This window comes from Streptomyces sp. NPDC006207, assembly GCF_040613835.1.
Classification (GTDB): Bacteria; Actinomycetota; Actinomycetes; order Streptomycetales; family Streptomycetaceae; genus Actinacidiphila.
This window is the reverse complement of sequence record NZ_JBEXSX010000021.1, coordinates 1-111,804: the sequence shown is the minus strand read 5'-3', so window position 1 is coordinate 111,804 and position 111,804 is coordinate 1. Positions and strand designations below refer to the sequence as shown.

General features: G+C 73.4%; 105 protein-coding genes, 1 pseudogene and 1 riboswitch (1 of these 107 only partly in view). Of the genes and pseudogenes, 60 read left to right on the top strand and 46 right to left on the bottom strand.

Features of this window, described 5'->3' with window-relative positions; translation table 11 throughout:
* The 3 genes in view from ABZ312_RS19045 to ABZ312_RS19035 are tightly spaced (at most 26 nt apart) and all read left to right on the top strand, a layout consistent with a single transcriptional unit that may run on beyond the window.
* Positions 1-1,347, top strand: the 3' portion of a protein-coding gene (locus ABZ312_RS19045; protein ID WP_500323320.1) for a DUF6421 family protein. The gene continues 72 nt to the left of window position 1, outside the view; the window shows 1,347 of its 1,419 coding nt (coding positions 73-1,419); the start codon falls outside the window, past its left edge; the stop codon is at positions 1,345-1,347.
* Between the two features lie 26 nt (positions 1,348-1,373).
* Complete coding sequence (locus ABZ312_RS19040) at positions 1,374-2,138, top strand: SDR family oxidoreductase (RefSeq protein ID WP_361806588.1); 765 nt, start codon at positions 1,374-1,376, stop codon at positions 2,136-2,138.
* Positions 2,117-3,214, top strand: coding sequence for a threonine aldolase family protein (locus ABZ312_RS19035; protein ID WP_500323321.1), 1,098 nt, complete (start codon positions 2,117-2,119; stop codon positions 3,212-3,214). Before ABZ312_RS19040 ends, ABZ312_RS19035 begins: the two co-directional genes overlap by 22 nt.
* 82 nt (positions 3,215-3,296) lie before the next feature.
* Here ABZ312_RS19035 and ABZ312_RS19030 read toward each other — a convergent pair whose 3' ends face one another.
* Both ABZ312_RS19030 and ABZ312_RS19025 read right to left on the bottom strand, forming a co-directional pair.
* Entirely contained in the window at positions 3,297-3,566 is a 270-nt protein-coding gene (locus ABZ312_RS19030; protein ID WP_500323322.1) for a chaplin, read from the bottom strand.
* A gap of 37 nt (positions 3,567-3,603) precedes the next feature.
* Positions 3,604-4,776: a sialidase family protein gene (locus ABZ312_RS19025; RefSeq protein ID WP_500323324.1), complete on the bottom strand. Its 1,173-nt coding sequence runs from the start codon at positions 4,774-4,776 to the stop codon at positions 3,604-3,606.
* A gap of 292 nt (positions 4,777-5,068) precedes the next feature.
* On the opposite strand from ABZ312_RS19025, the gene ABZ312_RS19020 reads away from it, so the two are divergent.
* Entirely contained in the window at positions 5,069-6,463 is a 1,395-nt protein-coding gene (locus ABZ312_RS19020; protein ID WP_500323326.1) for a C39 family peptidase, read from the top strand.
* A gap of 16 nt (positions 6,464-6,479) precedes the next feature.
* Here the strand turns inward: ABZ312_RS19020 and ABZ312_RS19015 are convergent, their stop codons facing one another.
* Complete coding sequence (locus tag ABZ312_RS19015) at positions 6,480-8,396, bottom strand: M48 family metallopeptidase (RefSeq protein WP_500356880.1); 1,917 nt, start codon at positions 8,394-8,396, stop codon at positions 6,480-6,482.
* 79 nt (positions 8,397-8,475) lie between these two features.
* Positions 8,476-10,143 (bottom strand): IclR family transcriptional regulator domain-containing protein, encoded by a 1,668-nt coding sequence (locus ABZ312_RS19010; RefSeq protein WP_500323330.1) that lies wholly within the window; start codon positions 10,141-10,143, stop codon positions 8,476-8,478.
* 137 nt (positions 10,144-10,280) lie between these two features.
* On the opposite strand from ABZ312_RS19010, the gene ABZ312_RS19005 reads away from it, so the two are divergent.
* From ABZ312_RS19005 to ABZ312_RS18955, 11 genes are all read left to right on the top strand, one after another.
* Positions 10,281-11,051 (top strand): CoA transferase subunit A, encoded by a 771-nt coding sequence (locus ABZ312_RS19005; RefSeq protein WP_500356706.1) that lies wholly within the window; start codon positions 10,281-10,283, stop codon positions 11,049-11,051.
* A complete protein-coding gene (locus tag ABZ312_RS19000) occupies positions 11,051-11,707 on the top strand; it encodes a CoA transferase subunit B (RefSeq protein WP_500323333.1) in 657 nt (218 codons plus the stop codon). The genes ABZ312_RS19005 and ABZ312_RS19000 overlap by 1 nt, the downstream gene beginning before the upstream one ends.
* The gene (locus ABZ312_RS18995) at positions 11,704-12,897 is read left to right on the top strand and encodes a thiolase family protein (protein WP_500323335.1); all 1,194 of its coding nucleotides are present in this window, start codon (positions 11,704-11,706) and stop codon (positions 12,895-12,897) included. Before ABZ312_RS19000 ends, ABZ312_RS18995 begins: the two co-directional genes overlap by 4 nt.
* Before the next feature lie 11 nt (positions 12,898-12,908).
* Positions 12,909-13,691: a protocatechuate 3,4-dioxygenase subunit beta gene (gene pcaH, locus ABZ312_RS18990; RefSeq protein WP_500323337.1), complete on the top strand. Its 783-nt coding sequence runs from the start codon at positions 12,909-12,911 to the stop codon at positions 13,689-13,691.
* On the top strand, positions 13,688-14,260 hold the full coding sequence (gene pcaG / locus ABZ312_RS18985) for a protocatechuate 3,4-dioxygenase subunit alpha (protein ID WP_500323339.1): 573 nt from the start codon (positions 13,688-13,690) through the stop codon (positions 14,258-14,260). Before pcaH ends, pcaG begins: the two co-directional genes overlap by 4 nt.
* Positions 14,229-15,656 (top strand): 3-carboxy-cis,cis-muconate cycloisomerase, encoded by a 1,428-nt coding sequence (gene pcaB / locus ABZ312_RS18980; RefSeq protein WP_500323341.1) that lies wholly within the window; start codon positions 14,229-14,231, stop codon positions 15,654-15,656. Before pcaG ends, pcaB begins: the two co-directional genes overlap by 32 nt.
* Before the next feature lie 154 nt (positions 15,657-15,810).
* Positions 15,811-16,986 (top strand): bifunctional 3-oxoadipate enol-lactonase/4-carboxymuconolactone decarboxylase PcaDC, encoded by a 1,176-nt coding sequence (gene pcaDC, locus ABZ312_RS18975; protein WP_500323343.1) that lies wholly within the window; start codon positions 15,811-15,813, stop codon positions 16,984-16,986.
* An 8-nt stretch (positions 16,987-16,994) separates the two neighbouring features.
* On the top strand, positions 16,995-18,176 hold the full coding sequence (locus ABZ312_RS18970) for a 4-hydroxybenzoate 3-monooxygenase (protein ID WP_500438263.1): 1,182 nt from the start codon (positions 16,995-16,997) through the stop codon (positions 18,174-18,176).
* A gap of 82 nt (positions 18,177-18,258) precedes the next feature.
* A complete protein-coding gene (locus ABZ312_RS18965) occupies positions 18,259-18,969 on the top strand; it encodes a molybdopterin-dependent oxidoreductase (protein ID WP_500438262.1) in 711 nt (236 codons plus the stop codon).
* On the top strand, positions 18,953-19,627 hold the full coding sequence (locus ABZ312_RS18960; protein WP_500323348.1) for a cytochrome b/b6 domain-containing protein: 675 nt from the start codon (positions 18,953-18,955) through the stop codon (positions 19,625-19,627). Before ABZ312_RS18965 ends, ABZ312_RS18960 begins: the two co-directional genes overlap by 17 nt.
* Before the next feature lie 264 nt (positions 19,628-19,891).
* Complete coding sequence (locus ABZ312_RS18955; RefSeq protein WP_500323349.1) at positions 19,892-20,341, top strand: phospholipase; 450 nt, start codon at positions 19,892-19,894, stop codon at positions 20,339-20,341.
* A 61-nt stretch (positions 20,342-20,402) separates the two neighbouring features.
* On the opposite strand, the gene ABZ312_RS18950 is transcribed toward ABZ312_RS18955, so the two are convergent.
* Positions 20,403-20,900, bottom strand: coding sequence for a peptidylprolyl isomerase (locus ABZ312_RS18950; protein WP_499515533.1), 498 nt, complete (start codon positions 20,898-20,900; stop codon positions 20,403-20,405).
* Positions 20,901-20,993: 93 nt separating this feature from the next.
* Here ABZ312_RS18950 and ABZ312_RS18945 point away from each other — a divergent pair, with 93 nt between their 5' ends.
* Positions 20,994-21,626 carry a GNAT family N-acetyltransferase gene (locus tag ABZ312_RS18945; protein ID WP_500438260.1) on the top strand — a complete coding sequence of 211 codons (633 nt, stop codon included), beginning with the start codon at positions 20,994-20,996 and terminating at the stop codon, positions 21,624-21,626.
* A gap of 67 nt (positions 21,627-21,693) precedes the next feature.
* On the opposite strand, the gene ABZ312_RS18940 is transcribed toward ABZ312_RS18945, so the two are convergent.
* Positions 21,694-22,701, bottom strand: coding sequence for an aldo/keto reductase (locus ABZ312_RS18940; RefSeq protein ID WP_500323353.1), 1,008 nt, complete (start codon positions 22,699-22,701; stop codon positions 21,694-21,696).
* A gap of 632 nt (positions 22,702-23,333) precedes the next feature.
* Positions 23,334-23,525: riboswitch (cyclic di-AMP (ydaO/yuaA leader) on the top strand.
* A gap of 2 nt (positions 23,526-23,527) precedes the next feature.
* On the opposite strand from ABZ312_RS18940, the gene ABZ312_RS18935 reads away from it, so the two are divergent.
* From ABZ312_RS18935 to ABZ312_RS18925, 3 genes are all read left to right on the top strand, one after another.
* Entirely contained in the window at positions 23,528-24,679 is a 1,152-nt protein-coding gene (locus ABZ312_RS18935; RefSeq protein ID WP_500438258.1) for a transglycosylase family protein, read from the top strand.
* A 205-nt stretch (positions 24,680-24,884) separates the two neighbouring features.
* Positions 24,885-25,700 carry an SAM-dependent methyltransferase gene (locus tag ABZ312_RS18930; RefSeq protein WP_500323356.1) on the top strand — a complete coding sequence of 272 codons (816 nt, stop codon included), beginning with the start codon at positions 24,885-24,887 and terminating at the stop codon, positions 25,698-25,700.
* Entirely contained in the window at positions 25,697-27,853 is a 2,157-nt protein-coding gene (locus ABZ312_RS18925; protein ID WP_500323358.1) for a putative bifunctional diguanylate cyclase/phosphodiesterase, read from the top strand. The genes ABZ312_RS18930 and ABZ312_RS18925 overlap by 4 nt, the downstream gene beginning before the upstream one ends.
* 30 nt (positions 27,854-27,883) lie before the next feature.
* Here ABZ312_RS18925 and ABZ312_RS18920 read toward each other — a convergent pair whose 3' ends face one another.
* Positions 27,884-28,693: an alpha/beta fold hydrolase gene (locus tag ABZ312_RS18920; protein WP_500438256.1), complete on the bottom strand. Its 810-nt coding sequence runs from the start codon at positions 28,691-28,693 to the stop codon at positions 27,884-27,886.
* A gap of 134 nt (positions 28,694-28,827) precedes the next feature.
* Here ABZ312_RS18920 and ABZ312_RS18915 point away from each other — a divergent pair, with 134 nt between their 5' ends.
* The 5 genes from ABZ312_RS18915 (at position 28,828) to ABZ312_RS18895 (ending at position 32,643) form a co-directional block, all read left to right on the top strand.
* The gene (locus ABZ312_RS18915; RefSeq protein ID WP_500323360.1) at positions 28,828-30,168 is read left to right on the top strand and encodes an aminotransferase-like domain-containing protein; all 1,341 of its coding nucleotides are present in this window, start codon (positions 28,828-28,830) and stop codon (positions 30,166-30,168) included.
* A gap of 135 nt (positions 30,169-30,303) precedes the next feature.
* Complete coding sequence (locus ABZ312_RS18910) at positions 30,304-30,687, top strand: hypothetical protein (protein ID WP_499515541.1); 384 nt, start codon at positions 30,304-30,306, stop codon at positions 30,685-30,687.
* Positions 30,684-31,679: a transcriptional regulator gene (locus ABZ312_RS18905; protein ID WP_500438254.1), complete on the top strand. Its 996-nt coding sequence runs from the start codon at positions 30,684-30,686 to the stop codon at positions 31,677-31,679. Before ABZ312_RS18910 ends, ABZ312_RS18905 begins: the two co-directional genes overlap by 4 nt.
* Positions 31,680-31,759: 80 nt before the next feature.
* Positions 31,760-32,152, top strand: a complete 393-nt coding sequence (locus ABZ312_RS18900; RefSeq protein WP_089223339.1) for a roadblock/LC7 domain-containing protein — start codon at positions 31,760-31,762, stop codon at positions 32,150-32,152.
* Between the two features lie 116 nt (positions 32,153-32,268).
* Positions 32,269-32,643 (top strand): hypothetical protein, encoded by a 375-nt coding sequence (locus ABZ312_RS18895; RefSeq protein ID WP_500323363.1) that lies wholly within the window; start codon positions 32,269-32,271, stop codon positions 32,641-32,643.
* A gap of 91 nt (positions 32,644-32,734) precedes the next feature.
* Here ABZ312_RS18895 and ABZ312_RS18890 read toward each other — a convergent pair whose 3' ends face one another.
* Both ABZ312_RS18890 and ABZ312_RS18885 read right to left on the bottom strand, forming a co-directional pair.
* A complete protein-coding gene (locus ABZ312_RS18890; RefSeq protein WP_500438252.1) occupies positions 32,735-33,088 on the bottom strand; it encodes a snapalysin family zinc-dependent metalloprotease in 354 nt (117 codons plus the stop codon).
* Positions 33,089-33,381: 293 nt separating this feature from the next.
* Positions 33,382-33,816 (bottom strand): hypothetical protein, encoded by a 435-nt coding sequence (locus ABZ312_RS18885; RefSeq protein ID WP_499515544.1) that lies wholly within the window; start codon positions 33,814-33,816, stop codon positions 33,382-33,384.
* A gap of 343 nt (positions 33,817-34,159) precedes the next feature.
* Between ABZ312_RS18885 and ABZ312_RS18880 the strand changes: the two genes are divergently transcribed.
* Positions 34,160-35,338, top strand: a complete 1,179-nt coding sequence (locus ABZ312_RS18880) for an acyl-CoA dehydrogenase family protein (protein WP_500323365.1) — start codon at positions 34,160-34,162, stop codon at positions 35,336-35,338.
* A gap of 61 nt (positions 35,339-35,399) precedes the next feature.
* Here the strand turns inward: ABZ312_RS18880 and ABZ312_RS18875 are convergent, their stop codons facing one another.
* Together ABZ312_RS18875 and ABZ312_RS18870 are read right to left on the bottom strand one after the other, a co-directional pair.
* Positions 35,400-35,837, bottom strand: coding sequence for a hypothetical protein (locus ABZ312_RS18875; RefSeq protein ID WP_500323366.1), 438 nt, complete (start codon positions 35,835-35,837; stop codon positions 35,400-35,402).
* 215 nt (positions 35,838-36,052) lie between these two features.
* Entirely contained in the window at positions 36,053-37,102 is a 1,050-nt protein-coding gene (locus tag ABZ312_RS18870; protein ID WP_500356720.1) for a LacI family DNA-binding transcriptional regulator, read from the bottom strand.
* Positions 37,103-37,242: 140 nt separating this feature from the next.
* Here ABZ312_RS18870 and ABZ312_RS18865 point away from each other — a divergent pair, with 140 nt between their 5' ends.
* From ABZ312_RS18865 to ABZ312_RS18835, 7 genes are all read left to right on the top strand, one after another.
* Positions 37,243-38,547, top strand: coding sequence for an ABC transporter substrate-binding protein (locus ABZ312_RS18865; RefSeq protein ID WP_500323368.1), 1,305 nt, complete (start codon positions 37,243-37,245; stop codon positions 38,545-38,547).
* A gap of 14 nt (positions 38,548-38,561) precedes the next feature.
* Positions 38,562-39,491 carry a carbohydrate ABC transporter permease gene (locus ABZ312_RS18860; RefSeq protein WP_500323369.1) on the top strand — a complete coding sequence of 310 codons (930 nt, stop codon included), beginning with the start codon at positions 38,562-38,564 and terminating at the stop codon, positions 39,489-39,491.
* Entirely contained in the window at positions 39,491-40,309 is an 819-nt protein-coding gene (locus ABZ312_RS18855) for a carbohydrate ABC transporter permease (protein WP_500323370.1), read from the top strand. The genes ABZ312_RS18860 and ABZ312_RS18855 overlap by 1 nt, the downstream gene beginning before the upstream one ends.
* A complete protein-coding gene (locus ABZ312_RS18850) occupies positions 40,306-42,654 on the top strand; it encodes a beta-xylosidase/alpha-l-arabinosidase (RefSeq protein ID WP_500323372.1) in 2,349 nt (782 codons plus the stop codon). The genes ABZ312_RS18855 and ABZ312_RS18850 overlap by 4 nt, the downstream gene beginning before the upstream one ends.
* A complete protein-coding gene (locus ABZ312_RS18845) occupies positions 42,651-44,264 on the top strand; it encodes a glycoside hydrolase family 43 protein (RefSeq protein ID WP_500438250.1) in 1,614 nt (537 codons plus the stop codon). Before ABZ312_RS18850 ends, ABZ312_RS18845 begins: the two co-directional genes overlap by 4 nt.
* Positions 44,265-44,277: 13 nt before the next feature.
* Positions 44,278-45,252 (top strand): acetylxylan esterase, encoded by a 975-nt coding sequence (locus ABZ312_RS18840; protein ID WP_500438248.1) that lies wholly within the window; start codon positions 44,278-44,280, stop codon positions 45,250-45,252.
* Positions 45,253-45,378: 126 nt separating this feature from the next.
* On the top strand, positions 45,379-46,716 hold the full coding sequence (locus ABZ312_RS18835; protein ID WP_500356724.1) for a COG1361 family protein: 1,338 nt from the start codon (positions 45,379-45,381) through the stop codon (positions 46,714-46,716).
* A 59-nt stretch (positions 46,717-46,775) separates the two neighbouring features.
* Here the strand turns inward: ABZ312_RS18835 and ABZ312_RS18830 are convergent, their stop codons facing one another.
* The 3 genes from ABZ312_RS18830 to paaI all read right to left on the bottom strand — a co-directional run bounded on the left by ABZ312_RS18830 (position 46,776) and on the right by paaI (position 49,460).
* Positions 46,776-47,573, bottom strand: coding sequence for an ArsR/SmtB family transcription factor (locus ABZ312_RS18830; protein ID WP_500323376.1), 798 nt, complete (start codon positions 47,571-47,573; stop codon positions 46,776-46,778).
* Positions 47,574-47,703: 130 nt separating this feature from the next.
* Entirely contained in the window at positions 47,704-49,050 is a 1,347-nt protein-coding gene (paaK, locus tag ABZ312_RS18825; RefSeq protein ID WP_500438246.1) for a phenylacetate--CoA ligase PaaK, read from the bottom strand.
* Entirely contained in the window at positions 49,047-49,460 is a 414-nt protein-coding gene (gene paaI / locus ABZ312_RS18820; RefSeq protein ID WP_326571081.1) for a hydroxyphenylacetyl-CoA thioesterase PaaI, read from the bottom strand. Before paaI ends, paaK begins: the two co-directional genes overlap by 4 nt.
* Before the next feature lie 108 nt (positions 49,461-49,568).
* On the opposite strand from paaI, the gene ABZ312_RS18815 reads away from it, so the two are divergent.
* From ABZ312_RS18815 to ABZ312_RS18785, 7 genes are all read left to right on the top strand, one after another.
* Entirely contained in the window at positions 49,569-50,774 is a 1,206-nt protein-coding gene (locus ABZ312_RS18815) for a thiolase family protein (protein WP_500323379.1), read from the top strand.
* 110 nt (positions 50,775-50,884) lie between these two features.
* On the top strand, positions 50,885-51,868 hold the full coding sequence (paaA, locus tag ABZ312_RS18810) for a 1,2-phenylacetyl-CoA epoxidase subunit PaaA (RefSeq protein ID WP_500323380.1): 984 nt from the start codon (positions 50,885-50,887) through the stop codon (positions 51,866-51,868).
* Positions 51,865-52,173 carry a 1,2-phenylacetyl-CoA epoxidase subunit PaaB gene (paaB, locus tag ABZ312_RS18805; RefSeq protein ID WP_319136252.1) on the top strand — a complete coding sequence of 103 codons (309 nt, stop codon included), beginning with the start codon at positions 51,865-51,867 and terminating at the stop codon, positions 52,171-52,173. The genes paaA and paaB overlap by 4 nt, the downstream gene beginning before the upstream one ends.
* A 9-nt stretch (positions 52,174-52,182) precedes the next feature.
* Positions 52,183-53,040 (top strand): 1,2-phenylacetyl-CoA epoxidase subunit PaaC, encoded by an 858-nt coding sequence (gene paaC / locus ABZ312_RS18800; RefSeq protein ID WP_500323382.1) that lies wholly within the window; start codon positions 52,183-52,185, stop codon positions 53,038-53,040.
* Positions 53,037-53,558: a 1,2-phenylacetyl-CoA epoxidase subunit PaaD gene (paaD, locus tag ABZ312_RS18795; RefSeq protein WP_500356727.1), complete on the top strand. Its 522-nt coding sequence runs from the start codon at positions 53,037-53,039 to the stop codon at positions 53,556-53,558. The genes paaC and paaD overlap by 4 nt, the downstream gene beginning before the upstream one ends.
* The gene (gene paaE, locus ABZ312_RS18790) at positions 53,558-54,667 is read left to right on the top strand and encodes a 1,2-phenylacetyl-CoA epoxidase subunit PaaE (protein ID WP_500438244.1); all 1,110 of its coding nucleotides are present in this window, start codon (positions 53,558-53,560) and stop codon (positions 54,665-54,667) included. The genes paaD and paaE overlap by 1 nt, the downstream gene beginning before the upstream one ends.
* 71 nt (positions 54,668-54,738) lie before the next feature.
* Entirely contained in the window at positions 54,739-55,680 is a 942-nt protein-coding gene (locus ABZ312_RS18785; RefSeq protein ID WP_500323417.1) for an anti-sigma factor RsbA family regulatory protein, read from the top strand.
* A 65-nt stretch (positions 55,681-55,745) separates the two neighbouring features.
* Here the strand turns inward: ABZ312_RS18785 and ABZ312_RS18780 are convergent, their stop codons facing one another.
* From ABZ312_RS18780 to ABZ312_RS18755, 6 genes are all read right to left on the bottom strand, one after another.
* Entirely contained in the window at positions 55,746-55,892 is a 147-nt protein-coding gene (locus tag ABZ312_RS18780) for a CsbD family protein (RefSeq protein ID WP_500438242.1), read from the bottom strand.
* Entirely contained in the window at positions 55,846-56,727 is an 882-nt protein-coding gene (locus tag ABZ312_RS18775) for a YhjD/YihY/BrkB family envelope integrity protein (RefSeq protein ID WP_500323387.1), read from the bottom strand. The genes ABZ312_RS18780 and ABZ312_RS18775 overlap by 47 nt, the downstream gene beginning before the upstream one ends.
* Positions 56,728-56,894: 167 nt before the next feature.
* Positions 56,895-58,043, bottom strand: coding sequence for an iron-containing redox enzyme family protein (locus tag ABZ312_RS18770; RefSeq protein WP_500438240.1), 1,149 nt, complete (start codon positions 58,041-58,043; stop codon positions 56,895-56,897).
* A complete protein-coding gene (locus tag ABZ312_RS18765; RefSeq protein WP_500438238.1) occupies positions 58,000-59,256 on the bottom strand; it encodes a carboxylate-amine ligase in 1,257 nt (418 codons plus the stop codon). Before ABZ312_RS18765 ends, ABZ312_RS18770 begins: the two co-directional genes overlap by 44 nt.
* 76 nt (positions 59,257-59,332) lie before the next feature.
* Entirely contained in the window at positions 59,333-59,794 is a 462-nt protein-coding gene (locus ABZ312_RS18760) for an SRPBCC family protein (RefSeq protein ID WP_499515568.1), read from the bottom strand.
* 128 nt (positions 59,795-59,922) lie between these two features.
* Positions 59,923-60,069, bottom strand: coding sequence for a hypothetical protein (locus ABZ312_RS18755; RefSeq protein ID WP_500438236.1), 147 nt, complete (start codon positions 60,067-60,069; stop codon positions 59,923-59,925).
* Between the two features lie 177 nt (positions 60,070-60,246).
* On the opposite strand from ABZ312_RS18755, the gene ABZ312_RS18750 reads away from it, so the two are divergent.
* The 5 genes from ABZ312_RS18750 (at position 60,247) to fxsA (ending at position 66,110) form a co-directional block, all read left to right on the top strand.
* Complete coding sequence (locus tag ABZ312_RS18750; protein ID WP_361803599.1) at positions 60,247-60,687, top strand: Lrp/AsnC family transcriptional regulator; 441 nt, start codon at positions 60,247-60,249, stop codon at positions 60,685-60,687.
* Between the two features lie 95 nt (positions 60,688-60,782).
* On the top strand, positions 60,783-62,441 hold the full coding sequence (locus ABZ312_RS18745) for an amidohydrolase (protein ID WP_500356732.1): 1,659 nt from the start codon (positions 60,783-60,785) through the stop codon (positions 62,439-62,441).
* Between the two features lie 534 nt (positions 62,442-62,975).
* Positions 62,976-64,634: an apolipoprotein N-acyltransferase gene (lnt, locus tag ABZ312_RS18740; protein ID WP_500438234.1), complete on the top strand. Its 1,659-nt coding sequence runs from the start codon at positions 62,976-62,978 to the stop codon at positions 64,632-64,634.
* Positions 64,631-65,425, top strand: a complete 795-nt coding sequence (locus tag ABZ312_RS18735; RefSeq protein WP_500323396.1) for a polyprenol monophosphomannose synthase — start codon at positions 64,631-64,633, stop codon at positions 65,423-65,425. The genes lnt and ABZ312_RS18735 overlap by 4 nt, the downstream gene beginning before the upstream one ends.
* A 43-nt stretch (positions 65,426-65,468) precedes the next feature.
* Positions 65,469-66,110, top strand: a complete 642-nt coding sequence (gene fxsA, locus ABZ312_RS18730; RefSeq protein ID WP_500323397.1) for an FxsA family membrane protein — start codon at positions 65,469-65,471, stop codon at positions 66,108-66,110.
* A 63-nt stretch (positions 66,111-66,173) separates the two neighbouring features.
* On the opposite strand, the gene ABZ312_RS18725 is transcribed toward fxsA, so the two are convergent.
* The 3 genes from ABZ312_RS18725 to ABZ312_RS18715 form a co-directional block, all read right to left on the bottom strand.
* On the bottom strand, positions 66,174-66,548 hold the full coding sequence (locus ABZ312_RS18725; protein WP_499515576.1) for an RNA polymerase-binding protein RbpA: 375 nt from the start codon (positions 66,546-66,548) through the stop codon (positions 66,174-66,176).
* A 256-nt stretch (positions 66,549-66,804) separates the two neighbouring features.
* Entirely contained in the window at positions 66,805-68,169 is a 1,365-nt protein-coding gene (locus ABZ312_RS18720) for an MFS transporter (protein ID WP_500323418.1), read from the bottom strand.
* A 243-nt stretch (positions 68,170-68,412) separates the two neighbouring features.
* A complete protein-coding gene (locus ABZ312_RS18715) occupies positions 68,413-69,570 on the bottom strand; it encodes a hypothetical protein (RefSeq protein ID WP_500438233.1) in 1,158 nt (385 codons plus the stop codon).
* Between the two features lie 1,562 nt (positions 69,571-71,132).
* On the opposite strand from ABZ312_RS18715, the gene ABZ312_RS18710 reads away from it, so the two are divergent.
* Positions 71,133-71,774 carry a class F sortase gene (locus tag ABZ312_RS18710; protein WP_499517012.1) on the top strand — a complete coding sequence of 214 codons (642 nt, stop codon included), beginning with the start codon at positions 71,133-71,135 and terminating at the stop codon, positions 71,772-71,774.
* 30 nt (positions 71,775-71,804) lie between these two features.
* Here the strand turns inward: ABZ312_RS18710 and ABZ312_RS18705 are convergent, their stop codons facing one another.
* Entirely contained in the window at positions 71,805-72,593 is a 789-nt protein-coding gene (locus ABZ312_RS18705; RefSeq protein ID WP_500326520.1) for a glycerophosphodiester phosphodiesterase family protein, read from the bottom strand.
* Positions 72,590-73,270, bottom strand: coding sequence for a membrane protein YczE (gene yczE / locus ABZ312_RS18700; protein ID WP_500326518.1), 681 nt, complete (start codon positions 73,268-73,270; stop codon positions 72,590-72,592). The genes ABZ312_RS18705 and yczE overlap by 4 nt, the downstream gene beginning before the upstream one ends.
* Before the next feature lie 98 nt (positions 73,271-73,368).
* Between yczE and yczR the strand changes: the two genes are divergently transcribed.
* On the top strand, positions 73,369-74,859 hold the full coding sequence (gene yczR, locus ABZ312_RS18695; RefSeq protein WP_500326516.1) for a MocR-like transcription factor YczR: 1,491 nt from the start codon (positions 73,369-73,371) through the stop codon (positions 74,857-74,859).
* A gap of 87 nt (positions 74,860-74,946) precedes the next feature.
* Here the strand turns inward: yczR and ABZ312_RS18690 are convergent, their stop codons facing one another.
* Together ABZ312_RS18690 and ABZ312_RS18685 are read right to left on the bottom strand one after the other, a co-directional pair.
* Positions 74,947-75,333 (bottom strand): hypothetical protein, encoded by a 387-nt coding sequence (locus ABZ312_RS18690; protein ID WP_499515581.1) that lies wholly within the window; start codon positions 75,331-75,333, stop codon positions 74,947-74,949.
* Positions 75,334-75,536: 203 nt separating this feature from the next.
* Positions 75,537-76,856: a M28 family metallopeptidase gene (locus tag ABZ312_RS18685; protein WP_500356735.1), complete on the bottom strand. Its 1,320-nt coding sequence runs from the start codon at positions 76,854-76,856 to the stop codon at positions 75,537-75,539.
* A 167-nt stretch (positions 76,857-77,023) separates the two neighbouring features.
* Here ABZ312_RS18685 and ABZ312_RS18680 point away from each other — a divergent pair, with 167 nt between their 5' ends.
* Positions 77,024-77,401, top strand: coding sequence for an RNA-binding S4 domain-containing protein (locus tag ABZ312_RS18680; protein ID WP_499515583.1), 378 nt, complete (start codon positions 77,024-77,026; stop codon positions 77,399-77,401).
* 17 nt (positions 77,402-77,418) lie between these two features.
* Here the strand turns inward: ABZ312_RS18680 and ABZ312_RS18675 are convergent, their stop codons facing one another.
* From ABZ312_RS18675 to ABZ312_RS18665, 3 genes are all read right to left on the bottom strand, one after another.
* The gene (locus tag ABZ312_RS18675; protein ID WP_500360703.1) at positions 77,419-77,895 is read right to left on the bottom strand and encodes a tetratricopeptide repeat protein; all 477 of its coding nucleotides are present in this window, start codon (positions 77,893-77,895) and stop codon (positions 77,419-77,421) included.
* 161 nt (positions 77,896-78,056) lie between these two features.
* Complete coding sequence (locus ABZ312_RS18670; protein WP_500438231.1) at positions 78,057-80,369, bottom strand: ABC transporter permease; 2,313 nt, start codon at positions 80,367-80,369, stop codon at positions 78,057-78,059.
* Positions 80,366-81,073: an ABC transporter ATP-binding protein gene (locus ABZ312_RS18665; RefSeq protein ID WP_499515586.1), complete on the bottom strand. Its 708-nt coding sequence runs from the start codon at positions 81,071-81,073 to the stop codon at positions 80,366-80,368. Before ABZ312_RS18665 ends, ABZ312_RS18670 begins: the two co-directional genes overlap by 4 nt.
* Positions 81,074-81,204: 131 nt before the next feature.
* Between ABZ312_RS18665 and ABZ312_RS18660 the strand changes: the two genes are divergently transcribed.
* Together ABZ312_RS18660 and ABZ312_RS18655 are read left to right on the top strand one after the other, a co-directional pair.
* Positions 81,205-82,116 (top strand): sensor histidine kinase, encoded by a 912-nt coding sequence (locus ABZ312_RS18660; protein WP_500438229.1) that lies wholly within the window; start codon positions 81,205-81,207, stop codon positions 82,114-82,116.
* Positions 82,113-82,826, top strand: coding sequence for a response regulator (locus ABZ312_RS18655; protein WP_500438227.1), 714 nt, complete (start codon positions 82,113-82,115; stop codon positions 82,824-82,826). The genes ABZ312_RS18660 and ABZ312_RS18655 overlap by 4 nt, the downstream gene beginning before the upstream one ends.
* 547 nt (positions 82,827-83,373) lie before the next feature.
* Here the strand turns inward: ABZ312_RS18655 and ABZ312_RS18650 are convergent.
* On the bottom strand, positions 83,374-83,817 hold the full coding sequence (locus ABZ312_RS18650) for a YchJ family protein (RefSeq protein WP_500326505.1): 444 nt from the start codon (positions 83,815-83,817) through the stop codon (positions 83,374-83,376).
* Between the two features lie 114 nt (positions 83,818-83,931).
* On the opposite strand from ABZ312_RS18650, the gene ABZ312_RS18645 reads away from it, so the two are divergent.
* The gene (locus ABZ312_RS18645; RefSeq protein WP_500326503.1) at positions 83,932-84,810 is read left to right on the top strand and encodes a DcsG N-terminal domain-containing protein; all 879 of its coding nucleotides are present in this window, start codon (positions 83,932-83,934) and stop codon (positions 84,808-84,810) included.
* A 3-nt stretch (positions 84,811-84,813) separates the two neighbouring features.
* Here the strand turns inward: ABZ312_RS18645 and ABZ312_RS18640 are convergent, their stop codons facing one another.
* The 6 genes from ABZ312_RS18640 to ABZ312_RS18615 all read right to left on the bottom strand — a co-directional run bounded on the left by ABZ312_RS18640 (position 84,814) and on the right by ABZ312_RS18615 (position 91,742).
* A complete protein-coding gene (locus tag ABZ312_RS18640; protein WP_500438225.1) occupies positions 84,814-85,575 on the bottom strand; it encodes a uracil-DNA glycosylase in 762 nt (253 codons plus the stop codon).
* A gap of 137 nt (positions 85,576-85,712) precedes the next feature.
* On the bottom strand, positions 85,713-87,959 hold the full coding sequence (locus ABZ312_RS18635) for an MMPL family transporter (RefSeq protein WP_500438223.1): 2,247 nt from the start codon (positions 87,957-87,959) through the stop codon (positions 85,713-85,715).
* 49 nt (positions 87,960-88,008) lie between these two features.
* Complete coding sequence (locus ABZ312_RS18630) at positions 88,009-88,632, bottom strand: TetR/AcrR family transcriptional regulator (RefSeq protein ID WP_500438221.1); 624 nt, start codon at positions 88,630-88,632, stop codon at positions 88,009-88,011.
* Positions 88,633-88,768: 136 nt separating this feature from the next.
* Positions 88,769-89,923, bottom strand: a complete 1,155-nt coding sequence (locus ABZ312_RS18625) for a spore photoproduct lyase family protein (RefSeq protein ID WP_500438219.1) — start codon at positions 89,921-89,923, stop codon at positions 88,769-88,771.
* Between the two features lie 111 nt (positions 89,924-90,034).
* The gene (locus ABZ312_RS18620; RefSeq protein ID WP_500438217.1) at positions 90,035-90,829 is read right to left on the bottom strand and encodes a DUF3152 domain-containing protein; all 795 of its coding nucleotides are present in this window, start codon (positions 90,827-90,829) and stop codon (positions 90,035-90,037) included.
* 202 nt (positions 90,830-91,031) lie between these two features.
* Entirely contained in the window at positions 91,032-91,742 is a 711-nt protein-coding gene (locus tag ABZ312_RS18615) for a TetR/AcrR family transcriptional regulator (protein ID WP_500326492.1), read from the bottom strand.
* 116 nt (positions 91,743-91,858) lie between these two features.
* On the opposite strand from ABZ312_RS18615, the gene ABZ312_RS18610 reads away from it, so the two are divergent.
* On the top strand, positions 91,859-93,079 hold the full coding sequence (locus ABZ312_RS18610; protein ID WP_500438215.1) for a saccharopine dehydrogenase family protein: 1,221 nt from the start codon (positions 91,859-91,861) through the stop codon (positions 93,077-93,079).
* Here ABZ312_RS18610 and tgmB read toward each other — a convergent pair.
* The 5 genes from tgmB to ABZ312_RS18585 all read right to left on the bottom strand — a co-directional run bounded on the left by tgmB (position 93,046) and on the right by ABZ312_RS18585 (position 97,714).
* The gene (tgmB, locus tag ABZ312_RS18605; RefSeq protein WP_500360093.1) at positions 93,046-94,002 is read right to left on the bottom strand and encodes an ATP-grasp ribosomal peptide maturase; all 957 of its coding nucleotides are present in this window, start codon (positions 94,000-94,002) and stop codon (positions 93,046-93,048) included. The two genes, ABZ312_RS18610 and tgmB, sit on opposite strands and share 34 nt — an antisense overlap.
* 14 nt (positions 94,003-94,016) lie before the next feature.
* Positions 94,017-94,208, bottom strand: coding sequence for a putative ATP-grasp-modified RiPP (gene tgmA, locus ABZ312_RS18600; protein WP_018562451.1), 192 nt, complete (start codon positions 94,206-94,208; stop codon positions 94,017-94,019).
* A gap of 243 nt (positions 94,209-94,451) precedes the next feature.
* Positions 94,452-95,939: a cryptochrome/photolyase family protein gene (locus tag ABZ312_RS18595; RefSeq protein ID WP_500438213.1), complete on the bottom strand. Its 1,488-nt coding sequence runs from the start codon at positions 95,937-95,939 to the stop codon at positions 94,452-94,454.
* A 318-nt stretch (positions 95,940-96,257) separates the two neighbouring features.
* Positions 96,258-96,812, bottom strand: coding sequence for a GNAT family N-acetyltransferase (locus ABZ312_RS18590; protein WP_500326485.1), 555 nt, complete (start codon positions 96,810-96,812; stop codon positions 96,258-96,260).
* Positions 96,809-97,714 (bottom strand): amidohydrolase family protein, encoded by a 906-nt coding sequence (locus tag ABZ312_RS18585; protein ID WP_500326484.1) that lies wholly within the window; start codon positions 97,712-97,714, stop codon positions 96,809-96,811. The genes ABZ312_RS18590 and ABZ312_RS18585 overlap by 4 nt, the downstream gene beginning before the upstream one ends.
* A 140-nt stretch (positions 97,715-97,854) precedes the next feature.
* Between ABZ312_RS18585 and ABZ312_RS18580 the strand changes: the two genes are divergently transcribed.
* The 4 genes from ABZ312_RS18580 to ABZ312_RS18565 all read left to right on the top strand — a co-directional run bounded on the left by ABZ312_RS18580 (position 97,855) and on the right by ABZ312_RS18565 (position 103,745).
* Positions 97,855-99,054, top strand: a complete 1,200-nt coding sequence (locus ABZ312_RS18580) for a CaiB/BaiF CoA transferase family protein (protein ID WP_500326482.1) — start codon at positions 97,855-97,857, stop codon at positions 99,052-99,054.
* 30 nt (positions 99,055-99,084) lie between these two features.
* Entirely contained in the window at positions 99,085-100,227 is a 1,143-nt protein-coding gene (locus tag ABZ312_RS18575) for an acyl-CoA dehydrogenase family protein (protein ID WP_500326480.1), read from the top strand.
* Between the two features lie 82 nt (positions 100,228-100,309).
* Entirely contained in the window at positions 100,310-101,524 is a 1,215-nt protein-coding gene (locus ABZ312_RS18570) for an acetyl-CoA C-acetyltransferase (protein ID WP_500326479.1), read from the top strand.
* Between the two features lie 37 nt (positions 101,525-101,561).
* Entirely contained in the window at positions 101,562-103,745 is a 2,184-nt protein-coding gene (locus ABZ312_RS18565) for a 3-hydroxyacyl-CoA dehydrogenase NAD-binding domain-containing protein (RefSeq protein WP_500359170.1), read from the top strand.
* Between the two features lie 53 nt (positions 103,746-103,798).
* Here the strand turns inward: ABZ312_RS18565 and ABZ312_RS18560 are convergent, their stop codons facing one another.
* The 3 genes from ABZ312_RS18560 to ABZ312_RS18550 form a co-directional block, all read right to left on the bottom strand.
* Entirely contained in the window at positions 103,799-104,575 is a 777-nt protein-coding gene (locus tag ABZ312_RS18560) for a MerR family transcriptional regulator (protein ID WP_499515605.1), read from the bottom strand.
* 221 nt (positions 104,576-104,796) lie between these two features.
* A complete protein-coding gene (locus tag ABZ312_RS18555) occupies positions 104,797-106,383 on the bottom strand; it encodes a PP2C family protein-serine/threonine phosphatase (RefSeq protein WP_500326474.1) in 1,587 nt (528 codons plus the stop codon).
* A 230-nt stretch (positions 106,384-106,613) separates the two neighbouring features.
* Positions 106,614-107,771: a PP2C family protein-serine/threonine phosphatase gene (locus ABZ312_RS18550; protein ID WP_500326472.1), complete on the bottom strand. Its 1,158-nt coding sequence runs from the start codon at positions 107,769-107,771 to the stop codon at positions 106,614-106,616.
* Positions 107,772-107,907: 136 nt separating this feature from the next.
* Between ABZ312_RS18550 and ABZ312_RS18545 the strand changes: the two genes are divergently transcribed.
* The 3 genes from ABZ312_RS18545 (at position 107,908) to ABZ312_RS18535 (ending at position 110,396) form a co-directional block, all read left to right on the top strand.
* Positions 107,908-108,402, top strand: a complete 495-nt coding sequence (locus ABZ312_RS18545; protein WP_500326470.1) for a MarR family winged helix-turn-helix transcriptional regulator — start codon at positions 107,908-107,910, stop codon at positions 108,400-108,402.
* Positions 108,403-108,610: 208 nt separating this feature from the next.
* The gene (locus ABZ312_RS18540) at positions 108,611-109,828 is read left to right on the top strand and encodes a PP2C family protein-serine/threonine phosphatase (protein ID WP_500326469.1); all 1,218 of its coding nucleotides are present in this window, start codon (positions 108,611-108,613) and stop codon (positions 109,826-109,828) included.
* A 130-nt stretch (positions 109,829-109,958) separates the two neighbouring features.
* On the top strand, positions 109,959-110,396 hold the full coding sequence (locus ABZ312_RS18535; protein ID WP_499517013.1) for a response regulator: 438 nt from the start codon (positions 109,959-109,961) through the stop codon (positions 110,394-110,396).
* A 30-nt stretch (positions 110,397-110,426) separates the two neighbouring features.
* On the opposite strand, the gene ABZ312_RS18530 is transcribed toward ABZ312_RS18535, so the two are convergent.
* Positions 110,427-111,254: a DUF1206 domain-containing protein gene (locus ABZ312_RS18530; protein WP_500438211.1), complete on the bottom strand. Its 828-nt coding sequence runs from the start codon at positions 111,252-111,254 to the stop codon at positions 110,427-110,429.
* A gap of 169 nt (positions 111,255-111,423) precedes the next feature.
* Between ABZ312_RS18530 and ABZ312_RS18525 the strand changes: the two genes are divergently transcribed.
* Both ABZ312_RS18525 and ABZ312_RS18520 read left to right on the top strand, forming a co-directional pair.
* Positions 111,424-111,687 carry a GlsB/YeaQ/YmgE family stress response membrane protein gene (locus ABZ312_RS18525; protein WP_500438209.1) on the top strand — a complete coding sequence of 88 codons (264 nt, stop codon included), beginning with the start codon at positions 111,424-111,426 and terminating at the stop codon, positions 111,685-111,687.
* Positions 111,688-111,709: 22 nt separating this feature from the next.
* Positions 111,710-111,802 (top strand): annotated as a pseudogene (locus ABZ312_RS18520) (D-aminoacyl-tRNA deacylase); the annotation flags it as partial.
* Positions 111,803-111,804: the final 2 nt, after the last annotated feature.

Here is a 111,804-nt window from a genome sequence, read left to right as displayed (position 1 = left end):
GGCGGTATTGTCCGGCATCCGGCGTGGGCGGTCCTGAAGCAGGCGGTGGAGGAGATCCGTCCCTGGCAGAGCAAGGACGGCTCGGTCGACTTCTCCGCGGAGGGTGCGCCCGGGCGCGCCGCCGTCGAGAGCGCCCTGGACCGGGTGGTCCGCGCCGTCGAGGACCTCTCCCCGCTCGTGCCGCACGACAAGGCCTACCACGAGGCCCTGGTCGTGGACCTGCGCCGCTGGGCCGAGGGCGGCTTCGCGGTGCCGGACTTCCTCGACTCGCTGCTGGCCTTCCACCCCGCGGCCGACCGCCAGGACGGCCTGGAGCACCTCGTGGTGTTCCCGATGTACACGCAGAACGGCAACCCGGATCGCAACCTGGAGGCCGTCGCGCTCCGCGTCGTCTGGCCGCAGTGGCTGTCCGAGCTGGAGCGCACCCGCTACGACAACCCCCTCTTCGTGCCGATCACCTTCGAGGACTTCACCCCCGGGTACGACACGAACTCCGCGGTGCTCTTCCCCGAGACCGTCGCCGTCCGCGAGGCGCCCGAGCGCTTCACCTGGGGCGGCATCTTCTGCGACCGGGAGGCCGCCCGCTTCCGCGCCGTGAGCCGCGCCGCCGTGGACACCCTCGGTCTCGCGCTCCCCGAGGACGCCGAGGAACTGCTGGCGGACCAGGACCTCAGCCAGCAGACCTTCACGCTGTGGGACATGATCCACGACCGCACGCACAGCCACGGCGACCTGCCCTTCGACCCCTTCATGATCAAGCAGCGGCAGCCGTTCTGGATGTACGGCCTGGAGGAGCTGCGCTGCGACCTCACGACCTTCAAGGAGGCCGTGAAGCTGGAGGCCGAGGGCCACGGCATGGGCCGCTACGTCCAGTACGCGATCCTCTTCGACCGCCTCTTCCGCTTCCCGGTCACCGGCGACCGCGTCCGCAACTACGACGGCCTCGGCGGCCAGCTGCTCTTCGCGTACCTGCACAAGCACGACGCCGTACGCTGGACGGACAACAAGCTCCACATCGACTGGCAGCGCGCCCCGCAGGTGACCAATCAGCTGTGCGCCGAGATCGAGAAGCTCTACCGGGACGGCATCGACCGCCCCAAGCTCGTGCACTGGTTCGCCGCCTACGACCTCGTCGCCGGCTACCTCTCGCCGCACCCCGGTTCGGTCTGGGCCAAGGGCCCGGAGGCCCTGGACCTCGACCAGCCGCCGCGGAAGCTCGTGGACGACGTGCTGCCAGACGAATTTCCGCTCAGCATGTTCTACGAGGCCCTGGCCAAGAAGCTGCGTGATGTGATCGCCTCGACCAAGGGCATCACGGCCCGCGGCACGGGTCAGGTGGCCGCGTGACCGATCCAGGCGAGGAGGCGGCGGAGATGACGGAAGCCAACGAGGCGGCCAGGGGACCCCTGGCCGGAGCCGTGATCGCGGTGGCAGGGGCCGGCGGCCCCGCCGGACGCGCGACCCTGCAGCGGCTCGCCCGTGCCGGTGCCTGGGTCATCGCCGCGGACGCCAACCCGGAGCGGCTCGCCGAGGCCGTGGACCTGGCCCGCTTCGACGCGGGCGGCGCCGGGATCACCGGGGACATCGTCGACCTGCTCGACCTGGACGCCACCCGCGAGTGGGCGGGCCGGATCGAGAAGGAGCACGGCCGGATCGACGGCATGGTCCACTTGGTCGGCGGCTGGCGCGGCTCGGCCTCCTTCCAGGAGACCGACCTCGCGGACTGGGACTTCCTGGAGAAGCTCCTCATCCGCACCGTCCAGAACACCTCGCTCGCCTTCCACGACGGGCTGCTCTCCAGCCCCTTCGGGCGCTACGTCCTGATCAGCGCCGCCGGGGCCTCCCAGCCGACCGCCGGCAACGCCGCGTACGCCGCGGCCAAGGCCGCCGCCGAGGCGTGGACGCTGGCGATGGGCGACTCCTTCCGCAAGCTCGCGGGGGAACAGGGCCCGACCGCCGCGGCCACCGTGCTGGTGATCAAGGCGCTGGTGCACGAGCAGATGCGCAAGGAGCGCCCGAACGCCAAGTTCGCGGGCTTCACCGATGTGACCGACCTGGCCGACGCCATCGCCGATGTGTGGACCCGGCCCGCCGAGGAAGTGAACGGAACCCGCCAGTGGCTGACACCCCGCCCGTGACCGCACCGTCGACCGACGCGGTCCGGCACCACGACCCCGAGGTCCGGGGCTTCGCCAGCGACAACTACGCGGGCGTCCACCCCGAGGTGCTGGCGGCGATCGCCCTCGCCAACGGCGGCCACCAGGTCGCCTACGGCGAGGACGACTACACCGCCCACCTGCAGGAGGTCTTCCGCGGCCACTTCGGCCCGCGGGCCGAGGCCTTCCCGGTCTTCAACGGCACCGGCGCCAACGTCGTGGCCCTGCAGGCGCTGACCGAGCGCTGGGGCGCGGTCGTCTGCGCCGCCTCCGCCCACATCAACGTGGACGAGGGCGGCGCCCCGGAACGGATGGGCGGCCTGAAGCTGCTCACCGTGCCCACCCCGGACGGCAAGCTCACCCCCGAGCTGATCGACCGGGAGGCCTGGGGCTTCGACGACGAGCACCGCGCGCAGCCGCAGGTCGTCTCGATCACGCAGTCCACCGAACTGGGCACCTGCTACACGCCCGAGGAGATCCGCGCGATCTGCGACCACGCCCACGAACGGGGCCTCGCCGTCCACCTCGACGGCTCGCGGATCGCCAACGCCGCGGCCACCCTCGGGGTGCCGCTGCGGGAGTTCACCACCGACGCGGGCGTGGACGTCCTCTCCTTCGGCGGCACCAAGAACGGGCTGCTGCTGGGCGAGTGCGTCGTGGTGCTGAACCCGGAGCGGGTGCGGGCGATGAAGCACCTGCGGAAGCTGTCCATGCAGCTCGCCTCCAAGATGCGTTTCGTCTCGGTGCAGTTCGAGGCGCTGCTCGCCGGTGACCTGTGGCTGCGCAGCGCCGGTCACGCCAACGCGATGGCCCGGCGCCTGGAGTCGGCCGTCCGCGCCGTCGAGGGCGTCACCGTCGTCCGCCCCGTCCAGGCCAACGCGGTCTTCGCGCGGCTGCCGCGTGAGGTCAGCGAACGGCTGCAGAAGCGCTACCGCTTCTACTTCTGGGACGAGTCGACCGGAGAGGTCCGCTGGATGTGCTCGTTCGACACCACCGAGGACGACGTGGATTCCTTCGCGGCGGCGCTGGCCGAGGAAATGGCCGCCCATTCCGCCTGAATCAGAAAAGCCGGAGGGGCGTACGGGATTTCCCGTACGCCCCTCCGTGCGTTCTTTCCGCGCCCCTCGTGGGGGCGGCGGATCACGAATTGACGCAGACGTTGCCGAGCGCGGGGTTGAGCAGCCCGATGGCGTTGATGGTGTTGCCGCACAGGTTGATCGGCACGCTGACCGGGATCTGGATGACGTTGCCGCTGGCGACACCGGGCGAGCCGACGGCGGCGGCCTGGGCCGAGGCACCGCCGTGGTCGTGGCCGCGACCGTGGTCGGTCGCGCCGGCGGCGCCTGCGGCACCCATCACGGTGGCGCCGGCGACAGCGGTCAGGGCCGCGGCCTTCGCGATGCGCATCATTCGTTCTCCTTGTGGACGATCGCTCTGTGGACCCTGATCAACGACCCGTGATGGCACCGGATGTGGGAATCCACCCGTTCGGGCCTTGCGTCAACCGGGCGAACGTCAACGACTCGTACGGGGAGGTGGTCCCGGTCTCGTAGAGCAGACCGACCGTGCCGTCGGCGAGTTCGACGAGGTCGGAGTAGGCCGCGGGACGCTCGCTGACGGGGGGTTCGGACGTCCACGAGGCGCCCTGGTCCCCGCTGACCCGGAGGGTCATCCTGCGGCGTTTCGCGGGGTCGGCCGGGCCCGAGTACAGCAGCGCCCCGTCCCGGGTGTGCAGGACGCTGCCCTGCACCTCGGGACCTTCCAGGGCGCCCTGCGGCCGGAAGATGCCGTCGATGCTGAGCCCGCCGTCGGAGCTGTAGGCGTCGGCGCGGGTGGGAGCGGAGAACCCGCGGTCGTCACGGCTGTTGACGTAGACCCGGCCGCCGGGGAGTTCGGCCATCGTGCTCTCGTTGAGGTTCAGCCAGTCGCCGGGGAGCGCCTGGACGAAGCCGATGTGCCAGTTCTGGCCGCCGTTGTCGCTGTAGAGCGCGTGGGCGCCGTGCACCGTCACGCCGGCCAGGACGGACGTGTGGTTGGCGGGCACCAGTAGACGTCCGGCGTGCGGGCCGCTCCTCAGGGCGATGGCGTGCCCCGGACCCGTCGCGTACCAGCGCCAGTTGGCGGGTTTGACCTCGGAGGTGATGTCGCGGGGCGGGGACCAGGTCAGGCCGCCCGAGTCGCTGTGCAGTTCGTAGACGAGCCGTTCCGGGCCGGTGTCGCGGCAGATCAGCAGCACGACGCGCCCGGTGCGGGGATCCACCACCGGGGCGGGGTTGCCGAAGGTCTCGGTACCGGCGTCGGCGATCGTCCGGAGCGGCTCCCAGGTGCAGCCGCCGTCGTAGGAGCGCCGGAGCACGACGTCGATGTCGCCGTCGTCCGCCCCCGAGTTGCGGCGCCCCTCGGCGAAGGCGAGGACGGTGGTCCCGCCGATGCGTACGACCGCCGGGATGCGGAAGGTGTGGTACCCCTGCGTCCCGGACCGGAAGGGCACCGACGTCGCGCAGGCGGCCGGGAGCGGTGTGGCCGCCCCGCCCGCGGACGCCTGCCACCCGGCGGCCCCGGTGAGCAGCAGGGCGAGGCCGGCCAGCGTGCGTCTGCCCCTGGCGGCGGCGAGTGTCATCGGGCGATTCCTCCGGACGGCGTGCGGTCGGCCAGCGGCGCCACATTCTCACCGGTCGTCCCGGGTCGCCGTATGACACTCCGTTCGACGCCTTTCCGGTAGTTCAATATGAGGAATTAGGCCGAAACGGCGGCGGATATGCTTGACGGTTTACCGGGTCCCGCCCTTGTCTGTGTCAGAGGTATCGACCAATGAACTTGCCCGGATCCTTTCGGGGGCGCTGGTCGAAAAGCCCGCGTGGAGCGATAGTTGTGCACCTGTCGTCCATGCCCATGACAGGGGGACACCCGCCATGACCCGACCGACCCCACGTCGTACGGTGCTGGCCGCCGCCATCGCGGCGGCAGCCGCGGCGACGACCGCCCCGCGGGCCTTCGCCGCGTCCGGCGCGGACGACTGCGACCTGGCCGACGACGTGGTGGGCAGGCCGGGCGCCCACGACGGCGACGCGGCCGCCGTGGAGTACCGGGCCTGGACGCGATGGGCCGACTGGTACCGCGGACGGGGCTCCGGCACCGGTGTCGTACCCGGTCCCCGCCCCGGCGTGGCGATCCTGCGGCCCACCGGCACGATGGAGTACACCGACCCGCACACCCGGATCACCGCCACCTGGGAGACCGCCACCTGGACCTCCCCCGAGCACACCCCGCGGCACCCGGCGACCGAGATCGTCGCCTCCTGGAACGCCCGTACGCCACCCGGCACCTGGATCCAGGTCGAGCTGGGCGCCACGTACACCGACGGCAGCCGGTCCCCCTGGTACGTGATGGGCCGATGGGCCTCCGGTGACGCCGACATCAAGCGCACCTCCGTCGACGACCAGAGCGACGGCAGGAGCAGCGTCTGGACCGACACCCTCTCCGTCGACGACCCCGCCTCGGGCCTGCGGCTCGCCTCGTACCGCCTGCGGCTCACCCTGCTGCGCACCCCCGGCTCCCGGGTCACCCCCACCGTCTGGCGGCTCGGCGCCATGGCCTCCGACGTCCCGGACCGCTTCACGGTGCCGGCCTCCGTGCCGGGCGTGGGAAGGGGGGTCGAACTGCCCGTGCCGCGCTACTCGCAGGAGATCCACAAGGGTCAGTACCCGCAGTACGACAACGGTGGCGAGGCCTGGTGCAGCCCGACGGGCTCCCAGATGGTCATCGAGTACTGGGGCCGCGAGCCGGCCGCCGCCGACCTGGCCTGGGTCGACCCCTCCTACGCGGACCCCCAGGTCGACCACGCCGCCCGCTACACCTACGACAGCCAGTACGAGGGCTGCGGCAACTGGCCGTTCAACGCGGCCTACGCGGCCACGTACCACGACATGGTCGCCGTCATCACCCGGCTGCGCGGCCTGAACGACATCGAACTGCTGATCAGGGCCGGCATCCCGGTGATAACGTCCCAGTCCTTCCTCGCCTCCGAACTCGACGGCGCGGGGTACGGGACCTCCGGGCACCTGATGTGCGTCATCGGCTTCACCGCCGACGGCGACGTCATCGCCAACGACCCCGCGAGCCCCGACGACGCCTCGGTGCGCCGCGTCTACAAGCGGTCGCAGTTCGAGACCATCTGGCTCAGGACCAAGCGCTACACCGCCGACGGGCAGCTGCGCAGCGGCACGGGCGGCGTCTGCTACCTCTACTGGCCCCTGCGGCCCTCGGGCCGCCAGGCCCGGGCCCTGCAGCGGATCGGGGTGCTCTAGGCCCCGGCGGGCGGGGTCAGCCGCCGGAGGGTACGGGTGCGAGCGGGCGCAGCGAGAAGCTGATGCTCGGCACGGGCAGCAGGCTCGGCAGGTGGGTCGGGTAGATCGGGTAGGTCGGGCGGTACGAGGGGAAGGCCGTCCGCCAGTCCTGGGCCGGCTGGTAGCCGGTCGCGCCGGGTAGGCCCGGGCCGCATTCCAGGCTGCCGTTGACGACGTGACAGGGCGTCCCGCCGGGCGGCGGCGTCGTGCCGTCGCCGCCGCCGGCGATCGCCACGACGATCCCGACGAGGGCGGCGGCGCCGACCGTCACGAGCCCGACGCGGGTCTGGTGCTTCCTCTGCTGCTCCGCGTCGGGGTCCACCACGGTCGTGAACCGCCATCCCTGGAACGACGGCTCCTTCGCGTCGCCCGGTCCCTCCGCCAGCCACGGATGCGCCGGATCGGGCGGTCCCGAGCGGTCGGGGTCCACGTCCAGGAGCGTGAGGTGGAGGCGCAGCCGGTCGAGCTGGGGCGGCTCGGAGAGCGCCTCCGTGACGAGCACGCGCAGCCCGTCGTCGGCCAGGCCGTCGCACACCAGGCGGGTGCTCCCGCCCCACAGGGGGACCCAGGCGGCCCGCCCCTCCCGGAGCAAGGTGTGGCCCACCAGTGCGTGCAGCGACTGCGCCAGCTCCTCGCCGGTGCCGTCGAACTCCCGGGCCAGCGCGCCCGGTCCGTCGTCGGCGAGCAGGCGCAGCACGGTGTCCAGCCCCGGAAGCCGCTCGCCGGTCGCGCGCGACGCGGCACGCAGGAGGTCCCAGGCACGCGTGCCCGCCACGCGGTTGGCGGAGAGCTCGATCCAGCGCTCCCACGGGACGGTCGTCCGGCTGTGGGCCAGCGGACCGCGCAGTTCCCCGAGCACACGTCCCACGTCCCCGGGGAGCAGCCGGAGCGCGCCGCTCCCGTCGTCCTCCCCGGGCGGGACGTCGAGTTCCCGCAGACGGCGCAGCCTGAGACCGAGCGGCGGGTGCGAGTCGCGCCGGTGCGGGCGGACGCGGTCGTCGTCCACCGGTACGCGCCGGACGCCCAGCTCGCCGAGGAGCGAACGGAACGCCAGGTAGGGGTTGTCGGGGTGCATCCCCACCAGTGCGGCCGGATCGAGCCATTCCTGCTGGAACCTCCGCCACGCCACCGCGGTGCCGTGCGTCGCGCGCAGCGCCGACGCCGTCACCTCGTGCCCGGCCAGGCGTGCGGCCGTGCGGTCCGCCTCCAGCTCCTGGCGGCGTCGTACCGCGAAGGTGAGCCACCGGAAGACCAGCGCGTACAGCCGTACGGAGCCGCGCACCACGAGGTGCGGGAGGGAGAACCACCTCGTCCCGGTGTTCCACTGGCCGAGGGTCGTGGCCAGGGCGGCGTCGCACCGGTACGCGACGGCCCCGAAGCGCGTGTGACGGTGGGAGAAGTGGCCGAACTCGTGGGCCAGCACGGCCCTCAGCTCCGCGTGGGTGAGGCTCGCCAGCAGGGGCAGGCCCAGGTGGAGCCGGCGCTGCCCGGACAGCAGGCCCAGCGCGGCCCCGTCCTCGGACACGGACGCGTTGACGTCCCCGGTCAGCAGCAGCACGTCAGGCGGGCGCGCCCCGACCTGCCAGGCGATGCCGGTGGCCAACTCCCACAGTGCGGGGGCCTCTTCGCGGGACACCGGTACCGCGTCCGCCCGCAGCGGCGGCGCCCTGGTGATCGCGCCCAGCCCCTGGACGATGCTCAGGAGCAGCGGGACGGCGGCCGCCGCGACGATGACACCGCGCATGGCGAGGTCGGCGTGACCGTCCCGGGCCGCGAGCAGGAAGAGGCCGAGCAGACCCAGCACGCCGAGCCCGAGCCCGCCGATCAGCACGACCAGACCCGCCAGCAGCACGATCGCCAACAGCGCCCGTAACGACGCCCACACCGCGCTCATCGGTCACCCCCCTCGCGTCCCCCGTGTCCCTCGATGATGCCCGCTCGCGGACGGCGTGGACCACTTGTCCACAGGCCCCTCAGCCGACCGGTACGCGCGCGTAACGGCCCACCACGCACAGGTCGTCGCCGATGCGTGCGGCGGCCTCGAGGAGCGGGGGCAGCAGTTCGGAACGCGACTGCTCCACGGAGCGGCGGCTGGCGTGCATGGAGACGTTGATCGCGGCCACCACCCGGCCGCCGCGGTCGCGGACGGGGACGGCGATGGACCGCAGGCCCTCCTCCAGCTCCTCGCTGACCAGGGCGTGCCCCTCGGCGGCGACCTCGTCGAGGACACGGGCCAGGCGCGGTGCGTCCGTGACGGTGTGCCGGGTCAGCCGTGCGAAGCCGGTGCGCGCGAGGTGTGCCGCGCGGTCCCGGGCGGGCAGCCCCGCCAGCAGGACGCGCCCCATCGCGGTGGCGTAGGCGGGGAAGCGGGTGCCGACCGTGATGTTGACGCTCATGATGCGGACGGTGGGCACGCGCGCCACGTACTGGATGTGCTCGCCGGACAGCACCGCCATCGACGCGGAGTCGTGCACCGCCCCGACCAGTTCGATCAGATGGGGCAGGGCGATCTCGGGGAGCGTCAGCCGCGACAGGTGGGCGCAGCCCAGCTCCAGCACGTGCGGGGTGAGCCGGAAGAGGCGGCCCTCGGAGGCGATGTAGCCCAGGTGCTCCAGGGTGATGAGGGAGCGCCGCGCGGTGGCGCGGGCCAGCCCGGTGGCCTCGGCTACGGCCGTGAGGGGGAGTTCGGCCCGGCCCCCGCCGAAGGCGGTGAGCACGGCGAGCCCGCGGGCCAGGGACTCCACGAACTCCGGCCCGAGCTCCTGCTTGGAGGCCCGCGTCCAGGCGGCGGGCGAGGGCGACGCGTCGGTGGGGGAGGGGGCGGGGGCGTCGGCGGGCCGTGAGAGGGCGTCCTCCATGGCCGCGACCGTCTCCCGCAGCCGGGGCAGCACGGCCTCGCGCAGCGACTCGGCGCTGTGCCTGCTGGTGTGGCTGACCACGCTCACCGCGCACACCGGCTGCCCGGCGCTGTCCCGTACGGGCACGGCGACGGCGATCAGTCCCGGTTCGATCAGCTGGTCGTCCGCCGACCAGCCGTGGGTGCGCGCGGCGGCGACCCGCTCCGGGAAGGAGGCGGCGGCGTCGCCGTGTCCGCGGGGCAGTGCGGGGAAGCCGGTGTCCAGCGGGTCCGCCGCGCGGCGGTGGCGCCACCGTTCCCATCCGGCGTCGTCCCAGTCGCCGGCGAAGAGCGCCCCGGGGGCGCCGCGCTCGGCCGGCAGCTGGTCGCCGATGCGGAAGGTCAGGGACATCGCGCGGCGCCGGGTCGCCTGGTGGACGAAGCGGACCCCGTCGCCGTCCGGCACGGCGATGGACACGGACTCGTCCAGGCCGTCGGCCAGGGCGTCGGCGAGCGGACCCAGCAGGTCGGGGAAGCGGCTGGCGGCGAGGTAGGCGTTGCCGAGTTCCATCAGCCGGGGGGCGAGGACGGCGTCCCGGCCCTCGACCCGCAGGTACCCGGTGCGGACGAGCGTGCTGACCACCCGGTCCACCGTGGACCGCGCCAGGCCGGTGGCCCGCACGAGGTCGCCGACCGAGCGCCGGCCGTCGGCCGCGGCCAGCTCGCGCAGCACCGCCAGTCCCCGGACGAGGGGGCCGACGGCCTCCTGCGGCGGGGGAGTGGTCGCGGTGGTCAGCGGTGTCATCAGCACTCCAGCGTGGCGAAACGTCGTCGAAACCGTACCGCCCCGGAACGTTGACAGAGCGGGCGCCCGAGGATCACACTCGGGCACAAGCAATTGTGAACTTAAGTTCACTGGACGAACAAGAAGGTGGGCGCAGGATGGACAAGGTGGTCGCCTCGGCCGCTGAGGCCGTAGCGGACGTCCAGGACGGCGCGTCGCTGGCGGTCGGCGGCTTCGGCCTGAGCGGCGTGCCGAACACGCTGGTCCAGGCCCTCTACGAAGCCGGGGTCAGCGGTCTCGCCGTCGTCTCCAACAACTGCGGCGCCCTCGACTCGGGCCTCGCGGTCCTGCTCGCCGCGCGCCGCATCGCCCGTGTCACCGGCAGCTACATCGGGGCCAACAAGGAGTTCGCCCGCCAGTACCTGGCCGGCGAGCTGGAACTCGAACTGATCCCGCAGGGCACCCTGGCCGAGCGCCTGCGCGCCGGCGGCTGCGGCATCCCCGCCTTCTACACCCCGGCCGGCGTCGGCACCCAGGTCGCCGAGGGCGGCCTGCCCTGGCGCTACGACGGGGACGGAGGCGTGGCACTGGCCTCCGAGCCGAAGGAGGTGCGCGCGTTCGACGGCGTCGAGTACGTCCTGGAGCGCGGCATCACCACCGACTTCGCGCTCGTCCGCGCCGCCAAGGGCGACCGCCACGGCAACCTGGTCTTCAACAAGGCCTCCCGCAACTTCAACCCGCTCGCCGCGATGGCCGGCCGGATCACCGTCGCCGAGGTCGAGGAACTCGTCGAGCCCGGCGCGATCGACCCCGACCAGGTGCACCTGCCCGGCATCTTCGTCCAGCGCGTGGTGGCGCTCACCCCGGAGCAGGCCGCCGACAAGAAGATCGAATTCCGTACGGTCACGGCCAGGGAGGTGCGGGCCTGATGGCCTGGACACGCGACGAGATGGCCGCCCGCGCGGCCCGGGAACTGCGCGACGGCGAATACGTCAACCTCGGCATCGGCCTGCCGACGCTGATCCCCAACCACCTCCCCGAGGGCGTCGAGGTCATCCTGGAGTCCGAGAACGGCATCCTCGGCACGGGCCCCTTCCCCGACGAGGACGAGGTCGACCCCGACCTGATCAACGCGGGCAAGGAGACCGTCACCGTCCTGCCCGGCGCGGCCTTCTTCGACTCCGCGCTGTCCTTCGGGATGATCCGCGGTGGTCACATCGACACCGCCGTGCTCGGTGCCATGCAGGTCTCCGCCCGCGGCGACCTGGCGAACTGGGCCGTCCCCGGCAAGCTCGTCACCGGCATCGGCGGCGCGATGGACCTGGTGCACGGCGCCCGGCGGGTCATCGTCACCATGACCCACACCGCCAAGGACGGCAGCCCCAAGATCCTCCAGGAGTGCGCGCTGCCGCTCACCGGCCGGGCCTGCGTGGACCGGATCATCACCGACCTGGGCGTCCTCGACGTCACCGACGGGGGACTCGTCCTCGTGGAGACCGCCCCCGGCGTCACCACGCAGGAGATCCTGGACAAGACCGCGGCCCCGGTGCACGTCGCCGTCGCCGCAGAAGGGAGCGCCCGATGAGCGGGCAGCTGCGTGAGGTGTACGTCGTCGACGCCGTCCGTACCCCGGTCGGCAAGTACGGCGGCGCCCTGTCAGGAGTGCGTCCCGACGACCTCGCGGCGCACGTCGTGGCCTCGCTGGTGGCCCGTACGCCCGAGCTCGACCCGGCCCGGATCGACGACGTCTTCTTCGGTGACGCCAACGCGGCGGGCGAGGACAACCGCAACGTCGCCAGGATGGCCGCACTGCTCGCCGGGCTGCCCGTCACCGTGCCCGGCACCACGGTCAACCGGCTCTGCGGCTCCGGCATGGAGGCCGTGATCCAGGCCGCCCGCGCCGTGGCCGTCGGCGACGTCTCCGTCGCCATCGCCGGCGGTGTGGAGTCCATGAGCCGGGCCCCCTGGGTGCTGCCCAAGCCCGAACGCGCCTTCCCCGCGGGCCACCAGGAGCTGTACTCCACCACCCTCGGCTGGCGCATGGTCAACCCGAGGATGGACCCGCGGTGGACCATCCCGCTCGGCGAGAGCGCGGAGCTCATCGCCGACCGGCACGGCATCACCAGGGAGCAGCAGGACGCCTTCGCCGTCGCCAGCCACGAGAAGGCGGCCCGCGCCTGGAAGGACGGCCTGTACGAGGCCGAGGTCGTCCCGGTCGACGGCGTGGACCTGCCGCGCGACGAGACGATCCGCGACACCACCTCCATGGAGGCGCTCGCCCGCCTCAAGCCCGCCTTCCGCAAGGACGGCGGCACCGTCACCGCGGGCAACTCCTCGCCCCTCAACGACGGGGCAGCCGCGCTGCTCGTCGTCGACGAGGAGGGCCTGAAGGCCACCGGCCGCGAGCCGCTCGCGCGCATCCGCGCCTCGGCGGTCACCGGCATCGAGCCCGACTACTTCGGCCTCGCCCCCGTCGAGGCCGTCCGCAAGGCGCTGGCCAAGGCCGGCAAGGGCTTCGGCGACCTCAGCACCGTCGAGCTCAACGAGGCCTTCGCCTCGCAGGTGCTCGGCTGCCTCGCCGGATGGCCCGAGCTCGACCCCTCGATCGTCAACCCGCGCGGCGGCGCCATCGCCGTCGGCCACCCGCTCGGTGCCTCCGGCGCCCGCATCGCCGGCGCCGTCGCCCACCAGCTCGCGGCCGCGGGTTCGGGCACCGGCCTCGCCGCCCTGTGCATCGGCGTCGGGCAGGGTCTCGCCCTCGTCCTGGAAAGGTAGGAGCCCTCCGCATGAGCAGCCCCCTCACCCAGGGCGAGATCTCCGCCGAGATCGCCGACGAGCGCGCGGCCTATGCCAAGCGACGTGCCGACGGCGGCGCCGCCGAGGACCACCCCGACCGCGGCTACGCCCCCTACCGGAGCAGCGTCCTGCGCCATCCCAAGCGCCCGTTGGTGGCGGCGGGGCCGGCCGCCGGCGACCCCGAGGCCGTGGAGCTCTCGGGCCCGGTCTTCGGCGTCACCGACGTCACCGCCCTCGACCACGACCTGACGCGGCAGCACCAGGCCGAGCCGCTGGGCGAGCGCATCAAGGTCACCGGGCGCGTCCTGGACCGCGCGGGCCGGCCCGTGCGCGGCCAGCTCGTCGAGATCTGGCAGGCCAACGCCTCCGGTCGCTACGCGCACCAGCGGGACGACCATCCCGCCCCGCTGGACCCGAACTTCACGGGTGTCGGCCGCACCCTGACCGGGGACGACGGCACCTACGCGTTCGTCACCATCAAGCCCGGCGCCTACCCCTGGCGCAACCACCTGGGTGCCTGGCGCCCGGCGCACATCCACTTCTCGCTCTTCGGCCCGGCGTTCACCCAGCGCCTGGTCACCCAGATGTACTTCCCCGGGGACCCGCTCTTCGCGTACGACCCGATCCTGCAGTCCGTCACGGACGACTCGGCCCGGCAGCGGCTGGTCGCGACGTACGACCACGACCTGTCCACCCCCGAATGGTCGCTCGGCTACCGCTGGGACATCGTCCTGGACGGCCCGGCCGCCACCTGGATCGAGGAGGGTCGATGAGCGGCGAGGCACCCGCCCCCACGCCCTCGCAGACCGTGGGCCCCTTCTACGGCTACGCGCTGCCGTTCCCCCAGGGCGGCGACCTCGCCCCCGCCGGGCACCCGGACACCGTCACCGTCCACGGCTGGGTCTACGACGGCGCGGGGCAGCCCGTCCCCGACGCGCTCATCGAGGTCTGGCAGCCCGCCCCCGACGGCTCCCGGCACGGCGCCCCCGGTTCGCTGCGCCGCGACCAGGTCACCGGGGCGGTCCTCGGGCGCGACGGACTGGTCTTCACCGGCTTCGGGCGCGTCGCCACCGACGCGGACGGACACTACGTGATCCGCACGTTCCCGCCCGGCGGCGTCCCGTACCTGTCGCTGATCGTCTTCGCCCGCGGTCTCCTCCACCACCTGCACACCCGGGTCTACCTCCGCGACGCCGAGGGGGACCCGCTGCTCGGCTCCCTGGAGCCGCAGCGGCGTGCCACCCTGGTCGCCACTCCGGAGGGCGGGCGCGTCCACCGCTTCGACGTCCGGCTCCAGTACGACGGAGTGCATGAGGAGACGGTCTTCCTTGCCTTCGACTGACCCCGCCGCGGACGTCGGCCTGCTCTCCCCGGTCCGGGCCGGGTCGGCCGCCGAGGAGGCGACCGGGGACGCGGCCTTCGTACGGGGCATGCTCGACGCGGAGGCCGCACTGACCCGGGCGCAGGCCGCGCTGGGTCTCGCGCCGGTGTCCGCGGCGGCCGCGGTGACCGCCGCCGCGGCCGAGCCCGGCCGGTTCGACCCGCGCGACCTCGCGCTGCGCGCCCGGGCCGGCGGCAACCCGGTGATCCCGCTGGTCGCCGACCTGACCGAGGCGGTGGGGGAGCGGGACGCGAACGCCGCCGGCTATGTGCACCGCGGCGCCACCAGCCAGGACATCCTGGACACCGCGGCGATGCTCGTCGCGTCCCGCGCGCTGGGCCCTGTCCTGGACGACCTCGCCGCCGCGGCCGGGGCGTTCGGACGGCTCGCGACGGAGCACCGCGACACCCCGATGGCCGGACGCACGCTGACGCAGCACGCCGTCCCCACCACCTTCGGACTCAAGGCGGCCGGCTGGCGCTCCCTGGTCCTGGACGCGTACGACCGGCTGACCGCCGTCCGCGGCGACCTGCCCGTGCAACTCGGCGGTGCCGCGGGCACGCTCGCCGCCTTCGGCGCCTTCGCCGAGGCGGACGGCACCGCCCCCGGCGCGAACGCCGCCGCCGCTCCGCGGCTCCTCGCCGCCTACGCCGCCGAGACCGGGCTGGCGGAACCCGTTCTCCCCTGGCACACCCTGCGGACGCCCATCGCCGACCTCGCCGGGGCACTCGCCTTCGCGGCGGGCGCGCTGGGCAAGGTCGCCGCCGACGTACTGGTGCTGTCGCGCACCGAGGTCGGCGAGGTCACCGAGGGCGCCGGCGGGGGTTCCTCGGCCATGCCCCACAAGGCCAACCCCGTCCGCGCCACGCTCATCGCCGCCACGGCCCGCCAGGTGCCGGCGCTCGCCGCCGTGCTGTACGGCTCCCTGGCCGCGGAGGACGAACGCCCGGCCGGCGCCTGGCACGCCGAATGGCAGCCCCTGCGCGAGGCGTTGCGCCTCGTCGGCGGCGCCGCCCGTGACGCCGCCGGACTCGCCGCGGGCCTGCGCGTCCACCCGCACCGCATGCGCGAGACCCTCGGCACGACGGGCGGTCTGGTGGTCACCGAACGTCTCGCCGCGGCCCTGACCGCTCTCATGGGCCGCGGCGAGGCCAAGTCCGCCCTCGCACGGGCCTCCAGACGCGTCGCCGAGGAGGGGATCGCCCTCGACGACGCCCTGGCGCAGGAGCCGGCCCTCGGCGGCCTCCTCCCCGAGGGACGCCTCCGGGAGCTCACCGACCCCACCCGCTACACGGGGTCGGCCGGCGCTCTCGTCGACCGCGCCCTGCGCCGTCCCGCCCCGGGGACGTCCTCGTGACCGCCCCCGCCCCCTTCCGCGACCCGGGCCGATCGGGGTACGCCATGTCCGGGGGACTTCGGGCCCGGGCGGGCGCCCGCCCGGCCGCCGGGCCCTGAATGGGCGCCGTGACACCGCCGTACGCACCCGTCAGCACCATCCGCGAGGAGCCCGCATGAGCACGCCGCACGAGGCCGTGGAGCCCCGACTGCCGCACCACCGGGTGGACGGCGCGCCGGGCCTGCCGCCGCTGATCCTCGGGCCGAGCCTGGGCACCTCGCTCGCCGTGTGGGACCCGCAGGTCCCCGCCCTCGCCCGCGGGCACCGCGTCATCCGCTGGGACCTGCCCGGCCACGGCGGCAGCCCCGCCGCGCTGCTCCCGGAGGGCGGCACGGTCGAGGACCTGGCCCGCTCGGTGCTGGCCCTCGCCGACGCGCTCGGCGCCGACCGCTTCGCCTACGCCGGCGTCTCCCTCGGCGGGGCCGTGGGGACCTGGCTCGCGATCCACCACCCCGAACGGGTCGCCGCGCTCGCGATCGTGTGCTCCTCCGCCGACTTCGGCGACCCGGACGGCTGGCGGGAACGCGCGGCCCTGGTCAGGGCGAAGGGCACGGGACCCGTCGCCGACACCGCGGCCACCCGCTGGTTCACCCCGGAGTTCGCCGGCGACCCCGCCGTCGGCGCCCTCCTGGACGACCTGCGCGCCGCCGACCCGGAGGCGTACGCGACCCTCTGCGACGCCCTCGCCGCCTACGACGTACGCGCCGACCTGTCCCGGATCACCGCGCCCACCCTCGTCGTCGCGGGCCGCGGCGACCCGGCGACCCCGGTCGCGGACGCCCGTGTCCTCGCCGACGGCATCCCCGGGGCGAGCCTCACCGAGGTGGCGCACGCCGCCCACCTGGCCGGCGTCGAGCGCCCGGCCCCCGTCCTCGCGGCGCTCCTGCAGCACTTCGCCACCGAGCCGGCCGCCGACGACGGCGCCCGCCACACCGAGGGCATGGCCGTCCGCCGTGCCGTGCTCGGCGACGCGCACGTCGACCGAGCGGTCGCCCGCACCACCGCCTTCACCGCCCCCTTCCAGGACTTCATCACCCGCTACGCATGGGGTGAGATCTGGACCCGGCCGGGCCTGAGCCGCAGGACCCGCAGTTGCATCACCCTCACCGCGCTGGTGGCCCACGGCCACCTGGACGAGCTGGCGATGCACGTGCGCGCCGCGCGGCACAACGGCCTGACCTGGGAGGAGATCCAGGAGGTCCTGCTCCAGTCCGCCGTCTACTGCGGCGTTCCCGCGGCCAACGCCGCGTTCGCCGTGGCGAACCGCATCCTCGAGGAAGAAGAGGAGTAGGAGAACACATGCAGCACCACACCACCGTCGCCATCGTCGGCGCCGGTCCCGCAGGCCTCCTGCTGGCCCGTCTGCTCCATCGCTCCGGCATCGACTGCGTCGTCCTGGAGAGCCGCGACCGCGAGTACGTCGAGCAGCGCCAGCGCGCCGGGATCCTGGAACAGGGCACGGTCGACGTGCTCCGCTCGTCCGGCGCGGGCGCGCGCCTGGACCGCGAGGGCCTCGTCCACGACGGCATCGAGCTGCGCTGGGACCGCCGCTCCCACCGACTGGACTTCCCGGCCCTCACCGGCGGACGGCGCGTGTGGGTCTACGCCCAGACCGAGGTCGTCAAGGACCTGATCGCCCTCCATCTCCAGGACGGGGCGCCGCTGCTGTTCGGCGCCCCTGTGCACGCGGTCGACGGGGCCGATACGGACCGCCCGGTGGTCCGCTACCGCCACGAGGGCCGGGAGAAGACCCTCACCTGCGACTACGTCGTCGGCTGCGACGGCTTCCACGGCGTGACGCGCGCGGCGGTCCCGGAGCACGCCCGGCGGACGTACGAGCGGGTGTACCCCTTCTCGTGGCTGGGGATCCTCGCCGACGTCGCGCCGTCCTGCGAGGAGTTGATCTACGCGCACTCGCCCCGCGGTTTCGCGCTGCACAGCATGCGTTCCTCCCAGGTCAGCCGGCTCTACCTGCAGGTGCCGAGCGGCACCGATCCCGCCGAATGGTCCGACGAGCGGATCTGGGGCGAACTGGACGCCCGCTTCGCCCTCGACGGGGACTGGAAGCTGGAGCGCGGTCCCATCACCTCCAAGGCCGTGCTGCCGATGCGCAGCTTCGTGACCGAGCCGATGCGCTGGGGCCGCGTGCTGCTCGCCGGCGACGCCGCGCACATCGTGCCGCCGACCGGCGCCAAGGGCCTCAACCTGGCGGCCGCCGACGTCATCGTCCTGGCCCGTGCCTTCGCCGCCCTGGCGGAGACCGGTTCCTCCGCCCTGCTCGACGCCTACTCCAACACCTGCCTGCGGCGGGTGTGGCGTGCCGAGCACTTCTCCTGGTTCATGACCACGACCCTGCACACCGACCCGGCGCAGAGCGACTTCGACACCCGGCTGCAGATCTCCCAGCTCGACCGCATCGCCGCCTCCCCGCACGCGGCGGCCGAACTCGCCGAGAACTACGCGGGCCTGGAGATCGGTTAGCCCGGGACCGAACCTCTTACGCCTTGCTTACGTGCGGCCCCGGCGGTCCGCAACCGCCTCGCGCGGGCTTACGGTGAGGGGTATGGAAGGCAAGGGCACGCCGGTCGGCCGGCGCGTGGTGCTCGGGATGCTCGGGCTGGGCGCCCTGGGGGTGGCGTTCGGCAGCCGCGCGCAGGACGGACTGGACTCGGCGCTCTCCCAGGTGGCGGGGAAGGACCCCACCGGGCTCAGCGGACTGCTCCCCGGGGGCGGCGGCTTCCGCATCTACAACGTGGCGGACTCCGTTCCCCACCGGGACGCGACCGACTACCGCCTCACCGTCTCCGGCCTCGTCGACCGGAAGGCCGCCCACACCCTGGCCGAACTGCGGGCGATGCCGCAGACCAGGATGGTGCGCGACGTGCAGTGCGTGACCGGGTGGCGCGTGCCGGGCACGCCCTTCGAGGGGGTGCGGCTGTCCCACCTCCTCGACCTCGCGGGCGTGCGGGACGGTGCCGGCGCCGTGCGCTTCACCTGCTTCGACGGGGTCTACAGCGAGAGCCTCACCCTCGAACAGGCCGTCAGGGACGACGTCCTGGTCGCCCTGCGGATGCAGGACAAGCCGGTGACCACGGCCCACGGCGGCCCCGTGCGGCTCTACGTGGCGCCGATGTACTTCTACAAGTCCGCCAAGTGGCTCTCGGGCATCGAGGTCACCCGGGACGTGCGGCCCGGCTACTGGGAGCACTACGGCTACGACGTCGACGCCTGGGTCGGCCGCTCGAACGGACGCCACGATGACCCCACGTCCTGAGACCGTGCGCCGCTTCACCCGCGGCGAGCGCTGGGTGCACCGCAGCACGGCCGCCCTGATGCTGGTCTGCCTCTGCACGGCGGCGGCCCTCTACCTGCCCCCGCTCGCCGAACTCGTCGGCCGCAGGCGGCTGGTGGTCACCGTGCACGAATGGTCGGGCATCGCCCTGCCGCTGCCCGCCCTCGCGGGCCTCGCCTCCCGCGCCTTCCGGCGCGACCTGCGGCTGCTCAACCGGTTCGCCCCCTACGACCGGGGCTGGCTTCGGGACGCGCTGCGCCGCGTCCCCCACGACCGTCGTGCGGCGGGGAAATTCAACGCCGGGCAGAAGCTGTACGCGTCCTTCGCCGCGGGCGCGGTGCTCGTCATGCTCGGCACCGGGCTGCTGATGATGTTCCCGCACCTGAGCGGCTTGGTGTGGCGTACCGGCGCGACCTTCGTCCACGACTGGCTGGCCCTGGCGGTGGCCGTGGTGGTCGCGGGACACCTGTGGATGGCGGCCGACGACCCGCAGGCGCGGCTGGGGATGCGCACCGGGTTCGTCACGCCGGAATGGGCGCGCCGCCACCATCCGCGGTGGGAGCGTACGGAGTCCGAGGAGCCTGGGGAGCACGGCGGGTCCGGGGAGCCCGGGGACCGGCCGCGCACCCCCGCCGCCTGACGCCCCGTAGGGGCAGACGCGCGGCCCGCGGGTCCAGCGGGTCAGTGAACCAGACAACGGTGTCAGCTTCTTGACGTGCCGTCGACGCCCGCCGTCGGCGGCGCGTCGTCATGTTCATGTAATTTTTGCCGTCCGGCATCTACTCGCATAGACCCCTGGGGCCCCATCCTGGCTTCGCACACCAGTACCACCTGTTCGGTTCCGCATCCGGTTGCACCGCCATGCCCGCGCGTCACACCGCGCCCGTCAGTGACTGGAGTCCCCATGCGCCGAATCACGACCGGCTTCGCCGCCACCGCGGTCGCCGCCGTCGCCACCGTCGTCTTCACCGTCCCCGCCCAGGCCGCACCCGCCGACAAGGCCCAGGTGCTCGCCGGTTGGACCCAGACCAGCGCCTCGAGCTACAACGCCTGGTGGTCCGCCCGCGGCAACCAGGGCGCCTGGGCCGCCTACGGCTTCGACTGGTCCACCGACTACTGCAGCAGCTCCCCGGACAACCCCTTCGGCTTCCCGTTCCAGAACTCCTGCGCCCGGCACGACTTCGGCTACCGCAACTACAAGGCGATGGGCTCCTTCTCCGCCAACAAGAGCCGCCTCGACAGCGCCTTCTACGAGGACCTCAAGCGCATCTGCGCCGGCTACAGCGGCGCCACCGCGACCGCCTGCAACAGCACCGCCTGGACCTACTACCAGGCGGTCAAGGCCTTCGGCTGACCCGTACGCCGAGCGGCCCGGCACCGGTCGTTCCGGTGCCGGGCCGCTTCGCGGAGCCGGGTCAGGCGACCGTACCGGACTTGGCGATCTCGACGCGGGCGCTGGTCGCGCCGGTGCGGGAGCCGAGCGACTCGATCTTCTTGACGACGTCCATGCCGTCGACGACCTCGCCGAAGACCACGTGCTTGCCGTCGAGCCAGTCGGTGACGATCGTGGTGATGAAGAACTGCGAGCCGTTGGTGTTCGGGCCCGCGTTGGCCATGGAGAGCTGGCCGGGCTTGGTGTGCTTGAGTTGGAAGTTCTCGTCGGCGAACTTCTCACCGTAGATGCTCTTGCCACCGGTGCCGTTGCCGGCGGTGAAGTCGCCTCCCTGGAGCATGAAGTCGGGGATCACGCGGTGGAAGTGCGAACCCTCGAAGCCGAAGCCGTGCTCGCCGGTGGCGAGCTCACGGAAGTTCCGCGCGGTCTTGGGGACCACGTCGTCGAACAGGGTGAACACGATCCGTCCGGCGGGCTCGCCGTCGATCGTGATGTCGAAGAACACGTCGTTGCTGTTCATGCCCCCATTTTCGCATCCATCACGCCCGGCCTCCGACGCGCCCCGCGGAAACGCGCTTGACGGGTGACCCGGCCGGACACCAGCATCCGGGGCATGCCCGAACCCGTGACCCTGGAAGGCAAGCACGTCCGCCTGGAGCCGCTGAGCGCCGTCCACGCGGACGGGCTGCTGCGCGCCGCCGACGAATCCCGCGACACCTACGCCTACACAAAGGTGCCGGCCGACCGCGAGGCGATGGCGCGCTACGTCGAGGAGGCCCTCCAGGACCAGGCGACCGGGGCCGCGCTCCCCTTCGCCGTGCGGGACGTCCAGCGTGGCGCCCTGATCGGCTCCACGCGGTTCCTCGACCTCGACCACTGGACGGCCACCCCCGCCTGGCCCGCCGGCCGCTCCGTGCCCCGCAGCGGCGCGGTGCCCACCGTCGCCGAGATCGGCAGCACCTGGCTCGGCGCCTCCGCCCAGCGCACCCCCTGCAACACCGAGGCGAAGCTGCTGCTGCTCACCCACGCGTTCGACGTGTGGGACGTGTTGCGCGTCACCCTGAAGACGGACGCGCGCAACGCGCGCTCCCGCGCGGCGATCGAGCGCATCGGCGGCCGTTTCGAGGGCATCCGCCGCGCCCACACCCTCGCCGTGGACGGCACCGTCCGCGACAGCGCGTACTACTCCATCGTCGCCGGCGAGTGGCCCGGCGTCCGCGCCGCGCTGGAGGCCCGTCTCGCCTGAGCCGGGCACCGACGCGGAAGGGCGGGCCCCTGCGGGGGCCGGCCCTTCCGTACGTGCGGAGCGGCCGTTACGGGATGCGGACGCCCGCCTCCGCCGAGAGGCGGTCGATCTCGGCGAGCTCGTCCGCGGTGAGCGGGCCCGCGTCGAGGGCGGCGAGGTTCTGGTCGAGCTGGGCGACGCTGCTCGCGCCGATGAGGACGGAGACGACCCGCGGGTCGCGCAGCACCCAGCTCAGGGCCAGCTGCGCCAGGGTCTGACCGCGCTCGCCGGCGAGCTTGTTGAGGGCGTGCAGGAAGGTGAGCTTCCGCTCGGTCAGGGCGTCGCGCTTGAGGAAGTGGCCGAGCGCCATCCGCGAGTCGGCCGGCACGCCCTGGAGGTATCGGTCGGTGAGCTGGCCCTGGGCGAGCGGCGAGTACGCGATGAGCGCGGTGCCGGTGTCGCCGACGGCGTCGAGGACCCCGGCCTCCGGGTCGCGCTGGAGGATGCTGTAGGCGGCCTGGTGGATCAGCAGCGGGGTGCCCAGCTCGCGCAGGATCTCCGTCGCCCGGCGGTGCGCCTCGGCGGGGTAGTTGGAGATGCCGGCGTACAGGGCCTTGCCCTGGCGGACCGCGGAGTCCAGGGCGCCCATGGTCTCCTCCAGGGGCGTGTCCGGGTCGAAGCGGTGCGAGTAGAAGACGTCCACGTGGTCCAGGCCCATGCGGCCCAGCGACTGGTCCAGCGACGAGAGCAGGTACTTGCGGCTGCCCCATTCGCCGTACGGTCCCGGCCACATGTCGTACCCGGCCTTGGTGGCGATGAAGAGCTCGTCGCGGTACGGGCGGAAGTCCTGGGCGAACAGGGTGCCGAAGTTGGCCTCGGCCGAGCCGGCGGGCGGGCCGTAGTTGTTGGCCAGGTCGATGTGGACCACGCCGCGGTCGACGGCGCGGCGCAGCACCGCGCGCTGGTTCTCCAACGGCGAGGTGTCGCCGAAGTTGTGCCACAGGCCCAGGGACACGACGGGCAGCAGGACCCCGCTGCGCCCGGTCCTGCGGTATTCCATCGAGGCGTAGCGGTCGTCGGCGGCGAGGTAGGGCACGCGAGGTCTCCCGGGCGATGTAAGAAAATGTGCGGGATTGGGAGGCTACCGTCGCCCAATCGGCGCTGTCACGTCCGTTCTCCGGACGGCGGCCGTCGTGCACGTCCCCTTCTCGCCCCGCCGGAGGGGTGGTTGTGGCGCACGCCACACCGCGGAACGCCTCGGCGCGGCCCGTCCGGGAATCGCGGACCCCCCTCGGCGGTTGGATCCGGGGGGTGTTCCTCCGGGGGACCTCAGGACGGCGCGGTCCGGGGCGGGTTGGACCGGAACGCGTCCTGCCTTATCCGGCATTAAGCCGCCTAACCGGACATATGCGTCCACAGTGCATGCGTAGGGAATCGATGCGTGATGGGTGTCACGCGCCGAACACGCAGCGGAGGCCACGGGCCACGCAGCGTCTAATTTTCCCGCCGAATTTCACCGGGTGATATCACGCAATTACCGTGGGACAGTTTTCCGCCTACGCAGAGCGGACACTTCTCACCTAAAGTCACAGAAGCGGATGATCGACTTGCGGTCCGCCGGGGGGCGTGATTCCGGTCCTTGCTCCGGGACGATTCCGTCGTTTAGCTTCCAGATCTCGCAGGACAAATTCCTGCGAGATTCTTCCGGGTAGAACGCCTAGTCCTGCCGCTGCCCGGACGCCGGATGACAAGACCGCACGGCAGGAGCGGGGGACCCAGGTAGTTTGCCGTTCCCGTTGGTCTCGGGACGGCTAGGGGTGAAGTCGCAGCGACATGCCTTTATTTGGCATGCCCCATTGCGGCCGGGCATCTCCAGCCCGAACCCGACAGCTTACCTCGCAGGCGTCGGAGAGGAATTCGGCATGCCCGGTAAGGGAAAGCACCGTCGTCCGCGGAACACCCGCATCACCCGTATCAGCGCGCTGGCCGGCACCACCGGCGCCGCCGTGGCGCTCCCGATCGTCGGCGCCACCGGTGCCCACGCCGCTCCCGTGAGCGTCTGGGACAAGGTCGCGGCCTGCGAGAGCACCAACAACTGGTCCATCAACACCGGTAACGGCTTCTACGGCGGACTGCAGTTCACCCAGAGCACCTGGGCCGGCTTCGGCGGCACGAAGTACGCCCCGCGCGCCGACCTTGCGACCAAGGCGGAGCAGATCGCCGTCGCGGAGAAGGTCCTCGCGACCCAAGGTCCGCAGGCCTGGCCCGTGTGCGGTCCCAAGGCCGGTCTGACGAAGGCCATGGCCAACCCGTCGGCCACCCCGCAGAGCGTCTCCGGCACCGCCGCGAAGCCGGCCGCCAAGCCCGCCGCCCCCGCCAAGAAGGCCGAGGCGCCGAAGGCCGCCACCGCCGAGCCGAAGAGCACCGGCGGCTCCTACAAGGTCGCCGGCGGCGACACCCTCTCCAAGATCGCCGACGCCCGGTCGGTCGAGGGCGGCTGGCAGAAGCTGTACGCGAACAACGAGTCGGTCATCGGCGGCGACCCGAACCTGATCTACCCGGGCCAGGTCCTGTCCCTGGGCGAGAAGTCCGCCGCCAAGAGCGCGCCCAAGGCCGCGAAGGCCGCCCCGGCCGCCAAGCCGGCCGCCGCCAAGGCCGCCAGCACCTCCGGCTACACCGCCCCGCTCGACCGCGTCACCCTGGGCACCGCCTACCACCAGGCCGGTGCCATGTGGTCCAAGGGCTACCACACCGGTGTCGACTTCATCGCCTCTACCGGCACCAAGGTGAAGTCGATCGCCGGCGGCACCGTGGTCTCCGCGGGCTGGGGCGGTTCGTACGGCAACCAGGTCGTCGTCAAGCACGCCGACGGCCGGTACTCGCAGTACGCCCACCTGTCCGCGCTGTCGGTCTCGGCCGGTCAGACGGTCTCCGCCGGTCAGCAGCTGGGCCTGTCGGGCGCCACCGGCAACGTGACCGGTCCGCACCTGCACTTCGAGGTGCGCACCACCCCCGACTTCGGCTCCGACATGGACCCGCTGGCGTACCTGCGTGCCCACGGCGTCAACGTCTGATCGGACTGATCGACCGTCATCCGTCGGTAGGCTGTGCCCTGTTCCCCGTTTGTAGGGAACAGGGCACATGCCTTTGGTCTGTGACCGAAAACGGATCGAATATTTCCATTTCTTGTGTCCTCTCGAACGGTCGATCAGTAGCCTCTCTCGCACGTGGTCGTGTCCACGACCACGAATCCTGATCGCCGACGAGCTGGAGCCGTTGATGGAACGCCCTGCCTGGGCCCCCCAGGGGATCGATCTTTCCGTGCCGAGCGTGTCCCGCATCTACGACTACTACCTGGGCGGTTCGCACAACTTCGAGGTCGACCGGGAGGCGGGACGGCGGGCCATCGAGGCCTTCCCGGGGCTGCCGAAGATCATGCAGGCCAACCGGGCGTTCATGCGCAGGGCCGTGCGTTACTCCGTCGACCAGGGCATCACCCAGTTCCTCGACATCGGCTCCGGCATCCCCACCTTCGGCAACGTCCACGAGGTCGCCCAGGCCGCCAGTCCCGGCGCGCACGTCGTCTACGTCGACCACGACCCGGTCGCCGTCGCCCACAGCCGTGCCGTGCTGGAGGGCCACGAGAACGCCGCCATCGTCGCCGCCGACCTGCGCTCGCCCCGCGACATCCTGGACAGCGCGCAGGTGCGCGGGCTCATCGACCTGGAGCGCCCGGTCGCGCTGCTCCTCGTCGCGGTCCTGCACTTCCTCGAGGACGCCGACGAACCGGCCAAGGCCGTGGCCGAACTGCGCGACGCCATCGCCCCCGGCAGCCTGCTGGTCGTCACCCACGCCTCGGTCGAGGGAGGCCCGCGCAGACCCGAGGAGGGGGAGCGGGTCGAGAACGTCTACCGCAGCGCGAGCTCGCCGCTGATCATGCGGTCGCGGGCCGAGGTCGAGCGCTTCTTCGACGGCTTCGACCTCGTCGAACCCGGCCTGGTCTCCGCGCCGTTGTGGCGCCCCGACGGCACGGACGACGACGAGCTCGCCCCGGTCGTCTTCAGCGGGTTCGCGGGCGTCGGCCGCAAGGCGTGACCGTGAGCAGGGAGCCCGGCCCGGAGCCGGAGCCCGCCGACAGCCTGCGGCGCTTCGCGATCATCTGGAGCCGGGCGATCTACCCGGCCACCGCCACCTCCATGACACGCGGCGAGTTCGAGGAGTACCTGCTCCCGCTCGCCGCGCGTCTCGACGCCACGCTGCGCGCGCAGCCCTTCGACCCCCGCCCGGCCGCGGAGGTCGGCGCCGCGCTCGTGGCCGCGCACTGCACCGATCCCGAGGCGCTGCCCCGCATCCTCGACGTCGTCGACGCCTACCTGCTGCTGTACTGCCCGCCCGGCCCCGCCCTGTTCCCCGAGGACGGCCGCACCCGCTGCAACCGCCTGCAGCACTGGGTGGCCGCCGGGTACGCCCGGGCCTTGCAGGAACGCACGCGGACCGAGCAGGAGGCCCTCTCCAAGGCGGCGCTCGCCGCCCGGGCCGCCACCGAGCAGGCCCTGCACGAGAGCGAGGTCCGTTTCCGGGCGGTCTTCCAGGACGCCTCCATAGGCATCGGCATCGCCGACATGGACGGCCGCATCCTGGACGTCAACGCCGCCCTCACCACCATGTTCGGCGGCCTGGAACGCCACATCCGCAGCAGGAACGTCTACGACTGGGCGCACGCCGACGACGCCCCCGAGGTCTGGGAGATGCAGCGCCAGCTCAACCGGGGCGAGCGCGACCACTACCGCATCGAGAAGGCCTACTACCGGCCCGACGGCACCGCGCTGTGGACCAACCTGACGGTCTCCCTGCTGCGCGACGCCGGCGGGACCCCGCAGTACATGCTCGCGCTGATGGAGGACATCACCGAGGAACGCCTGCTCAGCGAGCGGCTGCGGTACGAGGCGACCCACGACGCGCTCACCGGCCTGGCCAACCGCAACCTCTTCTTCGAGCGACTGGAGCAGACGCTGAACGGCCCCGAGGGCGTGGGCGTCGGCGTCTGCTACCTCGACCTGGACGGCTTCAAGGACGTCAACGACAGCCTCGGCCACGCCATCGGCGACCGGCTCCTGGTCGCTGTCGCCGAACGCCTCCAGGCCTGCGTCACCTCGCCCGACCAGCTCGTGGCCCGCATCGGCGGCGACGAGTTCGCCGCACTGGTGGTCAACCCCGCCAGCCGCGCGGACATCACCGGCCTGGCCGACCTGATCCTGGCCGCGCTGGCCGACCCGATCCGGGTGGACGGCCGCGAGCTGTCCGTACGGTGCAGCATCGGCATCGTCGAGGGCCAGGCCGGCTCCCTGGGCCCCGCCGAGGTGCTGCGCAGCGCCGACATCACGATGTACCGGGCCAAGGCCGCGGGCGGGAACCGCTTCGAGCTGGCCGACCCCGACTCCGACGCGCGCGCCATCACCCGGCACGGGCTGACCAACCGGCTGCCGACGGCCCTGGAGCGCGGCGAGTTCTTCATCGAGTACCAGCCGCTGGTACGGCTCGGCGACGGCAGCGTCCGCGGCGCCGAGGCACTGGTGCGCTGGTGCCATCCGGTGCACGGGATCCTCGGTCCCGACCAGTTCATCCCGCTCGCCGAGAGCACCGGGCTGATCGTGCCGCTCGGCCACTGGGTGCTGCAGCAGGCCGCCTGGCAGGCCCGGGACTGGCAGTTCCCGCGCAGCGACGGCCACCCGCTGCGGATCAACGTCAACCTCTCCCCAGCCCAGCTCGGCCACCCCGGCCTCGTCCCGGAGACCCTCGCGGTGATCAAGGACGCCGGGCTGGAGCCGACCGCGCTGTGCCTGGAGGTCACCGAGAGCGCCTTCATCGGCGCCGACGAGGAACTGCTGCGCCCGTTGCGGGAGTTCGCCGAGCTCGGCATGGCCATCGCCCTGGACGACTTCGGCACCGGCTACTCCAACCTCGCCTCGCTGCGCCGGCTGCCCATCACCACCCTCAAGCTCGACCGCTCCTTCACGCGCGGGATGCAGCAGCAGCAGGCCGACCCGGTGGACGTGAAGATCGTGGAGATCGTCGTCGACCTGGCGCACACCCTCGGGCTGTCGGTGACGGTGGAGGGCGTCGAGACCGGCACCCAGGCCGAGCACCTGCGCGCGCTGGGCTGCGACACCGCGCAGGGCTGGTACTACGCGAGGCCCGGCCCGCCCGACCGCCTCCACTCGCTCTCGCTGGTCGACACCACGCCCTGAGCACACGGGCGGGGTACGGCGCCCACCGGCTCAGGGACGCACGTCGAGGACGTCGAGGAACCGCCGCAGAGCGTCGTTGAACTCCTCCGGCCGCTCCAGGTTCGGCAGGTGCCCGGCGTCCTCGACGACCACGAGCCGCGAGCCGCGGACGGCCGCGTGCATGGCCTCGGCCTCGGCGACGGGGGTGTACACGTCGTCCCGGCCGACCACGATCAGCGTGGGCACCCGGACCGCGGCCAGCACGGCCCCGTAGTCGGGCCGCCGGGCCCGGCCGCGCAGGGCCGCCGCGGCGCCCTCGGGGGAGGTGCCGCGCATCATCCGCAGCACGTGCGCGGCCACTTCGGGGAGCGCGGTCACGTTGCGGGGCGTGATTATCCGGTCGAGCACCTCGCCGGCGTAGCCGTCCATCCCCTCGGCCAGCAGCCGCTCCGCCATCGCGTCCCGGGCCCGCCGCCCCTGCGCCGTCTCGGCGCCGGGGAAGGTGTCGGCGAGCACGAGCCCGGCCACCCGGCCGGGGAACAGCCGCTGGAACTCCATGACGATCTGACCGCCCATCGACAGCCCGCCGACGACGGCCTCCGGCACGCCCAGGCGGTCCATCAGGGCGGCGATGTCGCGGGCGAAGGTCTCCAGCGGGGTGACCCCCGGGACCACCTCGCTCGCGCCGTAGCCGCGCAGGTCAGGCACGACCACCCGGCGGCCGGCCGCCGCCGCGGGGACCTGCGGGGCCCACATCGAGCGGTCGAAGGGATGGCCGTGCACCAGCACCAGGGGGGTTGCGGGCCCGTCCCCCTCGACGTCGTACGCCAGTGTGACGCCGTTGACCGATGCCGTCGCCAAGGGGATCTCCTCGTCTCGCACGATCCCCTTCCCGCAGGGGAGTTGACCGCGATGCTAGGTTCCCCTCCCGGCTCGGTGCAATAGCATCTTTGCTCTCGGTGCAATACGGGAATTGCCTCGGAGGAGGAACACCGATGGACGACTACCGCACGGTCGCGGACGCCGTGGCGGCCGACATCGCCGCCGGACGGCTGCGCCCCGGCGACCGGCTCGCACCGCAGCGGACCTTCGCGCGGCAGCGTGGCATCGCCAACTCCACGGCGATCCGCGTCTACGCCGAACTCGCCCGCCGCGGCCTGGTCGTGGGCGAGGTGGGACGCGGTACCTTCGTGCGTGCCGCATCGCCCGCCACGGGACCCGCCCTCGCCGAGCCGGCACCCCAGCGGATCGACCTGGAGCTGAACCACCCCGTCGCCGAGGGCCAGTCGCAGCTGCTCGCCCCCGGGCTCGCCGCGCTGCAGCGCCCCGACGTCCTCGGCGCCGCGCTGCGCCCGCTGACGGCCGCGGGCACCCCGGCCGCGCGTGACGCCTTCGCCGAACTGCTCGCCCGCACCGGCCCACGCCCCGACCCCGGGCGGCTGCTCTTCGCGGGCAACGGACGTCAGGCCATCGCCGCCGCCCTGGCCGCGCTCGTCCCGCCCGGCGGCCGGCTCGCCGTGGAGGCGCTCACCTACCCCGTGGTCAAGGCGCTCGCCACACGGCTCGGGATCGCCCTCGTCCCCGTCGCCTGCGACGAGCACGGGATGCGTCCCGACGCCCTCGCGGAACTCCACCGGGCCGCCCCGCTGCACGCGCTCTACACCCAGCCCACCCTGCACAATCCGCTCGGCGTCACCATGCCGGAGGGCCGCCGGGCCGAACTCGCCGGCGCCCTCGGCCGGCTGGGCCTGCACGCCGTCGAGGACGCCGTCTGGGGATTCCTCGCCGCGGACGCCCCGCCGCCGCTCGCGGCATACGCCCCCGACCGCGTGGTCCTGGTCGACAGCCTCTCCAAGCGGCTCGCCCCCGGGCTCACCGCCGGCGTCGTGCTCACTCCGCGGGAGCTATCCGCCCCGGTTTCCGCGGCCTTGCGCTCGGCGGGCACCGCGGCCTCCGGTTTCGCGCTGGCCGCCGCCTGCCGGTGGATCGCCGACGGCGCCGTCGACGCGGTGGTGGCGGCCAAGCGGCGCGACGCGGCCGCGCGGGCCCGCATGGCCGCCGAGCGCCTCGCCGGGTTCTCGGTCGCGGCGGATCCGCGTGCCTGCTTCTGCTGGTGGCGGCTGCCCGGGCCCTGGCGCGCCGACACCTTCGTCGCGGCCGCCGCCCGGCAGGGCATCGCCGTCACCCCCGCGGCCGCCTTCGCCGCGGGCCGCGGCAGCGCGCCGCACGCCGTACGGATCGGCCTCGCCTCGCCGTCCCTGCAGGTCCTGGACGACGCGCTGGGCGTCCTCGCGCGGATCGCCAGGGGCGGTCCCGAGGACAATTGCGCCGACTGATCACAAGGGGCGGCGAATCCTAGCGAGTCGCCCGCACATGCCTCCGGAAAATGCCCCAACTCACCTTTTTCGCGTACGGGATGAGTAACGTTCCGTGCTGTTCCGTATACCAGAAGTGGCGGCGAAGGGGTGCGCGTGCCCGGCATAGACGAGTGCCTTTCCGAGGCGCTGGCGATTCCCGGTGTGCTCGGGGCGAGCGTGGTCGACTGGAGCAGCGGCCTGCTCCTCGGGGCGGTCGGGCAGGAGCCGGGACACGGTCACGAGGCGGCCGCCGCGGACACCACCGAGGCGGCGCGGGCGGTCGTGGAGGGCGGCACCTTCACCGCGAAGGAGTCCGGAAGGGTGCCGGTCGAGGACATCATCATCACCGCCCCGGGGAGTTACCACCTCATCCGCTTCCTCGACACCTCCTTCGACAGCGACGTCATCCTCTACCTGTGGCTGGACCGGTCGATGGCCAACCTGGCCGTCGCCCGGCTCGGGCTGCAGTCCATCGCCGAGCGGCTGGTGCTCGTATGACGGGCACGGAGGCGGGGCGGCCGGCACTGGCCATGCGCGGTCTGCCCCGGCGCATTCCGGCGCGCGGCAGCGCGCCGGCCCAGGTCCGCGCCGGGGTGGTGGGCGCGTACGCCTTCACCGCCGCACTGGCCCGGCTCGCGGAGGCGAGGGCCAGCGGGGCGCTGTACGGATCGGCGGGGGCGGTCTACCTGCGCGACGGGGCGATCGTCCACGCCGAGAGCCCCTGCGCCCCCGACCTCGGGGTACGGCTCATGGCCTGCGGGCTGCTCTCCCCGGACCAGTGGCGCGAGGCGGTCACCACCGCGAGCGCCGAGCGCGGCGTCGGCGGGCACCTCGTCGACACCGGGCGGGTGGCCCGCGGGGAGCTCGAGCTCTGCCACCTGCTGGCGCTCTTCGACGCCTCCTACTTCACCCTGCTGCCCGACTCGGAACCCGACCGGTTCCAGCCGGGTGCCACCTCCCGGCTGGGTCCCATCTCCCGGCCGGTCCCCGCCCAGCGCGTGGCCAGGGAGGCGCAGCGGCGCCGCGCGCAACTGGAGCGGGCCTGGCCGTGGGACGACACCGACGCCGGCCCCGTCGTCCCCCGCTCCGAGGGCGAGGTGCGGGGCGGCCGGGCCAGGGCCCCCACGCCCGCCCAGCTGGCGGTGCTGGCGGCGGCGGACGGATCCCGTACGCCGGTCCAGATCGCCTGGCACCTGGGACGTTCCGCCTTCGCGACCCTGCTGGACGTCCGTCGGCTGGCCGCGACCGGCCGGATCAGCATGCCGGTCCGCGCCCAGGCACCCGCGGCTCCGGCTCCGGCCCGCCCAGCGCCCGTGCCGCCCGCGCCGGTGGCGCCCGCGCCGCTGCCACCGGTGGCGCCCGCGCCGCTGCCACCGGTGGCGCCCAAGCCCTTCGCCCACGGCGGATCGCAGCCGGCGGTCCTGTCGTCCTCCGATCCCTCAGTCGCCCTGTTGCTACGACTTCGTGCCGCCCTGGAGGCCCGCCTGTGAGCGCCCTGCCGACCCGCCCGGCGCCCGCCGAACGACCGTGGAGGAAGGCTCTGCGGCAGCTCGCCGGAAGGAGACAGCTGGTGGCACTCGAAGCCGATGTACTGGCCGAACTCCGGAGCCTGCGGGCGAGGGTGCCGCACCTGACGGGCGGGCTCGTCGCCAGCGTCGACGGCCTGGTCGTCGCGCACGACCTGAGCGGGCCGGAACCGGAGGGGGTCGCCGCGCTGACCGCCGCGGCACTGGGCGTGGCGGCCCGCATCACGGAGGCCACCGAGTGCGGCGGCTTCCGGGAACTGCTCGTCAGGGGCGACCGCGGGTACATCGCCGCGTACGCCGCCGGCGGGGCCATGGCCCTCGCCCTGGTGGCGGGACCCGGCTCCAACGTGGGCCGCCTGCACCTGGAGGCACGCCGATCCAGTCGACGGATCGAGGATCTCGTCGACCTCGCGCTCCAACGTCAGGAGCGGAAATGACCGCAGGACCCAGCTCATCAGCCGACAAGCCGTCGGGCACCGCACGCGGCCGCGCCGTTACCGGACCCAGGCATTCGTCACGTCAGAGAACTCAACGACAAGGAAGTGAGACCGCAATGGCCAACACCGAGACCGCGCTGAAGGATGTCATGACGTCGATCGAGGGCGTCCTGGGCGTCGCTCTCGTGGACTACGGCAGCGGCATGGCCCTGGGCACCCTCGGGGGCTCCAAGGACCTCGACCTGACCGTCGCGGCCGCGGGCAACACCGACGTGGTCCGCGCCAAGATGCGCACCATGGAGATGCTCAACCTCAAGGAGCACATCGAGGACATCCTGATCACGCTCAACACCCAGATCCACATGATCCGGCTGCTGACCGGCCGCTCGGGCAAGGGGCTGTTCCTCTACGTCGCGCTGGACAAGGACCGGGCGAACCTGGCGATGGCCCGCCACCAGCTCAGGCGCATCGAATCCGACCTGGAGGTCTGACCCGCCCCCCCACGAGCCCGCGGCCGAGGGCGGCCCGGCACATGAGGCGCAGGCCGACGTGTGCCGGGCCCCGCCCTGCCGTGGCCGGGGGTCACGCGGCCCCTGCGACCGGCAGACGTGTGCCGAACATGCCCTCCACGGCGCTCCGTTCGGCCTCGTCCGGCTGGATGCTGTGGCACGAGGTGCCGGCGGTGCTCCCGGACATCAGGCTGGAGCGGGGCCCAGGCTTCTTGTCGTCGAGACCGAGGATGTGACAGTTCGTGCGCCGCGATCCATGTCGGGTCGTAGCCCTCGTGCACCGCCTGGCGGCAGATGTGGACGGTGCCGCGGCCGGGTTCCTCCTGTTCCGCGTAGGGCCGGACGCCGAAGGCGACGATGCGGACGTCCGCGAACCAGCCGGGGGAGCACCGGCTCGAACGCCACGTTGTCCACCGCCTCGCTCCACGCGGCGACGGCTCCGGTGACCGCGCCGGTGAACTCGCCCGCGGCCGCCAACGGCGGGCAAGCACCGAGCGGCGCCGGAGATGGGGGATGCGGGGTCTGGGGAGGCTCCTTCGTCCTGCGGGGGCGGGTGCGTGCCGGTCCGGCCGGTCGGCAGGTCGCGCACACGCCACCCGTTGGCCTTGGCCGTCGGTGCAGGTCACGTCGCTGATGTTCGGGACGTGACGGTGCGGTCCGACCGGCGGTAGCGCTCGCGGAGCGCCGCGGATGGCGACGGGGCGGGGCCTCCCCGGCCCGCTACCGGCTCGTGGCGGACGCGGGTGCCGAGGGCGAAGCGGCGGAGTGGCCGCCGTGGTGCGCCCCCTCCTCGACCCTGCCGCCCAGCTTCTCGCGCACCGGCGCCAGCGCCTCGGGATCGGCCTCCACCACCCAGCGCTCCCCGATCAGGTAGGAGCCGCCGTACGGCTCCGCCTCCTCCAGCCACGACTTCTGGCCGGCCTCGCTGGTGAAGGTGAGCATCACATAGGCACCGCGTGCCGTCGTGCACGCCCCCTGCCGCAGCTCCTTCACGTCGGTCTGCAGCTGCGGGGTGCACCCGACGGCCTCGCCGATCCGCTCCAGGGCGACCGGACCGCCCGCCGCATCCGTGTCCTGGCCGCCGCAGCCCGCCACCGCCAGCGCGACGACCGCCACCGCGGCCACCTTCGGGCCCCACGCACGGAACACGGACACCGGCATCACCTTTCCTCGACTCCTGGCACGGGCGACACACGCCCCGCACGCGCACCGCGCGCGGGACGACGCTAACCCGAACGGCCCCATGACCCGTACAGCCTTGCGAAAAGCCCGCCCATGGGCGCGCGGTATGAAAAAATCCGCTGCCGCACGCTCCGGAGGGCCTGGCACCCCGTGACTCCGACACCTCCGATCGGGCATACTCCAACGCGCCGAAGCCGCAGGTCGGACCATGCCGTGACCCGGCAGGAGACCATCGGTCTACGGTCGACAACCCGGTAGCGCCGCCACACCCTGTGCGGACGCCGCCGCAGCGCCCGACAGGGAGGAGAGTGCCGCCATGTCCCACGACGGCCTTCAGCCGGTGGACCGACAGCTTCCCACCGAGGAGGCCCGCGACCTGCTCGCGCTCGTACGCGAGCTGGCCCAGCGGGAGATCAAGCCCAGGGCGGCCGAGGAGGAGGACGCGGGCGTCTTCCCGCGCGAGGTCTTCCGCCTCATCGGCGAGGCGGGGCTGCTCGGACTGCCCTACCCGGAGGAGCACGGCGGCGGTGGCCAGCCGTACGAGGTCTACCTGCAGGTCCTGGAGGAACTGGCGGCGGCGCGCCTGACCGTCGGTCTCGGGGTGAGCGTGCACACCCTGGCCTGCCACGCGGTCGCCCAGTTCGGCAGCAAGGAGCAGCGCACCGAGCACCTGCCGGCCATGCTCGGCGGCTCCCTGCTCGGCGCCTACAGCCTTTCCGAGCCCGCCTCCGGCTCCGACGCCGCGTCCCTGCGGACCCGTGCCACCCGCGAGGGCGACGCGTGGCGGATCGAGGGCACCAAGGCGTGGATCACCCACGGCGGTGTCGCAGACTTCTACACGGTGCTCGCCCGCAGCGGCGCCGAGGGCCCGCGCGGCATCACCGCGTACCTGGTGCCCGGCGACGCGGAGGGCCTGACCGCGGCGGTCCCGGAGAAGAAGATGGGCATGAAGGGGTCGCCCACGGCCCAGGTCCACTTCGACGGCGTGACCGTCCCCGACAGCCGCCGCGTCGGTGACGAGGGCCAGGGCTTCACCATCGCGCTGGCCGCGCTCGACTCCGGCCGCCTCGGCATCGCCGCCTGCGCCATCGGCGTCGCCCAGGCCGCCCTCGACGAGGCGCTCGCGTACGGGATGACCCGGCAGCAGTTCGGCCGTCCCGTCGTGGACTTCCAGGGGCTGCGCTTCATGATCGCCGACATGGCCACCAAGATCGAGGCCGGCCGGGCGCTGTACCTCGCGGCCGCCCGGCTGCGGGACGCGGGCCGGCCGTTCTCCCGGCAGGCGGCCATGGCCAAGCTGTTCTGCACGGACGCCGCGATGCAGGTGACCACGGACGCGGTGCAGCTGCTCGGGGGCTACGGCTACACCGCCGACTTCCCCGTCGAGCGGTACATGCGCGAGGCCAAGGTGCTGCAGATCGTCGAGGGCACCAACCAGATCCAGCGCATGGTGATCGCCCGCAGCCTCGCAGGGCCGGAGAGCAAGGAGCACTGAGACGGTCGTGCCGCGCCGCCCGGCGGGGGCGGCGCGGCACCGTGCGTAAGGTGGGCGCGGGTCAGGCCGCGCGCTGGAACGGCACGCGGATCGGCTGTGAACCGGGTCCGCCCACGTGGGAGAACGGCTGCGTGCGCCAGTCCAGCCCGGCGGGGAGCGTCAGCAGCGCGCCCCACTCCGTGTCGTCGTCCCGGGCGTCGCCGGGGGCCGGCGAGGCCTCGGCGGTGGCACGCCCCGAGCCGGGGCAGACCGTCAGCCCGAAGGGGTTCCAGGGCGAGGCGCACAGCGCGTGCTGCGGCAGGACGTCCTCGTCGGTGAAGAGCGCGATCGGGCGGGCGCAGTCGGGGCAGTGCACCCGGAAGATCTCAAAGCCTTCGTCGTCGAAGGCGTCTTCGGCGTCTTCCGCCGTCAGCAGCTCGAACGGCTCGCGACGTTCGTGCTCCTCCTCGAGCGCCACCAGCGTGCGTTCGCCGCGGCTGTGTCGTGCATGGGTGCGCATGGGTGCATCTCCCCCTCAGAAGAACGCCCACCAGCGGGGCAGACCGGGCTCTCGGCCTCGGCCATAGCGAGCATTTCCCGCCACCCGCCCGCGGTAATCACCGCCACTCCGAAAGGCGTTGACATCGGGTGTGGCCTTCGTCACACAGTCCTCCGCTAGGGTGCTCCGCGCCCCCGCCGGCGATGCCGTGCGCCCGCTCCGCGCCCTTCCGGAGATCAGTCCTCGCGCGTCGCCCCGGCGTCGCGCGGCGCTGCGGTGCTCTTCCTGACGACCAGTCTGACGCCCAGCTCCATACGGGTGTTGCTCTTGTCGCCGGTCTCGTCGGGCTGGGACAGCCGGAGCAGCATCCGGGCGGCCTCCTCGGCCATCTCGACCAGCGGCTGGTTGACGGTGGTGAGCGACGGGCTCGCCCACTGGGCGAGCGGGATGTCGTCGTAGCCGACCACGGACAGGTCGCGCGGCACCTGCAGACCCTTGACCCGGGCCGCCTCCAGGACGCCGAGCGCCTGCAGGTCGCTGCCGGCGAAGATGGCGGTCGGCGGGTCGGGCCGCTCCAGCAGGGCGAGGGCCCCGTCGTGCCCGCCCTGCACGTGGAAGTCCCCGTAGCGGATCAGGTCGTTGTCGACGGTGAGCCCCGCCATGCCCATGGCCGAGCGGAAGCCGTCGAGACGGGCCAGGGAGCACAGCATGTCGTCGGGCCCGGTGATGATGCCGATGCGGCGGTGGCCGAGGTCGATGAGGTGCCGGGTGGCCGCGACGCCGCCGGCCCAGTTCGCCGAGCCCACGGACGGGACGTCGGGTTCGGGATCGCCGGCCGGGTCGATGATCACGAAGTTGATGGCCCGTGAGCGCAGCTTGCGCTTGATGTCGTCGGGCAGCGAGGAGAAGACCAGGACGACGCCGAGCGGTCGGCGGCGCAGCACGCCCTCGATCCACTCGGGGCCGGGGGCGTGGCGGGTGCCGCTCTCGGTGAGCACCACGCTCATGTTGCGGCTCTTGGCGACGTTCTCCACGCCCCGGATGAGCTCCATCGCCCAGACGCTCTCGAGCTCGTGGAAGACGATCTCGATCAGCCGCGACTCGGGCTGGGTGGGGGAGGGGCGCTGGTAGCCGTTCGCCTCCAGCAGGCGCTCGACCTTGCTCCGGGTCGGCGCGGCCACATCGGGACGTCCGTTGAGCACCTTCGAAACTGTCGAAAGTGAGACGCCCGCTTTCGAAGCCACGTCGGCCAGGGTGATACGGCCCTCGGTCTCATCATCACGCATGCGGCACAGGATAGAGCACCGCCCTTCGGTAACGGTTTGGTCGCGTCAATTCCACGCTGTTGACCCCGGCGAGGAGGGAGCCTACGGTCCGTCGTCAGGCGAATTTCGGCAAAGCGGCCGAAACTTTCGAGAGGTCGATCATGAAGAAGCGTGCGTGGTTCCCCCGTGCCGTCGCCGGCGGCGCGACACTGGCACTGGGCCTGACCCTGACCGCCTGCGGCGGCGATGGCGCCTCCGCGGGAGGCGATTCCGGGACGATTCACGTCCTCGTGTACGGCGACTCCGCGAACAAGGTGGAGAAGGCGATCGTCGCCGAGTTCAACAAGACCTCGAAGGTCAAGGCCGTCCTCGACACGGTCCCCGGCGCGGACTACCAGCAGAAGCTGCAGACCGTCATCAACACCAAGCAGGCCCCCGACGTCTTCTTCAACTGGGGTGGCGGCAGCATCCAGCCGTTCGTGAAGGCCGGTCTGCTGCTCCCGCTCGACGACTTCATCAAGAAGGACCCGGGCCTGAAGGACAACTTCCTGTCCTCGGTCTTCAACACGGCGGTCGTCGACGGCAAGTCCTACGGCGTGCCGATGCGCGGCACCCAGCCGGTGCTGATGTTCAACAACAAGAAGGTCCTCGCGGACGCGGGCGTCCAGCCCCCGCAGACCTGGGACGAGCTCATCGACGCGGTCAAGAAGCTCAAGGCCAAGGGCGTCACCCCGATCGCGCTCGGCGGCGGCGACCAGTGGCCGACGCTGATGTGGTTCGAGTACCTCTACGACCGCGTCGCCGGCCCGGAGCTGTTCACCAAGGCCCTCGGCGGCGACAAGAGCGCCTGGGAGAGCGAGGACAGCAAGAAGGCGCTGGGCATGCTCAAGGAGCTCATCGACGCCGGCGCCTTCGGCACCAACTTCGACTCGGTGAAGTTCACCGACGGCGGCTCGCCCCAGCTCCTCGCCAGCGGCAAGGCCGGCTTCGAGCTCATGGGCTCCTGGGAGTACTCCACGCAGCAGGACGCCAGCCCGGACTTCGCCAAGAACGACCTCGGCTACACCAACTTCCCGACCGTCACCGGCGGCAAGGGTGACGCCGCGAACGTCGTCGGCAACACCAACAACTTCTACTCGGTGCTGAAGAAGACCGAGCACCCCGAAGCGGTGGCGGAGTTCCTCAAGCTGATGTACTCCGACGACTTCGTGAAGCAGCAGCTGGCCATCGGCAACCTGCCGACCACCACGAACACCACCAAGTTCCTCGACTCGGCCGACAACCCGGACTACCTGAAGTACCAGTTCGACCTGGTCCAGAAGGCACCCTCGTTCCAGCTGTCGTGGGACCAGGCCTACCCGCCGTCGGGCATCACGCCGATCCACCAGGCCGTGCAGCAGTTCTTCAACGGCCAGGTCGACGCGGACGGCTTCATCAAGGCCATGCAGGCCCTGCCCACCTCCTGAGAGCGACGTCCCGCATGGTCTCCCTCACTGCCTCCGTGACGGGCAAGCGGCAGACGCAGCGCCCGGTCGGCCGTACCATCGGCCGGCCGGGCCTCGCCTGGGCGCTCCCCGCCACGATCTTCTTCGCCCTGTTCGCCGTCGTGCCGCTGGTGCTGGTGGCGGTGCTGTCCTTCACCACCTGGAGCGGACTTGGCTCGCCCGAGTTCGCGGGCTTCGACACCTGGGTCCGGGTCTTTCAGGACCCCGTCATGATCAAGAGCCTCTGGCTGAGCGTGCTGCTCACCGTGCTGGGCGTCGTCGTCCAAACCCCGCTGAGCATCCTGCTCGGCGTCTGGGCGGCCGGTCCCCAGCGCAACCGCGCCGTGCTGTCGGCGGTCTTCTTCGTGCCGCTGCTGCTGTCCGCGACCGCCGTGTCGGTGCTGTGGCGCGCGCTGCTCGACCCGAACTTCGGTGTGCCCTCGCAGGCGCGCTGGCTGTTCGGCGACGGCAACCTCTTCGGCACGCAGACCGCCGCGATCGGCGTGCTGGTTTTCGTCAGCACCTGGCAGTTCACCCCGTTCCACGCCCTGATCTACCAGGGTGCGACCCGGGCGATCCCGCAGGTGCTCTACCAGGCGGCGCAGATCGACGGCGCGGGCACCGTACGGCAGTTCTTCCACATCACGCTGCCGCAGCTGCGCAACTCGATCATCACCTCGATGATCCTGATGATCGTCGGCGGTCTCACCACCTTCGACACGGTGCTGATCCTCACCCAGGGCGGCCCCGGCACCGACACCACCATCAGCGCCTACTACATGTACGACAAGGCCTTCAAGGGGTTCGACTTCGGCGCGGGCGCTGCGGTCGCGCTGATGCTCGTCGTCGTCGCCACCGTGATCTCACTGATCGTCGTCCGCGTCTCCGGCTACGACAAGATGGCCGGCACCAAGGAGGGGCTCTGATGAGGCGCCGCCCCAACTACCTGGCGGGCCTGGGCGCCCTGCTGTGGCTCGCGCTGGTGGGCCTGCCGCTGTACGTCATGCTCGGCGCCACCGTGCAGACGCGCGAGGAGTACAGCGCCAACGGCCCGCTGGCCTTCCCCCGCTCCTTCACGCTGGACAACTACGTCCAGGACTTCAGCAACGGCTTCGGGCAGTACTTCCTCAACACGGTCGTCGTCACGGTCAGCGTGGTGGCCATCGTGCTGCTGCTCGTGCCGCCGCTGGCGTTCACCATCGTCCGCAACCGGGGCCGCGGCACGTCCGGGGTGTTCCGGCTCTTCCTGCTGGGCCTGGCCATCCCCGCGCAGGCCGTGATCGTCCCGATGTTCTACGTCATCAGCAAGGCCGGGCTCTACGACAACCTCATCGGCATCATCCTGCCGACGGCGGCGTTCTGCCTGCCGGTGTGCACGCTGATCCTGACCGGCACGATGCGCGACATCACCTCCGACCTGTTCGAGGCGATGGCCATGGACGGCGCCTCCGTCCGGCGGACCTTCTTCCAGCTCGTCCTGCCGCTGTCCGGCAGCGGGCTGTCGACGATCGTCGTCTTCTCCGCCCTGCAGGCGTGGAACGGCTTCCTCTTCCCCCTCGTGCTCACCCAGTCCGAGGAGACCAAGGTGATCACGCTGGGCCTCTACAACTTCCGGACCCAGTACGGCATCAACATCCCCGGCCTGCTGGCCGCCGTGGTGCTGTCCACGATCCCTGTCCTGCTCGTCTACCTGTTCGCCCGCCGTGCCCTCGTGCAGGGGCTCATGGGCGTCGGAGGAAAGTGAACGACAACGTGACCGCCGACTCCCGCGTCGAGGCGCTGATCCGCGACATGACCCTGGACGAGAAGATCGCCCAGCTCTACGGCGTCTGGGTCGGCGCCTCCAGTGAGGGGGCCGAAGTGGCCCCCCACCAGCACGACATGGACGAGCCGCCCCGTCTGGAAGACCTCCTGCCGGACGGCCTCGGACAGCTCACCCGGCCCTTCGGCACCGTCCCCGTCGACCCCGCCCTGGGCGCGCTGTCCCTGATGCGCACCCAGCAACGGGTCGCCGCGGCCAACCGGTTCGGCATCCCGGCCATGGCCCACGAGGAGTGCCTCGCGGGCTTCGCGGCCTGGGGCGCGACCACCTACCCCGTCCCGTTGTCCTGGGGCGCCTCCTTCGACCCCGAGCTGGTCCGGGTGATGGCCGCGGCCATCGGCCGCGACATGCGCTCGGTCGGCGTCCACCAGGGTCTGGCCCCGGTCCTCGACGTCGTGCGCGACGCGCGCTGGGGCCGGGTCGAGGAGACCATCGGCGAGGACCCGTACCTCGTCGGGACCATCGCCACCGCGTACATCCAGGGCCTGGAGTCCGCGGGCATCGTGGCCACCCTGAAGCACTTCGCCGGCTACTCCGCCTCCCGCGCCGGGCGCAACCTGGCGCCGGTCAGCATGGGCCCGCGGGAGCGCGCGGACGTCGTCCTGCCGCCCTTCGAGATGGCGGTCCGGGAGAGCGGCGTCCGGTCCGTGATGCACGCGTACACCGACACCGACGGCGTCCCCTCGGCCGCCGACGAGGAGCTGCTCACGGGACTGCTCCGGGACACCTGGGGCTTCGACGGGACCGTGGTCGCCGACTACTTCGGGATCGCCTTCCTCAAGACCCTGCACGGCGTCGCCGCCGACTGGGCGGACGCGGCGGGCACCGCGCTGCACGCCGGCGTGGACGTGGAGCTCCCCACCGTCAAGACCTTCGGGCAGCCGCTGCGGGACGCCGTCGCCGCGGGTCTGGTCGACGAGAAGCTCGTGGACCGCGCGCTGCGCCGCGTCCTGACCCAGAAGGCGCAGCTCGGCCTGCTCGACCCCGGGTGGAGCCCGGTGCCGTCCGCGCTCGCCGGGGCCGACCTCACCGATCCGCAGGGCCTGCGCGGCACGGTCGACCTGAACTCCGCCGCCCACCGGGACCTGTCGCGGCGCCTGGCCGAGCGGTCCGCCGTCCTGCTGAGCAACGACGGCACCCTGCCCCTGGGGCGGCCCGCCCGCATCGCGCTCGTCGGCCCCCAGGCGCAGACCCCGACCGCCGTGCTGGGCTGCTACTCCTTCCCCGTGCACGTCGGCGCCCAGCACCCGGACACCCCGCTCGGCATCGACCTGCCCACGCTGCGCCAGGCCCTGGTGGCGGAGTTCCCCGGCTCCGAGATCGTGACCGTGGCGGGCTGCGGCGTCGATGACAGCGATGTCTCCGGCATCGCGGCGGCCGTACGCGCGGCCCTGGACGCCGACGTGGTGGTCGCCGCGCTGGGCGACCGTGCCGGGCTCTTCGGCCGCGGCACCAGCGGCGAGGGCTGCGACGCGGAGTCGCTCACCCTGCCCGGCGTGCAGCAGCGGCTGCTCGACGCGCTCCTCGACACGGGGACGCCCGTCGTGCTCACCCTGCTGGCCGGCCGCCCGTACGCCCTCGGACGGGCCGTGGACGAGGCCGCGGCCGTCGTCCAGACCTTCTTCCCGGGACAGGAGGGCACCCCGGCCCTGGCCGGAGTGCTGAGCGGGCGCATCAACCCGTCCGGGCGGCTGCCGGTGAGCGTGCCCCGGCACCCGGGCGTCCAGCCCTCCACCTACCTCGCCGCGCCGCTCGCGCGGGCCAGCGAGGTCTCCAACATCGACCCGGCCGCGGCCTTCGGCTTCGGCCACGGGCTGACGTACACGGCCTTCGAGTGGTCCGCGCCGCAGGTGCACGGCGGCGCCGACGGCCGGGCCGTCACCGGCACCGACGGCGAGGTCGAACTGTCCTTCACCGTCCGCAACACCGGCGGTCGCGCGGGCAGCGAGGTCGTCCAGGTCTACCTGCACGACCCGATCGCCTCCGTCGTCCAGCCGGTGCAGCGGCTCGTCGGCTACCTCCGGGTGCCGCTGGAGGCGGGCGAGGCGCGGCGCATCGGCGTCACGGTCCCCGCCGACGTCGCCGCCTTCACCGGCCGGGACGGCCGCCGCGTCGTGGAACCGGGGGAGCTGGAGGTGCGGCTGGCGGCCTCCAGCACCGACGTCCGGTTCACCGTGCGGGCCGAACTCACCGGCCCGGCACGGCAGGTGGACCACACCCGGCGGCTGCACGTGCTGGTCACCGGCGCACCGGAGGAGTCCAGGTGAACCTGCCCGAAGGGACGGGGGAGGCGGCCGTGTCGACGGTGGACGTCGCCAACCCCGTCCTGCCGGGCTGCCATCCCGACCCGAGCGTCTGCCGGGTCGGGGCCGATTTCTACCTGGTGAACTCGACGTTCGAGTACTTCCCGGGGATCCCGGTGTTCCACAGCCGCGACCTGGTCCACTGGCGGCCGATCGGGCACGTCCTGGACCGGCCCTCGCAGGTGGACCTCGGCACCGTCGCCTCCTCCGAGGGGATCTTCGCCGCGACGATCCGGCACCACCGGGGCCGCTTCTACGTCGTGACCACCCTGGTGGGCGGCAGCGGACAGGGCGGCACCTTCGTCGTCACCGCCACCGACCCCGCCGGGCCGTGGAGCGACCCGGTGTGGCTGGACGACGCGCCCGGCATCGACCCCTCCCTGTTCTTCGACGACGACGGCCGCGCCTGGTGCACCGGCACGCGGCTCGCGGAACCGGGGGAGTGGGAGGGCCAGACCGACGTCTGGCTGCGGGAGTTCGACGCCGCGGAGCTGACCCTCACCGGCCCCGAGCACCTGCTGTGGCGCGGCGCGCTGCACGGCGCCGTGTGGGCCGAGGGACCCCACCTGTACACGGTGGACGGCCGCTACTACCTGCTGGCGGCGGAGGGCGGCACCGAGCACGGGCACGCCGTCAGCGTCGCCCGCGCCGACCACGTCACCGGTCCGTACACCGGGAACCCGGCCAATCCGGTCTTCACCCACCGGCACCTGGGCCGTGACTTCCCCGTCGTGGGCGTCGGCCACGCCGACCTGGTGCGCACGGCGCAGGGGCAGTGGTGGGCGGTGCTGCTGGGCAGCCGTCCGTACGGCGGGTACCACCCCAACCTCGGGCGGGAGACCTTCCTCGTCCCGGTGCGCTGGGAGGACGGCTGGCCGCTCTTCGCGCCCGGCGTCGGCACCACGCTCGGCCCGTTCCGTCCGCCCGCGGTCGCCGGGTCCCCTCATGATCCCCACCCGGAGCCGGTGCGCGACGACTTCGACGGCCCACGGCTGGACCCGCGGTGGAACCAGGTGCGCACCGGGGAACCCTTCTGGTCGCTCACCGGACGTCCCGGCTCGCTGCGGCTGCCGCTCGGGCCTTCCACGCTCGCCGACGTAGGCACCCCCTGCTTCCTGGGCCGGCGCCAGCAGCACCAGGACGTCAGCGTGTCCGCGCTCCTCGACGTGGCGCCCGGGACGCCGCAGGAGTGGGCGGGGATCGCCGTCCGCCAGTCCGAGGCGGACCATCTGGTGCTCGCGGTGGCCGGTGACGGGCGCGGCGGCTGCCGCGTGCTCGCCGCGGTCCGCACGCGGGGCGAGCAACGCCTGCTCGCGCAGGCGCCGTTGCCCTCGGGCCCGGTGGTCCTGCGCATCCACGCCGAGGGTCAGCGCTACGGGCTGCGCTACGCCCCCGCCGGCGCCGGGCCCGAGGCGGAGGCCGAACTGACCTCCGTGGACGGCGGATTCCTCAGCTCGCCCCGCGCGGGCGGCTTCCTCGGCGTCTGGCTCGGCCCGTACGCCACCGCCCACGGCGCCTCCTCCACCACCGTCGCCGACATCGACTGGTTCGACTACCGGCCTCTCGCCCCCTGACCAGGAGCCGACATTGTTCACCGATCTCCCCGAGGCCGAACTCCGGGACCACCGCAGCAGCCAGACCGCGCCCGCCGACTTCGACGACTTCTGGAGCACGACGCTCGCCGAGTCGCGCGCCGCCGGGACCGCGGCCGTCACCGTCACCCCCGCGCCCGGTCCGCGGCTGCACACGGTGCGCGTCTTCGACGTCACCTTCCCCGGCTACGGCGGCGAGCCGGTGCGGGCCTGGCTGCGGCTGCCGCACGGTGCCGAGGGACCGCTGCCCGCGGTCGTCCAGTACGTCGGCTACGGCGGCGGCCGGGGCCACGCCCTGGACAACCTGCTGTGGGCGTCGGCGGGTTTCGCCCACCTCCACATGGACACCCGTGGCCAGGGGTCGGGCTGGAGCCGCGGCGACACCCCCGACTCCGGCACCACGGGCCCGCAGGCCCCCGGGATGATGACCCGCGGCATCGACGACCCCCGCACGTACTACTACCGCCGCCTGTTCACGGACGCCGTCCGCGCCGTGGACGCGGTCCGCACGCTGCCCTCGGTGGACCCCGGCCGGATCGCCGTCCTCGGCGCGAGCCAGGGCGGCGGCACCGCGCTCGCCGTGGCCGCCCTCGCCCCGGAGGTGCACGCCCTGGTGGCGCACGTCCCGTTCCTGTGCGACTTCCCCCGGGCCACGGTGATCACGGACGCGGACCCGTACCGTGAGATCGGCCGCTACCTCGCCGTGCACCGCGGCAACGCCGAGCGGGCCATGCGCACCCTGTCCTACTTCGACGGCGTCAACTTCGCCGCCCGCGCCCGGGTACCGGCCCGCTTCTCCGCGGCCCTGATGGACGAGATCACGCCGCCCTCCACCGTCTTCGCCGCGTACAACGCGTACGCGGGACCCAAGGAGATCGCCGTCTGGCCCTGGAACGGGCACGAGGGCGGCGCCATCGACGACGACGAGGAGGCACTGGCCTTCCTCCGCGGGCTTCTGACGGCAACGTGAAGTGCGGCCTCATCATGTGGACTTGAGCTGGAAGGGCGTACAACCTTTGCTCTTCCTTGATCGTCATACGGGTGCACCGGAGACCCCGGTGCACCACTGATGTGGCCACACCCTTGGGGAAGAGTCATGCGATCTGACTCCGTCGGGCGCTCGCTGCGCCTCGGAGCCTCTGCCGTCGCGGCGGCCGGCCTGTTCGTGGCCGGTCTCGCCGTGCCCGCGCACGCCGCCGAGACCGACCAGCTGTGGATCAACGCACCGTCCGAACTGTCGCTGCCCTTCGGCACGGGCGGCGGAGAACCGCAGTCGCGGACGCTCGACATCGGCATCTACCACGACAACGACAACTTCACGGTCACCGAGGGCGAGGTCACCGTGGACATCTCCGGGGTGGCGGGCGTCGCGGAGGTGACCTGGCCGGAGAACTGCACGCCCAGCGGCACGATCGCCGTCTGTCACGTGCCCGAGGTGCCCGTGATCGGCGGCGACTACCGCAGGCAGATCCACCTCCCGGTACGCGCGGCGGACGGTGCGGCGAACGGGGCGTCCGGCCGGATCACCTACGAGGCGACCGCCGTCGGCGGCCCCGACGGCACCCTCACCGCCCCGCGGGGCGACTCCGACACCACGCTCACCGTCTCCTCCGGCCCGGACCTGTCGCTCGCGGAGATCGCCCCGGTCCAGCACGCCGCCCCCGGCGCCACGGTGCGGCTCCCGTTCGGGCTGACCAACAACGGCAACGAGAGCGCGCAGGGCTTCACGCTGAAGTTCATGGCCTCCTACGGCATCCAGAAGCTGACCAAGTACAAGCGCTGCACCTACACGACGTCGAACGACGGCGAGTACGCGCCGATGACCTTCGCGACGTGCACCTTCGACCGGGTGCTGGCGCCGGGGGACTCCTTCCGGCTGCCCAAGCAGCTCAAGGCGGTGCTCGCCCCGTACGCGATGAACGAGCGGCTCGACATCAGCGTCGAGCCCGGCGGGGGCGCCGAGGACCTCGAGAGCGATGACAACTACACGGTGGTCGGCGTCAGCGCCGACAACACCGCGGACTTCGCGGTGACCGGCGACGCGGTCACCGGTGCGGCGGGCGAGACGGTGACGGCCCGGCTCACGTTCCGCAACAACGGCCCGGCCTGGCTCGGCAACCTCGGCTCCGGCGACCCCGTCGCGAAGGTCCGGCTGATCGTCCCCGCGGGCACCAAGGTCACCGGCGTCCCGTCCGGCTGTGACCCGCACACCCTCTCCGGCGGCTACTACCCGCAGGAGACGGGGGCGCCGCGCTACGACTGCCCCCTGCCGTACTGGGTGCTGGAGAACACCGAGCGCTCGTACGACTTCTCGCTGCGGATCGACACCGTGGTGCCCGGCACGACCGGTGCCGTGAGCATCCACCCGGAGTTCGGCGAGTTCCCGTACGACCCGGACACCACCAACAACACGGCGGTCCTGGCGGTCAACTGACCCGACCCGCCCCGGCACGTGGTGCAGGAGCCTCCCGCACCACGTGCCCCGCGGGGCGGTCAGGGGCCTTGCGGTTCAGGCAGCGGCTCGCCCGTCTCCAGCAGCGTTTTCAGTCCCGAGATGAGGGCGGGCCAGCCCTGGGAGACCATGCCCAGCACCCCGCTGTCCGGGTCGTGGGCCTCGTGGACGACGGTCAGCCTGACCGTCTCCCCGAGCGGTTCGATCTCGAACGTCACCTGGGAGCGGCGATCCCCCGCCAGGCGGGCGCGGACCTCCTCGCTCACCCCCGCGTTCCGAGCCCACTGCGGGGTGAAGGTGTGCCAGGTGTAGGAGAGCCGGCGCGGCGGATCGGACTCCAGCACGACCTGGGCGGGATCGGCGGTGCGGGCGCCGCCCTCCTCCCAGACCATGGCCGAGCCGGCCGCCCAGTCGGTCTCGAAGGCGACGCCCCAGTAGCGGCGGGTGAACGCCTGGTCGGTCAGCGCCTGCCAGAGGCGCTCGGGCGTGGTGCGGACGTAGGTCGTGTAGACGAATGCGGACTCGCTCATGGGTGCCTGCTCCAATGCCCTCTGGAGGTCGGCGAGCGCCTGCGCGCGCTCGCGGTCGTACCGGTCGATCCATCGTTCGGCGACGGCGTTGATCGGTGCGGCGTTGAGGTAGTGCAGCTTCTCCCGGCCCCGCCGGACCGTGGTGACCAGCCGGGCCTCCTCCAGTACGGCCAGGTGCTTGCTGACCGACTGGCGGGCCATGTCCAGCCCCGCGCACAGCTCGCGCAGGGTCTGCCCGTTGCGTGCGTTGAGGCTGTCCAGCAGTCGCCGGCGGCTGGCGTCGGCCAGCGCCTTGAATACCTCGTCCATCCCGCTTCCCCGCCGTTCCGGAAATGCAGCCGTCCGGCTGCCTGTCGAACATAGGCAGCCGGACGGCTGCATGTCAACGCGGTGCGGCCGAGAGCGTGGGTGCGGGGGCGTGGGTGCGGGGGGCGCGCCGCTATCCGGCCCGCAGGTCCCGTACGCGGCGGATCTTGCCGACGGACCGCTCCACGGTGTCGGGGTCGACGACCGTCACCTCGACGCTGACGCCCACGCCGTCCTTGACGCCCGCCGCGATGGAGCGTGCCGCCTCCTCGCGCGGCGCGGCCCCGGCGTCGGGGCGCGCCTCGACGACGACCTCCATGTGGTCCATGCGGCCGCGCTTGGTGAGCCGGATCTGGAAGTGCGGGGCCACGCCGGGCGTGCGCAGCACGATCTCCTCGATCTGGCTGGGGAAGACGTTCACCCCACGCAGGATGATCATGTCGTCGGAGCGGCCGGTGATCTTCTGGATGCGGCGGAAGGCGGGGCGCGCGGTGCCGGGCAGCAGCCGGGTCAGGTCACGGGTGCGGTAACGGATGATCGGCAGCGCCTCCTTGGTGAGGGAGGTGAAGACCAGCTCGCCCTCCTCGCCCTCCGGTACCGGCTCGCCCGTGATCGGGTCCACCACCTCGGGGTAGAAGTGGTCCTCCCACACGTGCAGGCCGTCCTTGGTCTCCACGCACTCCTGGGCGACGCCCGGGCCGATCACCTCGGACAGGCCGTAGATGTCGACGGCGTGGATGTCCATCCGCTCCTCGATCTCCCGGCGCATCTCCTCCGTCCACGGCTCCGCGCCGAAGATGCCGATCCGCAGCGAGGTGCCGCGCGGGTCGACGCCCTGGCGCTCGAACTCGTCCAGCAGGGTCAGCATGTACGACGGGGTGACCATGATGATCTCGGGCTGGAAGTCCTGGATGATCTGCACCTGACGGGCGGTCATGCCGCCGGAGGCGGGGATCACCGTGCACCCGGCGCGCTCCGCGCCGTAGTGCGCGCCCAGGCCGCCGGTGAACAGGCCGTAGCCGTAGGAGACGTGCACCTTGTGGCCGGGGCGCCCGCCGGCGGCGCGTATGGAACGGGCCACCACGTCGGACCACATGGACAGGTCGTTCTCGGTGTAGCCCACCACGGTCGGCAGGCCGGTCGTGCCACTGGAGGCGTGGACGCGGCGCACCTGGTCCATGGGCACGGCGAACATGCCGAAGGGGTAGTTGTCGCGCAGGTCGGCCTTGGTGGTGAACGGGAAGCGCGCCAGGTCGTCCAGGCTCGCGCAGTCCTCGGGGCGCAGCCCGGCCTCGTCGAACTTCTTCCGGTAGGCCTCGACGTTGTCGTACGCGTGGCGCAGTGTCGCCCGGAGCCGGGTGAGCTGCAGCTCCCGCAGCTCTCCGGGGCCCAGCTTCTCGGCGGCGTCCAGCAGGCCGTCGGGGAGCGGCTCTCCCAGGCGCGCCCCCGCGGCCGCCCGGTCCGTCGGCTCGCTGCTCATCCGTTCTCCTTCGTGCGTCCGATGCTGCGGCTGCGCCCGCGGAACTCCGCCACCACCTGGTCGCCCCGCAGGATGCTCACGTCGTAGATGCCGCTGCGGCCGAAGCGGGTGCGCTCTTGCGCGGTGGCGACCAGTTCGTCGCCCTCGTGGACGGGGGCGACGAAGGAGATGTCCGCCCCGGCGGCCACCGTCACCGGGCCGTGGCTGTTGCAGGCGCAGGCGAAGGCGGTGTCGGCGAACAGGAAGAGGTAGCCCCCGTGGGCGATCCCGTGCCCGTTGACCATCGCGGGCGTGACGGTCATGCGCAGCACGGCCGTCCCCTCGCCGGTCTCCAGCAGCTCGATGCCCAGGCTCTGCGACGCCTTGTCGGCGGCGAACATGCTCTCCGCCGGGCCCTGGGTCGCGTCCATGGCATCCCTCACGATCGTCACCACCCTTGTGAACCGACCGAACATTCGGTTAGCGTGCGGCACCCAAGGTAATCCAGCATCCGAACTGCCTGTCAAGAGGTGGAACGCATGTCCCAGCACCTCCCCGCGCGACCCGCAGACGAGGTCTTCCTGATCGACGGCGCGCGGACCCCGCAGGGCCGTTACGGCGGCGCCCTGGCCTCCGTGCGCCCCGACGACCTGGCGGCCCTGGTGGTCGGCGAGGCCGTGAGCCGCGCCGGGATCCCGGCCGGGGCCGTGGACGAGGTGATCCTCGGCGCCGCCAACCAGGCGGGCGAGGACAACCGCGACGTCGCCCGGATGGCCGTGCTGCTGGCCGGCCTGCCGCACACGGTGCCCGGCTACACCGTCAACCGGCTGTGCGCCTCCGGCCTCACCGCCGTGGCCTCGGCGGCGCAGGCGATCCGCTCCGGCGAGGCCGACCTGGTGGTCGCCGGCGGGGTGGAGTCCATGACCCGTGCCCCCTGGGTGATGGCCAAGCCCGGCACCCCGTGGGCCAAGCCGGGTGAGGTGCACGACACCTCCTTGGGCTGGCGCTTCACCAACCCGCGCTTCACCGCGAAGGACACGCTGTCCATGGGGGAGACCGCGGAGGAGGTCGCCGCCCTGGACGGGATCAGCCGCGCCGACTCCGACGCCTTCGCGCTGCGCAGCCACCGGCGGGCCGTCGCGGCTCAGGAGGCCGGCCGTTTCAACCGCGAGATCGTGCCGGTCGCCGTCAAGGACGGCGAGGTCACCCGTGACGAGGGCCCGCGTCCCTCCACCACCCTGGAGAAGCTCGGGACCCTGCGCACCATCTTCCGCAAGGACGGCATCGTGACCGCCGGTTCCTCCTCGCCGCTCTCCGACGGCGCCGCGGCCCTCGTGGTCGCCGGCCGCGCGGCCGTCGAGCGCTACGGCCTCACGCCCCGCGCCAGGATCGTCACCTCCGCCACCGCCGGGGTCGAGCCCCACCTCATGGGCCTCGGTCCCGTACCGGCGACGGAGAAGGCGCTCGCCCGCGCCGGATGGCAGACCGGCGACCTGGACGCCGTCGAACTCAACGAGGCCTTCGCCGCCCAGGCGCTCGCGGTCGTCCGCCGTCTGAAGCTGGACGAGGAGCGGGTCAACGCCGACGGCGGTGCGATCGCGCTCGGTCACCCGCTGGGCTGCTCGGGCGCCCGCATCCTGCTCACCCTCCTCGGCCGCCTGGAGCGCGAGGGCGGCCGCCGCGGCCTCGCCACCCTCTGCGTGGGAGTCGGCCAGGGTGTGGCGATGCTGGTGGAGCGGGTGTGAGCGCAGGCTTCGGAGGACCGCGGGCGACCGTCGTCCACAGGGCTTGCCGCTTGCGGCAAAGTTCGTCAGACTGTAACCGAACGAATGGTCGGTAGGGGAAGCTGGTATCGATGACCACACCGAACGCCACCGTGCCGGCGGAGGGCGCGCAGGCGCCGCTCCAGGAGCACTTCGACGCCACGATCGCGCGGGACCAGCGCATCGAGCCGCGGGACTGGATGCCCGACGGCTACCGCAGGACGCTGATCCGGCAGATCGCGCAGCACGCGCACTCGGAGATCATCGGCATGCAGCCCGAGGGCGAGTGGATCACCCGTGCCCCGTCGTTGCGCCGCAAGGCCATCCTGTTCGCGAAGGTCCAGGACGAGGCCGGCCACGGGCTGTACCTCTACTCGGCCGCCGAGACCCTGGGCATCGACCGCGCGGACCTCACGCAGCGTCTGATCGAGGGCCGCCAGAAGTACTCCTCGATCTTCAACTACCCGACCCTCAGCTTCGCCGACGTCGGCGTCATCGGCTGGTTCGTCGACGGCGCGGCGATCTGCAACCAGGTGCCGCTCTGCCGCTCCTCCTACGGGCCGTACGCCCGCGCCATGGTGCGCATCTGCAAGGAGGAGTCCTTCCACCAGCGCCAGGGCTACGAGCTGCTGATGACGATGATGCGCGGCACGCAGGCCCAGCGGGAGATGGTGCAGGACGCGGTGGACCGCTGGTGGTGGCCGTCGCTGATGATGTTCGGCCCGCCCGACGGCGACTCGCCCAACTCGGCCGCGTCGATGGCCTGGAAGATCAAGCGCCACAGCAACGACGAGCTGCGCCAGCGGTTCGTCGACATGACTGTCCCGCAGGCCGACAAGCTCGGCGTGACGCTGCCCGACCCGGAGCTGCGCTGGGACGAGGAGCGCGGCCGGCACGACTTCGGCACCCCCGACTGGTCGGAGCTGCAGCGAGTCATCAGCGGCGACGGGCCGTGCAACGCCGAGCGGATGGCACGCCGCCGCTCCGCACACGAGGAAGGCGCCTGGGTGCGCGAGGCCGCGACCGCCCACGCCGCCAAGCAGGCGGCCCGGGCAGAGGAAGGAGCCGTGGCATGAGCACCACCGGCGACAGCACGACCCGGGCCGAGTGGCCCCTGTACGAGGTGTTCGTCCGCGGCAAGCGCGGCCTGAACCACGTCCACGTCGGGTCCCTGCACGCGGCCGACGACCGCATGGCCCTCACCCACGCCCGCGACCTGTACACGCGGCGGAACGAGGGCGTGAGCATCTGGGTGGTGCGCTCGGAGCACATCGCCGCGTCCACGCGGGACGAGAAGGACCCCTTCTTCACGCCCAGCGCCGACAAGGTCTACCGGCACCCCACCTTCTACGACATCCCCGAAGACGTCCCCCACATCTAGGAGCAGGGCATGAGCGACGAGCACGTCTACCTGTCCCTGGCCGAGGGGCACGACGACAGTGACGCCCGCTGGGCCTTCGGCACCGGCTTCGAGGACCCGCTGCACGGCGTCGACACCGCCGTGCCCGACGGTGTGGACGCCGCGGAGCTGGCCGCCCACTGCCTGGCGCTGGGCGACGACGCCCTGGTGGGCGCCCAGCGCCTGGCCGAGTGGTGCACCCGCGCGCCGGAGCTGGAGGAGGAGGTGGCCCTCGCCAACATCGGGCTCGACCTGCTCGGCCAGGCCCGTCTGCTCTACTCCCGCGCCGGTCAGGTGGACGGCACCGGTCGCGACGAGGACGCCTACGCCTACTTCCGGGACGCCGCCGACTTCCGCAACGTCCGCCTGGCCGAACTTCCCTGCGGGGACTTCGCGTTCTCCATGGCCCGGCTGCTCGTCACGTCCTGCTGGCGGCTCGCCGTCTTCGAGCGGCTCGCCCGCTCCGCGCAGGACCCGGTGCTCGCCGCCGTCGCCGCCAAGGGCGTCAACGAGCTGACCTACCACCGGCAGTACGCCGCCGAGTGGGTGGTACGGCTCGGCGACGGCACCGAGGAGTCGCACCGCCGCATGCGGGCCGGCCTCGAACAGGTCGCCCCTTACCTGGAGGAGCTGTTCACGGCCGGCGCCACGTGCGGGGCCGACCCGGCCGGTGTGCGGGACGAGGTGACCGCCGCGCTGCGCCAGGTCACCGAGGCCGCCGGGCTGCGTCCGGTCCAGGCCGATCCCCTGCCCGGCCACGGCCGTGAGGGTGACCGCACCGAACACCTCGCCCCGCTGCTCGCGGAGTTGCAGGGCATCGCCCGCGCACACCCCGGAGCGGTCTGGTGAGCGCCGTGACCGTGCTCACCGACGCGCACCGGGCGGCCCGCGTGGCCGCCGAGGTGCCGGACCCCGAGCTGCCCATGCTGACCCTGGCCGACCTCGGCGTCCTGCGTGACGTCGAGGTCACCGGGGACGGCACGGTCGTGGCCGCCCTCACCCCCACCTACTCCGGCTGCCCGGCCATGGCGGAGATGCGCGCCGACGTGGCCGCCCGGCTGCGCGCCGCGGGCTTCGACCGGGTCGAGATCCGCACCGTGCTGGACCCGCCGTGGACGACCGACTGGATCACCCCCGAGGGCCGCCGCAAGCTCGCCGAGCACGGCATCGCACCTCCCGGTCCCGCGCCCCGGCGCGTCACCGGGCCGGTGCCGCTGGTGCTCACCGCCACCCGGCGCGACGTCGCCTGCCCCCGCTGCGGCTCGGCGGACACCGAGGAGACCTCGCGCTTCGCCGCCACCTCCTGCAAGGCCCTGTGGCGCTGCCGTGCCTGCCTGGAGCCGTTCGAGTACGTCAAGGAGATCTGATGGCCCCGACCATCCCCGCCCCGCAGGCGCCGGCCCCGCGGGTCCGCCGCCGCCCGGCCTTCCACGCCCTGCGGGTCGCCGCGGTCGAGCCGCTCTGCGAGGACGCCGCCGCCGTCAGCTTCGACATACCGCACGAGCTGGCCGGGGAGTTCGCCTTCGCGCCCGGCCAGTCCCTCACGCTGCGCCGCGAGGTCGACGGCCGGGACGAGCGACGCTCGTACTCCATCTGCTCGCCCGCCGGCGCCACCCCCCGCATCGGGGTGCGTGTGGTGCCCGGCGGCCTGTTCTCGTCGTGGCTGGTGCACGAGGTGCGCCCGGGCGACACCGTCGAGGTCATGGGCCCCACCGGTGCCTTCACCCCCGACCTCACCGCGCCCGGGCACCATGTGCTCATCGCCGCGGGCTCCGGCATCACCCCGATGCTCTCCATCGCCGAGTCCGTCCTCGCCGCCGACCTCGGGTCCCGGGTCACGCTCTTCTACGGCAACCGGCGCACCGACACCGTGATGTTCGCCGACGAGCTCGCCGAGCTGAAGGACCTGCACCCCGCCCGGTTCCAGCTCGCCCACGTGCTCTCACGGGAGCCGTGCGAGGCCGAGGTGCTCTCCGGCCGCCTCGACGCCGGACGGCTCGCCACCCTCGTCGAGGGCCTCGTCGACGTCCCGAACGCCGACCACTGGTGGCTGTGCGGCCCGCACGGCATGGTCGTCGACGCCCAGCAGGTCCTCGCCGGCCTCGGCGTGCCCGGGGAGCGGGTGCACCAGGAGCTGTTCTACGCGGACGACGAGCCGGTGACCCCGGTGCACCACGAGGACGCCGTGGCCGAGGGCCCGGTCAGCCAGGTCACCATCGTCCTCGACGGCCGTACGACCACGGCCGCCCTGCCCCGTGACCGCAGCGTCCTCGACGGCGCCCAGCGCACCCGCCCCGATCTGCCCTTCGCCTGCAAGGGCGGCGTCTGCGGTACCTGCCGCGCGCTCGTCACCGACGGCAAGGCCGAGATGCGCCGCAACTTCGCCCTCGAGGCGTCCGAGGTCGACGCGGGCTACGTGCTGACCTGCCAGAGCTACGCGGAGTCCGACAACCTGACGGTCGACTACGACAGCTGACGCCTCGTCGGCACCCCGCGCCCCCCCGGAGCCGGTTGGTAAGGTCGGCCCGGGGGTGGGAGGTGGACGACGTGCTGAGCGAGGTCGGCGAGGTCTCCGACGCCGGGCCGTTCGTGCACCCCGCGCTGTTCTACCGGAACGCACGGGAGTACACGGCCGTCACGGTGCCTTTCCTGCTGGACGGGATGGCCGCCGGGGAGCCGGTCGCGGTGGCCGTGCCCCCACCCCGTCTCGCCCAGTTGCGCGCCGCGTTGGGCCCGCGCGGCGCCGAGGTGCACTGGGTCGACATGGAGCGGGCCGGGCGCAATCCCGGCCGCATCATCCCCGGTGTGCTGCGGGCCTTCGCCGACACCCGGCCCACCGGACGGGTACGGATCATCGGGGAGCCCGTCTGGCCCGGGCGGAGCGCCCTGGAGTATCCGGCGTGCGCCCAGCACGAGGCACTGATCAACATGGCCTTCGCCGGACGCCCCGTGACGATCCTGTGCCCCTACGACGCCGCCCGGCTGGACGCCGCGGTGCTGGCGGAGGCCCGCGCCACGCATCCCGTGGTGGTCGACGGCGGCCGCGAGGAACGCAGCGCGCACTACGCACCACGCCGGGTGATCGCCGCGCACAACCGGCTGCCGCACCCCCCGCACGGCGCCTTCGCCTTCGGCTTTGCGGAGCCGCAACTCGCCGACGCCCGGCACGTCGCGACGGCCCAGGCACACCGACTGGGCCTGGGCGGCGAGCGGCTCGCCGAGTTCTCCCTCGCCGCCGGCGAACTGATCACGAACAGCGTGCTGCACGGCGGCGGGTCGGGCGTCGTCCGCGTCTGGGCGGGAGACGATCACGTGGTGTGCGAGGTGCACGACCGCGGACGGCTGACCGACCCGCTCGCCGGCCGCCACCCTGCGTCACGGGACCGCCCCCACGGCAGGGGCCTGTTGATGGTCCACCGCATCGCCGACCTGGTGCGCCAGCGCACCGCAGGCGACGGCACCACCATCCGCTTCTACCTGCGAGCCTGACCGCCGGCGCGGGACCGGCGGGCGTGCGCGCCCGCCGGTCCCGCGGTCCGTGGTCACCAGAGCGGTCAGCGGCCGAAGACGTCCTTGCCCACGTCCTTGCCCTTCTCCACGGCCTGCTTGGCGTCGCTGCCGACTTGATCCTTCTTCCCCTTCATGCGCAGGCTCTCATTGCCGGTCACCTTGCCCGTGGCCTCCTCCGCTTTGCCCTTCATCTTCTGGCCGGTGTGCTTGACCTTCTTCTCGGCACCCATGGGGTTCTCCTTCCAGGGCTCGATCAGCGCTTCCCTCCGCCTGCCCGGAAGATCCTGAATGAAACCATTTGCTCGGATTCTGCAGATGGCGACCGAGCAAGGCGCCCCCGAACACCACGAAACCCACCCCGATCAGCCAGCACTGCACGATCAGCACCGTGCCGACGGCCCCGTAGGAGACGGCGTTGGTCACGATCAGCGGGGCGAACACGAAGGAGGAGAAGACCCGCAGCCCGATGAGGCCGACCATCGTCGCGACGGCCCCTGGCGCCAGCGCCGCCAACGGCACCTGCCCGGCCAGCAGGAAGTACTGGCCCCACCAGAAGAAGACGAAGCCCAGCACGACGGCCGTGCCGCCGCGGAACACCGTGTCCGGCCACCCCCCGCCCAGCACCACCCCGCTCTGCGCCTCCGCGAACAGGTACGCGGTCAGCGCCGCCAGCCACACCGCCCGCCGCCACACGTGGTGCCACGGAGTGGGCGGCACCTGCCAGATCCGGGTGTAGCCGACCTCGACGCAGGCCGCGAAGGAGAGCCCGAAGAGCGCCAGCGCCAGCAGGCTCAGACCGCTCGTGGAGCTGATCACCTTGCGTGGCGCGGCGAACAGCTCCCGCACGGCCTCCGCGGGCCGCGCCGACAGGCCCATGCCGTCCACGACCCACTGCGCGAAGCCGTTGCCGTGGAAGGGCAGGGCCGCGGCGACCACGATCAGCAGCGGGACCAGCGTCACCAGACCCAGTGCCGCGAACCCCATGGAGCGCTGCAGCAGCTCCAGTTCGCCCCCCTGGTGCCACATGCGGCCCGCCCGTGAGTCCCGCCACGACCGGTACGGATGCCGGAGCCACCGGGCCGCCCCACCTGCCATCGCGGGGGCCTCAGCGCACGGGGGCGCGGTCCGCCGCGAGGCGTGCCGTCTCCACCCGGGTTGCCAGGGGTTCTGAGCGCATGGCTCGTCCTCCTTGCTCAGGCCTGCTCGGCGGGCGGGACGCCGCTGCGGCTCGCTGCCGGGGCCTCATGGGGTGCACCTTCCCCGTACGACGCGGACGAACCGGACGGCACGGCGGGCTCCGGTACGGCGCGCAGCGAGGTGCGCCCGGCGCGCCACGCGCCCAGCAGGTGCTCCTCCAGGCGCCGCTCCACCAGCGCCATGGCGCGGATCCCCAGGACGACGTCGGCGGTGAGGTGAGGTTCGTGGGCCAGCAGGTCGCCGATGACGTCGCGGCGCAGCACCTGCTCGTGCACGGCGTCGGCCTCGACGTGCTCCTCGTAGAAGTGCCGGCAGGCGGCACCGCCGCCGAGCCGGTCGATCGCCTCCACCGTCCGGCGGGCGGACGGCGGGGTGGAGATCTCGGCGGCCGCGAAGTGCCCCACGAGCGCCCCGCGCAGTTCCCGGCGCAGGCCCAGCCAGGAGATCAGGTTCACCGTGGCGAGGGTGACGGCCGGTACGGCGTCCACGTAGTGGCCGTAGGAGGCGTCCAGCCCGGCGTCCCGGAGCAGGTCGGCGTAGAGCCGCGCGTGCACGCGTTCTCCGCGCCCGCTCCCGAACTCGTCGCACTCGACGGCCACGAGCGCGGCCTTCGCCCGGCCGGTGAGCCTCGGGATGACCCATGCGTGCGGATCGGCCTCCTTCAGCTGGTAGACCGACCGGTGCACGAAGTACTCCCGCAACTGCTCCCAGGTGCCCTCGTCGCGGAGGAAGTGCGACACACCGCGCCCGTCGCGCGGCTCGTGCAGCAGCCCCTCCAGTTCCCGGTCGAGGGCCGTGCGGGCCGCGGCGCCGCCCGGGGTGGCCGGCAGCTCGGCGCGGAGGGCCGCCCCGAAGGAGCCCTCCATGGCGCCGCGCAGCGCGAGCAGCCCCGGATCCCACTCCCAGCCGGGGTGCACCCCGGCGAAACCCCGGTAGTGGAGTTCGTAGCAGACGTGCAGCGCGAGCTGCACGTCCTCGCCGTACGGATCGGCGGCCTCGACCGCCCCGGTGGACACCGTAAGGGCGGTACCCGGCGGCCCCTGGGTGAGGGCGCCGAGCACGGCCCGGGAGAGGGGGCCGCGCGGTGCGGGCGGCGGGGGCTCAGCGGTCCGGGGACCGGTCGAGAGGTCGCAGACCGTGTCCATCGGGTCCTCCGTGGGTCGGTGCGGGGACGTCCTGGGCGTACGGGCGTCCGCCGGTGCCCCTGCCCGCTGACGCCGGGGGCATGCGGCCGTCCGTCGCCGTCTGCTCGACCAGCATGTCCACCGCGGCGCGGGGGCCGCCCGCCGCCGCGGCCCGCCGCTGCCGGTCGGCGCCGCTCCCCGTCCGGGCGAGGGCGGCCGTGGCCTCGCGGACGAAGGCCAGGTCGCCGGTGTCCTCCAGCGCGGGCGCGACGCGCCGCAGCAGCTCGTCACGCAGCGCCGTGGCGGGCACGCGGGTCTCCCGGACGGGATGGATCCCCGGGCCCGACATCCCGTAGCGGGCCGCCGACCAGAGCGCGGCCGCGGCGAGCTGAGCCGTCATGCGCGGGGCCGGGACGCCCCGGGAGAGGTCGTCGAGCGCCGTGCGCACGAGCGCCCGCGTGAGCGCGGCCTGCAACGCCGTCTCCCATGTCGCACCCAGCGCGTCCGCGACCCGGACCTCCACCGTGGGCAGCCGCGGCGAGGGCCTGGCCAGCCAGAACGTCATGGCGTGGTCCACCAGCACCCCGCAGGCCACCAGCCGGTCGACCTCGGCGTCGTGCTCCGCCGCCGACGCGAACCACGGGGGGATCCCGGAACCGGGGAACCGCGCCTGGTCCAGCACACGCCAGCTGGCGTAGCCGGAGTCGCGGCCCCGGTCGTAGGGCGAGTTGGCCGACAGCGCCAGCAGCGTCGGCAGCCACGGCCGCAGGTGGTTGAGGACCGCGACGGCGGTCTCCCGGTCCGGTACGCCCACGTGGACGTGGCAGCCGCAGGCCCGGTAGCCGGTCGCCTGGCTCTCGTAGATGCCGGCGATCGCGGCGTAGCGCTCGCCCGCACTGATCCCGGAGGGGCCGTCCAGTACGGGCGTTCCCGAAGAGACCAGCCGCGTGCCCTCGGCGGCGGCGGCGTCGGCCAGCAGGCGGCGCGTGGCCGCCAGCTGGCCGGTCAGCTCGGACAGGTGCGTGGCCACCCCGGTGGCCGACTCGATCTGCGCGGCCGACAGCTCGTGCTGCAGCGCGACGTCCGGGGCGGGCGGCGGCACGCACGAGGCCCGGGCGATGACGGCGGCCGCGCCGTCGACCAGCCGTCCGGTCCGCGGGTCGACCAGCAGGAACTCCTCCTCGACCCCGAAGGTCAGGCCGCCCGCCGGCGCCCGGTCGTCCACATCGCCCATGCACCCCCCTTACCCCGCCCGCACCGTGCCGGACCCGAACGGCCGCACGCGGAGGCCCCAGAGGCGGGCACGGGGGTCATCCGCCCGGGGCGACACGACCGCGCCACGCGCCCGTCTCGCTGCCCCGTTCCTCGATGAAGTGCTTGAAGCGCCGCAGGTCGCCCCGGGCCCGCCGGTCCACGACGCCGAGCGCGTCGGCCGCCTTCTCCGCGAGGCCGGAGGTCTGGAGCTCCATGGCCAGGTTGACCCGGGTGTGCGAGGCGTCCAGCTCCTGGAACGTCACGACGCCGCGCTGCCGGACGTCCCCGGTGACGGTGCGCCACGCGACCCGCTCGTCCGGCAGCTGGTCGATGATCTCCGTGTCGAATTCCCGGCGGGCACCGGCGACGTTCGTCACCCAGTGGTTGTGCCGGTCGTCGACCTGCGTCACCTGTTCCACGCCCTCCATGAAGTTCGGGAACTCCTCGAACTGCGTCCACTGGTTGTACGCGGTGTGCAGCGGGACGTCGACGTCGACGGATTCGCTGATCGTGCCCATGGGTCCGCTCCTTCCGAGGAATCGTCGCTGGGTCGGCTTCCCGGTGCGGATGTGCCTAATCGTCCTGATCCGGCGGTCGCCGGGTCCTATGTCTGGTGCGGTGCCCTCGGGTAGGGCAGCCGCGCCGGTCACCGGCTCGTGTCGAGGAGGGCAGCCGCGTGGGCGGGACCGCTGAAGCGGTCCGCGGGGCGGATCCGGGCGCCGCCGCCCGACAGGCCGCGGCCCGTACGGGATGCGGCCGGCGGCCGGCACTCCTGCGCGTCCGGAGTTGCCACGGGTGGCAGGCGACGAGCGCACGGCCAGTGCGGGCTGCGCGGCCCCTCCCCGTCGGCGCCGCCGCCGTGCTCACCCCGGCCCCGGCAGGTCGGCTCCGCGCCGCCGCCGCTCGCGCCCTGCCGGGACGGGGCGGCCGGATACCGTCGGCGTCCGGGGACCCTGTAGGTTCTTGCGCTGTGGAGGAGCTGGACCGGCAGATCGTGGAACTTCTCGTGGCCGACGGGCGCATGAGCTACACCGACCTGGGCAAGGCCACCGGCCTGTCCACGTCCGCGGTGCACCAGCGCGTACGGCGCCTGGAGCAGCGCGGGGTGATCCGCGGGTACGCGGCGATCGTGGACCCGGAGTCGGTGGGGCTGTCGCTGACGGCGTTCATCTCGGTGAAGCCCTTCGACCCGAGCGCACCCGACGACATCGCCGACCGTCTTGCCGAGGTCCCCGAGATCGAGGCGTGCCACAGCGTCGCGGGGGAGGAGAACTACATCCTCAAGGTCCGGGTGGCCACCCCGATCGAGCTGGAGCACCTGCTCGCGAAGATCCGCACCCTGGCCGGGGTCTCCACCCGCACCACGGTGGTCCTCTCCACGCCGTACGAGGCGCGCCCACCGCGCGTCTGAGGGCCCCACGGCCCCCTGACCCACCGCACGATCCCGTCCCCTCGCCCCCACCGGGGCCCGGGCGGGCCCAACATCACATCGCGAGGCGAAACCCAGTGCCGCACACCACGAACGAGCCGACCACCAGCGGATCCGGCGCGAGCCGCACCGTGCTGCTGCGCGGCGGCAACGTCTACAGCCCCGCCGACCCCTTCGCGACGGCCATGGTCGTCGACGGCGGCACGGTCGCCTGGCTCGGCTCGGAGGGCGCCGCGGAGTCCTTCGCCGCGGGCGTCGACGAGGTGGTCGACCTCGCCGGTGCGCTGGTCACCCCCGCGTTCACCGACGCCCACGTGCACACCACCGCCACCGGCCTGGCGCTGACCGGCCTCGACCTGGCCCCCGCCCGCGACCTGACCGACGCCCTCGCCAGGGTCGCCGCGTACGCGCAGGCCAACCCCGGCCACCGGGTGCTGCTCGGCCACGGCTGGGACGAGAGCCGCTGGCCGGGGCAGCGCCCGCCGACCCGCGCGGAACTCGACGCGGCGACCGGCGGCCGCCCCCTGTACCTGACCCGCGCCGACGTCCACTCAGCGGTCGTCACCACCGCCCTGCTGGCGCTGGTCCCCGATGTCGGGACGATGGCCGGCCACCACCCCGACGGGCCGCTCACCCGCGACGCCCACCACGCGGTCCGGCGCGCGGCCTACGGCGCCGTCACGCCCGCGCAGCGTGCCGCCGCGCAGCGCACCGCACTCGCCCACGCCGCCTCGCTCGGCATCAGCGCCGTCCACGAGTGCGCGGGCCCGGACATCTCCTCCGAGGACGACCTCACCGCGCTGCTGCGGCTGGCCGCGGCCGAGCCCGGGCCGCGCGTGTACGGCTACTGGGCCGAGGCCGTGACCGGCGCCGAGGACCTGGAGCGGATCCGGGACCTGGGCGCCGTCGGCGCGGGCGGCGACCTCTTCGTGGACGGCTCCATCGGCTCCCGCACGGCCTGCCTGCACGCCCCGTACACCGACGCCCCCGCCGTCGGCGGCACCGCCTACCTGGACGCGGCGGCGATCGCCGACCACGTGGCCCTGTGCACCGAGGCGGGGGTGCAGGCGGGTTTCCACGCGATCGGGGACGCCGCCGTGGCCGCCGTCGCGGAGGGGATGCGCGAGGCCGCCCGCCGGGTGGGCCTGGACCGGGTGCGCGCGCTGAGGCACCGCGTCGAGCACGCCGAGATGATGACCGAGGACACCGTCGCCGCCTTCGCGGAGCTGGGCCTGGTCGCCTCCGTGCAGCCCGCCTTCGACGCCGCCTGGGGCGGTGAGGACGGCATGTACGCCCAGCGGCTCGGCGCCGAACGGGCCCGCACCCTCAACCCGTTCGCCGCCATGACCCGGGCCGGGGTGCCCCTGGCCCTCGGTTCCGACAGCCCGGTCACGCCGCTCGACCCCTGGGGCACGGTGCGCGCCGCCGCCTTCCACCGGACCCTCGAGCACCGCATCTCCGTCCGCGGCGCGTTCAACGCGCACACCCGCGGCGGCTGGCGCGCCGTGGGCCGCGACGACGCGGGCGTCCTCGTGCCCGGCGCACCCGCGGACTACGTGGTGTGGCAGGCCGGTGACCTCGTGGTCCAGGCCCCCGACGAGCGGGTCGCCAACTGGTCCACCGACCCGCGCTCCGGCACCCCCGGGCTGCCCGAACTCACCCCCGGGCTGCCGCTGCCGACGGCGCTGCGCACGGTGGTCGGAGGCCGTACGGTCTTCGCACGGCCGAACGAGTGACGGGTCAACGGCCGATGCCCCCGAACGGTTCTCCGTCGGGATGGCGTGGAACTTTCCCCGGCCTCGCGTTGACCTGCTGATTTGGTCAATCCGCGCAGGTCAAACGGCTGTTGACAGGCGACGGTCGGGGGCGAGTAGGTTCGGCCGGGTCCACCACCGGACGTCCGACCGGATCTCCGTGCGCCGACGGCCGCAGCTGGGCCACGGGGCGTCGCGCCGTACGGCGTGCGCCACTGGCAGCCAGGTCCAGCGCTCGCGGCACGGAACGCGGTCCGCCTCAACGAGAGGCTCCGCCCGGTCGGCAGGTGTGACCCGGGAGGGGCCCGGACGCCCAGTAGACAACGGCCTTGTCGCCGATCCGCAGCCAGCGGGTCCCAGGTCGGCCCGAAGGGCGTTCCGGGCCCCGAGCAGTTCACGCCCCTCCCGCGCCGCGGGTCCGCCGCGGGAGGCTTTGCCCGCCCGGGGTCCGCGGACAGGGCCGTTGGGGGTACGGTCACTGTCACACAGTGACCACCTGCAGGAAGGCCGCGTACCTTGCGACCGCGCTCCGACGCCGCACCGGCCCCCGCCGCGCCGCCGGCGACGTCCGTAGAACCGCCGCCGCCACCCGCTCCGGCACCCGGCCGCATCGCCCGCACGGCGCGCGCCGTGCGGGCGAACGCGCGGCGGTCGGCGCTCGCCGCGCTGTGCGGCCTGGCCCTGGCGGCCGCGTTCCCCCCGTACGGGGTGTGGCCGCTGTCGGTCGCTGCCGTGGCCGGCCTGGCGCTGCTGACCCGGGGCCGTACCGCCCGCCAGGGCGCGTGGCTGGGCTTCGCCTTCGGACTGCCGTTCTTCGTGTGGCTCCTGCTGTGGCTGCGGGTGATCGGCTGGGACGCGGTCGTGGGCCTGTCCGTCATCGAGGCCGCCTTCGTCGCCGTGCTCGGCGCGGGTCTGGCGGTCACATCGCGGCTGCGCGCCTGGCCGCTGTGGGGCGCCTGCCTGTGGGTGGCGGAGGAACTCGTCAGGGACCGGCTGCCGTTCGGCGGCTTCCCGTGGGGCAGGCTGGCCTTCGCGAACACCGCCACCCCCTTCACCCCGCTCGCCGCGCTCGGCGGCGCACCGCTGGTGACCTTCGCCGTCGCGCTGTGCGGTTCGCTGCTGGCCGCGGCCGCGGTCGCCGTGTGGCGGCTGCGCAGGGGCCCGGTCGTCTTCGGCCCGCGCCGTCACGTGCCCGCCACGACGGCGGCGGTGCTGGCGGTGGCCACCTTCGCCGCCGGGTACGCGGTGCCGGTGCCCACCGCGGCCGACGACACCGTCCGGGTGGCCATCGTGCAGGGCAACGTCCAGCAGCCGGGCATGCACTTCCTGGGCCGGCCCCTGAAGATCCTCAACAACCACGTCGAGGCGACCCTGAAGCTCGCCGAGGACGTCAAGGCGGGCCGTGCGCCCAAGCCCGATCTGGTGATCTGGCCGGAGAACTCCTCCGACATGGACCCGTTCTCCGAGCCCCAGGCCTACGCCCTGATCACCAAGGCGGTCCGCGCCGTCGGCGTCCCCGTCCTCGTCGGCGCCCTGGTCGACGGCCCGGACGCGGACCACGTCCAGAACGAGGGCATCGTCTGGGACCCGGAGAGCGGTCCCGGCGACCACTACACCAAGCAGCACCCGGTCCCCTTCGGCGAGTACGTGCCCTTCCGCGAGCAGCTCACCAAGGTCATCAAACGGCTCGACCAGGTCCCGCGCGACTTCTACCCGGGCAAGGGCAGCGGTGTCCTGCAGATCGGCCCGGCGAAGCTCGGCGACGTCATCTGCTTCGAGGTGGCGTACGACGGGATCGTCCACGACACCGTCACCGCGGGCGCCCGCGCCCTGGTCATCCAGACCAACAACGCCACCTACGGCCGCACCGGCCAGCCCGAGCAGCAACTGGCGATGTCCCGGCTGCGCGCCGTCGAGCACGGCCGCGCCGTGGTCACGGCGGCGACGAGCGGCATCACCGCCGTCGTCGCCCCCGACGGGCGGATCGAGCAGCAGACCGAGGAGTTCACGCAGACCGTGCTCAGCGCCCGGCTGCCGCTCCGCGACGATCTGACCGTCGCCGACCGCGTCGGCTCCGCTCCCGAATGGACCCTCGCTATGGTGGGCCTGCTGTCCTGGGCCGCGGCGATCATGCTGGGCAGGCGAGGACGTACCGAGACGGAGGAACAGCAGTGAGCGATGGCGGTGGGGTCACCCGTGGCGCAGCCCAGGGGAGGGCCTTCGGGCCGCTCGGCTCGGTTCTCGTGATCATCCCGACGTACAACGAGGCCGACAACGTCAAGCCGATCGTCGCCCGGGTCCGCGCGGCCGTGCCCGAGGCGCACGTCCTCGTCGCCGACGACAACAGCCCCGACGGCACCGGCAAGCTCGCCGACGAGCTGGCCGCCGCCGACGACCACGTCCACGTGCTGCACCGCAAGGGCAAGGAGGGGCTGGGCGCCGCCTACCTGGCCGGCTTCCGCTGGGGCATCGAGCGGGACTACGGCGTGCTCGTCGAGATGGACGCCGACGGCTCGCACCAGCCCGAGGAGCTGCCGCGTCTGCTGACCGCGCTCAAGGGCGCCGACGTGGTGCTCGGCTCCCGCTGGATCCCCGGCGGCCGGGTGGTCAACTGGCCGAAGTCCCGCGAGTTCCTGTCGCGCGGCGGCAGCACCTACTCGCGGCTGCTCCTCGACGTGCCGCTGCGCGACGTGACGGGGGGCTACCGGGCGTTCCGCAAGGAGACGCTGCTGGGCCTGGGCATGGAGGAGGTGGCCTCCCAGGGCTACTGCTTCCAGGTCGACCTCGCCCGGCGCGCGGTGACGTCCGGCTTCCACGTCGTCGAGGTCCCCATCACCTTCGTGGAGCGGGAACGCGGCGACAGCAAGATGAGCCGGGAGATCGTCGCCGAGGCGCTGTGGCGGGTCACCGCCTGGGGCGTCGGCTCCCGTGTGAAGCGGCTGACGTCCGGGCGGCGCCGCGGCTGACCGGCCCTCCGGGCTCCGGCGGGGAGCAGGCACAATGGTGCGTATGACGATCAGCTCCCCGCCGCCGGCCGGTCCGCGGCAACCGGGCGGTGACGGGCGTCCGCGGCGGCGTTCGCGCGCCGGGACGTGGATACCGCTCGGTGTGGCCGCCTACGCGCTGCTGGAGATCTGGCTGCTCATCCTCGTGGCCGGGGCCGCCGGCGGGCTCACGGTCCTCGTGCTGCTCGTGGCGGGCTTCGTGTGCGGGGCGCTGGCCGTACGGCACGCCGGGCGCAGCGCCTGGCGGGCGCTGAACGAGGCGATGCGCTCCGGAGGGCCGGAGCGGGACCGGGAGGAGCCGAAGGGCTCCGGCGCCGGGAACGGCGGCAGCGGTGCGGCGCCGATCATGATCGGCGGCCTGCTGCTGATGGTGCCCGGGCTGATCTCGGACGTGGCGGGGCTGCTCTTCCTCTTCCCGCCGACCCGCTCCCTGCTGACGAGGGCGGGTGCACGCGCTCTGGACCGCCGGGCGTCCGCCGCCCGGGAGCGGGGCGCGGGCTCGGGCTCGCTGGGTGACCTCTTCGCCCAGGCGCGCGCCGCCGAGGAGCAGATGCGCATCCACCGCCCCGACGGCAAGGTGATCCAGGGCGAGGTCGTCGACCACAACCCCGAGCAGGACGACGAAAACCCCGGGCCGCGGCACTGAGGCCACGCTCGCCCGGGGCGCACGTCTGATGGGGCCCGCCCCTCACGGGCCCAGTTCCTTCGGTCAGGCGGTCTTGCGGTGGTCGCGCGGATGTACCGCGATGTTCATGGCGCCGGAGCGCAGAACGGCGAGTCGTTCGGCCAGGACTTCCTCCAGCTCCTCGACCGTGCGCCGCTCCATGAGCATGTCCCAGTGCGTACGCGCGGGCTTGCTCGTCTTCTCCTCCGGGCCCTCTCCGTCGACCAGGAGTGCGATCTGGCCGCAGGCGCGGCACTCCCACTCCGGCGGGATCTCGGCCTCCACCGAGAACGGCATCTCGAATCGATGTCCGTTCCGGCATGCGTACTCAACGGTCTGGCGCGGTGCCAGATCGATGCCGCGGTCGGTCTCGTAGCTTGTCGCCCCGAGTCGCGTGCCGCGGAGAGCTCGCTCACTCATGAATCGTGCCTCCCGGGCTGTGTCGCCCACAGGACAGGTGTCGCTGTCGTCGTCATCCGGTCAACGTCCGGTCGGCGGTGAAGATTCCCGTTCTCGGGAGGTGCGTCGCCCGTCGTGCCGCCCCTTTTTGTACCCATCGACGCCCGCTTTGTCACATCTCGTGAGAGATGTCACCCTGCGTTCTGGTATCTTTAGCGCGCAGTAACGGTCCGTCCGACGGCCAACGGCGTACACTACCGCGCCGCACCCATCCGCACTAAATCGTCTCGGGGACCGGATTGCCCGCGGCCGCCACCGCCCGCCGCATCGGCACCCTGGCCAGCAGCACGAACCCGATGACGAAGAACGCCACCAGGGAGACGATCGCGTCCCGGTAGCTCCCGGTCAGCTGGTACGTCAGGCCGAACAGCAGCGGCCCCAGCCAACTCGTGCCCCGGTCGCTGACCTCGTACACCGAGTAGTACTCGGCCTCCTTGCCGCGCGGGATCAGGTGCGAGAAGAGCGAGCGCGACAGCGCCTGGCTGCCGCCCAAGACCATCCCGATGGCCGCGGCCAGACAGTAGAACGCCACCGGCTCGCCGGCCGGCAGGAAGAAGCCGGCCCCGATCGTCGCCGTCCACGCCACCAGCGAGCCCAGCACCGTACGGCGCGCCCCGTACCGCGCCGCGAGCCGGCCCAGCAGCAGGGCGCCGAAGACGGCCAGCACCTGCACCAGGAGGATCGCGCCGATCAGGGCCGTCTCGTCCAGCTCCAGCTCCTCCGAGCCGTAGAGCGAGGCCTGCGAGATCACGGTCTGGATGCCGTCGTTGTAGATGAGGTACGCCAGCAGGAAGGCGAGCGTGAGCGGGTGGCGGCGCATGTCCCGCAAGGTGTCGGCGAGTTGACGCCAGCCCTGGTGGAGCGAACCCCCGCCCTTGACCGCCGGCCCGGCGGACCGCCGGCCGGGCGCGGTGTCGCGCAGCCGTATCAGCGGGACGAGCGTGAAGGCCGCCCACCACAGGCCGGCCGACGCCAGGCAGATCCGCACCGCCATGCCCTTGGAGACGCCGACCGCGTCGTGCCCGAGGAACAACGCCAGGTTGGCGACGAGCATCAACGCCCCGGCCGCGTATCCGAACGCCCAGCCCCGCGAGGAGACCGCGTCCCGCTCGTGGGGTTCGGCGATCTCCGGCAGGAAGGCGTTGTAGAGGACCATGGCCGACGCGAACGCCACGTTGGCGACGATCAGGAGTCCGCCGCCGAGAAGGTAGCGGTCCCCGGTCACGAAGAACATCGCCGTCGTCGCCGCGGCGCCGACGTACGCGAAGGTCCCGAGCAGCGCCTTCTTGCGCCCGGTCCGGTCCGCGACGGCCCCGGCGAGCGGCATCACCAGCACGGACAGCAGGACCGAGGCGGAGACCACGTACGCGAAGTACGCCCCGGCGCGGACCGGTATCCCGAGCGGGTGGACGTAGCCGTCCGGGCCCGCGGCGGCCTCCGCGACGTCGGTGAGGTACGGCCCCAGGAAGACCGTGATCACACTGGTGGAGAAGACCGAGTTGGCCCAGTCGTAGAAGTACCAGCCGCGCTGTGCGCGCCGCCGCTCGTGCGCCGGGGCGGCGGTTCCGTCCTGCACCGCCATGTCCTGCGCCTCGCCCGTGGTCACCCGTGGTTCCTGCCGATCCGTGTCGTGCGCCCTGCCGATGTGATCGGTCATGATGCCATCCACGGCCGGGGTGGGGGAGGGGGATCATCCGCCGGATTCCTCCGTTCATCCGGCGGACGCCTCCGGTCCGCCCGACCCGTGCACGGGACTGCCCCCGGGCCGCCGCGTGGGCGGCCCGGGGGCAGAACGGTCAGCCTGTGTCGCGGAGGTCCGCGACGGTCAGGCGCGACCGCCGTTCATGCGCCGGCGACGCAGCATGTAGACGCCGCCACCGGCACCGGCGAGCAGGAGCGAGGCGCCGAGCAGGGTCTCCGGGGTGTTCATGCCCATCGAACCGCCGAAGCCGGTGTCGGGGCCACCGCCGTTGCCGCCGCCCCCACCGCCACCGCCGCCGTTGCCGCCACCGCCGCCGTTGCCACCGCCGCCGCCGTTGCCGCCGCCGTAACCGCCGCCGCCGTGGCCGCCCTTGCAGCCCTTGTTGCCGCCGCCGTTGCCGCCCCACGAGTCGTCCATGTTGCGACCGTCGTCGGACGCGCTGCCGAAGCTCTGGGCGGTCAGGCCGCTGCTGTTCTTGTTGTCGTCGCTTCCGTTGTCGCTTCCGTTGTCGTTGCTGTTGTCGTCGCCGTTGTCGTCGCCGTTGTCACCGCCGTTGTCGCCACCGCGACCGCCGCCGCCGCCGTTGCCACCGCCGCCGCCGTTGTCGCCGCCGCCGTTGCCGCCGCCGTAACCGCCGCCGCCGCCGTTGCCACCGCCGCCGCCGTTGCCACCGCCGTAACCGCCGCCGCCGCCACGACCGTTGTCGTCGTCGTCGCCGCCCCACCACGACTCGCACCGGTCGTCGCCGCCGTAGCCGTGACCGCGCCCGTAGCCGCCGCCGTGGCCGCCACCGCGACCGCCGCCGTAGCCGCCACCGCCGTGGCCGCCGCCGTAACCGCCGTCCTCGTGCTCCCCGCCGTGGTCGCCCTTGTCTCCCTTTTCGCTGTCGCCCGACGCTGACGGCGACGGCGCGGCGTTGTTGACGGTGAGGGTTGCGCTGTTGAGTACACCGTTGCAGCTCAGGGTGATGGTGTATTGACCTGCAGCGAGGCCGGCTGGAACGGCGAATTGGGCGGTCTTCGGGTTGTTGCCAAGGAATGCGCTGTTGGGAAGCACGGCCCCTGGGAAGGCGGCGAACAGCGTTTCGGGGGAAGAGGTGGCCGTCACCGTTTTCGCCGCACCGTTGCAATCGGACCCAGAAGCGGAGACGCTCACGGTAGTGCCCGGGCTGACGGGGTTGGGAGAGATGCCGATGACAGCGTCGGCGAACGCATGCGACGCCGGGAGAACCACGGCGGCAACCGTCATCGATGCCGCTGCGAGAATGCGTGAACCACGCATGGGGTGAACCTCCTTGCGGGACGGGGCAGGAGGGATTGGGGCTCCCTCGACACGAACTGCGACCGCGTCCTTGAGATCCATGGCACGAGGGCGGAGATCTTCACGCACCTCGGAATCGGCACAGGCCTTCCCCCGGACGGGGCATCAGAATTCTGGCCGGAACAGCGTTGTCGCAGGTGGGGAGCCTTACCCGCAGCGGCGTCAGAAAAATGTGAAGAGCTGGTCAAACGGGTGACCGGCAACGAGTCCGCCGGTGCATCAGGCGATGAGAAGTCAGTCGATGGTCTGTCAGGCGACGCGTCGTCAACACAGCGCGTTACCGGGAAGTCCACGGCATCGCCCTGCGCCGCCGCCCCTACGGGGCGCGGACGGATCATGGCGCCGGGACAACGGTGCCTGCCGTCAGGCGATCTCACGCAGATTCACCAGAACGGCCCACCGCGGGTGTTCACGCACCACGCCACGAGGGCCTCGGGCCCCCGGTATCCCGCGACCTCGGAGCCCGTTTCCCGGCGGGGGCGACGGCCCGGCCCGGGCCGGCGATCCGTACGGGGCGGGTGAGCCGGGCGCCGGTGAACCCGGAGCTCCCGGAGCGGCGTTGACCAGGGCGCGCGGGCACGGGCCGGCACCACCGGCAGAGCCCGCGCGAGCCGCGCGAGCCGCGCGCGCCCCAGCCACGGCAGCGGCCGGGCCGCGGAGAACCGCTCGTCCATCGCCCGTCCACCACCGGTGCAGCCGCCACCCGTTGCGGCACCCCGGGCGCAGGGCGGTCCGCGACCAGGAAACCGCCCGGGAGCCATGGGGCGCGCGCGTGGTACACGACGCCCGTGGCGACGGCCAGCGAGCGCAGGACGTCAAGGCCCGGCGCGTGCGGCTGGTGAGGTCCCATCAGGACACGGTCGGCATCATCGGTGCTCGTCCTGGCAGCGCGGCGCCGGATTGCCCCCGCCGCCGCAGGGCGCCACCCGATCGGGTGGGGAGCACTTTGCCCGGTTGACTCTGATCCATCCGCGTTTGACGCATACTTCGGTTTAACATCATTTATGACGGACTGTCACTCATGATTGACCGGTCGGAGCTGAAGGACTGCGATGCTGCGAAACTCCGGGGATCACACCACCCCCGTGCCCTGGTACGGGCAGCCCGACGCCTGGTACGGGCAGCCCGACCCCTGGTTCGGCCAGCCGTTCGTGCCCGGGCACACGGCGGACGGGGCACAGGCGCCCGGCCGGCCGGGCCGCGCGCCGCAGCCCCCGGCCCGGGCCCGGCCCGCCCCGCCCACCGCGCCGGCGGGACCGCCGCCCGCGAAGAAGCGGAAGGCGAAGGACACATCCACCGCGAAGGCACAGCCTCCGGCGAAGGGCCCCGCGAGGAACCCGGCTCCGGAGCCCGCGAAGCCGCCGGCGTCGGTTGCAGGGAAGCCTGCGGCCCGGCCCGCGGCCAAGGACGCCCGCCCGGCCGCCGGCGCGGCTCCGGCGCGGACCCGGCGTCGGCTCGTGCGCCGTCCCGGTCCTCCGCGCGGTGGCACCGCCGGGCGTACCGGGACCGGGCGTCCCGGGCAGCTGAAGCTCACGCGGCGCGGCCGCGGCGCGGTCGGGGTGCTCGTGTGCTCGGTCCTCGTCGCGGGCGTGGTGCTGACCTTCGAGGGCTTCGCCGGGATGGACGGCCCGCCCCAGCCGTCCGCCGCCTCGGCGGCGCAGTCCGACGCGGCGGCGATCAAGGCGCCGCCGCCCCTCCCGCCGGCCCAGCCGACACGCATCCGCATCCGCTCCGTGAGCATCGACGCGCCGATCATGAACGTGGGGCTGGACAGCCGTGGCGTGATCGCGGCCCCGCCGCTGGAGAAGGCGGGCGAGGCCGCCTGGTTCAAGGACTCGGTCAGCCCGGGGGCCCGGGGCTCCTCCGTCATCGTGGGGCACGTCGACAACGAGAGCGGGCCCGCGGTCTTCTACAGCCTGGGGGCGCTGAAGAAGGGCTCGACCATCGACGTCGTGCGGGACGACGGCACCACGGCGATCTTCACCATCTACGGCATCGAGGTGTTCACCAAGGCCGAGTTCCCCGCCAAGCGCGTCTACGGGGACACCAAGGACCCCGAGCTGCGCGTGATCACCTGCGGCGGCACCTACAGCAAGGACTCGGGGTACTCGGGCAACGTCGTGGTCTTCGCCCGCATGTCCAAGACGAAGCAGGCCAAGGTGTGACGGGTCCGGGCGGGCGGCGGGGACCGGTCGTCAGGTCCAGGCCCCGCGTTCGGTGTACACCGCGCGCAGGGCCTCCAGCCGGTCCGTCATGATCCCGTCCACGCCCAGGTCCAGCAGGGCGCGCATCCGGGCCTCGTCGTTGATCGTCCACACGTGCACCTGCAGGTCCAGTCCGTGCGCCGCCGCGAGGAACGCGGGGTCGACGACCCGGATGCCGTACGCCTGCTCGGGGACCTGCACGCACACCGCGCCGCGCCGCCGCGCCGCGGCGAGGAGCAGCCGTTGGGCGGCACGGCCCCCGCGCGAGAGCAGCCGTAGCTCCGCCACGCCCCGGGTGCCCAGCGAACTGGCCAGCCGCGGGCCGCCCAGCGCGCGGGCCCGGACCAGCCGGGCCTCGGAGAACGAGCCCACGCACACCCGGTCCCAGGCGTCCGCGCGGCGCACCGCCTCCACCAGGGGCTCGACCGCGGCGTCCGACTTGGTGTCCACGTTCCATCGGGCGTCCGGGAACTCCTCCAGCAGTTCCTCGAACAGCGGCACCGGCTCGCGGCCCGCCACGCGGGCCCGGCCCACCTGGCTCCAGGGGAGGTCCGCGATCCGCCCGCCGGTGTCGGTGACCCGGTCCAGGGACGGGTCGTGGAAGGCGACCAGCACGCCGTCCGAGGTCAGGTGGACGTCGGTCTCCAGGTAGCGGTAGCCGAGGTCGACGGCCCGCCGGAAGGCCCAGGCGGTGTTCTCCAGGCCGTCCGCCGTGCCTCCGCGGTGGGCGAAGGCGATCGGGGCCGGGCTGTCCAGGTACGGATGGCGTATGGCGCTCACTCCGGCAGTATGGCGCGCCCCTCCGGGGTGTCCGCCACCGGCCGCCCCCCGCGGGCGACGACCACCGATTCGTCCTCCGGCCGCGACCGCGGCAGCTCGAAGAGCCGCAGGAAGAGCTGGGCCAGCGGCCCGATCGACACCGCGTACACGACCGTGCCGATCCCGACGCTGCCGCCGAGCACGAAGCCGACCGCCAGCACGGTCACCTCGATCGCGGTGCGCACCAGGCGGATCGAGCGACCCGTGCGGCGGTGCAGGCCCGTCATCAGGCCGTCGCGGGGGCCGGGGCCGTACCGGGCGGTGATGTAGAGGCCGGTCGCCACGCCGTTGAGCACCACGCCCGCCACCAGCAGCGGGATCCGCACGCCGAGACCGTGCGGCTGGGGCAGCAGGGCGAGGGTCGCGTCCATCGACAGGCCGACGACGAAGACGTTGGAGACGGTGCCGAGGCCCGGCCGCTGCCGCAACGGCCACCACAGCAGCAGGACGAGCGCGCCCACCGCCACCGAGACCAGGCCGATGCTGACCCCGGTGTGCCGCGAGATGCCCTGGTGGAGGACGTCCCACGGGTCGAGACCCAGTGCGGCGCGCACCTGCAGGGCCGCGCTCGCGCCGTAGAGGGCCAGTCCTGCGTACAGGTGCAACAGGCGGCGTGCGGTTCTGGATTGGCCCTCCACGGGACCCCCCTATGGCCATGACGAGTGGATGCGCGACACTATGTGGCATGGTCCTGGGAGAAATCCATGGCCAATGTGCGGAAGGTGGACCGGAAACCATGTCGCAGTGGACCGCAACGGTAGGGGTCACTCATCTCGCGCGTCTGCTCGAGCCCCGTCCGGCGCAGCGCGCCACCGGCCGCCGTGTCCCCGCCTACCGGGGGCTCGCCGACGGCATCCGGGTCCTGGTCCTGGAGGGGCGCGTGCCCGTGGCCGCGCGGCTCCCCGCGGAACGCGAGCTGGCGCTCGCCCTGGCCGTCAGCCGTACCACCGTCGCCGCCGCGTACGAGGCGCTGCGCGCCGAGGGCTTCGCCCGGTCACGGCGCGGCGCCGGCACGTGGACCGCGGTCCCGGAGGGCCACGCCCTGCCGACCCGCGGTCTGGAGCCGCTGCCCCCGGACGCCGCGGGCACCGTCATCGACCTCGGCTGCGCGGCGCTGCCCGCACCCGAGCCGTGGCTGACGCGTGCGGTCGAGGGCGCCCTGGCCGACCTGCCGTCCTACTCGGCCACCCACGGCGACTTCCCCGCGGGGCTGCCCGTGCTGCGCGAGGCCATCGCGGCCCGCTACACCGCGCGCGGCATCCCCACCCTGCCCGAGCAGATCATGGTGACCACCGGCGCCATGGGTGCCATCGCGGCCGCCGTGCGCCGGCTGGGCGCCCCCGGTGAGCGTGTCGCCGTCGAGTCGCCGAGCTACGCCAACGTCCTGGAACTGCTGCGCGAGAACGGTGCCCGGCTCGTCCCGGTCGCCATGCGCGAAGGGCTCGGCGGCTGGGACCTCGATGCCTGGAAGCGCGTCCTGCGCGACGCGGCTCCCCGCATGGCCTACGTCATGCCCGACTTCCACAACCCCACCGGCACCCTCGTGCCCGACGACCAGCGCCGCGCCCTCGTCGAGGCCGCCCGCGCCGCCGGGACCGTCCTCGTCGCCGACGAGACCATGGCCGAGCTGCCGCTCGACGCCGCGGCCTCCGCGCCGCGCCCGATGGCCGCCTTCGACCGCGGCGGCAGCGTCATCACCGTCGGCTCCGCGAGCAAGGCCATCTGGGCCGGGCTGCGCATCGGCTGGGTACGCGCCGCGCCCGACGTCGTGCGCCGCCTCGTCAGCGCCCGCGCCTACCTCGACCTCGGCTCGCCCGTCGTCGACCAGCTCGCGGTGGCCTGGCTGCTGCGCACGGGGGCGTGGGACGACGCGGTCGCGGCCCGTCGCGAACGGGCCCGCGCCCACCGCGACGACCTGGTGGCGGCGCTGCGCGAGCGGCTGCCCGACTGGGAGTTCGCCGTCCCGTCCGGCGGCATGACCATGTGGGTGCGGACCGGCGACGTCTCCGGCTCACGCCTCGCCGTCGCGGGCGAGCGCCTCGGCGTCCGCGTCCCCTCGGGTCCGCGCTTCGGCGTCGACGGCGCCTTCGAGGGCTACGTCCGGCTGCCCTTCACCGTCGGGGGGCCCGTCGCGCGTGACGCCGTCGAGCGCCTGGCGGCGGCCGCGCAGACCGTCCGCGACGGAGGCGGCTCCGAGGGCGAGGGCGCTGGGCTCTTCGTGGCCTGAGGCGGCCTGACGTGGCCTGATGGGCCCCCGGACAGGAGCCGGGACGGCTCGCCTGGCGAGCCGTCCCGGTCGGGGACGCCGTCCGGCTCAGCGGCCGTCGGGGAGCTCCGTGAGGCGGAGACGGAGCTCGACCTCCTGGTCGCCGGAGACCGATCCCTGCTCCTCGAGGCGGAAGGAGTCGCCGAGCACCTTCTTGACCTCGCGTACGTGACGGGGCCCGCCGGAGAGGTCCGCGGTCAGGGAGCCGTCGAGGTGGACGGGGCCGAGTTCGTGGCCGTGGCTGCGGGTGTCGACGGAGGCGGCCCACACGGTCGGGTGGGAGGACCCGGGGCGGGGCTCCACGGCCTCGGTGAGCGACTCGCCGGGACGTGTCGGGAAGGCGGCCTCCAACGCGCCGAGCACGGCTCCGGCGTCCTGCCGCTCGCAGCCGGTGAGGAGGACGTCGACGTGGGAATTGGTGTGATGACTGCTCATCAGCGGTTCTCCTCTCGCAGGAGGCCCGGCACGGTGCGTCGGGCACCGCAAGCCGCGCCCCCCTTCAGCGTAGGACGGCGACCGGGTACGCGCAGCGGGCGCCCTGCGCACCCGGCGCGCAGAGCGAGGGCCGGGTCACGTTCCGTCGCGGCGCACGGGGGTGGCCCCCGCGCGAGGGCGGGGGCCACCACGGTCGCGGGCGCCTAGAAGGTCAGCTTCCAGCTGTTGATGTAGCCGGTGTCCTGGGAGGCCACGTCCTGCACGCGCAGCTTCCACGTGCCGCCTGCGACCTCGCTCGACGCGTTGACCGTGTACGTGGCGATGACGTTGTCAGCGGAGTCGCTGCTGCTGGAGTTCTTCAGCCGGTAGCTGCTCCCGTCCGGGGCGACCAGGTCCACGACGAGGTCGCCGCGCCAGGTGTGCCGGATGTCCACGCCGACCGCGAGGGCCGCCGGGGCGTTGCCGCTGACGCCGCTGACGGTGATCGAGGACGTCACGGCCGCGCCGTTGTCGGGGACGCTGACGTCCGCGGTGTTCTCGAAGACCGTGCCGGGCGGGGGAGCGGTGGCGGTGCCCAGGGTCCAGATCGCGTTGGCGATCGCGTCGCTGTTGTTGTCCAGCGCGGTGTCGTTGATGTTCGACGCCGTGTCGCAGGAGGAGTGGTAGCAGCGGTCGAAGGCCTGCCCGGCCGTGCCGCCCCACTTCTGCGCCTGTGCCGAGGTCTTGGTGTAGTCGGCGCCGGAGAACAGCCCGCCGACCGGGATGCCCGCGCTCTTGAAGGGCGCGTGGTCGGAGCGGCCGTCGCCCTCGGTCTCGATCTCGGTCGCGATCCCCTTGGCGGTGAAGAAGTCCTTGAAGACCTTCTCCAGCGCGGCGTTGTCGTCGTAGACGAAGTAGCCGGGGTTGGGCGAGCCGATCATGTCGAAGTTCAGGTAGCCGTCGATCTTGGCCCGGTCGGTGCCGGCCAGGCCGTTGACGTACGCCTTGGAGCCGATCATGCCCAGTTCCTCGGCGCCCCACCAGCCGAACCGCAGGTGCTTCGTGGGCTGCAGGTTCTCGCGTGCGACGGCCAGGGCGGTCTCCAGGACGGCGGCGGAGCCGGAGCCGTTGTCGTTGATGCCGGGTCCCGCGGTGACCGAGTCGAGGTGCGCCCCCGCCATGATCACGTGGTTGGTGTCGCCGCCGGGCCAGTCGGCGACCAGGTTCCAGCCGGTGGCGCCGCTGGAGGTGAACTGCTGGAGCGTGGTGGTGTAGCCGGCGGCGTCCAGCTTGGCCTTCACGTAGTCGATCGAGGCCCGGTACCCGGCTCTGCCGTGGGCACGGTTGCCGCCGTTGGCGGTGGCGATCGACTGCAGCTGGCTCAGGTGCGCCTTGACGTTCGCCACCGGGATGTCGGGGGCTGCCGCGAGTGCGGCGGGCCGTGCGGAGGCGGGTGTCGCGGACGCGGGTGTCGCGGAGGCGGTGAGCAGGGCCGCGGCGAGCGCGGTGGCGGCCCCGGCCGCGACGATCTTGAATGCGGGCACAGGTCACTCCGGTGTGTGGGGGATGGAGTTGCGCGGGACTGTGCGGGCGTTACGGAGGCGTGCTTGACGTGTGCATGCCTGGGCGCATCCTGTGGGTCGCGGGGCCTTCCGTCAAGAGCGCATACCGGACGCCGCGTTCCGGGAACCGGGCGCGCTAGGGTCGTGACATGGCTGACGACGAAGGCCCCGTGCGGGTCGACGCCTGGATCTGGTCCGTCCGGCTCACCAAGACGCGCTCCATGGCCGCCACCGCGTGCCGTGCCGGGCACGTGCGGGTCAACGGCGAGCGCGTCAAGCCCGCGCACGCGGTCCGCCCCGGTGACGAGGTGCGGCTGCGCGGTGCGGGGCACGAGCGGATCGTCGTCGTCACTCGCCTGGTGCGGAAGCGGGTCGGCGCGGCCGTCGCGGCGGAGTGCTTCGTCGACAACAGCCCTCCGCCGCCCACCCCCGAGCAGGTGCCGGCCCCCGTCCTCCGCGACCGCGGCACGGGCCGGCCGACCAAGCGGGACCGGCGGGACATGGAGCGGCTGCGCGGCACGCGCTGAGACGGGACGATGGGCGGTCAGCCCGTGGCGGTGGCCGGCAGGCCGAGGGCGGTGAGGCGCGCGCGTGCCTCGTCGAGCTGCGGCCAGCCGTCCGTTCCGGCCGGCAGCGCCTCGCCGCAACACTGCTCCCGGGCGGCGCCCACGGGGTCACCGGCGAGGGCCAGCGCCTCGGCCAGGTGCAGCCGGCACGGCCCCTCCGCCACGGGATGGCGCAGACCGCTCAGCACCGTGAGGGCGGCCTCGAACTCCCGGACCGCCGCGGCGGGATCGCCCAGCAGGACGAGCAGGCCACCGAGGTCCCCGCGGGTGTAGGCGGTCCCCGGTGCGTTGCCCGGCTCCTCGAACAGGCGCAAGGCCGTACGGTGGCAGGCCGGCGCGGTCGCCGTGCCCCCCTCCTCGCGGGCCACCAGGCCCAGGCCGTGCAGGCCGTGCAGGCCGTACGCCTCGCCCAGCCGGTTGCCGGCGCGACCCCGCACGGTACCGGCGGCCGGCATCGCCGGACGGGCCACGGCCTCGGCCCGGGGTATGCCTCGGAGCCGCCAACGCCCGGTCCCTGGGCTCTCGTTCCGGGGCGGCGTCAGGAACCGCCGTCGCCGGGGCGCCTTGTGCGGCCGACGGGTGGGCGTGGCGCGCGCGGGCGGCTCCGGCCGAGCCGTCACTCGTTGTGGAGGACCTGCGCGATGGTCAGGCGGGCCGCGCGGCGGGCGGGGAGGTAGGCGCCGAGGACCGCGATGGCGATGCCCGTCAGGGCGAGGGCGGTCAGGGCCGGGGGGTGCCAGACGTCCGTCATGTACGGGGGGAGGGTCAGGTCGACCGCGTCCACCATGCGCGGGACGACCTGCCGGTAGCCCCAGATGCCCAGCGGGACGCCGAGTGCGGAGCCGAGGGCGCCGAGGACGGCCATCGAGGTCGTCATCATCACCGTGACCTGCCGCGGGGTCATCCCGATGGACTTGAGCATGCCCAGGTCTCGGCGCCGGTCGCGGGTGTTGAGGACGACCGTGTTGAAGACGCCGAGCGACGCGACGACGGCCAGCATCGCGGTGAGCACCGAGGCGGAGCCGACGACGGTCTGGGTGATGGCGTTCGGACCCGTGACGGCCGGGCTGACGCCCGGGTCGGCAGCCGCGGCCGCGCGGGCGTAGGCGGCCGGGTCGGTGCCGTCGCGGAGCTTGACGTGGTAGGCGATGGGCTTTTCCCCGGGGGCGAGCGCCGTGAACGTCGGCCAGTCGGCGACGAGCAGTTGGCCGTCGCTCTCCATGAACGCGCCGACGACGGTCACCTCCTCGCTCCGGTCGCCCTTCCGCAGCCGCACGGCGTCGCCGACGCGCAGGCCGGACTGCCGGAGCCAGGCCGTCCCCGCGACGACTTCTCCGGCCCGCCGCATCCAGCGGCCCTCGGTGAGCACGCTGCCCAGTTCGGGCCCGTCGCCGCGGCGGCCCTCGAGCATGGCCTCGCGCGTGGAACCGGCTACCGTCACGTCCACGTCCCCCCGGGCGGTGATCCCGGCGGCTCCGGGCAACGAGCCGAACAGGGAGGTGAGTTCGGGGTCCGAGTGTTCCGGGTCGACGACCTCGCCGTGCCGCACGTTGCTCGCGTACACGGTGACCTGGTACGCGTCCCGGCCCGCGGTGCCGAACCGGGTCATCGTCGTGGCCAGGCCGGACGCGAACGTCACCGTGGTCACGCCCAGGACCACCGCGGCCACCGTGAGGGCGCTGCGGCCGGGCCGGGCGAACGGCAGCCCTATGCCCAGGCTCACCGAACGCGGCAGCCGGCTGCCGGCCAGGTGTCGCTGGACGCCCAGGGCGCGCCCCGTCCGCGGGGCGGCGCCCGCGCTGATCGCCCGCGCCGCGGAGAGCCGGTGCGCGCGCAGCGAGGGGGCCAGCGCGGCGAGGACGCAGACGGCCGGCATGCCGAGCAGGGCGAGCACGTTCACCCACGGCGCGATGCCGACGCTGTCGTGGAACACGCCCGCGTCGGGTCCGGTGAAAGTGAACTCGAAGAAGGGCCCCGCCAGCAGGTTCCCGGCGACCACACCGACGGCGCAGCCCAGGACCGCGGGCGCGGTCACCATCACCAGGTACACGGCGAGCACTTGTCCCGGTGTGAACCCCAGGGCCTTGAGGATGCCGATGTGCCGGAAGCCGGAGATGACGGCGCCGCTCACCACGTTGGCGACGATCAGCACGGACACCACGATGCCGAGGATGCCGAAGGCCATCAGGTACGGCGCGTACGCCCGCGCCGCCCCGCCGATCCGGTGCTTGAGCGTGAGGTACGACTCGGAACCGGCGAGCGCGCCCAGCGGGAGTCGTGCGGTCACCGTCCCGAGCTGCTCGCGGAGCCGGGCGTCCGACGAGGCGTCGGAGAAGCGCAGGAGCAGCTGCGTGGTGGCCGGGTGCAGCGCGTCGATCTGGGCGGGCGCCACCCAGGCGTCGGCGGTGCGGCTCAGGTCGAAGGCGAAGCCCACGATGGTGAGCGTGGGACCGGAGGGGACCCGGATGCGTTTGCCCAGGTCGTCGGCGGTCCAGTCCGGCTGACGGTTGAGGACCACCTCGCCGGGCGCCGTCGCCCAGCGGCCCGCCCAGAGGTCCAGCCGGTCCACCGCCCCGCCCGGCTCCGCCCGGCCGACGACGGTGACCTCGCCGAAGACCCCGTACGTGGCGGTGTCCCGCGGCAGCTCGACCGTGGCCTGCGGGAAGGGTCCGCCGACGGCCTCGACGCCGGGTTCCCCCACCGCCTGGGCCAGTTGGGCGTCCGAGGTCCTGGACCGGTCGAACGCGGCGACGACATGGGGTCCGTGCTGCTTGCCGAAGGCCTTGTCGAAGGGCGCGGAGGCCGCGTCGACCAGTCCGAGCGCGACGACGATCGCCCCCGTCGAGGTCAGGGTGACCAGCGCGATGACGAGGGTCTGGAGCCTGCGCCGCCGTACGGCCGCCCGCGCGGCCCGCCACACCGCCCTCATGCGGACGGCTCCAGGGTGTGCTGCCCGGTCACCCGGCCGTCGGCGAGGGTGACCAGGCGGCTGGCGCAGCGGCGCGCGAGGTGCTCGTCGTGCGTGACCAGGACGAGCGTCTGCCCGATCTGGTTGAGGTCGAGGAGCAGGTCCATCACCTGCTCGCCCGCGCGGCTGTCCAGGGCGCCGGTCGGCTCGTCGGCGAGCAGCAGGGCGGGCCGGTTCATCAAGGCGCGTGCCACGGCGACGCGTTGCCGTTCGCCGCCGCTCAGCACGGCCGGATAGGCGTTCGCGCGGTCCGCGATGCCGAGTTCCTCGAAGAGTTCCAGGGCGCGGCGCCGGGCCGGCCGGGCGGGGGTGCCGGTCAACTGGGCGGCGAGCGCGACGTTGTCCAGCGCGGACAGGTCGTCGACGAGGTTGAAGAACTGGAAGATCATGCCGATGCGCCGCCGCCGGTACAGGGCGAGGCCCCGCTCGCTCAACCGCCCCACGTCCTCGCCGTGCACCAGCACCGTGCCGGACGTGGGCCGGTCCAGGCCGGCGATCATGTTGAGCAGGGTGGACTTGCCGCACCCGGAGGGGCCCATCACCGCGACCGCCTCCCCGGCGCGGATCTCCAGCGTGACGCCGTTCAGGGCGGTCGTCTCGCCGTATTCCTTGCGTACGCCGTCGAGCCGTACGACGGTCTTCCCGCTGCTGTCCTCAGTGACCATGAACAGGACGCTAGGGGCGAGGCGCGGCCCGGACATCCCTCCCCGGATGGCACATTGCCGGGGATCTCATCCTGGGGATGCAGGAACCCTGCATCCAGGGGCTGATGCGTCCGGGGTGGTCGTCTGCGAAGGTGATCCCGTGGCGAGAGGGGGAGCCGGACGTGCTGGTCGTGGCGCTGGGGGTGGCGTGCTTCGCCGCCGTGTGCCTGGCGGTGGCCCTGGTGCGCACGCGGCGCCGCTGGCAGGCGGCCGTGGGGGAACGCGGCTGGCTGGTCGAGCGGGAGCGGGAGAGCGCGGCGCGCGCCGCGGTGGCGGCCGAACGGGACGGGATCGCGCGGGAGTTGCACGACATCGTCAGTCACAACGTCAGCCTCATGGTGGTCCAGGCCGGCGCGGCGCGTGAGGTGATGGGCACGATGCCGGACGAGGCCGCGGCGGCGCTCCGGGCGGTCGAGGACGCGGGGCGCGGCGCCATGACCGACCTCCGGCACCTGCTGGGACTGCTGGCGCCGTCCCCGGACGGCGTGGACGGCGAGGACACCGGGGGCGGGGAGCCTGCTCCGGGTGGGCCCGGCGACGAGGGCGTCGAGGCGCTGGCCCCGCAGCCCGGCCTGGACCGGCTGGGGGCGCTCGTCGACCGGGTCTCCTTCGCCGGGCTGCCCGTCGAGGTGCGCGTCTCCGGCGAACCACGCCCCCTGCCGCAGGGCATCGACGTGACGGCGTACCGCATCGTCCAGGAGGCGCTGACCAACGCGCTCCGGCACGGCGACGGCGGGAAGGCGGAGGTGACGGTGCGGTACGCGGAGCGCGCGCTGCGCGTCGAGGTGCTCAACACCGGCCCCAGCGTGCTGGACGGAGCCGGGAGCACGCAGTCCGCGCAGTCCGTGGCGGCCCGCGCCGTGGCGCGCCGCCGTGCGGGCACCGGACGCGGTCTGCTGGGCCTGCGCGAACGGGTCGCGGTGTACGGCGGAGACCTGGACGCCCGGCGCCGCCTCGGCGGCGGTTACCGGGTCAGGGCGCGCATCCCGCTGGACCGGCCGTGACGGCGGCCGCGGACGGGGCGGCCCCCCGCGTGCTCATCGCCGACGACCAGACCCTCATCAGGACGGGCTTCCGGCTCATCCTCACCGCGCGCGGCATCACGGTGGTCGGCGAGGCCGCGGACGGCGCGGAGGCGGTCGCCGAGGCACACCGGCTGCGGCCGGACGTCGTGCTGATGGACATCCGCATGCCGGCCATGGACGGCCTGGAGGCCACGCGCCGCATCCTGGAGCGGACCCCGCAGTGCCGGGTGCTCATCCTGACCACCTTCGACCTGGACCGCTACGTCTACACGGCGCTGTCGTTGGGGGCGAGCGGCTTCCTGCTCAAGGACGTCACGCCGGAGCACCTGGCGGCGGCCGTACGGCTGGTCGGCACGGGGGACGCCCTGTTGGCGCCGTCGATCACTCGGAGGCTGGTGGAACGCTTCGCCTCCGGGTCCGCGGCCGCGCAGGACGGGCCTTCGGTCCACGCCGACCTCGCCGCCCTGACCCCTCGTGAGCTGGAGGTCCTCACGCTGCTGGGCCGCGGCCTGTCCAACCTCGAACTGGCCGCGGAACTGACGCTGAGCGAGGCGACGGTGAAGTCGCACGTCGCCCGCATCTTCGCGAAGCTCGCGCTGCGCGACCGGGCCCAAGCGGTGGTGCTGGCCTACGAGACGGGCTTGGTGCGGCCGCGCGGCCTGGATGCCGGGGGCTCCCCGGACCGGTGACCCCGCGGCTTTCGGAGGGCCGGTGAGGCGCCTGGTCTGCGAGGTACGGATGCCGTCCCGCAGCCCGCGTGCGGGTCGGTGCTGCAGGATCGGGCTCAGGTGCCGGGCGTGGTCGGCGGGGTGAGTGCCCCGGAGCGACGCCGAGGGGTGCCCGGGACCGGTGACGGTGGTGTGTCGCCGGAGCGGTGAACCTCCGCGGCGTCGCGGTCCGCCGCACGGACGGGTTCCGGCACGGCGAGGTGCGGCGGAGACGGTGATGCCGCACGTCGACCGCCTGCTTGCCCCATCGGCTTGTGCGATCGCGTACCGGCAAGCGTGCCGGCCGACGGGACGGCGCGGGCGGCCTCGGCGCCGGGTACCGCCGAGCGGAAGCAGGCGATGGGGACGCCGCCGGGGCTCCCGGGCGATGAGCCCCGGCGGTCGGCGCGGGCTCCGCGGTGACGGCGCGTGCGCGTACCACGGTTCGGGCCTGCGGACGGGTCTGGTCAGGCCCCGGGGTCTTCGGTACCGAGGGTTCCCCGGGCGGTGCGTTCCCGCCGCGATGCGCTCAGGGCAGGGGCGCCACGTAGACCCAGGCGCCGTCATGGCGGACGAAGCGGCTGTTCTCCTGCATCGCGTCGTGCTCGCCACGCAGGCTGTAGTGCGCGCGGAAGGCGACGGTGCCCTCGCTGTGGAAGGCGCTGCCGTCGGTCGTGGCGAGGATCTCCAGCCGCTCCCAGCGCAGATGGTGGTCGAGGTCCAGGTCCGCGGGCCGGGTCTCCGGGTGCCAGGTGCGCAGTACGTACGCCGCGTCGTGCACCGCGTAGGCGCTGTAGCGGGAGCGCATCAGGGCCTCGGCGGTGGGGGCGGCGGCGTGGCCGGAGTGGTAGCGGCCGCAGCAGTCGCCGTACGTGGCGGGCAGCCCGCAGGGGCAGGGCGTTCCGGGGGAGTGCGGCACGGGACGGGAGTGGGGGCGCGGGGCGGAACGGCGGCCGGGGCGGGACTTGGGCATGCCGCCATTGTGCACGGCCGCTGCGGGCGTGCCCGCAGGCCCCGTGACCACCGGCGATTCCTCCCGGGTAGCCTGCGGGACGGCAAGATCTCCGCCCGACCCCGAGGAGCCCCCGTGCCGCAGCCGAGGATCGCCCTGGTGACCACCGCGCACCTTCCGGCGGGCGCCGTCGACCGCGACCTGCCCCTGCTGCGGGACGCCGTCGCGGCGGCGGGCGCCGAGGCCGTGATCGTGCACTGGGACGACCCGGACGTCGACTGGGCCGGGTTCGACCTGGTGGTCATACGGTCGACCTGGGACTACACGGTGCGCACCGAGGAGTTCCTGGCCTGGGCCGACCGCTGCGGCGCCGCCACCACCCTGTTCAACCCGCCCGCGGTCGTGCGCTGGAACTCCGACAAGCGCTACCTCGGCGAGCTGGCCTCACTCGGCGTGCCCGCGGTCGCCACCCGCTACCTCCCGCCGGGCGGCGGCACCGGCGGGCTGCCCGGCGACCGGGATTTCGTGGTCAAGCCCGCCGCGGGCGCGGGCGCCCGCTACGCCGCGCGCTACCGCCCCGGGCAGCACGAGGAGGCGCGGGCGCACGTGGCGCGGATGCACGAGGAGGGCCTCACCGCGATGGTCCAGCCCTACATGCCGCGGATCGACACCACCGGCGAGCGCGCCCTGGTCTTCCTCGGCGGCCGGTTCCTGCACGCCATCGCCAAGAACGCCGTGCTGTCCCCGGACACGCGCTACGACCAGCGCAAGGTCGCCCACCCCGGGGTGCGTCCCTGGACCCCGACCGAGGCGGAACTGGCCGCCGCGGAACGGGCGCTGGCCGCCGTACCGGGTACGCCGGAGCTGCTCTACGCCCGGGTGGACCTCGTCGACGGCGAGGACGGCGCCCCGTGCGTGATGGAGCTGGAGCTCATCGAGCCCAACCTGTTCCTGACGGACCACCCGGACTCGTTGCCCGTGGTCGCCGGCGCGATCGTTGCGGCCGCGGGCTGAGTCTCAGCGGGTCACGGGCAGCCCGGCACGCGCGGCGGCCGTCGCGAGGACCTCGCGCAGCATGGCGGGGGTGAGCCGCCCGGTGAAGGTGTTCTGCTGGCTGACGTGGTAGCAGCCGAACAGGTGCAGCGGCGGCTCCCCTTCCGCGGGGGCCGCCAGTTCCACGTGCGCGCCGTGCCCGAACCGGGGGAGCGGCCGCGGCAGCCGGTACCCTGCGCCGCCGAGCACGGGCAGCAGCGCCTGCCAGCCGAACGCGCCGAGGACGACGATCGCGCGCAGCGTGGGCCGCAGCAGTTCCAGTTCGCGCACCAGCCACGGGCGGCAGGTCAGCCGCTCCTGCGTGGTGGGCTTGTTGGCGGGCGGCGCGCAGTGGACGGGCGAGGTCACCCGTACCCCGTACAGCTCCAGGCCGTCGCCGCGTTCCGTGGAGGTGGGCTGGGAGGCCAGGCCGACGGCGTGCAGCGCCTCGAACAGCACGTCGCCCGAGCGGTCGCCGGTGAACATCCGGCCGGTGCGGTTGCCGCCGTGCGCGGCGGGGGCCAGACCGACCAGGGCCAGCGCGGCGTCCGGCGGGCCGAAGCCCGGCACGGGACGGGCCCAGTACTCCCATCCGGCGTAGGCGCGGCGCCGGACCCGGGCGGTCTCCTCGCGCCAGGCGACCAGCCGCGGGCAGGCCCGGCAGCCGGTCAGCCGTTCGTCGAGCGCGGCCAGGTTCCCGGCACCGGGCGTGGACAGGGCGGGGAAGTCCGCCGATTCCTGCTGCACCGTGCGCCGTCCCTTCACGGCCCTACGGCGGTCGCAGGGCCCGCGTCCCACGCTACCCACCAGGCCCCCGGCCCCGCCGCGGGGGCGCGGCGGGGCCGGGGGAACGCGCCGGGAGGGCGCGGGGTCGGGGCGTCGGGTCAGGCGCGGGCCGGTTCAGGTTCCCCCGCCGCACCGGACGGTTCCGCCGCGTCCGCGGCGGGCACGGGGCGCAGCCCCTCGCCCTCGACGTCGACGTTCGGCAGGATCCGGTCCAGCCAGGACGGGAGCCACCAGGCCCGGCGGCCCAGCAGCGCGAGCACCGCGGGGACGATGGCCATCCGGACGACGAACGCGTCGAAGAAGACGGCGGTCGCCAGACCAAACCCGATCGACTTGATCATCGCCTCGCCGGAGCCGATGAACCCGGCGAAGACGGCGATCATGATGATCGCGGCGGCGGTGACCACCCGGGCACCGTGCCGGAACCCGGTGACGATGGCCTGACCGGGCCGCTCGCCGTGGACGTGGGCCTCGCGGATGCGGGTGACCAGGAAGACCTCGTAGTCCATGGCGAGGCCGAAGACCACCCCCACCAGGAAGATCGGCATCATCGACATGATCGGGCCGGTCTGCTCGACGCCCAGGAGAGAGGCGAGCCAGCCCCACTGGAAGACCGCGACGACCGCGCCGAGGGCGGCGGCGACCGAGAGCAGGAAGCCGACGGCGGCCTTCAGCGGCACGAGCACCGAGCGGAACACGACGATCAGCAGCACGAAGGCGAGGCCGACGACGAGCGCCAGGTAGGGCAGCAGCGCGTCGGTGAGCTTCTGCGAGGTGTCGATGTTCAGCGCCGTGGTGCCGGTGACGGAGACCTTGGCACCGGTGCGCTCGGTGATCCCGTCCCCCGTGGTACGGATCGCCTTGACCAGGTCCTCGGTCTCGGCGCTGCTCGGCTTGGACGCGGGCACCACGTTGATGATCGCGGTGTCCCCGGCCTTGTTGAACGTCGCCGGGGTCACGGCCGCCACGTCGTCGAGGCCCTTGATGTCCGCGGTGGCCTCCCGGACCGCACCCCGGGGGTCGACGGCGCCCTTGACGTCGGCGACCACGACGAGCGGCCCGTTGAAACCGGGGCCGAAGCCCTCCGACAGCAGGTCGTACGCCCGGCGCTGGGTCGTCGAGACGGGCTGGGAGCCGTCGTCGCCGAGGCCGAGTTCGATCGACGCGGCGGGCACGGCCACCGCGCCGAGCGCCGCGACGCAGACGAGCAGGACGGCGACGGGCCGCCGGATGACGAACCGGGCCCAGCGGGTGCCCATGTTGGGCCGTTCCGTGCGGGCCCTGCGGTGGGCGTGGTGCGCGTTCCCGTCGCGGCGGCGGAACAGGCCTCCGGCGTCCGCCGGCCGGACGCGCCGGCCGGCGAAGCCGATGAGGGCGGGCACCAGGGTGAGGGCGATGAGGACGGCGATGACGACCGTGCCGGCGGCGGCCACGCCCATCTTCGTCAGCATCGGGATGTTGACGACCGACAGCCCCACCAGCGCGATCACGACGGTCAGCCCGGCGAAGACCACGGCGGACCCCGCGGTGCCCACGGCGCGGCCGGCCGCCTCCTCGCCCTGCCGCCCCTCGGCGAGCTCGGCACGGAAGCGGGACACGATGAACAGGGCGTAGTCGATGCCCACGGCCAGGCCGATCATCATCGCCAGGATCGAGGTGGTGGACCCCAGGTCGAGGGCGCTGGCGAGCGCGGTGATGGAGCTGACGCCGATCCCGACGCCGATCAGCGCCGTGACCAGGGGCAGCCCGGCGGAGACCAGCGAACCGAAGGTGATCACCAGGACGACGGCGGCGACGGCGATGCCGATCACCTCGGTGGACCCGGTCTCCGGGCTCGTCTGGAGCGCGTCACCGCCGATCTCCACCGTCAGCCCCTTGTCGCGGGCGTGCGCGGCGGCGGTCTCCAGTTCCTCGCGGGAGGAGTCCCGCAGCTCCATGCCGGGGACCTCGTACGCCACGCGGACGTAGGCGACGGTCCGGTCCTCGCTCACGGCCCCGGCCGTGTACGGGTCGTCGACGGAGGCGACCTCGGCGCCCTGCCGCAGCTCGTCCACGACCTGCCGGACGGCCTTCTTGTTGGCGCTCTGCGTCATCTTCCCGCCGACGGGGGCCTTGAAGACCACGCGGGCGGTCGCGCCGTCGGAGCCGGTGCCGGGGAAGCGCTGGTCGAGCAGGTCGAAGGCCTTCTGGGACTCGGTGCCGGGCACGGAGAAGGAGGAGCTGCCCGCGGCGGGCGCGTTGGCGGCGCCGACACCGGCGAGGGCGAGCAGCGCCACCCAGATCAGGACGACGAAGTGCCGTCGCCGGAAGGCGAACCGGCCGGTTCGGTGGAGGAATGTGGCCACGGGGGCGTACTCCCTGTCGGGTTCGTGGGTCGGTGGAGGAGGGGTGCCGTCAGGGAGCGGGCGCGGGGACGGGTCCGGGGCGGACGCCGAGCGCGGGCAGGATCACCGCGTCGAGGAAGGCCAGCAGGTACCTCTGGGTGGGCGGGACGCCCTCGAGCACGTGCCGGGTGGCGAAGGCGCCCAGCAGCATCTGCACGAGGTAGGGGATCGCCGGGTTGTCCGCGCTGATCTCCCCGCGGTCGACGGCGCGCCGCAGCAGGGTGTCCAGGCCCGAGCGCTCCGGCTGGACCATGACCTCGCGCAGGGCGTGCAGCAGGTCGGGATGGGCGTGCAGGGCCATGGCCAGACCGCGCATGAGCGCGCAGTCGCGCTCCAGCCGCCGGTCGTCCTCGAGGGTCAGCAGGGCGCGCAGGTCGCCGCGGAGGCTCCCGGTGTCGAGGTCCCCGGCGCTGACGGGCTTCTCGTGCCGCAGTGCCATGGCGACCAACTCGGCCTTGCCGCCCCACTGGCGGTACAGGGTGGCCTTGCTGCAGTGGCAGCGAGCGGCGACGGCGTCCATGGTCAGGGCCTCGTAGCCGACCTCGCGGAGCAGGTCGAGGGTGCTCGTGTAGACCGCGGCCTCGCGTTCCGGGGTGAGGCGGCTGCCACGGCGGGCGGTGACCGGTGCCGGCATGGCCCTCTCCCTCCTAAACGAAACGGTTTCGTACTCGTCTGAGCATAGGGTTGGAGCTCATCGAAACGAAACGGTTTCGTACGTGGCTTGTGTCACGTCGTGGACGGGAACTCCCGCAGAACTTCCGGAGGAAGCCTCAGAAGGCGTAGCGGATGCGGAGCCACGGCGCGTGCTGCGCGGCGAGCGCCAGCAGCCGGCGTACGGACGCGGCCTTCTCCGCGGCGCGGTAGCGCACGTTCAGGTCCCCGTTCTGCGAGTGCTTCGGCTCCTGCAGCGCGGGGCGCCACAGCAGTTCCTCGGCCCGGGGGTGCCAGCCCAGGTTGACCTCGTGCAGCCCGGCGTTGTGGGTGAGCATGATCACCTCGGCCGCGGCCTGGGCCTTCACCGCCGCCGGAAGGACGTCGTCCAGGTGCCGGAACAGCTCCGCCCACGCGGTCTGCCAGCCGGGACGCACGACGACCGGCGACAGGTTGAGGTGCACCTCGTACCCGGCCTCCAGGAAGTCGCCCGCGGCGGCGATCCGTTCGGCCACCGGGCTGGTGCGGATGTCCAGCAGCCGGGAGTCCTCGGGCGGCATCAGCGAGAAGCGGATCCTCGTGCGTCCCCGGGGGTCGAGCCGCAGCAGGTCGGGGTTGACGAACTTGGTCGCGAAGGAGGCCTTCGCCGTGGGCCACCGCCGGAAGGCCGCTACGAGGTCGGCGGTGTTGTCGCTGATCAGGGCGTCCACCGAGCAGTCGCCGTTCTCGCCGACGTCGTACACCCACGCCCGCGGGTCGCACTGGTTCGGCGCGGGCTTGCGGCCCTGCTCCGCGACGTGCCGCGCGATGCGGCCGATGACGCGGTCGATGTTGGTGAAGGTGGTGACCGGGTTGGCGTAGCCCTTGCGGCGCGGGACGTAGCAGTAGGCGCAGGCCATGGCACAGCCGTTGGAGGCGCCGGGCGCGATCCAGTCGGCCGAGCGGCCGTTGGGGCGGACGGTGAGCGTCTTCTTCACCCCGAGGACCAGGGTCCGCGTCTTCACCCGCACCCAGCGCGCGGCGTTGCCCTCGTTGCCGTGCAGGCCCGGGATCCGCCAGTGCGACGGCACCTCGACGACGACGGCGTCCGGGAAGCGGGCGAGGATCTCCCGCCCCCGCGGGGACGCGGCCGCCCCCGGCTCCGCGTAGACGGTGCGGACGTCCAGCAGACGTGCGGCGGCGGGGGAGTCGCGGAAGGACGCGCCGCCCGCCGCCGTGTGCCGCGGGGGCAGGACGTCGTCGAGCGGGAAGAGCCCCTCCGGTTCCGGTGGCACCGTCCCGACCCTACCCGGACGGGCGGGGCCGCCCGGGGAGCCGGCGTGCGGCGTCGCGGTCATCTGGCGGCCGGGCCGCGGGGCCCGGCCCGGGCGCGGCGCGGTCGCCCGTCACGGGACGGCGGGGCCGGTGATCATCTCGCCGTGCCGGTCGTACGGCCAGGCGTTGGCGACGCAGCCGTGCAGGCCCTTGATCTGCTGCATCATCGCCGGGGCGGGCCGCCCGGGACCAGGGCAGCCGCGGTGGCCGCGGCCGAGACGGTGGCCGACCTCGTGGTTGACGATCAGGGCGCGGTACTCGGCCGGACGGCCCTTGTAGTACGGGCTCAGCAGCACCCAGCGCTTGAGGTTGACCACGACGTCCTTGCCGCCGCTGCAGTTGACCTCGCCGCCGGTGTCCAGGCCGTACTTCGCGCACAGGGCGTCCGTGGTGTCCGGGGTGGCCAGCCGCACGAGGAAGTCGTACGGCGGCGCGGAGACCCGCCGGAAGGCGGCGCCGGCCGTCGTCCAGCCGCGCTTGTCGGCGAGTATGCGGTCGACCTGCGCGGCGACCGAGGCGGCGGAGAACCCGGTGCCGTCCTCGACCTCCACGCCGTACAGCAGCGGGGTGCCGTGCCCGATGGTCCGCCGGCTGCCGGGGGCCTTGGTGAACCTGCCGTCGCCGTGCTCCGGCACCCGGGTCAGGGTCGGCGTCGCCGTCGGCGTCCGTGGGGGCGCCGAGGGCCGCAGGGCGGAGGCGGCCGGCCCGTGCCGGCCGGCCGCGGGGACCGCCCGCTCGTGAGCGTTCTGTAGGGCGGGCACCGCGCACAGCGCGCCGGCGCAGACCCCGAGGACCGCGAGGCACGGCACCAACAACCGCCACCGGGGCGTCGTCGCGGGGGCTCGGTCCGTCCGGCGGTGCTTCATACGTCGTACTCCATACGGCCGCGTGCGAACCGGCGGCGAGCGCCGGAGCTCACGCTCCTCTCACGGTTGTGCGGTCATGCCGGGCGGGCAGTGCGACGCCGGCGGAGGGCTCGACGGGCGCCCCGGCGAACCCGGACCCGCGCAGGTCACGGGCGGGTCCGGCCTTCAAGTATGCGCAGAGAGGTGAACGGCAGGTGAGCCCTCAGGCTTCCCGTGACGCCGTCAGCCGGGCCGCGGCGCTGTCCAGGAGCATGTCGAGGGCGGTGGGGTAGGCGCTGCGGTTCATGCGGTCGACCAGCAGGCCGGCGGTGGCCGCGATGTGCGGGTGGGTCCGCGCCGGGAGGCGCGCGTACGTCTCCCGCCACACGTCCCGGTCGGCGGACCGGGCGGCCTCGGGGAGGGCCAGGGTCGCCGCGTCCAGCGCGGCGAAGGCCAGGGCCTGGTCGATGAAGGCCTGGTAGATCGCGACCGCGGCGGGGTCGGGGAAACCGGCGGTGCGCAGGATGCCCAGGACGGTCTCGTCGGCAGCGGTCTCGTGGGCGCGGCCGGAGACCCGGCTGGCGGTGAGCACCGCCGCCTGCGGATGGGCGAGGTACGCGGTGTGGATGCGCAGCCCCAGGTCGCGCAGGTCGGCGCGCCAGGTGCCGGTGGACCGCCAGCCCTCCACGGCCCGGCCCATCAGGTCGTCCGCGATGGCCAGGGTGAGGTCGTCCATGCCGCGGAAGTAGCGGTACAGCGTGCTCGGGTCGGCGCCGAGCGCGGTGCCCAGCCGGCGCACGGTCAGCCCGGCGGAGCCGTGCTCGCGCAGCATCCGCAGCGCGGTGTCGACGATCAGCCGGTGCGAGAGCACGGCCCCGCTCCTGGTGGGGCGGCGGCGCCGCCGTGCCGCCTCCTGGACGACCTTCTTGGGCACGCGGCCCCTCCTTCCCGCCTGCGGCCTTATGCCAACGCCATTGACCATACGTCGCGCGGCGGCGTTTCATCCCTGGGCAGAGGCGCCTCCGCCTCGGAAACGGAGACTTGTCAGCCATGCGTGTACTGCTCGTGGGAGCCGGCGGGGTGGGCACCGCCATCACCCGGATCGCCGCCCGCCGCTCGTTCTTCGAGGCCATGGTCGTCGCCGACCGGGACCTCGCCCGCGCCGAGGCCGCCGTCGCGGCCGCGGACGACGGGACGGGCCGGTTCTCCGCCGCCCGCGTCGACGCCTCCGACGAGGCCGCGGTCACCGCGCTGCTCGCCGAGCGGCGCTGCGACGTCCTGCTCAACGCCACCGACCCGCGCTTCGTGATGCCCCTGTTCGGTGCCGCCCTCGCCGCCGGTGCCGACTACCTCGACATGGCGATGTCGCTGTCCCGCCCCCACCCCGAGCGCCCCCATCAGGAATGCGGGGTCAAGCTCGGCGACGAGCAGTTCGAGCGGGCCGCCGAGTGGGAGGGGGCCGGACGGCTGGCCCTGGTCGGGATGGGCGTGGAGCCGGGCCTGTCGGACGTCTTCGCCCGCTACGCCGCCGACGAGCTGTTCGACGCGATCGAGGAGATCGGGGTGCGCGACGGCGCGAACCTCACCATCGACGGCTACGACTTCGCTCCGTCGTTCAGCATCTGGACCACCATCGAGGAGTGCCTCAACCCGCCGGTGGTCTACGAGGCCGGACGCGGCTGGTTCACGACCCCGCCCTTCAGCGAGCCCGAGGTCTTCGTCTTCCCCGAGGGCATCGGCCCCGTCAGCTGCGTGAACGTCGAGCACGAGGAGGTGCTGCTGATGCCGCGCTGGGTCGACGCGGGGCGCGTCACCTTCAAGTACGGCCTGGGGGAGGAGTTCATCGGCACCCTCAGGACCCTCCATCAGCTGGGCCTGGACCGCACCGAACCCGTCGCGGTGGGCAGCGACCTGGGAGCGGCCCGGGTCAGCCCGCGGGACGTGGTGGCCGCCTGCCTGCCGGACCCGGCGACGCTGGGCGAGCGCATGCACGGCAAGACCTGCGCCGGGACGTGGGTCAAGGGGACGAAGGACGGCCGGGCGCGCGAGGTGTACCTGTACCACGTCGTCGACAACCAGTGGTCGATGCGCGAGTACGGCTCGCAGGCCGTCGTCTGGCAGACGGCCGTCAACCCCGTCGTGGCCCTGGAACTGATGGCCGCGGGCTCCTGGGCGGGCAGCGGGGTCCTCGGCCCGGAGGCCTTCGCGCCGCGTCCGTTCCTCGACCTGCTGACCTCCTACGGCGTCCCGTGGGGCGTACGGGAGTCCTGACAGCCGGCCAGCCAGTCGGCGATGGCCGCGGTGATGGGCTGCCCCGTCGCCAGCTCGACGAAGCCGAACTGCCCGCCCTGGTTGCACTCCAGGAACCACCAGGTCCCGTCGGTGTCCTCGGCGAAGTCGAAGGCGCCGTAGGCGAGTCCGGCCGCGGCCATGTACTCCCGCACCGAGCGCACGATGCGCGCCGGCGGCTCGACGGGCTCCCAGTCGGCGTCCTCGGGGCTGCCGAACCGGCCGTCGACCTGGTCGGGGCCGGACTTCTTGCGGGCCGCGAACAGCCCCGTCCCCACGCAGGTCAGCCGGATGTCGGCGGCCTTGGGTATGTACTGCTGCAGCAGCGTCGGGCCGGCGGCCACCGCGGAGAAGTCGGCGTCCGGGGCGACCAGCGTGGTCGGCAGCGCCATCGGCGGATCGCCCGGATGCGTGCCGGAGACCGACTTGACCACCAGCTGCGGATGCTGCTCGGCGAACTCCCGTGCCGCCTGCGGGAAGGTGGTGATGAGCGTGGCGGGGACCGCGAACCCGCAGTGGTGCGCGGTGAACAACTGCCACGGCTTGTAACGGGCCTGCGCCGCGGCGCCCGGGTGGTTCATCCACCGGGCCCGCACGCAGCGCAGCGCCCCGTACAGTGCTCCGCCGGCCTCGGCGGTCAGCCACGCGGACTGCTCCGCCGCGCCCGCGCCGGGTGTGCCGGGTCTTCGGATCCAGATCGAGCGCACGCTGTCCATGCTCACCATGCGCTCCTGGACCGACAGGTACCCGCGTACGTCACCGCGTACGTACTCGGCGGACATGGACACCTCGCCGGGCAGGTCCGCAGGGTCCAGGCGGACCACCGGCGTCCCGCGGTCGTGCAGCGCGGCCACCACCAGGTCGGCTGTCACGTCCTCGGGGGAGGTGAGGATCAGGACGGTCATCGGGTTCGGGGTGCTCAGTCGTCGAAGTGCGTCTTGGAGCCTGCGGTGGAGACGGTGGCGGCCGTGGCGAGCAGCAGCGCGCGGTCGGTGATGACGGGGCGTCCGTCGGGGAGCACGTTCAGCTGCAGGGCGGAATCGTAGGTGTACGGCGCTACGAATGTTTCGGGTGTGGCCGGCCGGGCATGAATCAGCGCGAACGGTCGCATGGCTTCTCCTCACTACTCCTGCGCGTCGGGCAGCAACCAGCTCCAGTGCCCAACTGCGGCCCTACGTATGAGACTCACGTGGGCCCCCGAACCGTTCCCTGTTACTGGTGTGACGCAGGTAACTATACGTGCCTGAAGTGCATTGAGTTCGCTACGCAGAGTGACGAAGTGACTCTCTTTCGTAGGTATCGCCAAGGGGCACCGGTGTTCGCGTACCCCCTGCACGGCGGAGGTTGCGCACCGTCACGGAGTTCGTTGTCCGCGCTCCTCCTCCAGGGCCAGTACCTCGGGCAGGTTCCCCAGCCGCTCCAGCCCCCGAACCGCCCTCGCCGTACGGTGGTTGGCGGCGAGCAGGTCCCGGTGCCGGTGCACGAAGGACCAGTAGCCGGTCGTGTACGGGCAGGCGCGCTCGCCCGTCCGTTCGGCGGGCCGGTAGGCGCAGCCGTCGCACAGGTCGCTCATGCGGTGGATGTAGGCGCCCGCCGAGGTGTACGGCTTGGTCGTCATCAGCCCGCCGTCCGCGTACTGGGACATCCCGACCACGTTCGGCGCCATCACCCAGTCGTGGCCGTCGACGAAGCAGCGGTGGAACCAGTCCGTCAACTCCGCCGGGTCCCAGCCGTGTTGGAGGGCGTGACTGCCCAGCACCATCAGCCGGGGGATGTGGTGGGTCCACCCCGTGTCACGGACCTGGGCCAGCACCGTCGACAGGCAGCGCGCCCGCACCGCTTCCGCGTCCAGTTCCAGGAACCAGCGCGGCAGCCGCGTGTGGTGGCGCAGTTCGTTGCGGTGCCGGTAGCCGGCGCCGAAGTGCCAGTACAACTGCTGTACGTACTCGCGCCATCCGGCGACCTGCCGGACGAAGCCCTCCACGCTGTTCAGCGGCGCCTCACCGGACCGCAGGGCGCGCTCCGCCCGCTCGACGCACTCGGCGGGGTGCAACAGCCCCAGGTTCAGGGGGGCGGAGAGCAGGCTGTGGCTCATCACCGGGTCCCCGGCGAGCATGGCGTCCTCGTACCGCCCGAACTCCGGCAGCCGGTGCGCGACGAAGGCGCGGAGCGCCGACAGGGCCTCGCGCCGGGTCGCGGGGAACATGCGGGGGCCGTCGCGTCCCACGAAGCGGACCCGGCCCTCGCGCTCCCAGCGGTCCAGGTCGCGCCGGACCTCCTCGTCGATCTCGTCCTCGTGCGGCCGCCAGGGCGGCGGCACCCCGAGGTCGTCCCGGTCGCGCGGCGGCGGCTCCCGGTTGTCGTGGTCCAGGTTCCAGCGCCCGCCGGCCGGTTCGCCGCCGTCCATCAGCAGGTCGTGGGAGCGGCGCACCCAGCGGTAGAAGTCCTCCAGCAGCAGGCGTCCGCCGGAGCGGCCCTCCAGCCACCCGGCGAAGTCCTCACGCGGCACCAGGAACGCGCGGTCCGGCAGCACCTCGACCCGGTCCAGCGACTCCACCAGCCTCAGCGCGGCCCGGGAGCTCGGCCGGCACACGGTCACGCCTGCGTCGCCGACCGCCTCGCGCAGCCCCTCGCGGTAGGTCCCTGCCCGCACGTAGCGCACGCGGTCGCCGAGTTCCGCCGCCCGGTGCCGCATCGCGGACAGCAGGAGATGGGCCTTGGCCCGGTGCGAGCGGCGTCGGGCGAACGCCGAGCGCGCCTCGATCATCACCACGGGGACGCCGGGGTCGAGGAAGTGCGGCCCCAGCTGGTCGCCGAAGAGCCAGTGCGGACGTGGCGCCATGCGGGGTACCTCCGGTGGCGTGCGGCGGGACGTAGCGGGATGTTCCGGGCGGGGACATCCTTCATCACGCCGGCGGCCGACGGCTGCAATGGCGTCCGTGGCCGCCCGCCGGTGTCGTCGTTCCGGACTGCGGTGAGCGGGGAGCCCCTTCGCCCGCTCCCGATGAGCCTGCCCGAGGCGCCTGGGGCGCCCTGCATGCGGTACGGCCGTGACCGCCACCCTGCTGCCTCAGCCGTCCCGGCGCCGCGCCCCCTTCCGTCGGAGCGCCGCACGGGCCGCCGCACGGGCCCGGCGGCCCGGCAGCACCCGCCGAGTGGGTCAGCCCCGTGTCGCGTCGGATCGCGGGGTGACGTCGCGCTGCCAGCGGGTCTCGCCGTCCACGACGAGGGACGTGGCGGCCAGGCCCGCCGCCGCGGCGACCGCCCCGGACGCCCGGTGCCCGGGGTGGACGTGGGCGACGACGCGGTCCACGGGGAGCACGGCGAGCCAGGTGACGAGGGCGACGGCCGCCTCGGTGGCGATGCCCCGGCCCTGCCAGGGGGTGCCGACCACCCACGCGACCTCCGCGACCGTGCCGTCCGGCGTGTCCCACGCCACCGTCGCCTGCACGGTGCCCGCGAGGCGGTCGTCCGCGCGGAGCCGGACCACCCAGTTCCACCAGGACACGCTCGGGTCCCCGGAGCCGGCGACCAGGCGGGCGTAGCGGGCGCGCAGGCCCGGTGCGTCGTACGGAGCGCCACCGGTGAACTCGTGGAGCCGGGGGTCGCCGAGCACGGCGGCCATCTCCTCGGCGTGCTCGACCCGCAGCGGTTCGAGGACCAGCCGCGCCGTGGTGAGCGCTTCGGGGCCGCCGGGCCGCAGGGGCGGCGTCACCCGGCGAGCCCGAACAGCCGGACGGCGTTGCCGTGCAGGACGCCCCGCGTCCACGCGTCGCCCAGCTCCAGCCGCGTCAGCGCCTCCAGGGCGTGCGGGTACGCGTACGGGATGTTGGGGAAGTCGCTGCCGAACAGGACGCGCTCCCCGAGGTCGGCCAGCCGCTTGCGCTCCGGGGGCGGGAAGGGCGCCGCGGCCTCGCTGAAGTCCGTGAAGGCCATCGTCGTGTCCAGGTGCACGCCCTCGTACCGCCCGGCGAGGTCCAGGAACGCCCCGTACTCGGGCATCCCCATGTGGGCGACGACCAGCCGCAGCCGGGGGTGCCGGGCCAGCAGCCGCGCGATCGGGCCGGGACCGGTGTGGCGGCCGGGGACGGGGCCCGACCCGCAGTGGGTGACGACGGGGACGCCGCTGTCCGCGAGCAGCCCCCAGACGGGGTCGAGCAGCGGGTCGTTGGGGTCGAAGGCCCCGACCTGGACGTGGCACTTGAAGACCCGGGCGCCCGCCTCCAGCGCCTGCCGGACGTAGCCCGGCGCCTGCGGCTCCGGGAAGAAGGTCGCCGTGTGCAGGCAGTCGGGCGTCCGGGCGGCGAAGCCGGCGGCCCAGGAGTTCAGCCAGGCGGCCATCGCAGGCTTGTGCGGGTAGAGCATCGAGGTGAAGGCGCGCACCCCGAACGCCCGGAGCGTGGCCACCCGCGCGTCCTCGTCGGTGCGGTACGCGATGGGCCACGGCCGGCCCGTGAGCGGGCCGGCGGAGTCGAAGTACGCCCAGACCTTGGCCAGCACGCGGTCCGGCATGAAGTGCGTGTGCACGTCCACGATCCCCGGCAGGCCCAGGCCCTGCCAGAGCTCCCTCACCCGTACGGCGTCGTCCGGCGGCGCCACGTCCGTCACCTGTGCCACTGTGCCTCCTCCATGGCGGTGATCCTCACACGAACCGCGGCCCGCCGGGGCTGCCGCCCTTGTCAACGGCATCGCGCATCCATAGCATCGCCAGTGTTACAGCAATACTGTCATGCTCGTTGCGAAGCCGGAGGCCCCCGATGACCGAGGCGGGAACGCGACCCGGGGAAGCGGCCTCCGCCGGCGGGCCGCTCGCCGGTGTGCGCGTGGTGGAGCTGGCCGGCATCGGGCCGGCCCCGTTCGCCGCCATGCTGCTCGGCGACCTCGGCGCCGACGTCGTCCGCGTCGACCGGCCCGGTGGCTCACGGCTCGGCATCGACCCGGCGCACGACGTCACCAACCGCAACAAACGCTCCGTGGTCGCCGACCTCAAGAGCGAGGAGGGCGCCCGGCTGGTCCTGGACCTCGCCGCCCGCGCCGACATCCTGCTGGAGGGCAACCGCCCCGGCGTCGCCGAACGCCTCGGCGTCGGTCCCGCCGACTGCCACGCCCGCAACCCCCGCCTCGTCTACGGCCGGATGACCGGCTGGGGCCAGGACGGGCCGCTCGCCCCGCGCGCCGGGCACGACATCGGCTACATCGCCGTCGCCGGGGCCCTCGGGATGATCGGCTCCGGCGACGGACCGCCCGCCATCCCGGCCAACCTGCTCGGCGACTACGCGGGCGGCTCCCTCTACCTCGTCACCGGCGTCCTCGCGGCCCTGCACCACGCCCGCGCCACCGGCACCGGACAGGTCGTCGACGCGGCCATCGTCGACGGCGTCGCCCACCTCGGCGCGATGATCCGCGGCATGGTCGCCGCCGGCGGCTGGCAGGACCGGCGCGGCGCCAACCTGCTGGACGGCGGCTGCCCCTACTACGCCGTCTACGAGACCGCCGACGGCGGCTGGATGGCCGTCGGCGCCCTGGAACCCGCCTTCTACGCGGAGTTCGCCCGGCTGCTCGACCTCCCCCAGGACGCGCCGGACCGGGGCGACCTCGGACGCTGGGACGAGCTGCGCGCCGTGATCGCGGCCCGCTTCAAGTCCCGTACCCGCCAGGAGTGGACGGAGGTCTTCGAGGACAGCGACGCCTGCACGGCGCCGGTGCTGTCGCTGGCGGAGGCCGCGGCCCACCCCCACCTGGCCGCCCGCGGCACCTTCGCCGACGCCGGCGGCACCACCCAGCCCGCTCCCGCCCCGCGCTTCTCCGCCACCCCCGGCGTGCTGCGCCGGCCGCCCGCGATGCCCGGCGCGCACACGGCCGAGGTCGCCCGCGACTGGGACCTGCCGGCGCCCGCCCCAGGGGCCGCGCCGCCCAGCACCACCCTCGTCGAGCAGGCCGGGGACCGGCTCCCGTAGCCGGGCCACCGGCGGAAGGCAGGCACAAGCATGCAGCGCGACCTCTTCACGGCCGAGCACGAGGCGTTCCGGGAGACCGTGCGGACCTTCCTCGCCAAGGAGGTGCTGCCGCACCACGAGCGCTGGGAGAAGGCCGGCATCGTCGACCGCGAGGCCTGGCTCGCCGCCGGCCGCCAGGGCCTGCTCGGCCCGGCCGTCCCCGAGGAGTACGGCGGCGGGGGCAGCGACGACTTCCGCTACGCGGTCGTGCTGGCGGAGGAGTTCGCCCGCGCCGGGGCACACGGGCTCGCCCTCGGCCTGCACAACGACGTCATCGGCCCGTACCTGACCGGACTGGCCACCGAGGAGCAGAAACGGCGCTGGCTGCCCGGCTTCTGCAGCGGCGAGACCATCACGGCCATCGCCATGACCGAGCCCGGTGCGGGCTCCGACCTGCAGGGCATCCGCACCACCGCCACCGACGCGGGCGACGCCTACGTCCTCAACGGCTCCAAGACCTTCATCTCCAACGGGATCCTCGCCGACCTCGTCGTGGTCGTCGCGCGCACCACCCCCGAAGGCGGTGCGCGCGGGCTGAGCCTCCTCGTCGTGGAGCGCGGCATGCCCGGCTTCGAACGCGGCCGCAACCTGGACAAGATCGGCCAGAAGGCCCAGGACACCGCCGAGCTCTTCTTCCACGACGTACGGGTGCCCAAGGAGAACCTGCTCGGCACCGAGAACCAGGCCTTCTTCCACCTGATGGCCAACCTCGCCCAGGAGCGGCTCACGATCGCCGTCGCCGCGGCGGCCGCCGCCGAGCACCTGCTGGACCTCACCACCACCTACGTCAAGGAGCGCGAGGCCTTCGGCCGGCCGCTCGCCCGGCTCCAGCACATACGGTTCGAGATCGCCGAGATGGCCACCGAATGCGCCGTCACGCGCACCTTCGTCGACCGCTGCATCGGCGAGCACGCGGCGGGCCGCCTCGACGCGGTGCACGCGTCGATGGCCAAATGGTGGGCGACGGAACTGCAGAAGCGGGTCACCGACCGCTGTCTGCAACTGCACGGCGGCTACGGCTACATGAGCGAGTTCCCGATCGCCAAGGCCTTCACCGACGGACGCATCCAGACCATCTACGGCGGCACCACGGAGATCATGAAGGAGATCATCGGCCGTTCGCTGCTCGGCTGATCCGGCCCCATCCCCGCCCGTCACCCCCACCGGCATCCCCACCCGCATCCCCACCGACACCCTCATCGAAAGGCACCCGACGTTGAGCACCGACGCCTACGTCTACGAGGCCATCCGCACCCCGCGCGGGCGCGGAAAGGCCAACGGCTCCCTGCACGGCACCAAGCCCATCGACCTGGTCACCGGGCTCATCGACGAACTGCGCCGCCGCCTGCCGGGCCTCGACCCGGCCGCGATCGACGACATCGTGCTCGGCGTCGTGACCCCGATCGGCGACCAGGGCTCCGACATCGCCAAGACCGCCGCCATCGCCGCCGGGCTGCCCGAGACCGTGGCGGGCGTTCAGGAGAACCGCTTCTGCGCCTCCGGACTGGAGGCCGTCAACATGGCCGCCGCCAAGGTGCGTTCCGGCTGGGAGGACCTGGTGCTCGCGGGCGGCGTCGAGTCGATGTCCCGCGTCCCCATGGGCTCCGACGGCGGGGCCTGGGCCATGGACCCCATGACCAGCTACACCACGGGCTTCGTGCCCCAGGGCGTCGGCGCCGACCTCATCGCCACCATCGAGGGCTTCAGCCGCCACGACGTCGACTCCTACGCCGCCGAGTCGCAGGCGCGCGCCGTCGAGGCCTGGAAGGAGGGGCGTTTCGACCGCTCCGTCGTCCCCGTCGTCGACCGCAACGGCCTGGTCGTCCTCGACCGCGACGAGCACATCCGGCCCGGCACCACCGCGGAGAGCCTGGCCGGGCTGAAGCCCTCCTTCGCCACGATCGGCGAGGCCGGCGGGTTCGACGCCGTCGCGCTGCAGAAGTACCACTGGGTCGAGAAGATCGACCACGTCCACCACGCGGGCAACTCCTCCGGCATCGTGGACGGCGCCGCCCTGGTCGCCATCGGCAACCGCGAGACGGGCGAGCGCTTCGGCCTGGCCCCGCGCGCCCGCATCGTCTCCGCCGCGGTCTCCGGCTCCGACCCCACCATCATGCTCACCGGCCCCGCCCCCGCCTGCCGCAAGGCGCTCGCCAAGGCCGGGCTGACCGTCGACGACATCGACCTCGTCGAGATCAACGAGGCCTTCGCCGCCGTCGTCCTGCGCTTCATGCGCGAGATGGGCCTGAGCCACGACAAGGTCAACGTCAACGGCGGCGCCATCGCGCTCGGCCACCCGCTCGGCGCCACCGGCGCCATGATCCTGGGCACCCTGATCGACGAACTGGAGCGCCGCGACCAGCGGTACGGACTCGCCACGCTGTGCGTCGGCGGCGGCATGGGCATCGCCACCGTCGTCGAGCGTCTCTGACCTCCTGTCCCGCACCCCGCAACGGAGCCGACCGAACATGACCGCTCTTCCGACGAACACCACCATCCGCTGGGAACAGGACGGGACCGGGGTCGTCACCCTCGTCCTCGACGACCCGAACCAGTCCGCCAACACCATGAACCAGGCCTTCAGGGAGTCCCTGCGGGCCGTCGCCGACCGCCTGGAGGCGGAACGCGACTCGGTCCGCGGCGTCATCGTCACCTCCGCCAAGAAGACCTTCTTCGCCGGCGGCGACCTCAAGGACATGATCAAGGCGGGTCCCGAGGACGCCCCGCAGATCTTCGAGGCCGGCATGGGCATCAAGCGCGACCTGCGCCGCATCGAGACCCTCGGCAAGCCCGTGGTCGCCGCCGTCAACGGCGCGGCCCTCGGCGGCGGTTACGAGATCGCGCTGGCCTGCCACCACCGCGTCGCGCTCGACGCCCGCGGATCGAAGATCGGCCTGCCCGAGGCGACCCTCGGCCTACTCCCCGGCGGCGGCGGGGTGGTCCGCACGGTGCGGCTGCTGGGCATCACCGACGCGCTGCTGAAGGTGCTGCTGCAGGGCAACCAGTACGACCCGCGGCGCGCGCTGGAGAACGGGCTGGTGCACGAGGTCGCCACGGACCACGACGACATGCTCGCCAAGGCGCACGCCTTCATCGACGCCCACCCCGCGTCCGCGCAGCCGTGGGACGCCAAGGGCTACCGCATCCCCGGCGGCACCCCCAGCACCCCCGCGTTCGCGGCCAACCTGCCCGCCTTCCCGGCCAACCTGAGGAAGCAGCTCGCCGGCGCCCCCTACCCGGCGCAGCGCAACATCCTGGCCGCGGCCGTCGAGGGCGCCCAGGTCGACATCGACACCGCCTTCACGATCGAGGCCCGTTACTTCACCGAGCTGGTGACCGGCCAGGTCGCGAAGAACATGATCCAGGCCTTCTTCTTCGACATGCAGGCCGTCAACTCCGGTGCCAGCCGCCCCAAGGACGTCCCGGCCCGGAAGGTCACCAAGGTGGCCGTGCTCGGCGCCGGCATGATGGGCGCGGGCATCGCCTACTCCTGCGCCAAGGCGGGCATCGAGGTCGTCCTGAAGGACGTCACCGCCGAGGCCGCCGAGCGCGGCAAGGCGTACTCCGCGGGACTGCTCGACAAGGCCCTGGCCAGGGGCCGCACCACCCAGGAGAAGCGGGACGAGCTGCTCGCCCGGATCCACCCCACCGCAGACCCGCAGGACCTGGCGGGCTGCGACGCCGTGATCGAGGCGGTCTTCGAGGACCCGGCCCTGAAGCACAAGGTCTTCCAGGAGATCGAGGGCGTGGTCGCCCCCGACGCACTGCTGTGCTCCAACACCTCCACCCTGCCCATCACGCTGCTCGCCGAGGGCGTGCAGCGCCGCGGGGACTTCATCGGCCTGCACTTCTTCTCGCCGGTCGACAAGATGCCGCTGGTCGAGATCATCAAGGGCGCCCGCTCCGGCGACGAGGCCGTCGCCCGGGCCTTCGACCTGGTCCGGCAGATCCGCAAGACCCCGATCGTCGTCAACGACTCGCGCGGCTTCTTCACCTCGCGCGTCATCGGGCACTTCATCAACGAGGGCGTCGCCATGGTCGGCGAGGGCGTCGACCCCGCGACCGTGGAGCAGGCCGCCGCCCAGGCGGGCTACCCGGCCAAGGTGCTGTCCCTGATGGACGAGCTGACGCTCACGCTGCCCCGCAAGATCCGCGAGGAGTCACGGCGCGCGGTGGAGGAGGCCGGCGGCACCTGGCAGCCGCACCCGGCCGACGCCGTCATCGACCGCATGGTCGAGGAGTTCGGCCGCCCCGGGCGCAGCGGGGGCGCCGGCTTCTACGACTACGCGGACGGCAGGCGGGCGGGCCTGTGGCCCGGACTGCGCGAGCACTTCACCAAACCGGAGGCGGCGGCCGTCCCCTTCGAGGACCTCAAGGAGCGCATGCTCTTCGCCGAGGCGCTGGACACCGTCCGCTGCCTGGAGGAGGGCGTCCTCACCTCCGTCGCCGACGCCAACATCGGCTCCATCCTGGGCATCGGCTTCCCCGCCTGGACCGGTGGCGTCCTGCAGTACGTCAACGGCTACCCCGGTGGCCCGGCCGGCTTCCTCGCCCGCGCCGAGGAGTTGAGGGCCGCCTACGGCGAGCGCTTCGCGGCGCCGGAGCTGCTGGTGCGCAAGGCCGGGCGGGGCGAGACCTTCACCGACGGCTGACCCGTACGACGGTGCCGCGGCCCCCGCACCCGGGGGACCGCGGCACCGTCGTCTCAGTCCTCTCCGCGCCCCCGGTCGCCGAGCCCGGCGGCCGTGGCCCGCAGTTCCTCGGCGAGCGACCGCTGGAAGGCGGTGACCAGGGCCTGGACGACCATCGGCTGCAGGTCGTCGGTGAGCCTGCGCATCCGGGCCCGCTCCTCCGGCGCCGGGCGTCCGGCCACGTACGGCTGCCACACCTCCTGCTGGAAGAGCCGGTGCAGCTCGTGGGCGACCGCGCGGGCGTGCTTGAGCACGATCTCCCGGGTGGCGAGCAGCGTCTCCAGCGGGATCGGCACGTCCAGCAGGCGCACGCCCAGGTGCAGCAGGGCCGGGTTCACCAGCAGCACACCGGGGTCCCCGGTGGGGTGCAGGACGCCCATGGCCGCGAGCCGGTCCAGGTCATGGCCGCTCAGCGGCCGCCCCGCCCGCTGCTCCAGCCTGTCGCGGGCCAGCTCCTCCGCTGCGTCCGGCATCCATGTCGCCACCAGCGCCCGGTGCAGTGCGAGGTCCTCGGGGGTGATGTCGGCCGGCAGTTGGTCCAGGTAGCGGCCGATCGCGGCCAGCGTCAGCCCCTGCCGCTGCAGTTCCTCGATCAGCGCCAGACGGGCGAGGTGGTCCGGCCCGTACAGACCGACGCGCCGGGTGCCCAGTTCCGGCGGCGGCAGCAGGCCCTTGGCGCTGTAGAAGCGGATCGTGCGGACCGTCGTACCGGACCGTGCCGCGAGCTCGTCCACCGTCAGGCGCGGCTCCTCGGCCGCCGGCGCGGTCTGCCGGGCGGGGGACTGCGTCATGCGCCGGATCTCGCTCTCTGCCTCGCCGCGCTGGTCATGACACCAGTATGACCGGTCACGGTGCGCAGCCGGGGCCGCGCCGGCGTCCGCGGCGGGCCCGGGAGGGCCGCCGCACACGGCATGCCGCGCCCGTCGAGGGATCCGACCGTCGGTGAACGCCCGGGACCACCGCGGCCATCGGCGGGTGCAGCATCCGGCCGGCGGCGCTGGTCGCGCGGGACTCAGGACCCCGCGGGGCGGCGGGAGCCGGGGTCCGCGTCGCCATCGGTGCCGCGCGGGGCGGCCATGCCGACCAGCGCGATGTCGTCGTGGGGGCGGTCGGCGAGCCATTCGGTGGTGCGCATCTCCACGTGCTCGACCAGGGCCTCCACGGGCATGCCGACACACCCGGCCATGGTCGTCTTCAGGCGCTCCGAGCCGAAGAACTCACGGCCCGTCACCCCGCCGCGGGCCTCGGTGACGCCGTCCGAGTAGAGCAGGCAGCTCTCCCCGGGCTGCAGCACCGTGGTGAAGGTCGTCGCCCGTACGTCGGGCACCGCGCCGATCAGCGTGCCGGTCGTGTCGGCCTCCTCCACCTCGCCGGAGGCCCGCAGGATGAGCGGGGCCGGGTGGCCGCCCGCGGTGAGCCGCAGCCGCACCTGGCCGTGGCCGAGCGGGGTGACACCCGCCAGCACCATGGTCGCGAACCGCGTGTGCGCGGTGTTGAGGAGCGCGTCGTTGAGCAGCGTCAGCAGCCGCACGTGGTCGGTCTCGACCAGGCGCAGGGCACTGAGGGTGTTGCGGATCTTGCCGGTGAGGACGGCGGCCTCCAGGCCCTTGCCGCACACGTCCCCCAGGACCACGGTGCTCTCGCCGTCGGAGTCCAGCGCCGGGTAGGCGTCGTAGAAGTCCCCGCCGATGCGCAGCGCCTCGCGGGCCGGCCGGTAGGAGCCCGCGACCTCGGTGCCCCTGAGGGGCTTCAGCCGCGGCGGCAGCAGGTCCTCCTGGAGCAGGGCGGCGCTGCGCGCCTGCTCGGTGTAGAGGACGCAGGCGCAGATCGCGGCGCCGGCCCGGGCGGCGAAGACCCGGGCGAAGGTCTCCTCCTCGACCGTGAACGGCCCGCCGAGGCGCCGCATCAGGATGAGCGCCCCCGCCGGGACCCCGTTGCCCGGCAGCGGGGTCACCAGCAGCGACACCGGGGTGCCGAAGTCCTCGGGGACCACCCAGTCCGGGGTCTGCGCGGGGTCGATCCAGCGGGACGGCACCGGGGGGAACCCGGCCAGCGCCTCCGCCAGCCCCGGCACCTCGGCGGGATCGGCGGACGGTGCGCACTCCTCCACGCCGGGGCGGCCCGCGACGGCCCGGGTCAGCCGCAGCCGCCGGTCGGGCGGGGTGACGACCACCGCGGCGTCGGCGAGCCGCGAGGCGGCCAGTTCGGCCGTGGCGGCCAGGCACTTGCGCGGGTCGAGCGAGGAGAGCAGCCGGGCGGACGCCTCGGCCAGGAACGCCGTCCGTTCCTGGGCCAGCCGTAGTTCGCGGTCGGCGCTGCGGGCGTCCGTCACGTCGGTGAGGTACCAGGCGTGGTGCCCGCCCGGGAGGTCGGCGCGGCGTGCCGTGACCTGCCGGCTCCCCACGCCGCCGTGGGCGGTGGACGCCCCGGAGGCGTCCGCCGTCGTCAGCCACGCGGGCGCGGTAGCGGCGAGCGGGCGGCCGGGCACCGCGTGCGGGGCCCAGGAGGTGACCACGGCGTTCACGGCACGGATCACCCCGGCGCGGTCGCACACCACGACGGCGGTCTCGGTCAGGGACTCGATCAGCGCGCGCAGCACCCGTTGCCCGATCCGAGCGGAGGTGCCTGACCCCTGCTCTCGGGCCACTGGTGAGCGCGGAGGCGGGAGAGACGTCACGATGCGGTAGGAGCATGGCCGGGGCCGTCTGGGACCGTCGGGCTCGCTCCGGTCACCCTCTCGTACCTGGACGAAGGTTGGCTGGGCAAACAGTTGCCCTTCGGCAAGAGTCTTCCCCATCGCCCGTCACCGGGCAAGCTCCTCCCAGCGGTTCACCGCCAGTCCAGGCATACGATCAGCGCGTCGTCCTCTGCCTCCGGCAGGACGCGGTGACCCGGCAGTTCGGCCAGGATCGCCCCGGGGACGTCCGCGGCCGGAAGCAGCCGGGTGGCCAGGGCCGCGCGGGCCAGGGCCCGTTCGCCGTACGTCTCGCCGCCCGGGGAGGCGGTCGCGTACACGCCGTCGCTCACCACCAGGAGCCGGTCGCCGGAGCGCACCTCGAACGGCTGCGGCACGTACGGGGTGTCCTCGAACATGCCCAGGGGGAACTGCGCCTCGAAGCCGATCGTCTCCACCGCCGAGCCGCGCAGCCGGTACACGCGCGGCGATCCGGCCTCGACGACCTCGGCCGCGCCGGTCGCCAGGTCGAAGCGCATCAGCAGGACCGAAACGTACCGTTCGCCCCGGTAGCGGGCGTAGACGGCCTGGTCCGCGAGCGCCGCCTGGTCGGCGAGGGGGACGCCGGCACGCCGGGCGTTGCGCAGTGCGTTCACGGTGAGGCTGGTCAGCAGGGCGGCCTCGATGCCCTCTCCCATGCCGTTGGTGACGGTCAGCGTGAGGTCCCGCGCGGAGGCCGACCAGTCGAAGTTGTCTCCGTGGATGTCGTACGCGGGCTCCAGCTGGGCGCCGAGGGCGTACTCGGGGCGGGCGCACGCCCGTCCGGGCAGCAGCTCCCACTGCACCTCCGCGGCGAGGGTCAGCCGCTCCCGGCGGCGGGCGCGCAGGTAGCGGTCGGTGTCCCGGTCGGCGACGAGGAGGTGGTGGCCGAGGACCTCCGCGATCTCCGCGAGGTCCCGGACCTCCTCCGGCGCGGGTTCGCCGGGGAGGCCGACCCTCAGCACGCCGATCCGGTCACCGCGCACGCTCACCGGCAGGTGGAGGCGCACGCCGTCCTCGCCCGCCGGCTCGGCGAACGGTTCCTGGGCGCCGAAGCACCGGCCTTCGGGCGTTCCCGCGACGGGTACGGCGGCCTCAGCGGGTTCGGGCGCGGAGACCGGCTGGAGCACCGCCAGGCCGTAGTCGGCGAGCAGGATCTCCACGGAGCGGGCCGCGCAGTGCGTGCGGAGGACCTCCGCCAGGGCGGCGGGCAGGGCGTGCGGCGGCGCGGCGCGCAGGGCGCGTTCGGCGGCGAGCGGGGCGTGTCGGTTCACCGGGGTGCGACGGTCCTTCTTGGTCCGGGGGCGGGTCGGTTAGCGTGGTGGCGCGCCGTTCGGCGCGCCTTGTCCTGTCTTCGTCTACCCGCTCGCCCGCGGTACCCCGCGGGCGGCGCGCCGTGAGGAGGTGCCCTTGCCCGCAACCGCCGGATCGCAGCGGGACGCCGCCGTGGCCGCGGCGTCGTCCGTGGTCGAGGCACTGGAGGTGCTGTGGGGCCGCGGCCGGGAGGCGGGCGACCCACCCGTACCGCCCTCGCAACTGCGCGTGCTGTTCGCGCTGGAGGGCAACGAGGGGATCAACCTGAGGACGCTGTGCGACGTCCTGGGCGCCGCGCCGCCCGCGGTGAGCCGGCTCTGCGACCGGCTGCAGGCGGTGGGGTACCTCACCCGGGACACCAGCCCCACCTCGCGCCGGGAGGTGTGCCTGTGGCTGACGCCGCGCGGTGCCGCCTTCCTCGCCCAGCTGCGGGAACGCCGGGAGCAGGAACTGGCGACGGTCGTGGCGGCGATGCCCGAGCGTGCCCGGCGCGCGCTGCTGGAGGGGCTGACCGCGTTCCGCTCCGCCGCCGAGGCGACGGGGCTCGGTGCTGTACGGCCGCTCCCCGGCGACCGCAGCCACACCGCGTAGCCGTCCGGCCCGCGCTCCCCGCCGTGCGTCCGGCGCCGGTGACGTTGGCAGGCGGGGCGCTCTCCGTGCAATTGTTGTGTTCGACTACTGTTGCCAAACGGCAATGATCGAAGATGATCGGCACTGTCCCAAAGGGCATCCGGCCAGGGTGCCGGTCGCGTACGATCCCATCGCCCCACCTGGGGCACCGCAGGGGTGGGGAGACGATGTGGAAGGCAACACGCTGACGCCCCCCGAGGGCGTCATCCCCAGACAGGGCGACGGCCGGCGCAGCCGGCTGTCCGTCCTCCTCGTCGAGGACGACGCGGGGGACGCGCTGCTCGTCGAGGAACTGGTCGCCGACAGCGGGGTGCCCGTCGAACTGCGCTGGGTGCGCACGCTGGCCGAGGCCGGCACCGAACTCGCCGCCCGCCCCGCCGACTGCGTCCTGCTCGACCTGCACCTGCCCGACGGCCAGGGCCTCGACGCCCTCGGCCGGGCGCTGTCGCTCACCGACCGCGCCGCCGTCGTCGTGCTGACCGGTCTCGCCGAGGAACGGACCGGCCTCGCCGCGCTCTCCGCCGGGGCGCAGGACTACCTGGTCAAGGGGCGCGTCGAGGGCGAACTCCTCGGCCGCGCGCTGCGCTACGCCGTCGAACGCAAGCAGGCCGAACGCGCGGCGCTCGCCCTGCGGGCCAGCCAGATGCGGGCCCAGGAGAACGCCCGCCTGGAGCGCGGACTGCTCCCGCTGCCCATGCTGCGCACCAAGGACGTCACCGTCACGCCCCGTTACCGCCCCGGCCGGGCCGACTCCCTGCTCGGCGGGGACTTCTACGACGTCGTGGAGACCACCGAGGGCGTCGTCCACACCCTCATCGGGGACGTCTCCGGGCACGGGCCCGACGAGGCCGCGCTCGGCGTCGGACTGCGCATCGCCTGGCGCACCCTGGTCCTGACCGGGGTCGAAGGCGCCCGGCAACTCGCCCTGCTGGAACAGGTGCTGGTGGCCGAACGCGCCGCCCCCGAGATCTTCGCCACCGCCACCATCCTCACCCTCGCCCCCGACCGCCGTACCGCCCGGGTGTGGCGGGCCGGCCACCACGGACTGCTCAACCTGACCCCGGAGGGCACCGTCGAGTACACCGAGCCGCCCCGCGGGCCCGCGCTGGGCGTGGTGCCCGGCGCGGGGGAGTGGCCCGAGGGCCGCCTGGAACTGCGACCCGGCCAGTCGCTGATGCTCTTCACGGACGGGCTGTTCGAGGGCCGCACCGATCAGGGCCGGCTCGGTGAGGAGGGGCTGCTCGCACTGGCCAGACAGCACGCCACCCTGCCCGCCTCGGAGTTCGTCGACACCCTGATCGCGCGCGCCGAGGCCCTGGCCGCCGACCACGGCGGCCTGGACGACGACCTGGCCGTGGTCCACCTCACCTGGAGCCCCTCGCCGTGACCGCCGCCCGCGCGCGGCCGGCCGGGCCGGATGCGGCTCGACCCGGGCACCCGGAGGGCACCCGCATCCGCTTCACCCTGCCGGCGGCCGCCGAGCGGGGACCCGCACCGCAGGAAGGATCCGCGTGAACCTGCAGGAACCGGAACCGATCATCGTGCTGCTCGTCGAGGACGACCCCGGCGACGAGCTGATGACCCGCGAGGCGTTCCAGGAGAACAAGGTCCGCAACGTCCTGCACGTCGTACGGGACGGCGAGGAGGCACTGGACTTCCTCAACCGGCGCGGCGCCCACGCCGGCGCACCGCGCCCCGGCCTGATCCTCCTCGACCTCAACCTGCCCCGCTTCGACGGCCGTCAGGTGCTCGCCGAGATCAAGGCCGACGCCGACCTGTGCACCATCCCGGTCGTCGTCCTCACCACCTCCGAGGCCGAGGAGGACATCCTGCGCAGCTACGCGCTGCACGCCAACGCGTACGTGACCAAGCCGGTGGACTTCGACCGGTTCATCGAGGTGGTCCGGCAGATCGACGACTTCTTCGTGACGGTGGTCAAGCTCCCGGGCCGCTGAACCGCGCCCGGCGCCTGCGGACCGCGCCGCTCAGACCCTCCGCCAGCGGGCCATCGCCCAGGAGAACACCCCGAACAGCCCCAGGCCCACCGCGACCACGGCCAGCAGCCACGGCCCGGCGGGGGTGTCCCGGAACGTGCGCAGCGTGTCGTCCAGCCCCTTCGCCCGGTCCGGGTCGAAGCGCACCGCCGCGACGACGACGAAGCAGCCCGCGGCGGCGAACACCACGCCCCGGCTGGCCCCTCCGGCCACCCCGAGGAAGTCGACCACCTTGCGGACCCGCGGCGACATCGCGCCCGTCCGCAGGTGCTTGCGGAACTTCCGCATCAGCGCCCGCACCGCGATCCATACCCCGGCTCCCAGCAGGACCAGGCCCGCCGCCCCCACCAGCCAGCGGCCCATGGGCCAGCCCAGGGCGTGTGCGGTGGCGTCCTTGGAGGTCTCGTCGCTCGACCCGCCCGCGGAGGAGCCGCCCACCGCGAAGGTCACCACGGAGTACGTCACGAAGGCGTAGAAGACCGCGCGGGCCGCGGACATCAGCCGCTTGCCGGCCTTGTCCCCGTCCGGTCCCGCCGCGCCGAACGCGGCCTCCGACAAGCGCCACAGCGTCATCCCGGCGAAGCCCACCGCCAGGGCCCACACCAGGAACCCGCCGAAGGGCTGCGCCGCCAGCCGGGCGACCGCGCCGCCCCGGTCGGCCTGTTCCGAGGACCCGTCGAAGGCCACCTGCAGGGCCAGCACGCCCAGCAGCGCGTAGATGACCCCGCGCGCCGCGAGGCCCGCCCGCGCCCCGGCGCGGATCGCCTTCTTCCCCTGCGTCCCGGGCCGTACCGCGCCCGTACCCACCGTCGTGCCCACACCGGCCTCCCTGCCCCAAGTGCTCCGGTCCACCGGGTGCCCCGTCGTGGGCGGAACACACCCGGCGACGCCGGGGTGCGCGGCTGCGTGGAGCGCCCGGCCGGGGGTATCCGCGTGGTGCGAACACACTTCCGGCCAGGGGCCGGACGAGGTTGGGGTTGAGGTGGAGATGGAGATCTCGAGCATCATCAGTGCCATCGTGATCGGTCTGGTCATCGGTGTGCTGGGGCGTCTGGTGGCGCCGGGGCGGCAGCCGATCGGAGTGCTGTGGACGATCGTCGTCGGCATCGTGGCGGCCTTCATCGGCAGCGCGATCGCCCAGGGGTTCGGCGTCGCCGACACCGACGGCGTCGACTGGGTCGAGTGGCTGATACAGATCGGCCTCGCGGCCGTCGGAGTGAGCCTGCTGTCGCGGAGCAAGGCGCGGCGGTGAGCACCGCGGTCCGGCCGCCCCTCTGGGTGCGCACGTGGAGACGGGCCGCTTCGGAGCGGAGATGAAGGTCTCGCTCACGAACGACGGCCCGTTCACGGTCGTGCTGGAGATGTGAGG

Excerpts from the sequence above, each read along its gene's own strand:
- ABZ312_RS19010 (WP_500323330.1), bottom strand. The coding sequence starts at position 10,143 with ATGACACCGCTGACCACCGCGACCACTCCCCCGCCGCAGGAGGCCGTC.
- ABZ312_RS18855 (WP_500323370.1), top strand. The coding sequence starts at position 39,491 with ATGAGGCGCCGCCCCAACTACCTGGCGGGCCTGGGCGCCCTGCTGTGG.
- pcaB (WP_500323341.1), top strand. The coding sequence starts at position 14,229 with ATGAGGAGACGGTCTTCCTTGCCTTCGACTGACCCCGCCGCGGACGTC.
- ABZ312_RS19015 (WP_500356880.1), bottom strand. The coding sequence starts at position 8,396 with ATGAGCGCGGTGTGGGCGTCGTTACGGGCGCTGTTGGCGATCGTGCTG.
- tgmB (WP_500360093.1), bottom strand. The coding sequence starts at position 94,002 with ATGACCGTCCTGATCCTCACCTCCCCCGAGGACGTGACAGCCGACCTG.
- ABZ312_RS18830 (WP_500323376.1), bottom strand. The coding sequence starts at position 47,573 with ATGGACGAGGTATTCAAGGCGCTGGCCGACGCCAGCCGCCGGCGACTG.
- yczR (WP_500326516.1), top strand. The coding sequence starts at position 73,369 with ATGTCGCAGTGGACCGCAACGGTAGGGGTCACTCATCTCGCGCGTCTG.
- ABZ312_RS19040 (WP_361806588.1), top strand. The coding sequence starts at position 1,374 with ATGACGGAAGCCAACGAGGCGGCCAGGGGACCCCTGGCCGGAGCCGTG.
- paaE (WP_500438244.1), top strand. The coding sequence starts at position 53,558 with ATGGCCCCGACCATCCCCGCCCCGCAGGCGCCGGCCCCGCGGGTCCGC.
- ABZ312_RS18770 (WP_500438240.1), bottom strand. The coding sequence starts at position 58,043 with ATGGACACGGTCTGCGACCTCTCGACCGGTCCCCGGACCGCTGAGCCC.
- ABZ312_RS18765 (WP_500438238.1), bottom strand. The coding sequence starts at position 59,256 with ATGGGCGATGTGGACGACCGGGCGCCGGCGGGCGGCCTGACCTTCGGG.
- ABZ312_RS18670 (WP_500438231.1), bottom strand. The coding sequence starts at position 80,369 with ATGAGGGCGGTGTGGCGGGCCGCGCGGGCGGCCGTACGGCGGCGCAGG.
- ABZ312_RS18610 (WP_500438215.1), top strand. The coding sequence starts at position 91,859 with ATGCGTGTACTGCTCGTGGGAGCCGGCGGGGTGGGCACCGCCATCACC.
- ABZ312_RS18930 (WP_500323356.1), top strand. The coding sequence starts at position 24,885 with ATGGAACGCCCTGCCTGGGCCCCCCAGGGGATCGATCTTTCCGTGCCG.
- ABZ312_RS18580 (WP_500326482.1), top strand. The coding sequence starts at position 97,855 with ATGACCGAGGCGGGAACGCGACCCGGGGAAGCGGCCTCCGCCGGCGGG.
- ABZ312_RS18760 (WP_499515568.1), bottom strand. The coding sequence starts at position 59,794 with ATGGGCACGATCAGCGAATCCGTCGACGTCGACGTCCCGCTGCACACC.
- ABZ312_RS18595 (WP_500438213.1), bottom strand. The coding sequence starts at position 95,939 with ATGGCGCCACGTCCGCACTGGCTCTTCGGCGACCAGCTGGGGCCGCAC.
- ABZ312_RS18630 (WP_500438221.1), bottom strand. The coding sequence starts at position 88,632 with ATGCCGGCACCGGTCACCGCCCGCCGTGGCAGCCGCCTCACCCCGGAA.
- ABZ312_RS18720 (WP_500323418.1), bottom strand. The coding sequence starts at position 68,169 with ATGGCGGTGCAGGACGGAACCGCCGCCCCGGCGCACGAGCGGCGGCGC.
- ABZ312_RS19005 (WP_500356706.1), top strand. The coding sequence starts at position 10,281 with ATGGACAAGGTGGTCGCCTCGGCCGCTGAGGCCGTAGCGGACGTCCAG.
- ABZ312_RS18970 (WP_500438263.1), top strand. The coding sequence starts at position 16,995 with ATGCAGCACCACACCACCGTCGCCATCGTCGGCGCCGGTCCCGCAGGC.
- ABZ312_RS18960 (WP_500323348.1), top strand. The coding sequence starts at position 18,953 with ATGACCCCACGTCCTGAGACCGTGCGCCGCTTCACCCGCGGCGAGCGC.
- paaI (WP_326571081.1), bottom strand. The coding sequence starts at position 49,460 with ATGGACGCGACCCAGGGCCCGGCGGAGAGCATGTTCGCCGCCGACAAG.
- ABZ312_RS18680 (WP_499515583.1), top strand. The coding sequence starts at position 77,024 with ATGGCTGACGACGAAGGCCCCGTGCGGGTCGACGCCTGGATCTGGTCC.
- ABZ312_RS19020 (WP_500323326.1), top strand. The coding sequence starts at position 5,069 with ATGACCCGACCGACCCCACGTCGTACGGTGCTGGCCGCCGCCATCGCG.
- ABZ312_RS18690 (WP_499515581.1), bottom strand. The coding sequence starts at position 75,333 with ATGAGCAGTCATCACACCAATTCCCACGTCGACGTCCTCCTCACCGGC.
- ABZ312_RS18725 (WP_499515576.1), bottom strand. The coding sequence starts at position 66,548 with ATGAGTGAGCGAGCTCTCCGCGGCACGCGACTCGGGGCGACAAGCTAC.
- ABZ312_RS18870 (WP_500356720.1), bottom strand. The coding sequence starts at position 37,102 with ATGCGTGATGATGAGACCGAGGGCCGTATCACCCTGGCCGACGTGGCT.
- ABZ312_RS18675 (WP_500360703.1), bottom strand. The coding sequence starts at position 77,895 with ATGCCGGCCGCCGGTACCGTGCGGGGTCGCGCCGGCAACCGGCTGGGC.
- ABZ312_RS18905 (WP_500438254.1), top strand. The coding sequence starts at position 30,684 with ATGACGGGCACGGAGGCGGGGCGGCCGGCACTGGCCATGCGCGGTCTG.
- ABZ312_RS18895 (WP_500323363.1), top strand. The coding sequence starts at position 32,269 with ATGGCCAACACCGAGACCGCGCTGAAGGATGTCATGACGTCGATCGAG.
- ABZ312_RS18865 (WP_500323368.1), top strand. The coding sequence starts at position 37,243 with ATGAAGAAGCGTGCGTGGTTCCCCCGTGCCGTCGCCGGCGGCGCGACA.
- ABZ312_RS18995 (WP_500323335.1), top strand. The coding sequence starts at position 11,704 with ATGAGCGGGCAGCTGCGTGAGGTGTACGTCGTCGACGCCGTCCGTACC.
- ABZ312_RS18915 (WP_500323360.1), top strand. The coding sequence starts at position 28,828 with ATGGACGACTACCGCACGGTCGCGGACGCCGTGGCGGCCGACATCGCC.
- ABZ312_RS19000 (WP_500323333.1), top strand. The coding sequence starts at position 11,051 with ATGGCCTGGACACGCGACGAGATGGCCGCCCGCGCGGCCCGGGAACTG.
- ABZ312_RS18880 (WP_500323365.1), top strand. The coding sequence starts at position 34,160 with ATGTCCCACGACGGCCTTCAGCCGGTGGACCGACAGCTTCCCACCGAG.
- ABZ312_RS18665 (WP_499515586.1), bottom strand. The coding sequence starts at position 81,073 with ATGGTCACTGAGGACAGCAGCGGGAAGACCGTCGTACGGCTCGACGGC.
- ABZ312_RS19030 (WP_500323322.1), bottom strand. The coding sequence starts at position 3,566 with ATGATGCGCATCGCGAAGGCCGCGGCCCTGACCGCTGTCGCCGGCGCC.
- ABZ312_RS18565 (WP_500359170.1), top strand. The coding sequence starts at position 101,562 with ATGACCGCTCTTCCGACGAACACCACCATCCGCTGGGAACAGGACGGG.
- pcaDC (WP_500323343.1), top strand. The coding sequence starts at position 15,811 with ATGAGCACGCCGCACGAGGCCGTGGAGCCCCGACTGCCGCACCACCGG.
- paaK (WP_500438246.1), bottom strand. The coding sequence starts at position 49,050 with ATGAGCAGCGAGCCGACGGACCGGGCGGCCGCGGGGGCGCGCCTGGGA.
- ABZ312_RS18945 (WP_500438260.1), top strand. The coding sequence starts at position 20,994 with ATGCCCGAACCCGTGACCCTGGAAGGCAAGCACGTCCGCCTGGAGCCG.
- ABZ312_RS18650 (WP_500326505.1), bottom strand. The coding sequence starts at position 83,817 with ATGCCCAAGTCCCGCCCCGGCCGCCGTTCCGCCCCGCGCCCCCACTCC.
- ABZ312_RS18950 (WP_499515533.1), bottom strand. The coding sequence starts at position 20,900 with ATGAACAGCAACGACGTGTTCTTCGACATCACGATCGACGGCGAGCCC.
- ABZ312_RS19025 (WP_500323324.1), bottom strand. The coding sequence starts at position 4,776 with ATGACACTCGCCGCCGCCAGGGGCAGACGCACGCTGGCCGGCCTCGCC.
- ABZ312_RS18780 (WP_500438242.1), bottom strand. The coding sequence starts at position 55,892 with ATGAAGGGCAAAGCGGAGGAGGCCACGGGCAAGGTGACCGGCAATGAG.
- ABZ312_RS18715 (WP_500438233.1), bottom strand. The coding sequence starts at position 69,570 with ATGCGTGGTTCACGCATTCTCGCAGCGGCATCGATGACGGTTGCCGCC.
- pcaG (WP_500323339.1), top strand. The coding sequence starts at position 13,688 with ATGAGCGGCGAGGCACCCGCCCCCACGCCCTCGCAGACCGTGGGCCCC.
- paaA (WP_500323380.1), top strand. The coding sequence starts at position 50,885 with ATGACCACACCGAACGCCACCGTGCCGGCGGAGGGCGCGCAGGCGCCG.
- ABZ312_RS18935 (WP_500438258.1), top strand. The coding sequence starts at position 23,528 with ATGCCCGGTAAGGGAAAGCACCGTCGTCCGCGGAACACCCGCATCACC.
- pcaH (WP_500323337.1), top strand. The coding sequence starts at position 12,909 with ATGAGCAGCCCCCTCACCCAGGGCGAGATCTCCGCCGAGATCGCCGAC.
- ABZ312_RS18835 (WP_500356724.1), top strand. The coding sequence starts at position 45,379 with ATGCGATCTGACTCCGTCGGGCGCTCGCTGCGCCTCGGAGCCTCTGCC.
- ABZ312_RS18575 (WP_500326480.1), top strand. The coding sequence starts at position 99,085 with ATGCAGCGCGACCTCTTCACGGCCGAGCACGAGGCGTTCCGGGAGACC.
- ABZ312_RS18955 (WP_500323349.1), top strand. The coding sequence starts at position 19,892 with ATGCGCCGAATCACGACCGGCTTCGCCGCCACCGCGGTCGCCGCCGTC.
- ABZ312_RS18525 (WP_500438209.1), top strand. The coding sequence starts at position 111,424 with ATGGAGATCTCGAGCATCATCAGTGCCATCGTGATCGGTCTGGTCATC.
- tgmA (WP_018562451.1), bottom strand. The coding sequence starts at position 94,208 with ATGCGACCGTTCGCGCTGATTCATGCCCGGCCGGCCACACCCGAAACA.
- paaB (WP_319136252.1), top strand. The coding sequence starts at position 51,865 with ATGAGCACCACCGGCGACAGCACGACCCGGGCCGAGTGGCCCCTGTAC.
- ABZ312_RS18815 (WP_500323379.1), top strand. The coding sequence starts at position 49,569 with ATGTCCCAGCACCTCCCCGCGCGACCCGCAGACGAGGTCTTCCTGATC.
- ABZ312_RS18965 (WP_500438262.1), top strand. The coding sequence starts at position 18,259 with ATGGAAGGCAAGGGCACGCCGGTCGGCCGGCGCGTGGTGCTCGGGATG.
- fxsA (WP_500323397.1), top strand. The coding sequence starts at position 65,469 with ATGACGATCAGCTCCCCGCCGCCGGCCGGTCCGCGGCAACCGGGCGGT.
- ABZ312_RS18860 (WP_500323369.1), top strand. The coding sequence starts at position 38,562 with ATGGTCTCCCTCACTGCCTCCGTGACGGGCAAGCGGCAGACGCAGCGC.
- ABZ312_RS18560 (WP_499515605.1), bottom strand. The coding sequence starts at position 104,575 with ATGACGCAGTCCCCCGCCCGGCAGACCGCGCCGGCGGCCGAGGAGCCG.
- ABZ312_RS18620 (WP_500438217.1), bottom strand. The coding sequence starts at position 90,829 with ATGAAGCACCGCCGGACGGACCGAGCCCCCGCGACGACGCCCCGGTGG.
- paaC (WP_500323382.1), top strand. The coding sequence starts at position 52,183 with ATGAGCGACGAGCACGTCTACCTGTCCCTGGCCGAGGGGCACGACGAC.
- ABZ312_RS18775 (WP_500323387.1), bottom strand. The coding sequence starts at position 56,727 with ATGTGGCACCAGGGGGGCGAACTGGAGCTGCTGCAGCGCTCCATGGGG.
- ABZ312_RS18875 (WP_500323366.1), bottom strand. The coding sequence starts at position 35,837 with ATGCGCACCCATGCACGACACAGCCGCGGCGAACGCACGCTGGTGGCG.